The sequence below is a fragment of the Microbacterium sp. Leaf436 genome (assembly GCF_001424715.1).
GTDB lineage: Bacteria > Actinomycetota > Actinomycetes > Actinomycetales > Microbacteriaceae > Microbacterium.
Map to the genome: position 1 here is coordinate 1 of NZ_LMRB01000003.1, position 115343 is coordinate 115343.

The 115343-nt window shown below is 71.0% G+C and carries 105 protein-coding genes, 1 tRNA gene and 2 riboswitches (1 of these 108 running past the window's edge); of the genes, 65 read left to right on the plus strand and 41 right to left on the minus strand.

The annotated features are described in order from the left end of the window. Window positions 1–261 precede the first annotated feature (261 nt). Window positions 262–861 carry a gamma carbonic anhydrase family protein gene (locus tag ASG45_RS08930; RefSeq protein ID WP_055836021.1) on the plus strand — a complete coding sequence of 200 codons (600 nt, stop codon included), beginning with the start codon at window positions 262–264 and terminating at the stop codon, window positions 859–861. 127 nt (window positions 862–988) lie between these two features. Here the strand turns inward: ASG45_RS08930 and ASG45_RS08935 are convergent, their stop codons facing one another. Beyond that, window positions 989–3661 carry a phosphoenolpyruvate carboxylase gene (locus ASG45_RS08935; protein ID WP_055836024.1) on the minus strand — a complete coding sequence of 891 codons (2673 nt, stop codon included), beginning with the start codon at window positions 3659–3661 and terminating at the stop codon, window positions 989–991. A 338-nt stretch (window positions 3662–3999) separates the two neighbouring features. On the opposite strand from ASG45_RS08935, the gene ASG45_RS08940 reads away from it, so the two are divergent. The 12 genes from ASG45_RS08940 to ASG45_RS08995 all read left to right on the plus strand — a co-directional run bounded on the left by ASG45_RS08940 (window position 4000) and on the right by ASG45_RS08995 (window position 15052). Next, a complete protein-coding gene (locus tag ASG45_RS08940) occupies window positions 4000–4611 on the plus strand; it encodes a MazG family protein (RefSeq protein WP_082516584.1) in 612 nt (203 codons plus the stop codon). A 158-nt stretch (window positions 4612–4769) separates the two neighbouring features. After that, complete coding sequence (gene hisS, locus ASG45_RS08945) at window positions 4770–6020, plus strand: histidine--tRNA ligase (RefSeq protein ID WP_055837784.1); 1251 nt, start codon at window positions 4770–4772, stop codon at window positions 6018–6020. Window positions 6021–6129: 109 nt separating this feature from the next. Next, window positions 6130–6960 (plus strand): SGNH/GDSL hydrolase family protein, encoded by an 831-nt coding sequence (locus ASG45_RS08950; RefSeq protein WP_441005404.1) that lies wholly within the window; start codon window positions 6130–6132, stop codon window positions 6958–6960. A gap of 88 nt (window positions 6961–7048) precedes the next feature. After that, window positions 7049–7852 carry a cytochrome c oxidase assembly protein gene (locus tag ASG45_RS08955; RefSeq protein ID WP_235561591.1) on the plus strand — a complete coding sequence of 268 codons (804 nt, stop codon included), beginning with the start codon at window positions 7049–7051 and terminating at the stop codon, window positions 7850–7852. Between the two features lie 41 nt (window positions 7853–7893). After that, a complete protein-coding gene (locus tag ASG45_RS08960; protein WP_055836038.1) occupies window positions 7894–8574 on the plus strand; it encodes an O-methyltransferase in 681 nt (226 codons plus the stop codon). Between the two features lie 143 nt (window positions 8575–8717). Beyond that, a complete protein-coding gene (eno, locus tag ASG45_RS08965; protein WP_055836041.1) occupies window positions 8718–9998 on the plus strand; it encodes a phosphopyruvate hydratase in 1281 nt (426 codons plus the stop codon). Window positions 9999–10160: 162 nt separating this feature from the next. Continuing rightward, the gene (locus ASG45_RS08970; protein ID WP_235561592.1) at window positions 10161–10781 is read left to right on the plus strand and encodes an FtsB family cell division protein; all 621 of its coding nucleotides are present in this window, start codon (window positions 10161–10163) and stop codon (window positions 10779–10781) included. A 118-nt stretch (window positions 10782–10899) separates the two neighbouring features. Then, window positions 10900–11418 carry a DUF501 domain-containing protein gene (locus ASG45_RS08975; RefSeq protein WP_055836045.1) on the plus strand — a complete coding sequence of 173 codons (519 nt, stop codon included), beginning with the start codon at window positions 10900–10902 and terminating at the stop codon, window positions 11416–11418. Further along, window positions 11415–12773 carry a S8 family serine peptidase gene (locus tag ASG45_RS08980; protein ID WP_055836048.1) on the plus strand — a complete coding sequence of 453 codons (1359 nt, stop codon included), beginning with the start codon at window positions 11415–11417 and terminating at the stop codon, window positions 12771–12773. The genes ASG45_RS08975 and ASG45_RS08980 overlap by 4 nt, the downstream gene beginning before the upstream one ends. Then, a complete protein-coding gene (locus ASG45_RS08985; RefSeq protein WP_235561593.1) occupies window positions 12770–14179 on the plus strand; it encodes an NAD(P)/FAD-dependent oxidoreductase in 1410 nt (469 codons plus the stop codon). Before ASG45_RS08980 ends, ASG45_RS08985 begins: the two co-directional genes overlap by 4 nt. A gap of 98 nt (window positions 14180–14277) precedes the next feature. Further along, a tRNA-Leu gene (locus ASG45_RS08990) sits at window positions 14278–14350 on the plus strand. Between the two features lie 132 nt (window positions 14351–14482). After that, window positions 14483–15052, plus strand: coding sequence for a LemA family protein (locus ASG45_RS08995; RefSeq protein WP_055836054.1), 570 nt, complete (start codon window positions 14483–14485; stop codon window positions 15050–15052). 2 nt (window positions 15053–15054) lie between these two features. On the opposite strand, the gene ASG45_RS09000 is transcribed toward ASG45_RS08995, so the two are convergent. Further along, entirely contained in the window at window positions 15055–16329 is a 1275-nt protein-coding gene (locus ASG45_RS09000; protein WP_055836057.1) for a winged helix-turn-helix domain-containing protein, read from the minus strand. Window positions 16330–16398: 69 nt separating this feature from the next. Between ASG45_RS09000 and ASG45_RS09005 the strand changes: the two genes are divergently transcribed. Both ASG45_RS09005 and ilvA read left to right on the plus strand, forming a co-directional pair. Further along, window positions 16399–17589: an AI-2E family transporter gene (locus tag ASG45_RS09005; protein WP_055836060.1), complete on the plus strand. Its 1191-nt coding sequence runs from the start codon at window positions 16399–16401 to the stop codon at window positions 17587–17589. Next, window positions 17586–18815, plus strand: a complete 1230-nt coding sequence (gene ilvA / locus ASG45_RS09010) for a threonine ammonia-lyase (protein ID WP_055836063.1) — start codon at window positions 17586–17588, stop codon at window positions 18813–18815. The genes ASG45_RS09005 and ilvA overlap by 4 nt, the downstream gene beginning before the upstream one ends. Before the next feature lie 80 nt (window positions 18816–18895). On the opposite strand, the gene greA is transcribed toward ilvA, so the two are convergent. Together greA and ASG45_RS09020 are read right to left on the minus strand one after the other, a co-directional pair. Continuing rightward, window positions 18896–19387 (minus strand): transcription elongation factor GreA, encoded by a 492-nt coding sequence (greA, locus tag ASG45_RS09015; RefSeq protein WP_055836066.1) that lies wholly within the window; start codon window positions 19385–19387, stop codon window positions 18896–18898. Between the two features lie 106 nt (window positions 19388–19493). Continuing rightward, on the minus strand, window positions 19494–19889 hold the full coding sequence (locus tag ASG45_RS09020) for a DUF4307 domain-containing protein (protein ID WP_055836069.1): 396 nt from the start codon (window positions 19887–19889) through the stop codon (window positions 19494–19496). A 63-nt stretch (window positions 19890–19952) separates the two neighbouring features. Between ASG45_RS09020 and ASG45_RS09025 the strand changes: the two genes are divergently transcribed. Then, window positions 19953–20213: a hypothetical protein gene (locus ASG45_RS09025; protein WP_055836072.1), complete on the plus strand. Its 261-nt coding sequence runs from the start codon at window positions 19953–19955 to the stop codon at window positions 20211–20213. A gap of 28 nt (window positions 20214–20241) precedes the next feature. Here the strand turns inward: ASG45_RS09025 and trhA are convergent, their stop codons facing one another. Then, on the minus strand, window positions 20242–20934 hold the full coding sequence (gene trhA / locus ASG45_RS09030) for a PAQR family membrane homeostasis protein TrhA (protein ID WP_055837791.1): 693 nt from the start codon (window positions 20932–20934) through the stop codon (window positions 20242–20244). A gap of 165 nt (window positions 20935–21099) precedes the next feature. On the opposite strand from trhA, the gene ASG45_RS09035 reads away from it, so the two are divergent. Together ASG45_RS09035 and ASG45_RS09040 are read left to right on the plus strand one after the other, a co-directional pair. After that, a complete protein-coding gene (locus ASG45_RS09035; RefSeq protein ID WP_055837794.1) occupies window positions 21100–21873 on the plus strand; it encodes an isoprenyl transferase in 774 nt (257 codons plus the stop codon). A gap of 249 nt (window positions 21874–22122) precedes the next feature. Next, window positions 22123–23484: a PhoH family protein gene (locus ASG45_RS09040; RefSeq protein WP_055836074.1), complete on the plus strand. Its 1362-nt coding sequence runs from the start codon at window positions 22123–22125 to the stop codon at window positions 23482–23484. 345 nt (window positions 23485–23829) lie between these two features. Here ASG45_RS09040 and ASG45_RS09045 read toward each other — a convergent pair whose 3' ends face one another. From ASG45_RS09045 to xseA, 7 genes are read right to left on the minus strand one after another with little or no spacing between them, the layout of a single operon-like run. After that, window positions 23830–24486, minus strand: a complete 657-nt coding sequence (locus ASG45_RS09045) for a response regulator transcription factor (protein WP_055836077.1) — start codon at window positions 24484–24486, stop codon at window positions 23830–23832. Then, window positions 24483–25898, minus strand: coding sequence for a sensor histidine kinase (locus ASG45_RS09050; RefSeq protein WP_055836080.1), 1416 nt, complete (start codon window positions 25896–25898; stop codon window positions 24483–24485). The genes ASG45_RS09045 and ASG45_RS09050 overlap by 4 nt, the downstream gene beginning before the upstream one ends. A gap of 40 nt (window positions 25899–25938) precedes the next feature. Beyond that, window positions 25939–27333, minus strand: a complete 1395-nt coding sequence (locus tag ASG45_RS09055; RefSeq protein WP_055836083.1) for a class II fumarate hydratase — start codon at window positions 27331–27333, stop codon at window positions 25939–25941. A gap of 45 nt (window positions 27334–27378) precedes the next feature. Continuing rightward, window positions 27379–28047, minus strand: a complete 669-nt coding sequence (locus tag ASG45_RS09060) for a carbonic anhydrase (RefSeq protein WP_082509617.1) — start codon at window positions 28045–28047, stop codon at window positions 27379–27381. Next, complete coding sequence (locus ASG45_RS09065) at window positions 28044–28676, minus strand: DUF4245 family protein (RefSeq protein ID WP_055836085.1); 633 nt, start codon at window positions 28674–28676, stop codon at window positions 28044–28046. The genes ASG45_RS09060 and ASG45_RS09065 overlap by 4 nt, the downstream gene beginning before the upstream one ends. Next, entirely contained in the window at window positions 28676–28915 is a 240-nt protein-coding gene (locus tag ASG45_RS09070) for an exodeoxyribonuclease VII small subunit (RefSeq protein ID WP_055836088.1), read from the minus strand. Before ASG45_RS09070 ends, ASG45_RS09065 begins: the two co-directional genes overlap by 1 nt. 1 nt (window position 28916) lies before the next feature. Continuing rightward, window positions 28917–30242 (minus strand): exodeoxyribonuclease VII large subunit, encoded by a 1326-nt coding sequence (gene xseA / locus ASG45_RS09075; RefSeq protein ID WP_055837799.1) that lies wholly within the window; start codon window positions 30240–30242, stop codon window positions 28917–28919. Between the two features lie 66 nt (window positions 30243–30308). Here xseA and ASG45_RS09080 point away from each other — a divergent pair, with 66 nt between their 5' ends. From ASG45_RS09080 to ASG45_RS09100, 5 genes are read left to right on the plus strand one after another with little or no spacing between them, the layout of a single operon-like run. Then, window positions 30309–31370 carry a 4-hydroxy-3-methylbut-2-enyl diphosphate reductase gene (locus tag ASG45_RS09080; RefSeq protein WP_181015947.1) on the plus strand — a complete coding sequence of 354 codons (1062 nt, stop codon included), beginning with the start codon at window positions 30309–30311 and terminating at the stop codon, window positions 31368–31370. After that, window positions 31367–31981, plus strand: a complete 615-nt coding sequence (locus ASG45_RS09085; RefSeq protein ID WP_055836094.1) for a DUF6264 family protein — start codon at window positions 31367–31369, stop codon at window positions 31979–31981. The genes ASG45_RS09080 and ASG45_RS09085 overlap by 4 nt, the downstream gene beginning before the upstream one ends. A gap of 52 nt (window positions 31982–32033) precedes the next feature. Then, window positions 32034–32540 carry a sigma-70 family RNA polymerase sigma factor gene (locus tag ASG45_RS09090; RefSeq protein ID WP_082516544.1) on the plus strand — a complete coding sequence of 169 codons (507 nt, stop codon included), beginning with the start codon at window positions 32034–32036 and terminating at the stop codon, window positions 32538–32540. After that, on the plus strand, window positions 32537–33241 hold the full coding sequence (locus ASG45_RS09095; RefSeq protein ID WP_055836097.1) for a zf-HC2 domain-containing protein: 705 nt from the start codon (window positions 32537–32539) through the stop codon (window positions 33239–33241). Before ASG45_RS09090 ends, ASG45_RS09095 begins: the two co-directional genes overlap by 4 nt. 58 nt (window positions 33242–33299) lie before the next feature. Then, entirely contained in the window at window positions 33300–33845 is a 546-nt protein-coding gene (locus ASG45_RS09100) for an MOSC domain-containing protein (protein WP_055836100.1), read from the plus strand. Between the two features lie 221 nt (window positions 33846–34066). On the opposite strand, the gene fbaA is transcribed toward ASG45_RS09100, so the two are convergent. Next, entirely contained in the window at window positions 34067–35095 is a 1029-nt protein-coding gene (gene fbaA / locus ASG45_RS09105; RefSeq protein WP_055836102.1) for a class II fructose-bisphosphate aldolase, read from the minus strand. A 177-nt stretch (window positions 35096–35272) separates the two neighbouring features. Here fbaA and glpX point away from each other — a divergent pair, with 177 nt between their 5' ends. Both glpX and ASG45_RS09115 read left to right on the plus strand, forming a co-directional pair. Next, window positions 35273–36262 (plus strand): class II fructose-bisphosphatase, encoded by a 990-nt coding sequence (gene glpX, locus ASG45_RS09110; protein ID WP_055836106.1) that lies wholly within the window; start codon window positions 35273–35275, stop codon window positions 36260–36262. Between the two features lie 212 nt (window positions 36263–36474). After that, the gene (locus ASG45_RS09115) at window positions 36475–36687 is read left to right on the plus strand and encodes a hypothetical protein (RefSeq protein ID WP_055836109.1); all 213 of its coding nucleotides are present in this window, start codon (window positions 36475–36477) and stop codon (window positions 36685–36687) included. 19 nt (window positions 36688–36706) lie between these two features. Here the strand turns inward: ASG45_RS09115 and ASG45_RS09120 are convergent, their stop codons facing one another. Then, window positions 36707–38068, minus strand: a complete 1362-nt coding sequence (locus tag ASG45_RS09120) for a DNA recombination protein RmuC (protein ID WP_055836112.1) — start codon at window positions 38066–38068, stop codon at window positions 36707–36709. Window positions 38069–38120: 52 nt separating this feature from the next. Then, window positions 38121–38714, minus strand: coding sequence for a 3'-5' exonuclease (locus ASG45_RS09125; protein WP_055836117.1), 594 nt, complete (start codon window positions 38712–38714; stop codon window positions 38121–38123). 125 nt (window positions 38715–38839) lie between these two features. On the opposite strand from ASG45_RS09125, the gene ASG45_RS09130 reads away from it, so the two are divergent. From ASG45_RS09130 to ASG45_RS09150, 5 genes are all read left to right on the plus strand, one after another. After that, window positions 38840–39589: a class I SAM-dependent methyltransferase gene (locus ASG45_RS09130; RefSeq protein WP_055836121.1), complete on the plus strand. Its 750-nt coding sequence runs from the start codon at window positions 38840–38842 to the stop codon at window positions 39587–39589. A gap of 119 nt (window positions 39590–39708) precedes the next feature. Continuing rightward, complete coding sequence (ychF, locus tag ASG45_RS09135; protein ID WP_055836124.1) at window positions 39709–40782, plus strand: redox-regulated ATPase YchF; 1074 nt, start codon at window positions 39709–39711, stop codon at window positions 40780–40782. Window positions 40783–41031: 249 nt separating this feature from the next. Continuing rightward, the gene (locus ASG45_RS09140; RefSeq protein ID WP_156459415.1) at window positions 41032–42126 is read left to right on the plus strand and encodes a hypothetical protein; all 1095 of its coding nucleotides are present in this window, start codon (window positions 41032–41034) and stop codon (window positions 42124–42126) included. 1 nt (window position 42127) lies between these two features. Continuing rightward, window positions 42128–42577: a hypothetical protein gene (locus ASG45_RS09145; protein WP_055836132.1), complete on the plus strand. Its 450-nt coding sequence runs from the start codon at window positions 42128–42130 to the stop codon at window positions 42575–42577. Next, window positions 42574–43110 (plus strand): hypothetical protein, encoded by a 537-nt coding sequence (locus tag ASG45_RS09150; protein WP_055836134.1) that lies wholly within the window; start codon window positions 42574–42576, stop codon window positions 43108–43110. The genes ASG45_RS09145 and ASG45_RS09150 overlap by 4 nt, the downstream gene beginning before the upstream one ends. Window positions 43111–43260: 150 nt before the next feature. Here ASG45_RS09150 and ASG45_RS09155 read toward each other — a convergent pair whose 3' ends face one another. After that, entirely contained in the window at window positions 43261–44586 is a 1326-nt protein-coding gene (locus tag ASG45_RS09155) for a D-alanyl-D-alanine carboxypeptidase family protein (protein ID WP_235561594.1), read from the minus strand. A gap of 170 nt (window positions 44587–44756) precedes the next feature. Between ASG45_RS09155 and ASG45_RS09160 the strand changes: the two genes are divergently transcribed. Continuing rightward, a complete protein-coding gene (locus tag ASG45_RS09160; protein ID WP_055836137.1) occupies window positions 44757–44927 on the plus strand; it encodes a CsbD family protein in 171 nt (56 codons plus the stop codon). Window positions 44928–45021: 94 nt separating this feature from the next. Further along, window positions 45022–45990: an aldose 1-epimerase family protein gene (locus ASG45_RS09165; protein ID WP_055836140.1), complete on the plus strand. Its 969-nt coding sequence runs from the start codon at window positions 45022–45024 to the stop codon at window positions 45988–45990. Window positions 45991–46042: 52 nt separating this feature from the next. Here ASG45_RS09165 and ASG45_RS09170 read toward each other — a convergent pair whose 3' ends face one another. After that, on the minus strand, window positions 46043–46450 hold the full coding sequence (locus tag ASG45_RS09170; RefSeq protein ID WP_055836143.1) for a hypothetical protein: 408 nt from the start codon (window positions 46448–46450) through the stop codon (window positions 46043–46045). A 173-nt stretch (window positions 46451–46623) separates the two neighbouring features. Between ASG45_RS09170 and ASG45_RS09175 the strand changes: the two genes are divergently transcribed. Beyond that, window positions 46624–48027, plus strand: coding sequence for a flotillin family protein (locus ASG45_RS09175; protein ID WP_055836146.1), 1404 nt, complete (start codon window positions 46624–46626; stop codon window positions 48025–48027). Between the two features lie 15 nt (window positions 48028–48042). Further along, window positions 48043–48888 carry a DNA-formamidopyrimidine glycosylase family protein gene (locus ASG45_RS09180; RefSeq protein WP_055836149.1) on the plus strand — a complete coding sequence of 282 codons (846 nt, stop codon included), beginning with the start codon at window positions 48043–48045 and terminating at the stop codon, window positions 48886–48888. 155 nt (window positions 48889–49043) lie between these two features. Here ASG45_RS09180 and ASG45_RS09185 read toward each other — a convergent pair whose 3' ends face one another. Continuing rightward, complete coding sequence (locus tag ASG45_RS09185) at window positions 49044–49592, minus strand: type 1 glutamine amidotransferase domain-containing protein (protein ID WP_055836152.1); 549 nt, start codon at window positions 49590–49592, stop codon at window positions 49044–49046. 169 nt (window positions 49593–49761) lie between these two features. On the opposite strand from ASG45_RS09185, the gene ASG45_RS16190 reads away from it, so the two are divergent. Next, complete coding sequence (locus tag ASG45_RS16190; protein ID WP_156459416.1) at window positions 49762–49899, plus strand: hypothetical protein; 138 nt, start codon at window positions 49762–49764, stop codon at window positions 49897–49899. 149 nt (window positions 49900–50048) lie between these two features. On the opposite strand, the gene ASG45_RS09190 is transcribed toward ASG45_RS16190, so the two are convergent. Further along, window positions 50049–51530, minus strand: a complete 1482-nt coding sequence (locus ASG45_RS09190) for an MDR family MFS transporter (RefSeq protein WP_055836156.1) — start codon at window positions 51528–51530, stop codon at window positions 50049–50051. 232 nt (window positions 51531–51762) lie between these two features. On the opposite strand from ASG45_RS09190, the gene ASG45_RS09195 reads away from it, so the two are divergent. After that, window positions 51763–53679, plus strand: a complete 1917-nt coding sequence (locus tag ASG45_RS09195) for an ABC transporter ATP-binding protein (RefSeq protein ID WP_235561595.1) — start codon at window positions 51763–51765, stop codon at window positions 53677–53679. An 89-nt stretch (window positions 53680–53768) separates the two neighbouring features. Here the strand turns inward: ASG45_RS09195 and ASG45_RS09200 are convergent, their stop codons facing one another. The 6 genes from ASG45_RS09200 to ASG45_RS09225 are packed head-to-tail and all read right to left on the minus strand — an operon-like array spanning window position 53769 to window position 60318. Then, window positions 53769–54665, minus strand: a complete 897-nt coding sequence (locus ASG45_RS09200) for a glycosyltransferase family 2 protein (RefSeq protein ID WP_082516545.1) — start codon at window positions 54663–54665, stop codon at window positions 53769–53771. After that, window positions 54662–55792: a cysteine desulfurase family protein gene (locus ASG45_RS09205; RefSeq protein WP_082516546.1), complete on the minus strand. Its 1131-nt coding sequence runs from the start codon at window positions 55790–55792 to the stop codon at window positions 54662–54664. The genes ASG45_RS09200 and ASG45_RS09205 overlap by 4 nt, the downstream gene beginning before the upstream one ends. After that, window positions 55789–56646 (minus strand): carboxylating nicotinate-nucleotide diphosphorylase, encoded by an 858-nt coding sequence (gene nadC, locus ASG45_RS09210; RefSeq protein ID WP_055836162.1) that lies wholly within the window; start codon window positions 56644–56646, stop codon window positions 55789–55791. Before nadC ends, ASG45_RS09205 begins: the two co-directional genes overlap by 4 nt. Further along, on the minus strand, window positions 56640–58253 hold the full coding sequence (nadB, locus tag ASG45_RS09215) for an L-aspartate oxidase (protein ID WP_082516547.1): 1614 nt from the start codon (window positions 58251–58253) through the stop codon (window positions 56640–56642). The genes nadC and nadB overlap by 7 nt, the downstream gene beginning before the upstream one ends. Then, window positions 58250–59581 (minus strand): quinolinate synthase NadA, encoded by a 1332-nt coding sequence (gene nadA, locus ASG45_RS09220; RefSeq protein ID WP_055836165.1) that lies wholly within the window; start codon window positions 59579–59581, stop codon window positions 58250–58252. Before nadA ends, nadB begins: the two co-directional genes overlap by 4 nt. 11 nt (window positions 59582–59592) lie before the next feature. Next, the gene (locus tag ASG45_RS09225) at window positions 59593–60318 is read right to left on the minus strand and encodes an NUDIX hydrolase (RefSeq protein WP_055837813.1); all 726 of its coding nucleotides are present in this window, start codon (window positions 60316–60318) and stop codon (window positions 59593–59595) included. Between the two features lie 303 nt (window positions 60319–60621). Between ASG45_RS09225 and ASG45_RS09230 the strand changes: the two genes are divergently transcribed. From ASG45_RS09230 to ASG45_RS09255, 6 genes are all read left to right on the plus strand, one after another. After that, complete coding sequence (locus ASG45_RS09230) at window positions 60622–61797, plus strand: MarP family serine protease (protein ID WP_055836168.1); 1176 nt, start codon at window positions 60622–60624, stop codon at window positions 61795–61797. Between the two features lie 107 nt (window positions 61798–61904). Continuing rightward, window positions 61905–62759, plus strand: coding sequence for a hypothetical protein (locus ASG45_RS09235; RefSeq protein ID WP_055836171.1), 855 nt, complete (start codon window positions 61905–61907; stop codon window positions 62757–62759). Window positions 62760–62893: 134 nt separating this feature from the next. Next, window positions 62894–62988, plus strand: a riboswitch (glycine riboswitch). Then, window positions 62989–63109: riboswitch (glycine riboswitch) on the plus strand. It begins immediately after the preceding riboswitch. Between the two features lie 48 nt (window positions 63110–63157). Beyond that, window positions 63158–64345: a glycine cleavage system aminomethyltransferase GcvT gene (locus tag ASG45_RS09240; protein ID WP_055836174.1), complete on the plus strand. Its 1188-nt coding sequence runs from the start codon at window positions 63158–63160 to the stop codon at window positions 64343–64345. Further along, complete coding sequence (gene gcvH / locus ASG45_RS09245; protein WP_055836177.1) at window positions 64342–64716, plus strand: glycine cleavage system protein GcvH; 375 nt, start codon at window positions 64342–64344, stop codon at window positions 64714–64716. Before ASG45_RS09240 ends, gcvH begins: the two co-directional genes overlap by 4 nt. Beyond that, window positions 64713–67592, plus strand: a complete 2880-nt coding sequence (gene gcvP / locus ASG45_RS09250) for an aminomethyl-transferring glycine dehydrogenase (protein WP_055836180.1) — start codon at window positions 64713–64715, stop codon at window positions 67590–67592. Before gcvH ends, gcvP begins: the two co-directional genes overlap by 4 nt. Before the next feature lie 111 nt (window positions 67593–67703). Then, window positions 67704–69443, plus strand: a complete 1740-nt coding sequence (locus tag ASG45_RS09255) for an ABC transporter substrate-binding protein (RefSeq protein ID WP_082516548.1) — start codon at window positions 67704–67706, stop codon at window positions 69441–69443. Between the two features lie 66 nt (window positions 69444–69509). On the opposite strand, the gene ASG45_RS09260 is transcribed toward ASG45_RS09255, so the two are convergent. Then, complete coding sequence (locus ASG45_RS09260) at window positions 69510–70358, minus strand: CPBP family intramembrane glutamic endopeptidase (RefSeq protein ID WP_055836187.1); 849 nt, start codon at window positions 70356–70358, stop codon at window positions 69510–69512. 280 nt (window positions 70359–70638) lie between these two features. Between ASG45_RS09260 and ASG45_RS09265 the strand changes: the two genes are divergently transcribed. The 3 genes from ASG45_RS09265 (at window position 70639) to ASG45_RS09275 (ending at window position 75193) form a co-directional block, all read left to right on the plus strand. Further along, entirely contained in the window at window positions 70639–72414 is a 1776-nt protein-coding gene (locus ASG45_RS09265) for an ABC transporter family substrate-binding protein (protein ID WP_055836189.1), read from the plus strand. Between the two features lie 153 nt (window positions 72415–72567). After that, window positions 72568–74112, plus strand: a complete 1545-nt coding sequence (locus tag ASG45_RS09270; RefSeq protein ID WP_055836193.1) for an ABC transporter permease — start codon at window positions 72568–72570, stop codon at window positions 74110–74112. 31 nt (window positions 74113–74143) lie between these two features. Further along, a complete protein-coding gene (locus ASG45_RS09275; protein WP_055836196.1) occupies window positions 74144–75193 on the plus strand; it encodes an ABC transporter permease in 1050 nt (349 codons plus the stop codon). A 20-nt stretch (window positions 75194–75213) separates the two neighbouring features. On the opposite strand, the gene ASG45_RS09280 is transcribed toward ASG45_RS09275, so the two are convergent. Next, entirely contained in the window at window positions 75214–75816 is a 603-nt protein-coding gene (locus ASG45_RS09280; RefSeq protein WP_055836199.1) for a PH domain-containing protein, read from the minus strand. A 62-nt stretch (window positions 75817–75878) separates the two neighbouring features. Here ASG45_RS09280 and ASG45_RS09285 point away from each other — a divergent pair, with 62 nt between their 5' ends. After that, on the plus strand, window positions 75879–77633 hold the full coding sequence (locus ASG45_RS09285; RefSeq protein ID WP_055836202.1) for a dipeptide ABC transporter ATP-binding protein: 1755 nt from the start codon (window positions 75879–75881) through the stop codon (window positions 77631–77633). A 131-nt stretch (window positions 77634–77764) separates the two neighbouring features. Beyond that, window positions 77765–79675 carry a translational GTPase TypA gene (typA, locus tag ASG45_RS09290; RefSeq protein WP_055836205.1) on the plus strand — a complete coding sequence of 637 codons (1911 nt, stop codon included), beginning with the start codon at window positions 77765–77767 and terminating at the stop codon, window positions 79673–79675. A gap of 398 nt (window positions 79676–80073) precedes the next feature. Here the strand turns inward: typA and ASG45_RS09295 are convergent, their stop codons facing one another. After that, a complete protein-coding gene (locus ASG45_RS09295) occupies window positions 80074–80625 on the minus strand; it encodes a helix-turn-helix domain-containing protein (RefSeq protein ID WP_055836207.1) in 552 nt (183 codons plus the stop codon). Between the two features lie 65 nt (window positions 80626–80690). On the opposite strand from ASG45_RS09295, the gene ASG45_RS09300 reads away from it, so the two are divergent. The 6 genes from ASG45_RS09300 to ASG45_RS09325 all read left to right on the plus strand — a co-directional run bounded on the left by ASG45_RS09300 (window position 80691) and on the right by ASG45_RS09325 (window position 85317). Further along, window positions 80691–81419 carry an AzlC family ABC transporter permease gene (locus ASG45_RS09300; protein WP_055837816.1) on the plus strand — a complete coding sequence of 243 codons (729 nt, stop codon included), beginning with the start codon at window positions 80691–80693 and terminating at the stop codon, window positions 81417–81419. Beyond that, complete coding sequence (locus ASG45_RS09305) at window positions 81416–81730, plus strand: AzlD domain-containing protein (RefSeq protein ID WP_055836212.1); 315 nt, start codon at window positions 81416–81418, stop codon at window positions 81728–81730. Before ASG45_RS09300 ends, ASG45_RS09305 begins: the two co-directional genes overlap by 4 nt. Before the next feature lie 45 nt (window positions 81731–81775). Next, window positions 81776–82204, plus strand: coding sequence for a DUF6113 family protein (locus ASG45_RS09310; RefSeq protein ID WP_055836215.1), 429 nt, complete (start codon window positions 81776–81778; stop codon window positions 82202–82204). A gap of 65 nt (window positions 82205–82269) precedes the next feature. Continuing rightward, window positions 82270–82590, plus strand: coding sequence for a ferredoxin (fdxA, locus tag ASG45_RS09315; RefSeq protein WP_055836218.1), 321 nt, complete (start codon window positions 82270–82272; stop codon window positions 82588–82590). A 3-nt stretch (window positions 82591–82593) separates the two neighbouring features. Next, a complete protein-coding gene (dapC, locus tag ASG45_RS09320) occupies window positions 82594–83697 on the plus strand; it encodes a succinyldiaminopimelate transaminase (protein ID WP_055836220.1) in 1104 nt (367 codons plus the stop codon). Between the two features lie 321 nt (window positions 83698–84018). Beyond that, window positions 84019–85317 carry a citrate synthase gene (locus ASG45_RS09325; protein ID WP_082509624.1) on the plus strand — a complete coding sequence of 433 codons (1299 nt, stop codon included), beginning with the start codon at window positions 84019–84021 and terminating at the stop codon, window positions 85315–85317. A gap of 379 nt (window positions 85318–85696) precedes the next feature. Here the strand turns inward: ASG45_RS09325 and dapD are convergent, their stop codons facing one another. Then, complete coding sequence (dapD, locus tag ASG45_RS09330; RefSeq protein WP_055836224.1) at window positions 85697–86617, minus strand: 2,3,4,5-tetrahydropyridine-2,6-dicarboxylate N-succinyltransferase; 921 nt, start codon at window positions 86615–86617, stop codon at window positions 85697–85699. Between the two features lie 43 nt (window positions 86618–86660). Here dapD and dapE point away from each other — a divergent pair, with 43 nt between their 5' ends. The 3 genes from dapE to ASG45_RS15900 all read left to right on the plus strand — a co-directional run bounded on the left by dapE (window position 86661) and on the right by ASG45_RS15900 (window position 89222). Next, window positions 86661–87737 (plus strand): succinyl-diaminopimelate desuccinylase, encoded by a 1077-nt coding sequence (gene dapE / locus ASG45_RS09335; protein ID WP_055836227.1) that lies wholly within the window; start codon window positions 86661–86663, stop codon window positions 87735–87737. After that, window positions 87719–88957 carry a hypothetical protein gene (locus ASG45_RS09340; RefSeq protein WP_235561596.1) on the plus strand — a complete coding sequence of 413 codons (1239 nt, stop codon included), beginning with the start codon at window positions 87719–87721 and terminating at the stop codon, window positions 88955–88957. Before dapE ends, ASG45_RS09340 begins: the two co-directional genes overlap by 19 nt. A 94-nt stretch (window positions 88958–89051) precedes the next feature. Further along, window positions 89052–89222 carry a DUF3117 domain-containing protein gene (locus ASG45_RS15900; RefSeq protein WP_070409703.1) on the plus strand — a complete coding sequence of 57 codons (171 nt, stop codon included), beginning with the start codon at window positions 89052–89054 and terminating at the stop codon, window positions 89220–89222. A gap of 62 nt (window positions 89223–89284) precedes the next feature. Here ASG45_RS15900 and ASG45_RS09345 read toward each other — a convergent pair whose 3' ends face one another. Then, window positions 89285–89923: an O-methyltransferase gene (locus ASG45_RS09345; protein ID WP_055836233.1), complete on the minus strand. Its 639-nt coding sequence runs from the start codon at window positions 89921–89923 to the stop codon at window positions 89285–89287. Between the two features lie 71 nt (window positions 89924–89994). Between ASG45_RS09345 and ASG45_RS09350 the strand changes: the two genes are divergently transcribed. Then, on the plus strand, window positions 89995–90366 hold the full coding sequence (locus tag ASG45_RS09350; RefSeq protein WP_055836236.1) for a hypothetical protein: 372 nt from the start codon (window positions 89995–89997) through the stop codon (window positions 90364–90366). A gap of 85 nt (window positions 90367–90451) precedes the next feature. Here ASG45_RS09350 and ASG45_RS09355 read toward each other — a convergent pair whose 3' ends face one another. From ASG45_RS09355 to ASG45_RS09365, 3 genes are read right to left on the minus strand one after another with little or no spacing between them, the layout of a single operon-like run. Next, window positions 90452–91600 (minus strand): Mrp/NBP35 family ATP-binding protein, encoded by a 1149-nt coding sequence (locus ASG45_RS09355; RefSeq protein WP_055836239.1) that lies wholly within the window; start codon window positions 91598–91600, stop codon window positions 90452–90454. Then, window positions 91597–92124 carry a DUF1003 domain-containing protein gene (locus ASG45_RS09360; protein ID WP_055836243.1) on the minus strand — a complete coding sequence of 176 codons (528 nt, stop codon included), beginning with the start codon at window positions 92122–92124 and terminating at the stop codon, window positions 91597–91599. Before ASG45_RS09360 ends, ASG45_RS09355 begins: the two co-directional genes overlap by 4 nt. Further along, a complete protein-coding gene (locus ASG45_RS09365; protein WP_055836246.1) occupies window positions 92124–93443 on the minus strand; it encodes a magnesium transporter MgtE N-terminal domain-containing protein in 1320 nt (439 codons plus the stop codon). The genes ASG45_RS09360 and ASG45_RS09365 overlap by 1 nt, the downstream gene beginning before the upstream one ends. Before the next feature lie 71 nt (window positions 93444–93514). Here ASG45_RS09365 and ASG45_RS09370 point away from each other — a divergent pair, with 71 nt between their 5' ends. Then, window positions 93515–94237, plus strand: a complete 723-nt coding sequence (locus ASG45_RS09370; RefSeq protein ID WP_055836249.1) for a general stress protein — start codon at window positions 93515–93517, stop codon at window positions 94235–94237. Beyond that, window positions 94234–94902: an alpha/beta hydrolase family protein gene (locus ASG45_RS09375; protein ID WP_055836252.1), complete on the plus strand. Its 669-nt coding sequence runs from the start codon at window positions 94234–94236 to the stop codon at window positions 94900–94902. The genes ASG45_RS09370 and ASG45_RS09375 overlap by 4 nt, the downstream gene beginning before the upstream one ends. Before the next feature lie 52 nt (window positions 94903–94954). Here ASG45_RS09375 and ASG45_RS09380 read toward each other — a convergent pair whose 3' ends face one another. The 3 genes from ASG45_RS09380 to ASG45_RS09390 form a co-directional block, all read right to left on the minus strand. Continuing rightward, entirely contained in the window at window positions 94955–96736 is a 1782-nt protein-coding gene (locus ASG45_RS09380) for a gamma-glutamyltransferase family protein (protein ID WP_055837822.1), read from the minus strand. Continuing rightward, entirely contained in the window at window positions 96733–98181 is a 1449-nt protein-coding gene (locus tag ASG45_RS09385; protein WP_055836255.1) for an aminopeptidase P family protein, read from the minus strand. The genes ASG45_RS09380 and ASG45_RS09385 overlap by 4 nt, the downstream gene beginning before the upstream one ends. A 124-nt stretch (window positions 98182–98305) precedes the next feature. Continuing rightward, window positions 98306–99337, minus strand: a complete 1032-nt coding sequence (locus ASG45_RS09390) for an endonuclease/exonuclease/phosphatase family protein (protein WP_055837825.1) — start codon at window positions 99335–99337, stop codon at window positions 98306–98308. A gap of 88 nt (window positions 99338–99425) precedes the next feature. Between ASG45_RS09390 and ASG45_RS09395 the strand changes: the two genes are divergently transcribed. After that, window positions 99426–100286 carry a PHP domain-containing protein gene (locus tag ASG45_RS09395; RefSeq protein ID WP_055836257.1) on the plus strand — a complete coding sequence of 287 codons (861 nt, stop codon included), beginning with the start codon at window positions 99426–99428 and terminating at the stop codon, window positions 100284–100286. A gap of 229 nt (window positions 100287–100515) precedes the next feature. Here the strand turns inward: ASG45_RS09395 and ASG45_RS09400 are convergent, their stop codons facing one another. Next, window positions 100516–101958, minus strand: coding sequence for a DEAD/DEAH box helicase (locus ASG45_RS09400; protein WP_055836260.1), 1443 nt, complete (start codon window positions 101956–101958; stop codon window positions 100516–100518). Between the two features lie 148 nt (window positions 101959–102106). Between ASG45_RS09400 and ASG45_RS09405 the strand changes: the two genes are divergently transcribed. Further along, window positions 102107–102823 carry a ferritin-like fold-containing protein gene (locus ASG45_RS09405; RefSeq protein WP_055836262.1) on the plus strand — a complete coding sequence of 239 codons (717 nt, stop codon included), beginning with the start codon at window positions 102107–102109 and terminating at the stop codon, window positions 102821–102823. Between the two features lie 70 nt (window positions 102824–102893). Here the strand turns inward: ASG45_RS09405 and ASG45_RS09410 are convergent, their stop codons facing one another. Both ASG45_RS09410 and ASG45_RS09415 read right to left on the minus strand, forming a co-directional pair. Then, window positions 102894–103181, minus strand: coding sequence for a hypothetical protein (locus ASG45_RS09410; protein WP_055836266.1), 288 nt, complete (start codon window positions 103179–103181; stop codon window positions 102894–102896). An 11-nt stretch (window positions 103182–103192) separates the two neighbouring features. After that, window positions 103193–103417, minus strand: coding sequence for a DUF3107 domain-containing protein (locus ASG45_RS09415; protein WP_055836269.1), 225 nt, complete (start codon window positions 103415–103417; stop codon window positions 103193–103195). 259 nt (window positions 103418–103676) lie between these two features. Here ASG45_RS09415 and ASG45_RS09420 point away from each other — a divergent pair, with 259 nt between their 5' ends. Together ASG45_RS09420 and ASG45_RS09425 are read left to right on the plus strand one after the other, a co-directional pair. Then, a complete protein-coding gene (locus ASG45_RS09420; RefSeq protein ID WP_082516549.1) occupies window positions 103677–106862 on the plus strand; it encodes an ATP-dependent helicase in 3186 nt (1061 codons plus the stop codon). Then, window positions 106859–110146, plus strand: coding sequence for an ATP-dependent DNA helicase (locus ASG45_RS09425; RefSeq protein ID WP_055837831.1), 3288 nt, complete (start codon window positions 106859–106861; stop codon window positions 110144–110146). The genes ASG45_RS09420 and ASG45_RS09425 overlap by 4 nt, the downstream gene beginning before the upstream one ends. A gap of 137 nt (window positions 110147–110283) precedes the next feature. Here the strand turns inward: ASG45_RS09425 and ASG45_RS09430 are convergent, their stop codons facing one another. Continuing rightward, on the minus strand, window positions 110284–111768 hold the full coding sequence (locus ASG45_RS09430; protein ID WP_055836272.1) for a phosphotransferase: 1485 nt from the start codon (window positions 111766–111768) through the stop codon (window positions 110284–110286). A gap of 63 nt (window positions 111769–111831) precedes the next feature. Here ASG45_RS09430 and nudC point away from each other — a divergent pair, with 63 nt between their 5' ends. Both nudC and ASG45_RS09440 read left to right on the plus strand, forming a co-directional pair. Beyond that, a complete protein-coding gene (gene nudC, locus ASG45_RS09435; protein WP_082516550.1) occupies window positions 111832–112758 on the plus strand; it encodes an NAD(+) diphosphatase in 927 nt (308 codons plus the stop codon). Beyond that, on the plus strand, window positions 112755–114506 hold the full coding sequence (locus ASG45_RS09440) for an ATP-dependent helicase (RefSeq protein ID WP_055836276.1): 1752 nt from the start codon (window positions 112755–112757) through the stop codon (window positions 114504–114506). Before nudC ends, ASG45_RS09440 begins: the two co-directional genes overlap by 4 nt. A 789-nt stretch (window positions 114507–115295) precedes the next feature. Here ASG45_RS09440 and ASG45_RS09445 read toward each other — a convergent pair. Further along, window positions 115296–115343 carry the 3' portion of a zinc-dependent metalloprotease gene (locus ASG45_RS09445; RefSeq protein WP_235561611.1) on the minus strand. It continues 1374 nt past the right edge of the window, so the window shows 48 of its 1422 coding nt (coding positions 1375–1422); its start codon lies beyond the right edge, outside the window — the gene reads right to left on this strand; its stop codon occupies window positions 115296–115298.

Consider the following 115343-nt stretch of genomic DNA (forward strand, 5'->3'; position numbering starts at 1 on the left):
ACTTCTTTTAGTCGGAATGGCCACCCAATGTTGGGTGGCCATTTCGCATTTACGGGCACATTTCGTGTTCGTGGTCAGCGCCGGGTGGCGTTCCCTGTTGTGGGGGACGCCGCCCGGCGCTTCGTCGTAGGCCGACGACGGTCGCGACGGCTTGCCGAGAGGCGCCGTCCCTCTCCTGGCTGTTCGCCGCGCGGGGTCGATGAGGCTGACGCGGCGTCGGGCCGGGGCTACGCTGACGGCACCGACTGGAAGGATCGACCCATGCGTTTCTCTCACCTGGGCGCGGAGCCGCGTATCCACCCCGACGCCGTGGTCGCTTCGACAGCGGTCATCAGCGGTGACGTCGTGATCGGCGCGGGATGCCAGGTGCTGCATGGTGCCGTCCTCACGTCCGAGGGGAGCCGCATCGTGCTGGGCGAGAACACGATCGTGATGGAGAACGCCCTCATCCGCGCGAGCGCCACGCACCCCGTGCACATCGGCGCGCACACCCTGGTGGGTCCGATGGCGAGCGTCGCCGGAGCCGATATCGGCGACGAGGTGTTCCTGGCCACCGGCACACGGATCTTCAACGGGGCCGAGATCGGTGACCGCAGCGAAGTGCGGATCAACGCCGTCGTGCACCTGCGCACCGTGTTGCCGCCCGAGACGGTGGTTCCGATCGGGTGGGTCGCGGTGGGCGACCCGCTCCGTCTGCTCTCGCCGGATCGGCACGACGAGATCTGGGCGGCGCAGAAGGAACTCGACTTCCCCGGCTACGTCTTCGGGCTCGATCGTGAGACGCCGGATCTGATGGTGCAACTGACCGAGCGGTACGGTCGCAGCCTGTCGCGACACGCGTCCGATCGAGCCGTCGACTGAGGCCACCGCGCGCGGTTGGTCTGCGCGAGGGATGGCCGGTGAGCGGCAGGGACGACAACTCGTCGTGACGTGCGAAGCGCCGACCCCCTCGAAAGGGAGCCGGCGCATCGCGGTGGCGAGGGGTTGATCACCCGGTGTTCTGGAGTCCCGCGGCCACACCGCTCACCGAGAGCAGCAGCAGGCGCTGCTGTTCGGCATCCGGTGTCTCGGAGGTGTTCGCCGCGTCGCGCAGGGCGCGGAGCGCCCGCAACTGCAGCAGCGAGAGCGCGTCGACGTAGGGGCTGCGCATCTTGACCGCGCGCTGCAGCACGGGCTTGTTGCCCAGCAGGTCGCCGCCGGTGATGCGTTCGACCCACGACCGCGTGAGCAGCATCTCGTCCATCACGAGCCCGGCGAGATCGTCACGGTCGCCGAGCGCCAGGTAGCGGCGGGCGATGCGCTCGTCGGCCTTCGCGAGGCTCATCGCGACGTTGTCGATCATGGTGCGGAACAGCGGCCACTGCTCGTACGCGTCGCGCAGGCGCGGCTCATCGCCGACGGCGTCGAGCGCCGTGCCCAGACCGAACCATCCGGCGAGGTTGATGCGCGCCTGGGTCCACGAGAACACCCAGGGAATGGCTCGGAGGTCTTCGAGCGACTCGACCGAGAGGCCGCGTCGCGCGGGGCGAGAGCCCAATGCAAGGTGACCGAGCTCTTCCATCGGCGTGACCGTGGCGAACCACGGTGCGAAGCCGGGAGCCTTCACGAGGGCGAAGAAACGCTCCCGCGAGGCGACGTCCATCGTGCTCGCGACATCGGCGAACGCCTCAGCGGCCCCACGGTTGCGGCGCTCGATCGAGGGGGAGGATGCCGTGAGCACGGCCGCCGCGACCTGATCGATGTGGCGCATGGCGATGTCGGCATCGCCGTAGCGGGCGAAGATGACCTCGCCCTGCTCGGTGAGCTTGAACCGGCCGTCGACGGAGTGCGGGGGCTGCGCGAGGATCGCGGAGTTGGCGGGTCCGCCGCCTCGTCCGAGCGCACCACCGCGACCGTGGAAGAGCGTCAGCTCGATGCCCTCGGTCTCGGCCCACGTCGAGATCTTCGCCTGGGCCTCGTACAGCGCGAGGTTCGCCGCGACCGGTCCGACGTCTTTGGAGGAGTCGGAGTAACCCAGCATGACCTCGAGTCGTCGGCCCGTGGCATCCAGCCGACTGACGAACGACGGGTGCGACACGATCTCGGCGAGGATGCCGGGGGCGGCCTGCAGGTCGGCGAAGGTCTCGAAGAGAGGGATGACGTCGAGGACGGGCACGTCCTCACCCGGGCCCATCGCGAACGCGGCCAGTTCGTGCACGTTGGCCAGGTCTTCGGCCGACTGCGTGAACGACACGATGTACCGACCGGCGGCGCGGGGCCCGAAGCGCTCCTGCACGTAGGCGATGGAACGGAAGACCTCGAGCACCTCGTCGGTCTGCTCGCTGCGGGCGCCGCCCGCGCGGAGCTCCTCGAGAACCTTCCGGTGCACGGCCGAGTGCTGTCGCACCTCGAGCTCGGTGAGGTGGAAGCCGTAGGTCTCGACCTGCCACACCAGGCGCTGCAGGGCGCCGTAGGCCTGACGTGCGGCTCCCGCGGCGACGAGTGAATCCTGCACCGTCCGCAGATCGGCGAGCAGGTGCTCGGGGTCGCGGTACGCGAGGTCGGCGTTGCGGGAACGGGTCGCGGCGATCTTGCGTGCCAGCAACAGCATGATGCGGCGGTGGGGTTCGTCGGGGGAACGCTCGGCGATCTCGGCCGCGGCGTCTTCGTCGGCGGCGCGCAGACGGTGCCACAGGGTGACGAGGGCATCGCTCGGCGGCGTGGACTCGGCATCGAGGGTCAGTCCGCGACCCACGCGCTGCGTGGTGCGTTCGAGGCCCAGCAGCACGTGCTCGCTCGCGATCGCGGCGGCCTTGCGGGTGACGGATGCCGTGACGAAGGGGTTTCCGTCGCGGTCGCCGCCGACCCACGAGCCGACGCGCACGAACGGCGTCACGATCGGGGCGCGGGAGCCGGCGTGCTCGCCCTGCAGGATGTCGTCGATGCGGCGGTACACGCGCGGTACGGCGGTGTAGAGCGTCTCGTCGAACACCGACATGACCGAGCGCACCTCGTCGACGGGCGACGGCTTCTCGCGGCGGAGGGGAGCGGTGCGCCACAGCGTGTCGATCTCTTCGAGCATGCGGCGCTCGGTTCGACGGCTCTCGGTGCCACCGTCGGAGGCGGCGTCGTGCTCGGCGAGCAACTCCGACAGGCGACGGATGCTCGTGGAGATCGCGCGGCGGCGGGCCTCGGTGGGGTGAGCCGTGAAGACCGGGTGGAAGCGCAGCGCTTGGAGGCGCGCGAGCGCGGTCTCTTCGCCCACTTCGCTCGACAGCCGCTCGTATGCCGTCGCGATCGTGTCGGGCGTGCCGGAGCGCGACGGGTTGTCGCCTCGCTCGCGCAGCACGCGCACGCGCTGATGCTCCTCGACGAGGTTGACGAGATGGAAGTAGGCCGTGAAGGCACGGGCCACCTCGTCGGCCCGCGCGATCGAGAAGCCGTCGGCGATCGCCGCGGCCCGCTCGAACGCTTCGGGCGTCTCGTCGGTGTAGGCCTGGATCGTCGCCGAGCGCAGCCGCTCGACATCGTCGTACAGGCCGGGGGAGCCGCTCTCCTGAAGGACGCGGCCGAGCAACGAGCCGAGCAGGCGCACGTCGGCGCGCATCTGTTCGGGGAGCTCTTGGCCGGCTTCGAAGCGGCCCACGAGGTCGATGGCCTCGGTCGGGGTCAGTTCACGCACAGCCCCAGATTATCGGCGTCCGGTGACGTGTGAATGACGCCGGGACGGCGTGCGACGGCGCACGGGCATGGGGAGAAGCCGTGGCCGTGCAGTCCGCGTGGCCCAAAGCCGGACATCCTCCGGGCGAAACAGCCTCGCACCGCACACATCGGCGTCGAAGGGGATTTGTGGTCGCAATCGTCCGGAGTCGGTTCGGGCGGTGTTTCCAGAACGATCGCCCGCGGCCGGTCCACCGCACGGGTCGCGGCCGCGCGGGGGATACTCGGGGAACCGGCGCCGTCGGCGCTGCGAGAGGAGACGCCGTGAGCGACGATGCCCTGCGAGAAGCGGCCGAGACCATGCGGGCCGTGCGCGAACGCTGCGCGTGGACGAAGACGATCGACCACGCGGCCCTCGTGCCCTACCTCGTCGAAGAGAGCGCCGAGGTGATCGACGCCGTCGAGTCGGGCACCCGCGCCGACCTGCGCGAGGAACTGGGCGATCTGCTGTGGCAGGTGCTGTTCCACGCCGAGATCGCGTCGGGCGATCCCGTCGAGCCTTTCGACATCGACGACGTCGCTCGCGGACTCACCGAGAAGATGGTGCGCCGGCATCCGCACGTCTTCGCCGGGGCCGTGGCATCCACTCCCGAGGAAGTGCTCGTGCACTGGAACGCGGCGAAGGCGGCCGAGAAGAGCGAGCGCACGAGTGTCCTCGACGGGGTCAGCGACCACATGCCCGCGCTCGCGCTCGCGCAGAAGCTGGTCGGCAAGGCCGCGCAGGTGGGCGTGCACGCGCCGACGCACCGGCTCGCCGATCCCGCGACCGAGGCGGAGCTGGGCGACGCGCTGCTGGCGCTGGTGCAGCAGGGCCGCGACCGGGGCTGGGACGCCGAGCGCACCCTGCGCGAGCGACTCCGCACCCTGCGCGCCGACGTCGCGGCGGCCGAGGCCGCGCCGGGCGCCCCCTGACCCCCGCCCCGGCGTCACGAGCGCACACGTCGTGGCCGAGGGCACACGTCGTCGCGGGTGCTCTCGGCGTTGGCGTGTGCTCTCGACGGCGACGGCGCGAGCGCACCGGCGGGGGCTGAGACAATGGACGCGTGGCATCCGTGAACCCGCCGCGCGGCATGCGCGACTTCCTCCCCGCTGACAAAGCCCGTCGCGAGCGCGTGCTCGCCGTCATCCGCGAGCGCTACCGCGCCCACGGCTTCGACGAGATCGAGACGCCCGTGATGGAGGAGTACTCGAGGCTGCACGCCGGGATCGGCGGCGACAACGAGAAGCTGTCGTTCAGCATCCTGAAGCGGGGAATGGATGCCGAGGGCATCCGCGCCGCCGCCGACGATCCGGCCGCTCTCGCCGACCTCGGCCTGCGCTACGACCTCACCGTTCCGCTCGCCCGGTTCTACGCCACGAACCGGGCTCAGCTGCCGACGGTGTTCCGCGCGATCCAGATGGCGCCGGTCTGGCGGGCGGAGCGCCCCCAGAAGGGCCGGTACCGCCAGTTCCTGCAGTGCGACATCGACATCATCGGCGACGCGTCGGCCCGCGCCGAGGCCGAGCTGATGACGGCGAGCCTCGATGTGCTCGACGCGCTGGGGCTCGAGGGCGGAACGATCCGTGTCAACGATCGTCGCGTCCTCGACGCGATGCTCGACGTGTTCGGCTTCGCCCCCGACGAGCGGCCCGGGGTCCTGATCACGATCGACAAGCTCGACAAGATCGGCGCCTCGGGTGTCGTCGCCGAGCTGCGCGACCGCGGAGCGACGCCCGAGGCCGCCGACGCCGTCGCGGCCTATCTCGAACGTCCTCGCCCCGACGACGCGCGCTTCGACGACGCCGGCATTCGCGCGGCTCTGCCCGACGGCATCCCCGACGAGGTCATCGCGCACCTCGTAGCCCTCGGCGAGACGGTGGCCGCCGCGCGCGGCGCCGACGCGCCGCTGGTCTTCGACCCGTTCCTCGTTCGAGGCATGGGGTACTACACCGGCACGATCTTCGAGCTGGCCCACCCGAGCGTCGACTACTCGCTGGGCGGGGGCGGTCGTTACGACGGCATGATCGGGCGTTTCCTCGGTCAGGACGTTCCGGCCGTGGGGTTCTCGATCGGTTTCGAGCGCATCGTCGACCTGCTGCAGGACGCCGTGGACACGGGCGAGCGAGCCGTGGTGCTCGTGCACGATCGCGACGTCGCACTCGAGGACCTGCTGCGGGTGAAGGCGGAGCTCGTGGCCGATGGCGCACGCGTGCGCCTGGAGCAGCGCACGAAGAACCTCAAGGCCCTCCTCGAACGGGCGAGCGCCGACGGCTACACGTCGTTCGCGACGGTGAATGCCGGAACGACGGGCGCGTCGCTCGAGATCAAGCCGCTCGGCTGAGAGTCGCCGCGTCGCCCGGCGGCCACGCCTCGGTCACCCGGTGTTCACGTCGGCGAGGTGTGATCGGGACATGCGTCGCGCGAGGGTTCGACGGCCGGTTCGACGGCCGGTGACCCTCGCCGCCGCGTCGTCGGTCGCGGTGCTCGGGGCCACGGCCGTGGCCCTGCGTACCCTCATCTCGCGTCAGGCGGCGATCGCGCGGCGCCGCATCGGCAAGCCGCTCGGGGAACAGGCTCTGGATGCCGACCGCGTCTGGCGCCGGAAGAAGCACGACGGTCGACCGGTCGAGCTGCTGGTGCTGGGGGACTCGATCGCCGCGGGTCTGGGCGCCGGACACCGACGCGACACCCTGGGAGCACGGCTCGCCAAGGGCATCGCCCGCGCGGCCGCGCGACCCGTGCGCCTGCGCACCGCCGCGGTCGTAGGATCGGAGACCTCGGCTCTCGCGGCGCAGATCGCCGCCCTTCCGCCGGACTACCGCGCCGACGTCGCCGTCGTCGTGGTGGGCGGCAACGACGTCACGCACCGCGTTCCCCCCGTGCGCGCCGCGGCGCAGCTCGAGCAGGCCGTCGGCGCCTTGACGGCCCGGGGGACGGCCGTGGTCGTGGGAACCTGCCCCGACCTCGGCACGCTGCGCGCGGTGCCGCAGCCGCTGCGCACCCTCGCGTCGCGCTCCTCGCGCCAGCTGGCGGCGGCGCAGGCCCGCGCCGCCGAGCGTGCCGGCGCGCGAGTGGTGGGCCTGGCCCGGGCGGTGGGACCGGTCTTCGCCGAACGCCCCGACGAGATGTTCAGCATCGACCGCTTCCACCCCAGCGCCCTGGGTTACCGGCGCACGGCCGAGGCCCTGCTGCCGGCGGTGCTGGGCGCCCTCCGGGGCGACGCGGAGCCGTCGCCCTCGGTGTCGCCGCGGCCTTCCGCCGACGTCCCGGCCAACCCATAGCTCACGGTCGTACCGTTCCCCCACGCCTCCTCTGCACATCCTCCTGACCACCTGGCGCGCCGACCCCCTCACGCTCGGCGTGCTGTTCGTGGCATCCGCGGCCTACCTCGTCGGTGTCGCGCGTCTGCGTCGTCGAGGCGAGGAGTGGCCCCTGCGCCGGACGATCGGGTTCTTCGCACTCGGGCTCCTGCCGTACGCCGCGATCGAGCTCGGATTCCTCGCGGTCTTCTCGGCCGAGCTCCGCTGGGCGTTCTCGACCCGCATCGCGCTGCTGATCTTCGCCGTCCCGGCCGGGATCGCCGCCGGACGCCCGCTCGACCTGGCCGCCCGACTGGGAGCGGGCGCCGTGATCGAGCGCGTCCTCGCCTCCCGCGTCACGCGGATCTTCGGCAACGCGATGGTGGCCACCGTCGTCATCGCCGCGGTGTTCTGCCTCTTCTTGACCCCGCTCGCCGGCATCCTGCGTGTGAACCCCGTCGTCGAGGCGTCGCTGGGGGTGGTCGTGCCGCTCGTCGGGCTCGCGATGGTGCTGCCGATGATGGCGTTGGGGGCCGTGCACACGGGCACCTTCATCGCGATCGAGTTCCTGCTGGCTTTCGTCGAGCTGCTGATCGACTCCGTCCCCGGGCTGCTGCTGCGCCTCAACGACTCGGTCGTCGACCTGATCCCGGATGCCGTGCAGACGATGTCGTGGTGGCCGTCGACGCTGCACGATCAGCATCTCGCCGGCGACATGATCTGGTTCATCGCCGAGTTCGCCGACGTGCCGATCCTCGTCATCCTGCTCGTCCGCTGGATGCGCACCGACCGCGTCGAGGCCCAGGGCTTCGACGACCTCTCCGACGAGGAGTACGACGAGATGACCCGCGCGCACCTGCGCGGCGAACGCTGACGCGCGTTGACCCACGACCGCCGCCCCGCCAGGCTGGGACCGTGCCCACCCACGACGACGTCGACGCCTTCCTGACCCGCACGCTCGTCGGCTCCGACCCGATCCTGGATGCCGCGCTCTCGGCGCAGCACGCGGCGGGCCTCCCCTCGATCGAGGTCGCCCCCGTCAATGCCAAGTTCCTGCACCTGCTCACGCGTATCGCCGGCGCTCGCCGCGTGCTCGAGATCGGCACCCTCGGCGGATACTCGACGATCTGGTTCGCCCGCGCCGTCGGCGAGGGAGGCCGGGTCGTGTCGATCGAGGCCGAATCGGCCAACGCCGATGTCGCGCGGGCCAACCTGCGGCGCGCGGGCGTGGCCGACCGTGTCGACGTGCGCGTGGGGCGTGGCGCCGACGTGCTCCCCACCCTCGAGGGGGAGGACGCTTTCGACCTCGTCTTCATCGACGCCGACAAGGAATCCAACACGCTGTACCTCGACTGGGCCGCTCGGCTCGGGCGTCCGGGCACGGTCGTCGTGCTCGACAACGTCGTGCGCGGGGGAGACGTCGCCGATGCCGACACCACCGACTCGAAGGTGCAGGGCGCGCGCCGCGGCATCCTGATGCTCGGAAGCGACCCCCGCTTCGACGCCACCGCCCTGCAGACCCTCGACCGCAAGGGGTGGGACGGTGTGGCCCTCGCGATCGTCGTGGATGCCGGGGAGGTCGGCGCCGGGTCTTGACGCAGGCGGCCGCGGGCGTGGCGGAGCGGAGTCCGACGCGGAATGACGCTCTGGCCCACGAGCGTCGGGGGCGGTCACTAGACTCGACCACGGACCGATGACGCTCCGCCCTCTTTCACTCAAGAACCAACGAGGAGTCCTTCGTGGCACTTATCGAGGCTGTCAACGCGCGCGAGATTCTGGATTCGCGCGGAAACCCGACCGTCGAGGTGGAGGTGCTCCTCGACGACGGCATCGTTCAGCGCGCGGCTGTTCCCTCCGGCGCATCCACCGGCGCCTTCGAGGCCTACGAGCTGCGTGACGGCGACAAGAGCCGCTACAGCGGCAAGGGCGTGCTCAAGGCCGTCGCCGCTGTCGTCGACGAGCTGGGCCCCGCCATCGAGGGCGTCGAAGCCAGCGAGCAGCGCATCATCGACGAGATCCTCATCGAGACCGACGGTACCGAGAACAAGTCGCGCACCGGCGCCAACGCCATCCTCGGCGTCTCGCTCGCCGTCGCCAAGGCCGCCGCCGACAGCGCCGACCTGCCCCTGTTCCGCTACCTCGGCGGCCCCAACGCGCACCTGCTGCCCGTTCCGCTGTTCAACGTCATCAACGGTGGCGAGCACGCCGACAACGGCATCGACTTCCAGGAGTTCTTCCTCGCGCCCATCGGCGCCGAGACCTACAGCGAATCGCTCCGCTGGGGCACCGAGGTCTACCACGTCCTCAAGGGCGAGCTGAAGTCCGCGGGTTACAACACCGGTCTCGGTGACGAGGGCGGCTTCGCCCCCGACCTGCCCAGCAACCGCGAGGGCCTCGACTTCCTCATCCGCGCGATCGAGAAGGCCGGCTTCACCCCCGGTCAGGACATCGCCGTCGGCCTCGACGTCGCCGCCACCGAGTTCTTCAAGGACGGCGTCTACACCGTCGAGGGCAAGGAGTGGAGCGTCGACACGCTCGTCGACTACTTCGCCGACCTCGTCGCGAACTTCCCGATCGTCACGATCGAAGACGCGCTCGCCGAAGACGACTGGGACGGCTGGAAGAAGCTGACCGACGCCATCGGCTCGAAGGTGCAGCTCGTCGGCGACGACCTGTTCGTCACCAACCCCCAGCGTCTGCAGAAGGGCATCGACCTCGGCATCGCCAACTCGCTGCTCGTGAAGGTCAACCAGATCGGCACGCTGAGCGAGACCCTGGATGCCATCAACCTGGCCACCCGTTCGGGCTACACCTCGATGCTGTCGCACCGCTCGGGTGAGACCGAGGACACCACGATCGCCGACCTCGCCGTCGCCGTGAACGCCGGCCAGATCAAGACCGGTGCCCCGGCGCGCAGCGAGCGCGTCGCGAAGTACAACCAGCTGCTCCGCATCGAAGAAGACCTCGGCGACGCCGCGGTGTTCGCGGGCCGCTCGGCGTTCCCCCGCTTCAAGGGCTGATCGTCCGACGAAAGGAGAGGGAGCCCTACGGCTTCCTCTCCTTTCGCGTTTCCGTGCACGCGCCGGGGGCTCGGCGCGTCCCCGGGGCCCCGCAGGTCGGCGACGTAGACTCGGCTCCGCCCGTCGCCCGTGACCGCGCGGGCGAGAACGAGAGGGGATGCCGTGGACCGACCGACATTGCCTCCCCGCCGGCCCGTGGCATCCGGTGCCACGGGCGCGAAGAAGACCGGCACGAAGAAGTCGGCGAAGGCCGCCCCGTCACCCCGTGCGTCCCGCTCGACGCCGTCGACCCCGCGGCGCGTCGACGTGCGCGAGTGGCTCGGCAAGGTGCGCGTGTCGGGCTTCGTCGTCATCATGCTGGGGCTCGTCGTGCTCGGCACCTTCGTGCTCGTGCCGACCGTGGGCACCTACATGGATCAGCGTCAGCAGATCCAGGCGCTGGAGAACGCGGTCGCCGTCAGCCGCGACGACGTCGCCGAACTGGAGTCGCAGCGAGAGCGCTGGTCCGACCCCGCCTACATCACCACTCAGGCACGCGAGCGGTTGTACTACACGTTCCCCGGCGAGGTCGTGTACCTCATCGACAACGACCTGCCCGTCTCGGCCACCCCCCAAGAGCAGCAGGACGTCAGCGAGGACGTGGGTCAGACCCGCACCGACTGGATGGCGCAGCTCGTGCGCTCGGTCGCCGACTCGGGTGCCGCGCAGGTGGCCGTGCCGACCACGGTCGAGATCGGCGTGCCCGACCCCACCCCCGCACCCGAGGCGACGCCCGCCCCGTGAGCGGCGACAGCGACGGGCGCGCCCGTCGCGCGACCCGCGGGGCTCCCGTCGCGCTCGGACTCCGGCAGCCGACGCCGATCTCGCGGAACGCCGAGACCGGACCGGTACCCTGGGAGCGATGACTACCACGCACCTTCCCCCCGCGTCCGACGCCGACCTCGCCGTGCTGCAGGCGCAGCTGGGTCGCGTGCCCCGCGGGGTCATCGGCATCGCCGCGCGGTGCGTCTGCGGCAACCCGACCGTCGTGGCCACGTCGCCCAGACTCGATGACGGCAGTCCGTTTCCTACTTTCTACTACCTCACGCACCCCGCGGCTACGGCGGCGATGTCGGTGCTCGAGGCCGGTCACGTCATGGTGGAGTTCACCGACGAGCTCGCCGCCGACGAAGACCTGCGCGCCGAGTACCTCGCCGCGCACGAGGCCTATCTGCGCGATCGCGCGGCGTACGGCGAGCCCGAGGAGATCGCGGGGATCTCGGCGGGCGGCATGCCCACCCGGGTGAAGTGTCTGCACGCCCTCGCCGGTCACTCCCTGGCCGCCGGGCCGGGTGTGAACCCCATCGGCGATCGTGCACTGGAGCGCGGCACCTTCTCGCCCGAGCGCTGCGAGTGCGAGAGCCCCGGGACCGGCGGATGAAACGCGTCGTCGCGGGGGTGGCATCCATCGTCGTCGCGATGGTGCTGACCGGCGCGGCGACCGCTCCGCCCGTGCTGACCGGCACGGCTCCCTCGGCCCCCGCGAACGCGACACCGGCCCCGCCGGTGCCCGAGGACCCCACCGACTCCGTCCGCGCGTCGGAGTACTGGCTCGACCAGTACGGCGTGCGCGAGGCGTGGAACACCACACGCGGCGCGGGGCAGAAGATCGCGATCATCGACACCGGGATCGGGCGCGGCCCCGTCGAGTTCAACGGCGCGATCGCGGGAGGCACCGACGTGTCGGGTGTCGGTTCGTCGGACGGGCGCACCCCGGTCGGCGCCGTCGACGCCAACCACGGCAGCTGGGTCGCCTCGCTCGCGGCCTCGCGAGGGACCGGTGACGGCCGCGGCATGATCGGGGTGGCACCCGAAGCGGAGCTGCTGTCGATCTCGGTCGGTTTCGGCGCCTCGACGACCAAACCGTTCACCGAGCAGATCGCCGAGGCCATGAGGTGGGCGGTCGACAACGGTGCGACCGTCATCAACCTGTCGCTGACCACCAACACCCTCGACTGGGACCGCAGCTGGGACGACGCGTTCGAGTACGCCTTCGACAACGACGTCGTGGTGGTCGTCGCCGCGGGCAACCGGGGGAGTGGTACCGACCGCGTCGGGGCGCCCGCCACGATCCCGGGCGTCCTCGCGGTGGGCGGCGTCGACCCGAACGGCACCGCGAGCAGCAGCGCGTCGACGCAGGGCATCACGATCGGGCTGTCGGCGCCGAGTGAGCGCCTGCGCGGGGTGTCGGCCGACGGCACGCTCGTGCAATGGAACGGCACGAGCGGGGCCGCTCCCATCGTCGCCGGCATCGCCGCCCTCGTTCGCGCGGCCCACCCCGACTTGGATGCCGATAACGTCCTCAATCGTCTGATCAGCACCGCGAAGCCCGCCGCCGGCGCCACGACCGTGCCCGACAAGCTCTACGGTTACGGACTCGTCAACGCGGCGGCAGCCATCTCGGCGCGGGTCGACACCGTCTCGGAGAACCCGCTCGGGAGCCTGTCGGAGTGGATCCGGCTCTACCGTCGGGCCGACGCGGAACCCGCGCCGACCCCGACCGCCACGGCGGTCGAGATCCCACCGCTGCCGCCGGTGACATCGGCGCCCGAGGCGGGTTCGCCTCTGCTGCCGTCGCGCGATAGCGTTCTGTACGGATCGCTGCCGCTCGGCGCGGGCACACTGGCCGCTATAATAATTGCGCTCGGTGTCACTGCTGCTGCCCGGCGAATAAGACAGGCGCGCATCTCCCGCGAGCCGAGCCGCACCACAAACGAGGAGTCCCTCACATCGTGACCACTACCGTGCCCAGAATCCTCATCGTCGGTGGGGGCTACGCAGGTTTCTACACCGCGTGGAAGCTCGAGAAGCTCCTCGGCCGTAACGAGGCCGAAGTCACGCTCGTCGACCCGCTGCCGTACATGACGTACCAGCCGTTCCTCCCCGAGGTCGCCGCCGGCGAGATCGAGCCGCGCCACGTCGTGGTGAGCCTGCGCCGCCACCTCAAGCGCACCACCGTCATCGCGGGCAAGATCACCGGGATCTCGCACGCCACCAAGTCGGCGACGATCTCTCCGATCGCCGGTGACGAGACGTTCGAGCAGAGCTACGACCACATCGTCGTGACCGCCGGCGCCGTGTCGCGCACGTTCCCGATCCCGGGCATCGCCGACAACGCCATCGGGCTCAAGACCATCGAAGAGGCCGTGGCCATCCGCGACCGCCTCACGTCGAACTTCGACAAGGCGTCGGTGCTGCCCGCCGGTCCCGAGCGGGACCGCCTGCTGACCGTCGTCGTCGTCGGTGGTGGCTTCGCCGGCATCGAGGTCTTCGCGGAGCTCCGCGCGTACGCCTCGTCGCTGCTCAAGCAGTACCCCACGCTCGCGTTCGAGGACACGCACTTCCACCTCATCGAGGCCATGGGCCGCATCATGCCCGAGGTGTCGCAGAAGACGAGCGAGTGGGTGCTCGCCGACCTCGCGAAGAAGGGTGCCTTCGTGCACCTCGACACGCAGGTCAAGGGCGCCGTCGACGGCGTCATCGAGCTGTCGACCGGCGAGAACCTGCCGACCGACCTCATCATCTGGACCGCGGGTGTCATGGCCAACCCCACGGTCGTCCGTGGCAGCGACCTGCCCGTCGAAGAGCGTGGTCGCATTCGCACGCGCCCCGACCTGCGCGTCGGCACCGAAGAAGAGATCGTCCAGGGTGCCTGGGCCGCCGGCGACGTGTCGGCCGTTCCCGACCTGTCGGGTGGCGGCGTGGGCGGCTTCTGCGTTCCCAACGCCCAGCACGCGGTGCGCCAGGGCAAGCTCATGGCGAAGAACCTCGTCGCGGTGCTGCGCGGCGAGGAGCCCAAGGAGTACAACCACAAGAACCTCGGCGCCGTCGCCGGCCTGGGGCTCTACAACGGCGCATTCCAGTCGGGCAACATCGCGCTGACCGGCCTGATCGCCTGGTTCGCCCACCGCGGTTACCACGGTCTGGCCATGCCGACGTGGGAGCGCAAGTTCCGCGTCGTCGGCGATTGGGTGCAGAACTTCCTGCACGGTCGCGAGGTCGTCAATCTCGAGGCCGTCCAGCAGCCCCGCGCCGCGTTCGAGGAGTTCGCCGCGCGCCCGCGTCCGGCGGCGCCCGCGGCCGACGCTCCGGCGCCGGCAGCTCCGGCCGAGAAGAAGGCCGAGCCCGTCGCGGCGAAGTGACCTTCCGCTGATCGAGACCCTCGTACCCCGCCGGGTACGGGGGTCTCGTCGTTAGCGGCCCCGGATGCCGCGCCGTCGAGCGATACGGTGGAGGTCGGGCCCCCGTAGCCCAATGGCAGAGGCAGGCGACTTAAAATCGCTTCAGTGTGGGTTCGAGTCCCACCGGGGGTACGCCGTATCCTCGCGCTCACGGACGCTCCGCGTACTATGCGCGTTCTCTGGGAGTCCCCGCCACCCACCCGTTCCGGCCGGCGCCCCGCAGTTACACTGAAGGGCAATCTCGCGAACTGAGGGTGGGGACTTATGTGGGAGTGGCTTGTACCGGTCATCGTGATCGTCGGCATTCTGGCGATCGCCGGGATCTATCTGTGGGCCACCTACAACGCCCTGGTCGCGTTGAACGTGCGTGTCGACGAGGCGTGGAGTGACATCACCGTCCAGCTCAAGCGTCGTGCCGACCTGCTCCCCAACCTCATCGAGACGGTGAAGGGCTACGCGGCCCACGAGAAGGCCGTGTTCGAGAACGTCACCCGTGCCCGTGCCGAGACGCTGTCGGCCCAGAGCCCGGCCGAGGCCGGTGTCGCCGAGGGACACATGCAGCAGGCGCTCAAGTCGTTGTTCGCCGTTGCCGAGGCGTACCCGCAGCTCCAGGCGAGCCAGAACTTCCTGCAGCTGCAGCACTCGATCGTCGACACCGAAGACAAGATCCAGGCGTCGCGCCGGTTCTACAACGGTGGCGTGCGGGAGCTCAACACGAAGATCAAGGTCTTCCCCAACAACCTCTTCGCGCGCCAGCTCGGCTTCCGCGAGCGCGAGTTCTTCGAGGTCGTCGATGGCGCGGCGATCGCGGAACCCCCACGCGTGCAGTTCTGACGTCACGCGCCCCCTCTCACCGGAGGGGGCGCGTTCTCGTTGGCGCGGTCGTCGGGGTGGTCGTGCCGCTCCGCACGCAACGCCCCGGCGATGGCGTCCACCGCGTCGCCCCAGCGCGAGACCGTCACGCGCTCCAGGCCCTGCCACCGCGCCGCGGTTCGCAGCTCTTCGGCGACGCGGTCGGCGGCATCGGGCGGCGCCCCCTGCTCCCACCACGCCGACTGCACGCGGAGGGTGCTGTTCGCGCGGTCGGCTTTCAGGTCGAGGCGGCCCACCACGTCGTCGCCCACCACGACCGGCAGCGAGTAGTAGCCGAACCGCCGTTGCAGCGCGGGCGTGTAGATCTCGATCCGGTAGTCGAAGTCGAAGAGCCGCTCGGCACGGTCGCGGAACCACACCATCGGGTCGAACGGGGTGAGGATGGCCGCGACGTCGAGCTTGCGGGGGCGGGCGGCGTCGCGATGCAGCCAGGCTTTCGCGGGGCGACCCGCCACGCGCCAGCCCTCGACCTCGACGGGAAGCAGCTCGCCGGTGTCGACCAGATCGCGGATCGCGGCGAGGACCGCGGGGCGGTCGCGGATGCGCCAGTAATCAGCCAGGTCGGCCGCGGTGGCGACGCCGTACGCGACGGCGGCGCGGCGCACGAGCTCGGCGATGGCCGCGGCGCGGGGGACCGACGTCTCGAGCGCCGCGGCCGGCAGCACATCGGATGCCAGCCCGTAGCGTCTCTCGAACCCCCGGCGTCCGGCGATGGCGACGTCACCGCTCAGCCACAGTCGCTCCAGCCCGTTCTTCACGTCGTCCCAGCCCCACCACGACCCCCGCGAGCCGCTTCGGGCGTCATGGTCGATGTCGGCCGGTCGGAGCGGACCGCGCGTGGCCAGCTCGTCGCGCAGCCAGTCGAGCAGGGGCCGGTTCGCCCGCGCCCACTCGTCGTCGCCGTACTTGGCGCGCATCGCGTCGCGGCGGAAGTGCAGCAGCGGCCAATCGTCGACCGAGACGAGCGACGCCACGTGCGCCCACGACTCGACCCAGGTCGGCCGCCGCGAGAACGCGAGCTTGTCGAGCAGCCCGGTGTCGTAGGCGCCGAGGCGGGCGAACAGCGGCATGTAGTGGGAGCGCGCGAAGACGTTGACCGAGTCGATCTGAAGGATGCGCATGCGATGCAGCGCCCCGGTGATCTGGCGCGTGCCCACCATCTCGGGACGGGCGCGGGCGAAGCCCTGCGCGGCAAGGGCGATACGGCGCGCGTCGGCGCGACGAAGCGTCGTGGTCATGCTCCTCACCGTATCCACCACCGCCGACATCGCAGCGATCGCCGGGGAGAGCGGCGGTAGGCTGACGGAATGACCGGAACCGATCCCGAACCCCGTGGATCCTTCCTCGACGCCCTGAAGCGGCGCACCGTCTCGAGCGATCTGCAGCCCCCGGTTCCGCCGGCGTTGCGCCAGGCCACGGCCTACGCGTGGCGGCTGCTGATCATCGCCGCGGCCCTCGGTGTCGTCATCTTCATCGTCATCCAGTTGAAGCTGCTCGTCATCCCGCTGCTGGTGGCGATCCTCGTCACCGCGCTGGTGTGGCCCGGCTTCTCGTTCCTGCTCCGACACCGGTGGCCCAAGTGGCTCGCCATCGTCGTCACGGTGCTCACCACCATCGCGATCATCTCGGGCCTGGTCTGGCTCGCGGTCTGGCAGATCGCCCGAGAGTCCGGGTCGGTACGCGAGCGCACGGTCGCCGCGGTCGGTCAGTTCCGGCAGTACCTCATCGACGGTCCGCTGCACCTCAGTGCGCAGCAGATCGACGACGGCCTGAACCGCGCGGGCACGTTCCTGCAGCAGCAGGCCGAGGTGCTCTGGACCGGGGCCCTCGCCATCGGAACGACGCTCGGGCACGTGGGCACCGGGCTGCTGCTCACCTTCTTCATCCTCCTGTGCCTGCTCGCCGACGGCGGCGGAATCTGGCGCTGGACCACGCGGCTCTTCCCGCGCGTCGCCCGCCCCGCGGTCGACGGCGCCGGTCGGGCCGGCTGGCGAACGGTGAAGAGCTACGCCCGCACGCAGTTGCTCGTCGCCACCATCGACGCGGTCGGCATCGGCCTCGGTGCCTTCCTGCTCGGCGTTCCGCTGTCGATCCCGATCGGCGTGCTGGTGTTCCTCGGCGCGTTCATCCCGTTCGTGGGAGCCGTCGCCACCGGCGCTCTCGCGGTGTTCATCGCGCTGGTCTACAACGGACCGCTCATCGCGCTGTTCATGCTGATCGTGGTGCTGGGCGTCCAGCAGGTCGAGAGCCACATCCTTCAGCCGATCCTCATGGGCTCGGCCGTCAAGGTGCATCCGCTCGCCGTCGTTCTGGTCGTCGCCGGGGGCGCCATGATCGGCGGGATCGCCGGCGCGCTGTTCGCCGTGCCCCTCGCCGCTTTCGTCAACGTCGTCGCCGTATACCTCAGCTCGAAGGCGTGGCAGCACGACGGCGAGGCCCTGGTATCCCGAGATCTCATCTGGCAGACCGTCCCGCGCGAGCGCGGAAGGAAGACATGAACGACACTCCCACCCTGGCCGAGTTCGAAGATGCCGCGCAGGCTCTGCGCGGCATCATCACGCGGACGCCCCTCGACGAATCGCTGCACCTCACCGAACTGCTCGGCGTGCCGGTCAACCTCAAGCTCGAGAACCTTCAGCGCACCGGCTCGTTCAAGATCCGCGGCGCGACATACCGTCTCTCGCGCCTGACCGCCGAGGAGCGTGCCCGGGGCGTGGTCGCCGCCTCCGCCGGGAACCACGCGCAGGGCGTCGCCCTCGCCGCGCAGCAGCTCGGCATCGCGGCGACGATCTTCATGCCGCTGGGTGTGCCGCTGCCGAAGCTCCTGGCCACGCGCGGGTACGGCGCCGAGGTCATCCTCGAGGGCGCCACCGTCGAGACCCCGCTGCGTCTGGCCGCCGAGTTCGCGGAGCGCACGGGTGCCGTGCTGATCCACCCGTTCGATCACCGCGACATCGTCGTGGGCCAGGGAACGCTCGGGCTCGAGCTCGTCGAAGACATGCCCGACCTCGAGACGGTGATCGTCGGCATCGGCGGCGGGGGCTTCGCCGCGGGAGTCGCCACGGCGGTGAAGACGCGCGCTGCCGCCGAGGGGCGCACCGTGCGCGTCATCGGCGTACAGGCCGAGAACTCCGCGGCGTACCCGTCGTCGCTGGCCGCCGGGTACCCGATGCAGATCGAGACCACGCCGACCATCGCCGACGGCATCGCCGTGGCGCGGCCCGGCGATCTCCCGTTCGAGCTCGTCCGACAGTTCGTCGACGAGGTCGTCACGGTCACCGAAGACGACATGGCCCGGGCTCTGCTCGTGCTGCTCGAGCGCGCCAAGCAGGTCGTGGAGCCCGCGGGTGCCGTCGGTGTCGCCGCCATCCTGGCCGGAAAGGTCACGGCGACCGGCCCCACGGTGGCGATCCTGTCGGGTGGCAACATCGACCCCCTGCTGCTGCAGCGCGTCGTGGCGCACGGCCTCGCGGCATCCGGTCGCTACATGTCGCTGCGCATTCCGCTTCCCGACCGTCCGGGCCAGCTCGCCCGCGTCTCGGAACTCCTCGCCCAGGCGGGCGCCAATGTCATCGAGGTGCTTCACACGCGTCACGGTCAGGGCATGCAGATCAGCGAGGTCGTGCTGCAACTGAGCGTCGAGACCCGCGGCGAAGAGCACCGGGCCCTCGTCATCCGCACGCTGGAGGACGCCGGGTTCGTGGCCACGGTCGTTCCCAACTGAGGCGCTGAGCGCACCATCCGTGCCGTGAACGCCGCGAGCCGCCCACCCCGAAGGGGAGAGCGGCTCGCGGACGGTGGGGCTTACTGGCCCGAGTAGGTCTCGACCTTGACGATCTCGACCTTGATCTCTTTGCCGTTCGGCGCGGTGTACGAACCCTTGTCGCCCTCTTTAAGGCCCAGGATCGCCGCGCCCAGCGGCGAGGCCTCGCTGTAGACGTCGAGCTCGGAGTCGACGGCGATCTCGCGGTTGCCGAGGAGGAAGACCTCTTCGCCGCCGGCGACGATGGCAGTCACGACGGTGCCCGACTCGACGACGCCGTGGCTTTCGGGAGCCTCGCCGACCTTGGCGTCCTTGAGCAGCTGCTGGAGGGTGCGGATGCGCGCCTCTTGCTTGCCCTGCTCGTCTTTCGCGGCGTGGTAGCCGCCGTTCTCTTTGAGGTCGCCCTCTTCGCGCGCCGACTCGATACGCTTGGCGATCTCTTCACGGCCCGTGGTCGAGAGGCGCTCGAGCTCGTTGTGCAGGCGGTCGTAGGCGTCTTGCGTGAGGAACGTCACCTGAGCGTCGTTGGACACGGTTACTCCTTCGTCGGAACGCAGACGGCGCGGGTTCGGGAGCCGTCGGCGGGGGATATGTCGAACGCCCCGGCATCGAGCCGGGGCGCGTCGTGATCCCGCGAGTTTACGGCACCCAGCAGGCGTTGACAAAACCTGTCGTCGCCAGCGCGAGCGTCGGGATCTGCTCGGTGAACGCGCGGGAATGCTCCTCGGATGCCGGGTACTGCACGACCCGCCATCCCACCGTCCCGTGCTCCTCGTCGCGCGCCTCGAGAGCGCAGGCGACGGGCTCGCCGACCGGGGCGGTGATCTGGAAGGTCGTCGAGACCGAGCGCTCGTTCTCGACCGTGAACCCGGTGTCGGTCGCGGTGACCGAACCGAGGCTGCCGGCCACCGTCGTCCAGCCGAGGTACCCGATCGCGCCGAGGGCGAGCACGGCCACGATCGACCACCCCACGATGCGCCGCCGCGGCGAACGCGTGCGTCCGTAGCGGTCGTCGAGTTGGGCCTGCGTCGTCATGGTCTCTCCGGGCTTTAGGCTGGACATCCAGGCTACGCGCTTCCGCCCGGACCGAAGGACTCCATGCTCCCCGTGCTCGTCGCTCTCGCGACAACGCCCACCCCGGCCGTCACTCCCGACCCCGCGATCGTCACGCCGGGTCCGCTCGGCTTCGCCGCCATCGCGTTCATCGGCGTCGCCGTGTTCCTGCTCGTCTGGGACATGCTGCGTCGCATCCGCCGCGGCCGGTACCGCGAAGAGGTCAACGCGGAGCTCGACGCCGAAGAAGCGCGGGCACGCGAGGCGTCGGCCGACGACACCGACCCCACCGCGCCGCGCATCTGACTCCTGCCGGAGGTCCCGGCATCCGGGATCATCCGCCGTGGTACGCCGGGGCGAGGGCGATCAGCAGGCACGCCGTCCAGTGGCAGAGGAACGCCAGCACGGTGCACACGTGGAAGATCTCGTGGAACCCGAAGTGCCCGGGCCACGGATTGGGCTTCTTGATCGCGTAGATCACGGCGCCGCCGGTGTAGAGCAGTCCGCCGACCACGACCAGCACCATCATCGCGACGTTCGCCGCGAGCAGGTCGCCGAGGTACATCACCGCCGCCCACCCGAGGGCGAGGTAGAGCGCGACGTAGAGCCAGCGCGGGGCGTTGATCCAGAACACGCGGAACAGGATGCCGAGGATCGCGCCGCCCCAGACGATCGAGAGCAGCAGCACCGTCTTGGGCGTCGGCAGGGCCAGGACCGCCAGGGGCGTGTACGTGCCCGCGATCAGCAGCAGGATGTTCGCGTGGTCGATGCGCTTGAGCACCGCGAGCGTCTTGGGCTTCCAGTGGAAGCGGTGGTACAGCGCGGAGTTGCCGAACAGCAGCATCGAGGTGGCCGTGAACACGGCCGCGGCCCACTTGCCCGGGGTTCCCTGGGCCACAACGATCAGCACGATGCCCGCGATGATCGCGACGGGGAACGTTCCGGCGTGGATCCAGCCGCGCCAGGTGGGTTTGACCTCGGCCTGCGCGCCGACCGCCCCGGCGTCGAGGAGGGGGAGCTGGGGCATGTCGGGTCCGTCTGAGGGGGTCGTGCGCGTCACGTCTTCGACCCTACGTCCGCCCCCATGCCAGGGTGCGTACATGGGGGCAGGGCTCACCCTTTCCCCAGCGAGGGGCACCTGAACGTTCACGGTGAACGGGCCGGGACGCGGTAGCGTAGGAAGGTGGCGCGCGTGTGGAGGAACGAGGGGCGAGGCCCCCTCTACCGTCTGTACATCTCGCGCCTGCGTCGCCGCATGCCGGCCACCGTGCCGCATCACGTCGCCATGATGATCGACGGCAACCGCCGCTGGGCACGTCAGCTCGGGTACGACAGCGCCGCTCACGGGCATCGCGCGGGCGCCGCGAAGATGCACGAGTTCCTGCGGTGGTGCGACGACCTCGGCATCGAGGTGGTGTCGCTCTATCTGTTGTCCAACGACAACCTCGTCAAGCGCGACAGCAAAGAGCTGCAAGACCTGCTCGAGATCATCGCCCAGCTCGCCGGCGAGCTGTCGCACGAGCCCGATTGGCGCGTCAAGCACGTCGGTCGCGCCGAAGGGCTCCCGCCCGAGCTCGCCGAGGTGCTGCACGAGGCCACCGAGCGCACGCGCGGTCACGAGGGTCTGCACGTGAACCTCGCGGTCGGGTACGGCGGGCGCAGCGAGATCGTGGATGCCGTGCGCTCCATCATCAGCAAGCACGACGCCTCGGGCGGCTCGATGGAAGAGCTGGCCGCGAGCCTCACCCCCGAGCAGATCGGCGAGCACCTGTACACGGGCGGTCAGGCCGATCCCGACCTCGTCATCCGCACGTCGGGGGAGCAGCGGCTGAGCGACTTCCTGCTGTGGCAGTCGGCGCACTCCGAGTTCTACTTCGTCGAGGCGCTGGGGCCGGATCTGCGCGAGGTCGACTTCTTGCGGGCCATCCGCGACTTCTCGGCGCGCGACCGACGCTACGGGCAGTAGCAGGACGACCCGCTCGGGCGCCGAAGGGCGACCTTCGAGGCGAGTGATCTCCACGCCGCCGGGCGCCAAAACGTGCTGTTCACGAAGTCGTCACATTCGTGGCGTGTTAACGACCCGCGTCGGTGTCGCGGAGACGTACGGTGATCACATCGGGCACGGAGCCCGGTCGGGTCGACCTTCGGATCGCGACTCGTGACCCACAGGTCGACTCGAGGCAACCGGGTGATTCACCCGGGTCGGGAGTGGGTTGTGACTGCACGAGCACCATACGACCAGCGTCGCGTCGTCGAGAACACCGGATCAGAAACCGGATCCGACCAGGCCCTGCGCACGTATGTCCTGGATACCTCCGTTCTTCTCAGTGACCCGCGGGCCTTCTTCCGCTTCGCGGAGCACTCGGTGGTGATCCCCGTCGTGGTGATCACCGAACTCGAGGGCAAACGTCACGACCCCGAGATCGGCTACTTCGCCCGCCAGGCCCTCCGCCACCTCGACGAACTGCGCGTCGAGCACGGCCGCCTCGATTTCCCCGTCCCCGTGGGCACCGACGGCACCCTGCGTGTCGAGCTGAACAACACCGACCCCCAGGTGCTGCCGTCGGGCATGCGGATGGGCGGCAACGACAGTCGCATCCTCGCCGTGGCGATGAACATCGCCCAGGACGGCGCCGAGGTGACCGTCGTGTCGAAGGACCTGCCGATGCGCGTGAAGGCGGCATCGCTGGGTCTGAACACCGAGGAGTACCTCGCCGAGCAGGCGATGGACTCGGGGTGGACGGGCATCACCTCGCTCGACGTGTCGGGCGACGAGATGACCGACCTGTACGAGAGCGAGATCGCCGTCAGCGAGTCGGTGGTGGGGCTGCCGGTCAACACCGGTCTCATCATCCACTCCGAGCGGGGATCGGCCCTCGGGCGCGTGACCGGGAACGGCGAGTTCCGGCTGGTGCGCGGCGACCGCGACGCCTTCGGGCTGCACGGTCGCTCGGCCGAGCAGCGCATCGCGCTCGACCTGCTGCTCGACCCCGAGGTCGGCATCGTGTCGCTCGGCGGACGTGCCGGTACCGGAAAGTCGGCGCTGGCCCTATGCGCGGCGCTGGAGGCCGTGCTGGAGCGTCAGCAGCAGAAGAAGATCATCGTGTTCCGGCCGCTGTTCGCCGTGGGTGGTCAGGAGCTCGGCTACCTGCCCGGCGACCAGGCCGAGAAGATGGGCCCCTGGGGTCAGGCGGTCTTCGACACCCTGGGTTCGGTCGTCTCGGGCAACGTGCTGGAGGAGGTGCTGGCGCGGGGCATGCTCGAGGTGCTGCCGCTCACGCACATCCGCGGTCGGTCGCTGCACGACGCTTTCGTCATCGTCGACGAAGCCCAGTCGCTCGAACGCAACGTGCTGCTGACGGTGCTGAGCCGCATCGGCCAGAACTCCCGGGTGGTGCTCACCCACGATGTGGGGCAGCGCGACAACCTGCGAGTGGGCCGGCATGACGGGGTCGCCTCGGTCATCGAGACGCTCAAGGGGCACGCGCTCTTCGGCCACGTCACGCTCACCCGTTCGGAGCGCTCCGCCATCGCCGCCCTGGTCACCGAGCTGCTGGAGGCCGGCGAACTGTCCTGATCCGCGGTCGAGGAGGGGTCGGGATGCGACAGTATCCCGACCCTTTTCTCGTGCTCGCGGGTCCACATGAGAGCTTTCTCATGTCCACCTCCCCGCGCTCTCACTTTGACCCTTCAGGCTGGACACATAGGCGAGGGAAACCTCGTCACCGCCTCGGCGGTTCCCCCTGAGGAAACCCGAGATCCGCTCCACCCCTGCCGCCGTCGTTCGGGTACGTCGGCCGGTAGTGAACGTGATCTCCTCGAAACCCCCGGTACACCACCGGGGGTTTCGAGTTTCCGCGCACGGTCGCCGCCGTGCTCGGCCGGCCCCGGGGCGGTGGCACCGCACCTCGCCCCGTGCCTGTCACTCCCAGCGGTACCCCGCGCCTCGGACCGTGACGATGTGCGCGGCGCCGAGCTTGGCGCGCAGGTAGCGCACGTACACGTCGACGACGTTCGACGCGGGATCGAAGTCCATGTTCCACACCCGGCTCAGCAACTGCTCGCGGCTGAGTACCTGGCCCGCGTGGCGCATGAGCTCCTCGGCGAGGGCGAACTCGCGGGCACTGAGATCGATCGCGCGGCTGCCGACGGTCGCGCGGCGGGCGAGCACGTCGAGCGTCACGTCGCCGTGGGCCACGGTCATCGTGCCCGTCGGGACGGGTTCGCGCAGGCGCGACCGGATGCGCGCGAGCAGCTCGTCGAACTTGAACGGCTTCGCGACGTAGTCGTTGGCCCCGGCGTCGAGGCCCTCGACGGTGTCGCGCGTGCCGGTACGAGCCGTCAGCATGATGATGGGCACCGACGAACCCTGCCCCCTCAGGCTGCGGAGCACCTCGAAGCCGTCGAGCGAGGGAAGGCCGACGTCGAGGAGCACCAGGTCGACCTCACCGGACAGCGCCGTGTCGAGCGCTTCGGCGCCGTCGCCGACGGTGACCGTCTGATACCCCGCCGACTCGAGGCCCTTGGCCACGAAAGCCGAGATGCGTTCTTCGTCCTCGGCGATGAGGATGCGCGTCATCCGGTTGCCTCTCTCTGCAGGACCACGTCTCCGGCGCGAACCGGGGTGGGAAGCTCGGCGGCGGAGCGTCCGCGCACGAGGGGGAGGTGGAGGGTCATCGTGGCGCCGCCGCCCGGGGTGTCGCCCACCGAGCAGTGTCCGTCGTGCGCGCGCACGATGGCGTCGACGATGGCGAGGCCGAGACCAGAGCCCTCGATCCCGCGCCCGGGGGAGATCCGATCGAAGCGGCGGAAGACGCGGTGACGGGCGGCGGGCGGAATGCCCGGCCCGTGATCGCGCACCCACAGCCGCGCCGTCGTGTCGTCGGCGCTGCTGCCGATCTCGATGGCGGAGCCGGCGGGGGTGTATTTCGCCGCGTTGTCGGCCAGCTGCAACCACGCCTGCACGAGACGGTCGGCATCACCGTGGACACGGCCCGATGCCCGTGCCTCGATGCTCCAGGTGTGATGGGGAATGGCCCCGACGAGTTCGGCCACCCGGTCGGTGAGACCCCCCACGTCGATGAGGGATGCCGAGAGGGTGGCCGTCTCGGCATCGGCCAGGGCGTCGATGTCGTCGACCAGGCGCGCCAGGCGGTCGAGTTCGGCGATCCCGAGATCACGGGTGTCGGAGGCGTCCTGAGGATCGGACGGGTCCATCATCTCGAGGTGTCCGCGGACGATGGTGATGGGCGTCTTCAGCTCGTGCCGCACGTCGTCGAGCAGGTGTCGCTGCGCGTCGACCGACATCGCGAGGCGGTCGAGCATGCCGTTCACCGACGTCGTGAGGTCGGAGATCTCGTCGTACCCGTGTGCGCGCAACCGCGTGCCGAGGTCGTCGATCGTGATGGCGTCGGTGGTGTCGCGGAGGCGCTTGAGGGGCGAGAAGAGGCGGCCCGTCACGAACCACCCCGCGACTCCCACGAGCAGCAGGACTCCCACCGCCGAGAGGGCGTAGGTGGTCGTCGACAGCGCCACCAGCTCCATGCGCTGGTCGATCGAGATGACCTGCACGGCGGTCGCTCCGCGATCCGCGACGGCGACGTACAGCACGGGACCGTGGGAACTGTCGGCCTGCCCGCTCAGCTGCTGGTCGGCGAGACGGGCGGTCAGCGAGGCCAGGAGCACCGGATCGTCGGCGATGGCCAGACCGGGGGGCGAGGGGGTCGCGGCGAGCACCTGGTCGCCGTCGAGCGCGAGCGTGCCGTCGGTGCGGCCGGGGATCGTTCCCGCGACCAGGTCGACCGGGTCGTCGGAGCTCGACGCCACCGACGAGGCGAAACCGTCGAGCTGCTTCTGCGCGTTCGCCAGCACACGCTCGCGCTGAGCGGCGAAAGTGATGCCGCCGGCGATCATCATGCCGAGCAGGACGACGCCGAGGATCGCGCCGAGGATTCGCACCCGCGTCGAGATCGGTCTCGTCGTGGGGCTCATCCTCCGATTATGGCGCGCCTCGGCGTCGTCGTCGTGCGGCTCAGCCCGGGTGCGTCATCGACAGCAGGTCGAGCTTGGCGTCGAGCACCTCTTCGGTGATCTCGCCGCGCTCGACGTAGCCGAGATCGATGACGGCCTCGCGCACGGTGATGCCCTTGGCGACCGAGTGCTTCGCGATCTTGGCGGCGGCCTCGTAGCCGATGACCTTGTTCAGCGGGGTGACGATCGAGGGGGACATGCCGGCGAACGCCTCGGCGCGAGCGACGTTGGCCTCGAGGCCGTCGATCGTCTTGTCGGCGAGCACCCGCATGGCGTTGGCGAGCAGGCGGATCGACTCCAGCAGCGCCGTGCCCATGACGGGGATGGCGACGTTGAGCTCGAACGAGCCCGACGCACCGGCCCAGGCGACCGTGGCGTCGTTGCCGATGACGCGGGCGCACACCATGAGGGTGGCCTCGGGGACGACCGGGTTGACCTTGCCGGGCATGATCGACGATCCGGGCTGCAGGTCGGGGATGTGCAGCTCGCCGAGGCCGGTGTTCGGCCCCGATCCCATCCAGCGGATGTCGTTGTTGATCTTCGTCAGCGACACGGCGATCGTGCGGAGGGCTCCGGATGCCTCGACGAGACCGTCGCGGTTGGCCTGGGCCTCGAAGTGGTCCTTGGCCTCGGTGATGGGCAGCTCGGTCTCGGCCGCGAGCAGCTCGATGACCTTCTGCGGGAAGCCGAGCGGGGTGTTGATGCCGGTGCCGACGGCGGTGCCGCCGAGCGGGATCTCGCCGACGCGGGGGAGTACGGCCTGCACGCGCTCGATGCCCAGGCGCATCTGGCGGGCGTAGCCGCCGAACTCCTGACCGAGGGTGACGGGGGTGGCATCCATGAGGTGGGTGCGCCCCGACTTCACGATGCCCTTCCACGCGTCGGCCTTGGCCTCGAGCGCCACCGAGAGGTGGTCGAGGGCGGGGATGAGGTCGGTGATGAGCGCCTGGGTGACGGCGATGTGCACCGAGGTCGGGAAGACGTCGTTCGACGACTGCGACGCGTTGACGTGGTCGTTGGGGTGCACGGTCGAGCCGAGGATGCGGGTCGCGAGCGTCGCGAGCACCTCGTTCATGTTCATGTTCGACGAGGTGCCGCTGCCGGTCTGGTACGTGTCGACGGGGAAGTGCGCGTCGTGCTGACCGGTGACGACCTCGTCGGCGGCCTGCGCGATGGCGTCGGCGATACCGGCATCCAGCGTTCCCAGCTCCTTGTTGGCCAGGGCGGCGGCTTTCTTGATGCGGGCGAGGGCCGCGATCTGCGTCGACTCGAGGCCCGAGCCCGAGATGGGGAAGTTCTCGACGGCGCGCTGCGTCTGCGCGGCGTACAGGGCGTCCTTCGGCACGCGCACTTCACCCATGGTGTCGTGTTCGATGCGGTACTCGATGTCGGTCACGTCGTCGTTCCTCCAGGTCGGTCGTTCTGCTTCAGTTGGGGCTCATCACGCGGGCGCTTCGACGCGCGAGTCGTCGATGTCGCCCACGATGACGACGGGGAAGGCTTCCCCTTCGTCGAGTCGGTAGTTCGCGCCCACCACGGCGCAGCGGCCCTCGGCGACGGCTTCGCTGATCAGCTCGGACGCCCGCAGCAGCTCGCCCACGGTGTAGCGCAGGTGTTCGCGGCCGACCAGCTCGGGATCGACGGCGTCGGGGACACGGCCCTCGACGGCGCCGGCGCGCTGGACGCGGCGCACCGCGGGGACGATCGGGGCGATCTGGCGCCAGATGTACGCGGGCAGGGTGGGCGCATCGACCCCGGTGCTCTCGATGGCCGCACCGACGGCGCCGCACGCGTCGTGGGCGAGGACCACGATGAGGGGGACCTCGAGCACGCCCACGGCGTATTCGAGGCTGCCGATCACGGAGTCGGAGATGACCTGGCCGGCGTTGCGCACGACGAACAGGTCGCCGAGGCCCTCGTCGAAGATGATCTCGGCCGCGAGGCGCGAGTCGGAGCAGCCGAACAGTGCCGCCGAAGGGTGCTGCGCGGAGGCCAGTTCGGCGCGACGCTCGACGTCCTGCCGGGGGTGGGCGGGTGCGCCGGAGATGAAACGACGGTTTCCCTCGACCATCTGCTCCCACACCTGGTGGGGGGTCATGCGCTCGCTCACGGGACCTCTCTCAACTGCTCGATCTGGGATGTCACGGAGGCGGCCGCCAGGGCCGCGGTCTCGGGGGCGGCGTCGCCGTACACGAGCACGTAGTCGGGGCCGGCGGCGGTGGCCAGCGCGTAGTCGATGTTGCCGGTGCCCGCGGGGTTCGCCGGGCGGTAGACGCTCCACTCGATGCCGTCGATCGTCGTGGTGTCGGTGGCCCGGGTTCCGTCGAGCAGCTGTCCGGCCCAGGCCTCGTCGGCGTCGAAGCCCTGCGCGATCCGGAGGAAGCCGGACTCACCGGAGCGCACGTAGACCATGGTCCACGCCTGCGTGCCGCCGCTGCCCTCGATGGTGGCCTGGTTGACGCGCCACCCCTCGCCGAGCGAGGGGGTGAGCACCGGACGCCCGCGATCGCTTTCGAGATCAGCCGCGAGGGCGACCACGTCGGGCTCGGGACGGGGTGCGGGTTCGCCACGCGGCACGGCGGCCACGACGACGAGCACCACGGCCACGGTCACGAGCAGCGCGGCGATGAGGTTGCGGAAGGTCTTGCTGGAGCGATACCGGCGCGACGACTCGGCCTTGCGGTCGGCCGCCTCCTGCGGGGTCTCGGGGCGGCCGAGATGGGCGACGACGCGGGCCATCAGTCGTCCCCTGCGTCACCGCGAGCGGCATCGAGCCGGCGCTTCGCGCCCAGGAGCCATTCTTCGCAGCGCGCGTAGAGCTTCTCGCCGCGTTCCCAGAGCGCCAGCGACTCCTCGAGCGTGGGGGCACCCTGCTCGAGCTCGGCGACCACGCGCACGAGTTCGTCGCGGGCCTGCTCGAACGAGAGGGTGGCGACGTCGGAGGCGGAGCCCGGGGTCGTCGCGGTCATGGCATCCATTCTAGGCGGGACCCGCGGTCGCGCCGTCGCCCGGTGCCTCGGCATCGAGCGGTCGGTCGTCGGGCAGGGCGCCCTCGGAGCGCGCGGCGAGCTTGCCCTGTTCGACGGTGATCTTCAGGGCGCCGCCGGCGGGGGCGTCGCGGGCGTCGCGCACGACGGAGCCGCCGTCGCTCTGCACGATCGCGTATCCGCGGGCGAGGGTGGCGAGCGGGGAGAGCGCGCGCAGGCCCGCGCTGAGCTCGCGCGTGCGGCGACGTTCGCTCTCGAGCCGACGGTCGACGATGTCGCGGCCCCGATTCGACAGCATCCACAGCTCCTGCGCACGGGAGGTGAGCATGGAGTGCGGAGTGCGCAGCGCCGGGCGCGAGCGGATCTGCTCGAGCTGCGCGATGTCGTGCAGCACGCGCTGGGTCAGTCGGCCGGTGAGCCGGGCCCGCAGCTGCGCCACGATCGCCCGCTGCTCGGCCACGTCGGGCACGACACGCTTGGCGGCGTCGGTGGGGGTCGATGCGCGCACATCGGCGACGTCGTCGAGCAGGGGGCGGTCGTTCTCGTGCCCGATCGCGCTGACGATCGGGGTGGATGCCGAGGCCACGGCCCGCACGAGTCGTTCGTCGCTGAAGCCCAGCAGCGTCTGCGGATCGCCCCCGCCGCGGGCGATGACGATGACGTCGACCTCGGGGTCGGCGTCGAGCGCCTTCAGCGCGGCGAGCGTCTCGGGCACGCAGCGCTCGCCCTGCACGGCGGCGTACTTCGTGCGGAAGTTCACTCGCGGCCAGCGCAGCTCGGCGTTGCGGTGCACGTCTTTCTCGGCATCCGAGTTCTCACCCGTGATGAGCCCGATGCAGTGGGGGAGGAAGGGGAGCTTCTTCTTGCGCACCGGGTCGAACAGACCCTCGGACCGCAACTGCACGCGCAGGCGCTCGAGGCGCTCGAGCTGTTCGCCGAGCCCCACATGCCGCATCGCCGACACGGCGAACGAGAAGTCGCCCGTGCGGGGGAAGTAGTCGGCCTTCACGCACGCGACGACGCGGTCGCCCACCTTGAGGTCTGCGGGGAGGCGGTTGAGCGTGCTCGACCAGATGCGGAACGCCACGGTCGATTCGGTGCCGAGGTCCTTCAGACGGCCGAACACGTTGCCGCCGCGCCGGTTGAACGAGGTGATCTCGCCCTCGACCCAGACCGAACCCCATCGTTCGATGAAGCCGCGGATGGTGTCGTTCAGCCGCGACACCGAGGTGGGCGCATCGGTGCTCGACTCGCGGGGGTGCACGGAGTCGGCGGGCGGCGCCTGCCCCGCGATGGTCTCGGGCTGGAACGAGGTCATGGTCTCCGGAAGGGTCGAGGTGGCCGGTTCGGCCGGCATCCAGGGGCGCCCCGATAGAATCGAGGGGTGAGCACACCTGTCGTCCAACTGCCCGTTCCCCGAATCCCGGGTCGACGCGGGCGGCTCCAGGATATCCCCGTACAGGGAAAGAAGAAGGTGCTGCTGGCGGCGCCGCGCGGTTATTGCGCGGGCGTCGACCGCGCGGTCATCGCCGTCGAGAAGGCCCTGGAGCGCTATGGCGCGCCCGTGTACGTGCGCAAGCAGATCGTGCACAACATCCACGTGGTCACCGAGCTCGAGAAGAAGGGGGCGATCTTCGTCGAAGAGGTCGACGAGGTTCCCCCGGGGTCGCACGTCGTCTTCAGCGCGCACGGGGTGTCGCCCGCCGTCGTGTCGGCGGCATCCGATCGGGGTCTGCAGGCGATCGATGCGACCTGCCCCCTCGTGACCAAGGTGCACCGCGAGGCCGTGCGCTTCGCGCGCGACGACTTCGAGATCCTGCTGATCGGCCACGAAGGCCACGAAGAGGTCGAGGGCACCGCGGGCGAGGCCCCCGAGCACGTGACGGTGGTCAATTCTCCCGAGCACGCCGATGCCATCGAGGTGCGCGACCCGTCGAAGGTCGTCTGGCTCTCGCAGACCACGCTGTCGGTCGACGAGACGATGGAGACCGTGCGGCGCCTGCGCGAGCGCTTCCCGCAGCTGCAGGACCCGCCCTCGGACGACATCTGCTACGCCACCCAGAACCGTCAGGTCGCGATCAAGAAGGTCGCTGTCGGCGCCGACCTGGTCATCGTCGTGGGATCGGCCAACTCCTCGAACAGCGTGCGTCTGGTCGAGGTCGCCCTCGAGTACGGCGCCAAGGCCGCCTATCGCGTCGACTACATCGACGAGGTGAAGCAGGAGTGGCTCGACGGTGTCGAGACCGTCGGCGTCACCAGCGGCGCTTCGGTGCCCGAGGTGCTCGTGAGCGAGGTGCTCGAAGAGCTCGCCCGCGCCGGCTACCGCGATGTCGAAGAGGTGCGCACCGCCGAAGAGGACTTGATCTTCTCGCTCCCCAAGGAACTGCGACAGGATGCCAGCGGCAAGCGCGACAGCCGCGCGCTCGGCGGCCGGAGCAGCGCGTGAGCGACGGCGCGGAGCGGTCGGTCGCCCCGGGCGACGACGCGCGCGCGAGCGACGTCGAGGCGCGCCCCCGCCCGCAGTACGGCGAGTACGCGACACCGGAGGAACAGCGCGCGCGCATCCAGCGTCCCGAGGTGACCGAGGCGCTCGAGGCCGGGGTCGCACCGCAGCCCGAACCCGTCGCACCGGTGGCCGAGAAGGCGATCCCGTCGGCCGGCGCCGGGCGCATGGGCCTGCGCGGGCCGCTCTGGGACCGGATCCTCACGGGCGGTCTGCTCGCGTACGGACTGGTGTCGACGGTGTCGACGATCGTGCAGCTGCTCGACTTCCCCACGTACGCCGAGACCGCCGCCAAGATCCTCGGGGTCGACGCGAGCTACACCAACCTGTCGGCCGGATACCTCTGGGGTGCGGTGGCCGCCTTCATCTACGGCATCGGCTGGCTGCTCACCGCGGTGCTCACCTGGCGCCGCCTGCGTCGCGGGCGCGTCGCGTTCTGGATCCCGCTCGCGGGCTTCGTGGTCACGGCGTTGCTGGCCGGTCTCTGCGTGACGCTGGCCCTGGTCGGTGACCAGCAGTTCATGACGGCGATCATCGGCAGCGTTCCGAACTGAACCGTCGGGCCCGGTATCCCGTGTTCCCCGTGAACGAAGAGAGGGGACGGGCGTGGTGCGAGATGAACACGCGCAGCTGACGGCGTTGTACGACGCCCACGCCGTGCCCGTGTGGCGGTACGTGGTCAGCCTCACCGGCGATCACGCCGGCGCGGACGACGTCGTGCAAGAGACGCTGCTGCGCGCGTGGCGCACTCCGCGCGTGATGAACGACGAGCCCGCGACCCTTCGTTCGTGGATGTACACCGTGGCGCGAAACCTCGTGATCGACGAAGCGCGCAGCGCGCGGCGCCGGCACGAGCTGCCGGTCGACGAACTGCCCGAGACGGTGCGCGACGACGACACGGATGCCATGTTCGATGCGTTCCTCGTCGAGGAGGCGCTCGCGACCCTCACCCCCGACCACCGGGCGGTCATCGTGAGCGCCTATTACGGGGGTCGTAGCGTCGCGCAGGCCGCCGAAGAACTCGGCATCCCGGCCGGAACGGTGAAATCGCGACTGCATTACGCGGTGCGAGCGCTGAGGCTCGCGCTGCAGGAAAGAGGGGTGACCCGATGAGCGTCGATCATGAACGTCTGTCGATGTGGGACGGCGCCTACGTGCTCGGGGCGTTGAACGCTCCCGACCGCGCCGAGTTCGAAGCGCACCTGTCCGATTGCGCCGAGTGCCGTGCCGCAGTCGCCGACCTCGCGCCCACCGCCGGACTGCTCTCACGCGTGTCCGCCGATCGCGCCCGCGCGGTCGGTGCGACGACAGGACCGGTGCCGATCGCGGCGCCGGACCCGTCGCTGCGGGGCCGGGTGGTCGAGGCGGCGCGGCGTCGACGCGCGCGGCGGGCCACGGCCTGGACGCTCGCGGCGTCGATCGCCCTCATCGCGGTCGCCGTGCCGGCGGGAATCGCGGTGACGAACGCCGTCAGCTCATCGTCGGGCGCGGTCTACGCCCTCGACGACGTCGCGGGGGCGCCCATCGAAGCCTCGGTCAAGCTCACGTCGGTGCCGTGGGGCACCCGCATCGACCTGGTGTGCGAGTACACCGGGCAGGTCCTCGACGCGCCTCCGGGTGGCTGGCCCTACGCGCTCGCGATCACCGATGAGACAGGTGCGACGAGCGTGCTGTCGACCTGGCGGGCCGGCCCCGGGGCGACGACCGAGTTGAGCGCGGGTACCGATCTAGCGGCCTCGAGCATCGGCTCGGTCGAGATCCGCACCGTCGAGGGCGACCGCGTGATCATGCGGCGCGACTTCGCGACGCCCTGACGCGCGGCGCCACCTCGGCGGGTCGGCGCGGCGATCGGGACGGCCGTAGCATCGTCGCATGCCCCGTCTCGTCGCCGTCTGCGCCGTTCACCGCCTGCACCCGGATGCCGGGTCGATCGGCGTCACCGCGATCGACAAGCGCCCGCTCGACGGGGCGGTGCGCGTCGGCAAGCTCGGCGTCCGCGCCGACGTGCAGGCGAGCCGCAAGCACCACGGCGGCCCCGACAAGGCGGTGTACGCCTACGCGCAGGACGACGCCGAGTTCTGGGAGGGGCAACTCGACCGTGAGCTGCCCGCCGGCTGGTTCGGCGAGAACCTGCGCGTCGACGGTCTCGACGTCAACGGCGCCCGCATCGGTGAGGTGTGGCGCATCGGCGACACCGTCGAGGTCGAGGTGACGATGCCCCGCACCCCCTGCGCGACGTTCGCGCGCTGGGTCGGAGGCGCCGCGGCGCGCGGATGGGTGAAGCGGTTCTCCGACGAGGGGCGCCTCGGCGCGTACCTGCGGGTGCGACGCGCGGGGGAGGTGCGGGCGGGCGATGCGATCGAGATCGTGTCGTCGCCCGAGGGCGCGCCGACGGTGCTCGAGGTGTACCGGGGCTGAGACGCGGGGTCTTGGCATCCGGTCACCTGAGGCGGGGTGCGCGCACAACGGCGGGGCGTTTCGATGACACGCCGCTCGAGGCGGCGTGAGATCGGCATGTCGCCGGGCCGAGCCGCCGTTGTGCACGGCGGGCGCGCGTTGCGGCCCGGGCTCGGGCCGTGGCATCCGGAAACGACGAACGCCCCGGCCGAGGCCGGGGCGTTCGCAGTGATGCGGGTGGGTCAGCTCTTCGACTGGCCGTACGAGCCGAGCTGCTTCGTGGCCTCGACCACGCGAACGGCCATGGCCGACTCGGCGACCTTGCCCCAGGCGCGGGGGTCGTACTGCTTCTTGTTTCCGACCTCGCCGTCGAGCTTGAGCACGCCCTCGTAGTTCGAGAACATGTAGCCCGCGATCGAGCGCGTGAAGGCGTACTGGGTGTCGGTGTCGATGTTCATCTTCACGACGCCGTTGGCCACCGCGAGGGCGATCTCTTCATCGGTCGAGCCGCTGCCGCCGTGGAAGACGAGGTCGAGGGGCTTGGGGCCGGTGCCGAACTTGGCGGCGATGCCCTCCTGGATCTCGCCGAGCAGCTGGGGACGGAGCTTGACGCCACCGGGCTTGTACACGCCGTGCACGTTGCCGAAGGTGAGGGCCGAGATGTACCGACCGTTCTCGCCGAGGCCGAGACGTTCGACGGCCTTCGTGACGTCGGCCACGGTGGTGTAGAGCGCGTCGTTCGAGCCCTCGTGCTGCACGCCGTCTTCTTCGCCGCCGACGACGCCGACCTCGATCTCGAGGATGGCGTTGATGGCCTTCATGCGGGGGAGGAGCTCGGCCGCGATGTCGATGTTCTCGTCGAGGGGAACGGCCGAGCCGTCCCACATGTGCGACTGGAAGATGGGGTTGCGACCGGCCTTGACCTCTTCTTCGGAGGCTTCGAGCAGCGGCAGGACGAAGCCGGGAAGGGCGTCCTTCGGGCAATGGTCGGTGTGCAGGGCCACCGTGATGGGGTAGTTCTTCGCCACCTCGGTGACGTAGCGGGCGAAGGCGAGGGCGCCGGTGGCGCGTGCCTTGACCGTGTGGCCGGCGAAGTAGTCGGCACCACCGGTCGTGACCTGGATGATGCCGTCGGAGCCGGCCTCGGTCAGGCCCTGGAGCACCGAGTTGATGGTCTGCGAGCTCGAGACGTTGATCGCGGGGTACGCGAAGCTGCCGGCCTTGGCGCGGTCGAGCATGTCGGCGTACTGCTCAGGGGAAGCGACGGGCATGGAGGTGCTCCTTGGTGTTGTCGGGACACCGTCAGCCTAGCGAAGGCGCCGGATCGTGACGGTGCGACCTCGGTAGGAACGGTGCACTTCTGCCCATTCGTTAAGAAGAGCGATTCCTTCGCCTTGGCGTCGGTCAAATCCCGGGATTGTCGCGCTCCCGGTGGATACAGTGGCCACATGGTGAGCCTGACTGCCGACATGAGCCCGTTGCATCCCGACCGAAACCTGGCTCTCGAGTTGGTGAGGGCGACGGAAGCGGCATCCATCCGCGCCGTTCCCTTCATCGGTCGCGGCGACAAAGAGGCCGCCGACGGCGCCGCGGTCGACGCGATGCGCGCCTTCTTCAGCACCGTCGACTTCGACGGCACGATCGTCATCGGTGAGGGCGAGAAGGACAACGCCCCCATGCTCTACAACGGGGAGCGCGTCGGCAGCGGCCGCGGCCCCCGCTGCGACGTGGCCGTGGACCCGATCGACGGCACCTCGCTGACCGCCGCCGGCCGCCAGAACGCCCTGTCGGTCATCGCGGTCTCGGATCACGGAACGATGCTCGACGCCTCGACCGTGTTCTACATGGACAAGCTCGTCACCGGTCCCGCGGGCGTCGGTGTCGTCGACATCCGCCTGCCGATCGGCGAGAACATCCGTCTGCTGGCCAAGGCGCTCGGCAAGCCCGTCGACGAGATCGTCGTGTCGGTGCTGAACCGTCCGCGCCACGAGAAGCTCATCGCCGACATCCGCGAAGCCGGAGCCGGTACCCGCCTGATGAGCGACGGCGACGTCGCCGGCGGCATCAACGCGGCCCGCCACAACGCCCGCACCGATATGTGCGTCGGCATCGGCGGCAGCCCCGAGGGCATCGTGACGGCGTGCGCGATCAAGGCGCTCGGCGGTCACATCCAGGGCATTCTGACCCCGGGCAACGACGACGAGAAGCAGAAGGGCCGCGATGCCGGACTGCAGGTCGACGGCGAGGTCTACGAGGCCGATGGTCTGGTGAAGGGCAAGAACACGATCTTCGTCGCCACCGGCGTGACCGATGGTCAGCTCGTCGCGGGCGTTCGCCGCGAGGGGGACTTCCTGTACACCGAGAGTGTCGTGCTGCGCGGCGCCTCGGGAACTCTGCGTCGCATCACGTCGGAGCACCTCACGTCGAAGTGGCTCTGACCCCTTAGGGGAGGAGCCGCGGCTTCGGGGCGTGCAGTCTCACCCCGACGGGCCGTGCAGGCCGCCCCGGCACGCCGCGCTCAGCGGATGCGCACCTACAGCCGGGCGTGTCGTGACGCAAGCGTGACCGGTGTCGGAGGGGCTGTCTGGCAGAATCGTCAGCAGTGTCAACGGCGACGCTGTGACTTCCGAGACCCGAAGGGGGATCGTCCATGGCAGCAGCTCCGACGAATTCGACCGCACCTCAGACAGGTGCGCACGCGGTGGTGGCCAGCGCGGTGGACCCCGCACGTCGCCCCGATGTCCTGCTTCGCGTCCGCCGCGACGAGGGGCACGAGATCAGCGCCTGGTGGATGGTCGGCGCCTTCGTGGGCGTCTCGGCCGCGGTGATCAGCCTGCTCAGCTGGGTTCCGGGCGGCTCCTGAGCTCGAGGCCCGGCGGGTCTCAGCCGTGAGGATTCTCGTCGGCCAATCCGGCGCGCTCGCGCACGCCCCCCAGATCGGCCGAAACCGCGACGCCGGTCGGTGACCCGAGGGACTCCGATTCGTGAGGATCGGCCGTGCCGTCGGTCGTCGTCGTGATGTCGTCGAGCTCGATCATCTCGGGCGCCGTCCACCGGCGCGGGGTCGCGTCGAGCGCGGCGGGTGCGGCGACGGCGTCGAGCTTGGTCTCGTCGATACCCGGGAACTTGCGGGCCGTCACCAGAACGCGTGACTCGAGCGAGCCCGCGAACCTGTTGTAACTGTCGACGGTCTTCTCGATCGCTCGACGAAGGTCGTTGGCGTGCCCGGCCAGAACGCCGACCCGCTCGTACAGCTCGGTGCCGAGAGCGAAGAGGGTGCGTGCCTCGTCGGAGACGTCTTGCTGCGTCCACGTGAACGCGACGGTCTTGAGCACCGCCCACAGGTTGACGGGGGAGGCGAGCGCCACGCGCCGAGTGAACGCATAGTCGAGCAGGGCCGGGTCTTCGTCGAGGGCCGAGGCGAGCAGCGATTCGCTCGGGAGGAAGCAGATGACGAATTCGGGGCTCGAGGCGAGACCTGCCCAGTAGGTCTTCTTCGCGAGCGCGTCGATGTGCGCTCGCACCGCCTTGGCATGGCGCGACAGCAGGCTCGCCCGGCGTGCGCCCTCGTCACCCTGGGCGGTGACCGCGATGGCGCTGGCCTGCAGGTACGCCTCGAGGGGGACCTTGGCGTCGACCGCCAGCGCCTTTCCCCCGGGGAGGCGCACCACCATGTCGGGGCGACCGGCGCCGGCGTCGCTGGACACCGCCGCCTGCAGATCGAAGTCGACGTACCGCGTGAGGCCCGCGGCCTCGACCACGCGCCGCAGCTGGGTCTCGCCCCATACGCCTCGGGTCGTTCCCGAGCGCATCGCAGAGGCCAAGGATTCGGTGGTCGCGCGCAGGGCTTCGTCGGCCTCTCGCGAGAGTCTCAGCTGCTCACCGAGCGCGGAATACTGCTCGACGCGGTCGCGCTCGAGGCCGTCGACCTTGCGCTGCATCGCGTCGAGGGTCTCGCGCACGGGATCGAGTGCCCGCAGCACCGTCTGCTCGCGTCGCTCCCGCTCTTCGCGCGCCGCCTGGTCGGAGCGGGACTGACCGACGAGCTCGCGGTACAACGCGACCTGGTGATCGAGCTGCGCCTGCAGACCGGAGCGGGCGGTCTCGGCCGCCGCCACGCGGGCGCCGAGCGCCTGCTGCTCGACCGCACCCCGCGCCGCTGCGCGCGCCGAGGCGACGACCCACCCGCCGGCTACGCCGAGGGCGAGCGCGAGGATCACGAAAACGAGGGCGATGGCATCCATGGGGTCAGCATGCACCAGACCTCCGACATCGTCGGAAAGACGGGCCGGGAGGTCAGGCGACGGCGCGTTCGGCGGACTCGACGGGGATGCGCGAGATGCGCACGCCCAGGTGCGAGGCCAGGGCCTGCACATCGTCGGCCCCCGCGCGGCGGGCGCAGTCGATCGTGATCTCGGCGCACGCGACCGCGTCGGCCAGGGCATCGTGGTGCGCGAACGGCGAGCAGCCCGCCTCGGCCGCCACCAGCGGAAGACGGTACGAGTCGAGCGTGTAGGTCTTGCGCGACATCTGCACGCTGCACAAGTAGCGGTACGGCGGGCACTCGTCGCCGGTGGCGGCGCAGGCACGGCGCAGCACCGACATGTCGAACCCGGCGTTGTGGGCCACGAGCACGTCGGCCCCGGCGAAGGCGGTGAGGCGGGCGAGCTGGCTGCTCCAGTCGGCGGCGTGTGCGACGTCGGCGGCCTGGATGCCGTGGATGCCCACGTTGATCGGCGCGAAGTGGTCGTGCCCGCTCGGGGGCTTGATCAGCCACGCCGCGGTCGCGACGACCCGTCCGTTGCGCACCCGGGCGAGCCCCACGGCGCACGCGGAGGCGCCGCTGGAGTTCGCCGTCTCGAAGTCGATCGCGGTGAAATCCAAAGCCACGGGACCACCTTCACCGCGGGTCGACCTCGACGGCGGGAGGCGCGCCGGGAACCCCGCGTGTCGCCGGGACCGGTCGCGACGGCGACGCCCGCGGTGGTGTTGGAGGGTCGGCGTAGGGTCGGGGCATGACCGATCGCGAGAAGTCGACGTCGTTCGGACAGGCGGCCTCCGCCTATGAATCCGGGCGTCCCGAGTACCCGTCCGACGCCGTGGCGTGGATGCTCGAGCCCGCGCGCGAACCGGGTCGTGCGCTGCGCGTCGCCGACGTGGGCGCCGGAACGGGCAAGCTCACCCGGACGATCGTGGAACACGGTGCCGACGTGGTGGCGGTCGATCCGGATGCCGACATGCTCGCGACCCTGCGGCACAACGTCGGCGGGGTGCCCACGTTCGCCGGGACGGCCGAGGCGCTGCCGCTTCCCGACGGGGCCCTCGACGCCGTGGTCATGGGGCAGGCCTGGCACTGGGTCGACCCCGAAGAAGGGTCTCGCGAGATCGGCCGCGTGCTGCGCCGCGGGGGAGTGCTGGGCCTCGTCTGGAACATCCGCGACGAGAGCGTCGACTGGGTGCGTCGGTTGACCTCCGCCATGGGCGGGTCGAATGCCGAGGTCCTGCTTGCGACGACCGGACCCCGGGTGGCCGCGCCGTTCGGCGAGCTCGAGCATCATGATTGGCACTGGGACCGCATGATCACCCTTCCGCAGCTGCGCGACCTCGTTCTCTCGCGCAGCGACATCATCACCGCCGACCCCGAGAAGCGCGCGCGTATCGACGCCGCGGTCGACGAGGTGGTGGCATCCGTTCCCGAACTCGCCGCCGGCGGCTCAGTCGCGCTGCCGTACGTCACCCACGCGTTCCGCGCGCGGCGGCCCTGATCGCTCGTGCACGGCGCAAGCGCCGGTCGTGAGGAGACGGCCTTGAGACGGGCGGCGCGCGCCCGCGTGGCGCAGTGCGGCGCCGTGCGATCCGTCGCGGCCGGGTAATCTGGACTCCCGTGGCTCTTACCATCGGAATCGTCGGCCTTCCCAACGTCGGAAAGTCGACCCTCTTCAACGCTCTGACCAAGAACTCGGTGCTCGCCGCGAACTACCCGTTCGCGACCATCGAGCCCAACGTCGGGGTCGTCAACCTTCCCGATGTGCGACTGCAGCAGCTCGCCGACGTCTTCGGCAGCGAGCGCCTCGTGCCCGCCGCGGTGTCGTTCGTCGACATCGCCGGCATCGTGCGCGGCGCGAGCGAGGGCGAGGGGCTCGGCAACCAGTTCCTCGCGAACATCCGGGAAGCGGATGCCATCGCCCAGGTCGTCCGCGGATTCGCCGACGACGACGTGGTCCACGTCGACGGTGAGGTGAACCCCGCCGGTGACATGGAGACCATCAACGCCGAGCTCGCGCTCGCCGACCTCCAGACCCTCGAGAAGGCCATCACGCGCTACGAGAAAGAGGTCAAGGGCAAGAAGCTCGACCCCTCGGTGCTCGACGCGGCCAAGGCGGCCGAAGACGCGCTTCAGCGCGGGGTGCTGCTCTCGGCATCCAAGATCGACCTCAGCCCCATCCGCGAACTGGGACTGCTGACGGCGAAGCCCTTCATCTTCGTCTTCAACGTCGACGAGGCCGTGCTCACCGACCCGGCGCGCAAGGACGAGCTGGCCGCCCTGGTCGCCCCGGCGAAGGCCGTGTTCCTCGACGCCAAGATCGAGTCCGAGCTGATCGACCTCGACCCCGAGGATGCCGCGGAGCTGCTGGCCTCCACCGGCCAGGACGAGTCGGGTCTCGACCAGCTCGCGCGTATCGGCTTCGACACCCTCGGACTGCAGACCTACCTCACCGCCGGTCCGAAAGAGGCCCGTGCCTGGACGATCCCGCAGGGCGCCAAGGCGCCGCAGGCGGCGGGTGTCATCCACACCGACTTCGAGAAGGGCTTCATCAAGGCCGAGGTCATCTCGTTCGACGACCTCGTCGAGCTCGGCTCGGTTGCCGAGGCCCGCGCGAAGGGCAAGGCGCGCCTCGAGGGCAAGGATTATGTGATGCAGGACGGCGACGTGGTGGAGTTCCGCTTCAACAACTGAGGAGACCCCGAGCGTGGCCTCGCGTCGGGGTGGTGCACAACTCCCGCAATACCGAACCGGACGTGCCGCGTAGCGGCCGACGGACGCGATTCTGCAGGAGCCGTGATCAGCTCGCTGTCAGCGTGTATGTGGGCCGCGTATGGAGCGTGCGCCGTCGTTTTTGTGATGGTCAGCGAAGCTGCTGTGACCGTCGCACGGGTCGCGTGGACCCGTCTGTGTAGGCTGTCGACGACCCAGGGGGGGGGACACATGACCATCGAGGTCGACACGTCTGTCGTTCGAGGGGGCGCCGAGGCATCTGGAGAGCTCGCGTCCGACGTCAATCGCGCGCTGGAGTACTTCGACTCCCATATCGACAAGTCGCAGTCGTGGGTGGCCGGCGAATTGATGAACTGGCTCCTCGCCGAGCACAGCTCATTCGCCGCGAGTGTCGAGTCGGGGCTGCTGCGCTCGAAATCGCTGATGGCCGCCACTCAGGGCGCGTTGAACGACGTCGCTCAGCGCTTCGACGAGAACGAGTACGACGCTCAGGTCACTGTCCGCGATCTGTTCGGAGACCTCGACCCGACGGCGGTGACGACGCCGATCGACGCGGACACGGCTCGTCAGAGCCTCGCGTTCGACTCTCCCGTCGGCGCTCTCGTGGCACCCGAATCGTCCTTGGCCGACCCGGCATTTCAGGTCGTGTGGGGCATCCTCACCTGGCCCGACTATCTTTCGCTGTCCTTCTTGACTCGTAAGCTCATCAATGGCGCTATTCAGCTGGTTCAGCCGGGATGGACTGGCGGCCAGGATGTCTTCGAGTTCCTCGCGCAGAAGCTCAGCGGTGATTGGGACAAGGTTGCACTCGCGGGCAGCGCCTTCGGTCACGTAGGGGATTTCTTCGACGAACTCGCCGGGACTGTTCAAAACCTCGCCGTGGGGGTTTTCGCCTCCTGGACGAGCGGGGAAGGTGCGGACCAGGCGGGCGAGTACTTCGCCGAGCTCGTCGCTGCGTTCGCGGCCCAGCCCGATGTGTACAGCGACCTCGAGACGAAGTACACCAACGCCGCGTGGGCCGCCTACGGGGCATGTCAGGCCATGCTCTCGGCGCTCGACGCGCTCGTTGATGCGATCATCGCCGCGGCGATGGGAGTGTCTTCGGTCGCTGAGGCGGTCGCCGCGCTCTTCACCCTCGGGGGAATGGCGCCCGCCGCCATCGTCACAGCGGTCATCGCTGCGGTGCAGGCGTTCTCTTCGGCCTGGGGCGTGATGATGACCGCGACGTCGACGGCCATCGCGGCCGGAGCGGTCATCGGCTCCGCAACCACCACCATCGAGTTCGTTTCGATCCCGGAGGCCTGACATGGACCGACCCGACGTGTCCGCTGCGCTGTTGCGCACCACGGGTGACGACTTCGCCCTGAACCTGAAGACGAGGCTCTTGGAACTCGCCGCCACGACGGACGACGAGGCTTACGCCAGCCGCTTGCGCCTCGTCGCGAGCGGAAAGCGACCGCTGCGTACCTTGCTGGCGGACCCACAGTGGCGCGAGGCTTTCGGGTCTCAGATGCAGGTTCTCGCGGAGCCGCCGGCGCTCGATGAGCAGCAACGCCGGGCACTCGACGACGCTGTGGACAGGGCGCGGCAACAAGCGGCACCCGTGTCGGAGGAGCAGGCGGCGTCCGACGCCGCCGATGTCATGCGTCGGGCGACCCTCGCGGCGGACTCCATTCGCGAGGAGGAGCTCAACGGCTGGACCTACGTGCACGACTCCGACGATGGGAGCGACGACCCCGCTGAGGACGACCGATGACCCCCGACGCGACGGTGGTCGTGCGGTATGACGAGGCCGACAGAACGGCCGTCGAGCAGACCCTCCGCAAGCTCGTGCGCACGCAGGGCACCCTGATGCTGATCCTCGGGACGTTGCTCGGAGTACTGGTGCTGGTGCCGTTCATCGCCGCGGCGCGTGCCGGCGTCGACGTCTCCTTCTTCCTCGTCGTGGGTGCGCTCCTCGTCGTTCCCCTCGTGCTGATCGTGCTGGGAGTGCGGCAGCTGCGGCGGCGTCCGCGCCTGCCCGAGGTCGCCGTCACGATCACCCCCACCTCCGTGTTTTTTCCGGCCATCGAGCGGCCGTCGGCGCTGGCGCCTCGCCTTCGTGCGGAGGAGTGGCCGCGGGAGGGGACGAGCGTCGAGATCGTCCGTGCGTCCGGTCTGCAGAAGGCGCGCGTCGAGTTCACCCGTCACGACGGAGGCAAGCGACGTCGCCGTTCGATCGCGGCCGACTCCCTCGATGTCGATGCCCGTGTCATCGAGGACGCGCTCCGGGGGTCGCACACTTCCTAGGCGCGCCGCGCTGTGCCTCGGGGTTCGTCGGGGCCCCCACCCTCGACACCGCGGTCACACCAAGAGCAGCCGGACTCGACTCCCTCGGGGCGCGACCTCAGACGGGGACGACCGCGGCCGCGGACCCGGGATGCCGGAAGCCCCGGCCCCTCAGCCCAGGTCGCCCGGGTGGGTCAGCCGCCACCAGAGCGTGGGCTCCTCGATGGTGCCGGAGATCTTCACGTCGGCGCTTGCCGTGTTCGGGCCGGCGGTCCAGGTGACGGTGCCGACGACCTCGCCGTCGGCGTAGCTGCGCGGAGCGACGGTGACGAGCGAGGCGGCGACGGGGGTGTCCGACCAGGTGCGCAATGCGGCGTTCTTGGCGAGCACGATGGTGGCCGTGGACCCCCACGGCGTGGTGATCGTGCCGACCTCATCGCCCAACCGGCCGACGGAGACATCGTGGAACCCGTCTTCGATGCTCTGCAGCAGCGCGCGCACGTCGGCGTCGGTGCTGTCGTGCGTGGCCCCGCCCATGCGCACTCCCGTGATCTTCAACGGTCCACTGACGCCCACGTCGAGGGTCGACGTGAACAGCAGGTTGAACAGGCCGTCGCCGAGGTTGCCGGTCTTCAGCCCGTTGACGCCGAGCGTTCCGAGCAGGTCGTTGGTGTTCGTGACCGTTCCCGGACCGACGACGCTGATCGAGCGGGTGGCGGTGAGGGTCGCGATCACCGGATCGGCGGCGGCGAGGCGGCCCAGGGCGACGAGGTCACCGGGCGTGCTGCTGTTGCGTTCGTCGACGCCCGTGGCATCCACGATCCGGGTGTCGTTCAGCCCTTTCGCGCTCAGCCACGACCGGGCCGCCTGCACGAAAGCGCCCTCCGAGCCGAAGCCCCAGCGGGCCAGGGCCACGGCGTAGTTGCTCGCGGACGGCAGCAGCATCGTCGCCATCGCGTCGCGCTGCGACATCGACGTGCCATCGGGCATGCGGGCGATCGTGACGCCCTGCACGTAGAACTGGTCGTAGAGATCGGTGTCGGCCTTGGTGAACGAGATGGTCGGTCCGGGGTCATTCGGCCCGTCGAGCGGGTGCGCATCGAGCACGACCATCGCCGTGATGAGCTTCGTGACGCTCGCGAGGGGCCGCGGATCGTTGCCGCCCGACGAAGCGAAGGCGCCAGCGGCATCGGGCCCGAGGTAATCCTCTCCGCCCGCCACGCTCACGAGCATGGCCCCCTCGGCGGGAAGGGCGATCGCCGCGGGCGCGCCGGGCGCGACGGCCGACGCCTCCGAGGTGACGGTCGGTGCGGGGAGGGCGGCGGAGGACGCCCACCACATGTATCCGCCGCCGCCGGCGAGCACCATCAGAACCACGACGACGAACGTGACGAGGGCGATCCGACCGGCTCGTCCACTCCCGCGCTGCGCGCCGGGCGACTCGTCGAGAAGGTCGACGAGGTCGTCGAGCGTTCCCGGGCCGGACGACGCGCTCACGGCGCAACCTGGATCGACGGGATGAGGCGAGGGTCAGGGCGCACGCTTCGAACCTAACCCGGTCGGCTTGCTCAGGTCGCGACGAATTTCAAGCCCCCCGAGCCCGAAAGGACGGCGATCTACCGTGATGGCAACGGGAATTACCCGCATACCTAATGGGAGGAGCCGACATGGGACTCGACGACAAGATCAAGAACGCCGCAGAGGACATCACCGGCAAGGCCAAGGAAGCTTTCGGTAAGGCGACCGACAACGAGCGCCTCGAAGCCGAGGGCCAGGCCGATCAGAGCAAGGCCAACGTCAAGAAGGCTGGCGAAAACGTCAAGGACGCCTTCAAGTAAGTCGCCCTCCCCGAATGCCCCGGTCCCGCGCGGATCGGGGCATTCGTCGCTCCGCGGTGCGGGAGTCGACGCGGCGGGCCGGGATAATGGCGGGATGACCGATGCCGCTCCCACCGAGACCCCCACCGTCGTCTCGGGCACCCCCGTCGTCCTGCGCGCCCACGGCTACGAGGCCGCGATCGCCAGTGTCGGCGCCTCGCTGCGCTCCCTGACCCACGAGGGGCGCGATCTCGTCGTGCCGTTCGACGCCGACGAGTTGCGCCCCGCCTACCGCGGGACGACCCTCGCCCCGTGGCCGAACCGGATCGTCGACGGAATTCATCGCTTCGGAGGAGCCGAGCACCAGCTCGCCCTCACCGAACCCGATCGCGGTCACGCCCTGCACGGCCTGTTGTCGTGGGTCAGCTGGAACGTCTCGGATGCCACCGCCGACGCCGTCACGCTGACGGCGGCCGTGCCGGCGCAGGCCGGGTACCCGTGGTGGCTCGTCGTCTCGACCACCTACCGCCTCGGCGACGACGGCCTGACCCAGACCGTGCGCGCCACGAACCTCGCCGACACCCCGGCGCCGTGGGGGACCGGTCCCCACCCCTACCTCGTCGCCGGCTCCGCGCCGCTGGACGCCTGGACCCTGGGACTGCCGGCCGACACCGTGCTCGAGGTGACGCCGGACCGACTCGCACCCGTGGCGCTGGCATCCGTCGCCGGCGACGCCGAACGCTTCGACTTCCGCGCGCCCCGCGTGCTCGGCGCGGTCGAGATCGACCACGCGTACACGGACCTGGTGCGGGATGCCGGTTCACGGGCGACGGTGACCCTCACCGATCCGTCGGGCACGGGAGTGGCCATGAGCTGGGACGCCGCGTGCGCCTGGGTGCAGATCCACACCGCCGACCTGCCTGCCGGCCCCGGAACGCCCGGGCACCGCGCGGGACTCGCAGTGGAGCCCATGACCTGCGCGCCCGACGCGTTCAACGACGACGCCTACGACTTCGACACCGGGGTGGTCGCCCTCGCCCCGGGAGCGTCGCACGAGGCGAGCTGGACGATCTCGGCGCTCTGACGCACGACCGCCCCGTCGCGGAAGCGGCGGGGCGGTTCGTTGTCTGCGAGGGTCAGACGACCTGGGCTCCGCACATTCCGCAGTCGCCGCCGACCGACACCTCGACGAAGCAGTCGGGGCACATCGTGCGCACGGGCCGGTCGGTGATCGGCGTGGGCTTGGAGCTGGGCGTGCGGCGCTCGGCACGAGGAGCGGCCGCGCGGGTGCGCTTCAGCTCGACGGGCGCCGGGGGCGGGGGAGCAGCGGCCGGCGTGTGCTCCTCGCAGTAGAAGCGGACGAATCCGTCGTGGTGCTTGGGGTGGCGATGCTTGACGGCCCACAGCTCGGTGCGCTCGTACAGGCGGCCGTCGGTTCCACAGGCGACGCAGCGGGTGGCGTCGCCGGGGACGACGTCGGCGACGAGGACAGGGGCGTCGAAGCGGATGGCATCCCGCCAGTCCTGCGACGAAACGATCTTCATGGGGGACCCTTCTTTCGGCGGTTCGGGCCGCCTCACCCTCAACGGTACGCTCCTCCCCACCCGACCGGCGACGGGATTCGTGCGCAGAAGGGGTGGACACCGCCTGCGGCCCCCCGGATAGGTTGGAGACAATTCCCCCGCGTCGGTCTTTCGGCGCCTGTCGAAGGAGAAGCATGGAACTCGCCGCATTGGGAGCCGTCGGAGTCATCGTCGCCATCGTCGTGGTGGTGGCGGTCGTCGTCCTCCTGGTCCTCTCGCTCATCATCCGCGGCTGGTACCGCGTCGCCAAGGCCGACGAAGCCCTGGTCATCGTCGGTAAGCGCCAGAAAAGCTCTGACGGCAACTCGTCGCGGATCACCGTCATCACCGGCGGTGGCGCGATCGTCAACCCGCTCACCCAGCGCGGCGAGATGATCTCGCTCCGTGCCCGCCAGATCAAGATGGAGCCCACGGCGCAGTCGTCGACGGGCGTCACCGTGAACGTCAGCGGTGTCGCGCTGGTGAAGATCGGCTCCGACCCCGAATCCGTGCGTCGTGCGGCCGAGCGCTTCGCCTCGCAGGACAAGGCGATCGAGCAGTTCACCACCGAGCAGCTCGAGGGTGCGCTGCGCGGAGTGGTCGCGACCCTGACCGTCGAAGAGCTCATGCGGGACCGCCAGCGGCTGTCGGACCAGATCGCCGAAGGCATCAAGCAGGACCTCTCGTCGCAGGGGCTCATCCTCGACTCGTTCCAGATCCAGGGCATCACCGACCTGAACGGCTACATCTCGGCGCTCGGTGCCACCGAGGTCGAGCGCGTCAAGCGCGAGGCCGAGGTCGCCCGCATCAACGCCGTGCGCGAGATCCGTGCGCGCCAGATCGCCACCGACGAGGCCAACCTGATCGAGCAGACCGCGCTCGACAAGAACAGCGCCGCGGCCAAGGCCGAGGTCGGCCGTGCCAACGCCGAGGCCGAGCAGGCCGAGGCCCTCGCGCGCGCCGAACGCCGCCAGGCCGTGCTCGAGCAGGAGGCGCAGAACACCGAGGCGCGCCTGGAGTCCGAGGTCAACCGCGTCGCCGACGCCGACCTGTACCAGCGTCAGAAGAACGCCGACGCCGACTCGTACGCGCAGATCAAGGCCGCGCAGGCCCGCGCGCAGATCGCCGAGCAAGAGGCCGCGGCCGTGCGCGTGCGCGCCGAGGCCGACGCGCAGTCGGTGCGCCTGGCCGGTGAGGCCCGCGCCGAGGCGATCCGCGCCGAGGCCGAGGCCCTGGCGCACAACCAGGAGGCTCTGCTCGCGCAGCGTGCCCTCGAGGCGCTCGTGCCGATGATGACCGAGTTCGCGAAGGGGTTCGATCGCGTCGGCTCCATCACGGTGCTCGGCGGAGAGGGTGCCAGCGGACACCTCGCTGCGGAATCGGCGACGGGCCTGCGCTCGTCGTTCGAGGCCGTGCGCGCGGCGACCGGCATCGACCTGACGCAGATCATTCAGGGCCGTGCGATGGCCGACGCGTTCGCGAACGCGCAGCACCCGACCACCGCTGCGGCTGCTCCCGCCCCGGCGACGACGCCCACGGCCCCCGAGCCCGGGGCCTGAGCGCGGGGTCGTTCCATGCCCGAAGCCCCCGAAGTCGAGGCGCTCACGCTGTTCCTGCGTGAGCGCCTCGGCGGGCACGTGGTGCGCGACGTCGAGCTCGTCGAGGGGCGCGCGCTCAAGACACGGCCGCGGCCGCTCGACGAGCTCGTGGGGCGCACCGTGACCGGGGTGACCCGGCACGGCAAGCACCTCGACCTCGATCTCGACGGCGTGCACCTCGGCGTGGGCTTCGGTCGGGCCGGGTGGGCGACGTGGACGGACGCGGGCGCGGAGTCCGACGCCGAGCCCGGCTCCGGTTCGGTGGATGCCGTCGCACCGGCGGCGGTGATCGCGCGCCTCGTGCTCGACGACGGCATCCTGGGGATCACCGACGCGGGGGACTGGCTCTCGGTGCAGCTGCACGTCGTCGATACGGCGAACGAGGTTCCATCGGTCGCGAAGCTCGGACCCGATGCCGCCGACCCCGCGTTCTCACGCGAGGCGCTGGCGCACGCTCTCGGCGGACGGCGCAAACAGCTCAAAGCGCTGCTGCAGGAGCAGGAGTCGCTCGCCGGCATCGGCAACGCGTACTCCGACGAGATCCTCTTCGCCGCCCGGCTGTCGCCCGTCGCGCACGCGTCGAGCCTCTCGAGCGACGACGTCTCGCGGTTGCACGCGGCGCTGCACGACACGCTGACCGCCGCCGTGCTGGCGCGGCGGGGCGTCCCCATCGCCCAGCAGAAGGCCGCCAAGGTGGCGGCCATGGCGGTGCACGGTCGCACGGGCGAGCCCTGCCCCGACTGCGGCGGTGTGATCGAGGACATCCCCGGCACGAAGGGCGGCGGGCAGTACTGCCCGTCGTGCCAGGTGCTGCCGGGCTGATCGGCCGCTCGCCTCGTGCGCTGGTCGCGTCGGGTGGTCGCGGGACCGAGGAGTGTCCGTGGGAAACCAGTCGGACCATCGCCCCACCAACGCCCGCTCGGCCGAAACGACGACGGCCCCGAGCCGAAGCCCGGGGCCGTTGCCGACGAAGACGCTCAGGCCGTCTGGCCGGAGTGCTTCCCCTCGGCGACCTCTTCGACGAGCTTCGCATTGAACGCGGGCAGGTCGTCGGGGTTGCGGCTCGAGACGAGCCCCTGGTCGACGTGCACTTCCTCGTCGACCCACGTGGCTCCGGCGTTTCGCAGGTCGGTCTTCAAGGTCGGGTAGCTGGTGAGGGTGCGGCCCTTCAGCACGTCGGCCTCGGTGAGGATCCAGCCCCCGTGGCAGATGACGGCGACCGGCTTGTGCTGGTCGAAGAAATCGCGCGTGAAGGACACGGCATCCTGGACGATGCGGATGTCGTCGGCGTTCTGCACGCCGCCGGGAAGCACGAGGGCATCGAAGTCGGCTGCCGAGGCCGAGCCCACGGCGAGGTCGACGGGCTGCTGGTGCCCCTTCTCGCCGGTGATGCTGCCGTCGGCGGGCGAGACGAGCACGGCTTCGGCGCCCGCGGAGGTGACGGCCTCCCACGGGCTCGTGAGCTCGCTGTCTTCGAATCCGTCGGTGAGCAGGAAGGCGATGCGCTTGCCGGTGAGATCGGTCATGGTGCGACTCTCTCTTTCTCGATTAGGAACGCCTTCCACGCTAGAAACCGCCGCGCGGACGGGGGCGGGGGTTGCGGATGCCGCGCCCCGGCGTTAGCGGTGACGTGCCTCGATCGCCCGGTTGCGTCGGCGGCCCGCCGGAGTCCTGCGCGGGCGTAGCATGGAGCGCATGTCCGCTGACACCACGTCTGAGACGACTTCTGCATCGAAGCCGCTGATCACGCTTCTGAACGCTCCCGTCGAAGAGAAGGACGAGTCTCGCCCCGCGGCGTCGCAGTGCTGCGGCGGCGGTTCCTGCTCGCTCTGAGCCTGCACCCCCGGCGCGCCCGGCCCGTCGTGGTCGTGTCGTCCGGCGCACCGTGATCTGACCTGTACTCCGGGACGTGCGTCCCGGCGCTGTCGTCACTGCGCCTCGCCGCGCGTCGACACCGCCGCGCGCGGTCAGCGTTGCGCGTTTCAGTGCGCGATCGGCGCCGCGCCCTCGGGCTGATCGGCGGGCTTGCGAATGAGGAACGCCCCCACGATCAGGGGCACCGAGATGATCGCGGCGACGAGGAACGCGGCCCGCGTTCCCGCGGCTCCGGCCTCGAGGCCCCCGCCCGCCGCGGCCGAGACCGACGACATCAGCGTGACCAGCAGAGCGATACCGGCGGCGCCGGCGACCTGCTGCACGGTTCCCACGACGGCGGAGCCGTACGAGTAGAACCGGGGCTCGAGCGAACCGAGGGATGCCGTGAACAGCGGCGTGAACGACAGCGCGAGACCGATCATCATGACGGTCTGCACCGCGATGAGCAGCGCGAACGGGGTGTCGGTGCCGACGGTCGTGTAGAACCACAGCGAGCCGCTGGTGATCACGGCGCCCGGCACGAGCAGCACCTGCGTGCCGAAGCGGTCGTAGATGCGCCCGATCACGGGACCCGCGAGGCCCATCGCGAGAGAGCCGGGCAGCACGGCCAGGCCCGTCTCGAGGGGCGTCTTCTCGAGCACCGTCTGCAGGTAGAGGGGCAGCAGCGTGATCGCGCCGAAGAACGCCATCGACATCACGCCGAGCTGCGCCACCGAGAGGGTGAAGTTGCGGGAGCGGAACACGCGCAGGTCGAGCAGGGCGCTGTCGCTGCGCTGGAGCCGTGTCTGACGCCAGACGAAGAGGCCCAGTCCGATCACACCCACCGCGAGCGAGGCGATCAGGGTCACGAGCGAGGTCGACGCGGCATCCGGGTCGGAACCGTGGCCGCCGCCGATCTGGCTGAGGCCGAACACGAGGCCGCCGAAGCCGAGCGCCGAGAGCACCACCGACGGGATGTCGATGGGGGCGTTGCGGGTCTCGCCGAGGTTGTGGATCCAGCGGGCGCCCACGAAGAGGGCGACCAGGGCGATGGGCAGCACGATGCCGAAGATCCAGTGCCACCCGAGCGACTGCAGCACGAGCCCCGACATGGTCGGGCCGATCGCGGGGGCGAGCGCCATGACGATGCTGACGCGCCCCATCATGCGACCGCGCTGCTGCGGCGGCACGATCGTCATGATGGTCGTCATCAGCAACGGCATCATGATGGCGGTCCCCGAGGCCTGGATGACGCGGGCGACGACGAGAACCTCGAAGCCGGGGGCGAGGAAGGCCACGAGCGTACCGGTCGAGAACAGCGACATCGCCGCGATGAAGACCTGACGCGTGGTGAAGCGCTGCAGCAGGAAGCCCGTGATCGGGATGACGACGGCCATCGTCAGCATGAACGCGGTGGTCAGCCACTGCGCGGCGACGGCCGTGATGCCCAGGTCGCGGATGAGGAACGGGATCGCGACGTTCATCGTCGTCTCGTTGAGGATTGCGACGAACGCGGCGGTGAGCAGCAGCCAGATGACGCGGCTCTGCTCGGTGGTCACGCCCGAGGCGGTGGCGGGCGGGGAAGCGACGGGGGTGCCGGTGGCAGCCATGACGAGGTCCTTTTCGTGCGGGGGGCTTCGTGGCGCCGGAGAGGCGACGTGCCTCAGACCGAACGGCGGCGGCCGGCGGGATATTCCGACGTCGAGAGAAATTGGCCGGGACGATGTCGGGGAAGCGCGGGTCGGGGTCTCGCGGCCGCCCTCCGCGGTGCCCGGGCGGGAGCCGGTGTCGGCGGTCGGACGTAGGCTGGCCCGCATGACCCCGGGTGGAGTAGGCGGAAGCATGTTCCGCGGCGTGGACGCCGCCGAACAGCGCCGACGCAACTCCCAGGCACCGCGCGTCGCGAACCTCGGACGACGGGTCGTCGACCTGTTCCGGCCCTATCGCGGTCGCATCGTCATGACGGCGGTGCTCGTGGTGGTGGGGGCCGCGATCGCGGTCATTCCGCCGCTGCTGGTGCAACGCATCTTCGACGACGCGCTCTTCCCGATCGACGGGTCGCGCCCCGATCTGCAGCTGCTCGCCGTGCTGGTCAGCATCATGATGGTGCTGTTCCTCGTGTCGGCGGGGCTGAACGTGGGGCAGACGTGGTTCACGGCGACCGTGGGCAACCGCGTGACGGGCGATCTGCGCACGCGCCTGTTCGATCACCTGCAGTCGATGGAGCTCGGGTTCTTCACCCGCACGAAGACGGGCGTCATCCAGTCGCGTCTGCAGAACGACGTCGGCGGCGTGTCGGGCGTGCTGACCAACACGGTCACCAGCATCCTCGGCAACGCGGTGACGGTGATCGCCTCTCTCGTGGCGATGATCCTCATCGATTGGCGACTGACCCTCATCGCCGTCGCGCTCATGCCGTTCCTCATCTTCGTGCAGCGCCGGGTGGGGCAGGTGCGCGCGCGCATCGCGGGCGAGACGCAGGAGTCCCTGTCGGAGCTCTCGGCGATCACTCAAGAGACGTTGAGCGTGTCCGGCATCCTGCTGTCGAAGTCGTTCAACCGCCAGCGCACCGAGTCGGCGCGCTTCGACGCCGAGAACGACAACCAGGTGCACCTGCAGGTGCGGCGCGCGATGAGCGGCCAGGGCTTCTTCGCGGTGGTCCAGGTCATCATGTCGAGCGTCCCCGCCGTGATCTACCTCGTCGCGGGGTATCTCATCGCCGGTGGCGCGGGTGCCATCACCGCCGGCACCATCGTGGCCTTCACGACCGTGCAGGCGCGGCTGCTCATGCCGCTGATGGGGCTCATGCGCGTGGCGCTCGATGTGCAGACCTCGTCGGCGCTGTTCGCCCGCATCTTCGAGTACCTCGACCTGCGGCCGGCCATCGTCGACGTCCCCGACGCCCTGCCGGTCTCGGCCGCGCCCGGTCCGGTCGGGCGGGTGGAGTTCCGCGACGTGGAGTTCCGCTACCCCGACGCACCCGCGAACGCGCGGCCCACGCTCGACGGGGTCTCGTTCACCGTCGAACCCGGGCAGCACGTGGCGTTCGTGGGCCCCTCGGGAGCGGGCAAGACGACGATCCTGTACCTGACGCCGCGCATGTACGAAGCGTCGGGCGGGGCGGTGCTGTTCTCGGGAGCCGACGTGCGCGACCTCGATCGGGCCTCGATCGTCGACGAGATCGGCATCGTGTCGCAAGAGACGTACCTGTTCCACGCGACGGTGCGCGAGAACCTGCGCTACGCCCGCCCCGAGGCCTCCGACGACGAGATCGAAGCCGCCTGCCGCGCCGCGAACATCCATCACGTCATCGCCGGCTTCGAAGCCGGATACGACACCGTCGTCGGCGAGCGCGGATACCGCCTCTCGGGCGGAGAGAAGCAGCGCATCGCGATCGCGCGCGTGCTGCTCAAAGACCCTCCCGTGCTGCTGCTCGACGAGGCGACGAGTGCTCTCGACACCGTGTCGGAACGCATCGTGCAAGAGGCCCTCGAGACCGCCTCGCACGGGCGCACGACGCTGTCGATCGCGCACCGCCTGTCGACGGTCATCAGCGCCGATCAGATCCACGTCGTCGACGCGGGTCGCATCGTGGAGTCGGGGACCCACTCCGAACTGCTCGCCGCGGGAGGGCTGTACTCCAGCCTCGCTGCCGAGCAGCTCGCCGCCTCGTTCGTCCTCGCCGACGAGCAGCTCGACGCGGCGGGCCTCGCCCGCGCGGCACTGCCCTCCCGCCGGGCGGATGAACCGCCGGAGTGAACGACCGTCGTCGCGGGTCGGGATCGGCCGCAGCGATGAGTGAAGTGACGCCCGACGGCTCGACGGGCGGAGTCGCCCGGCGGCCGCCCTCAGACCGGCAGCGTCTCGAGGAACGCCTCGAGCGCGACGCGGTACGCCGGGTCGGGGTGCGCCTCGGCGATCCGCAACAGGGGCGGAAGATCGAGCGTGCGGATCAGCGCTCCACGCTCGCGGACGGCCGCGTCGGCGCCGGCGGCGCGCAGCAGCGCGATGCCCTCGCCCAGGGCGTCGAGGTAGTCGCGCAGCACGTCCACCTCGGCCAGGCGTTGAGTGATCGATCCGCCATCGCGGCGTTCCCGCCAGTCGACGACGACGTCGGGCACCACGTCGAACGCCGACGCGAGCGTGTACATGCGCTGCGCGAGCACCTGGTCTTCGTAGTAGCGGCCCTCGGGGAAGCGCAGGTCGTGCGCGCGCCAGAAGGCGGTGCGGCTCAGCTTCGACCAGGCGACGATGTTCCCGGATGCCGCCGGGTGCTCCGTCAGCGTGGTGCGCTGCCGCGCCGGGTCGGTGGCGGCGGCGACCCACGGCTGCACGTCGCCGGCCGTGTAGCCGGGCCCGCCGGCATCCGGGCGCAGGCGCACGTACGCACCCACGACGAAGTCGCTGCCGGTGCGGTCGAGGGTGTCGGCGAGGCGTGCCAGGGCGTCGGGGCGATAGCGGTCGTCTGCGTCGAGGAAGGCCGTGTAGGGGGTGTCGACCTCGGCGAGGCCGGTGTTGCGGGCGGCGCCGAGGCCGCGCTGCTCCTCGTGGCGCACGACGCGGAAGCGGGCGTCGGCGGCCGCGGCGTCGGCGAAGATGCGGGTCGTGTCGTCGGTGGAGGCGTCGTCGACGAGGACGGCGGTCCAGTTCGAGTGCGTCTGGCCGCGGACGGAGTCGAGCGCCTCCTCGGCGAAGTCCGCCACGTCGAAGCCGGGGATGATGACGGTGACGGCGGTGGAACTCACCCGCGTGATCCTACGGCGGCGACCGCGGCGACGACGGCATTCGCTACGGGGTCGAGAGATCCGGTGAGCCCCCGCGGCAGGGTGAAGCGCACGGCGGTGCGGGCCTCGTCGTGCGCGATGCCGAGCGCGAGTAGCACGTGCGACGCCTCGTCGCTCCCGGCGGCGCACGCCGATCCGCTCGACGACACGATCCCGCGCCGTTCGAGCTCGAGCAGCACCGTCTCACCGTTCGTACCGGGGAACACGAAGCTGGCGGTGCCGGGCAGTCGTCGCTCGGGGTGGCCGGTGAGGCGCGCGCCCGGGACGAGCGCGAGCACACGGGCGACGAAGGCGTCGCGGAGCGCCGAGACGCGCCGCGCCTCGGCTTCGCGCTCGTCCTCGGCCAGGGTCAAGGCGGTGGCGATCGCGACGGCCCCCGCGACGTCGGGAGTGCCGGAGCGGCGACCGCGCTCCTGACCACCGCCGTGCAGGAGCGGCTCGAAAGGGAGCCGGCCGCGCACGGCGAGGATCCCGGTGCCCTTCGGCGCGCCGATCTTGTGCCCGGCGACGGTGATCGCATCGGCCCCGAGCCCCGCCAGCGGCAGCCACCCGGCGGCCTGGACGGCGTCGAGGTGCAGGGGGACCCCGCGGGCGTGGGCGACGGCGGCGAGGGCGGCGGCATCCTGGATCGTGCCCACCTCGTTGTTCGCGTAGCCCACGCTGACGAGGGCGGTCTCGTCGCGCAGCACGTCGGCGAGGGCGTCGGGGGTCAGCGTGCCGGCGGCATCGACGGGGGCGTAGGTGACCTCGGTGCCGTGGAAACGGGCGAGGTAGTCGGCCGAGGCGAGCACCGACTCGTGTTCGATGGCGGTGGTGACGAGGTGCGTGCGCCCCGAGCCCAGCACGAGACCCTTGAGGGCCGCGTTGTTGGACTCGGTGCCTCCCGAGGTGAACATCACGTCTCCGGCGCGCAGGCCGAGCACCCGGGCGACCCGCGAGCGGGCGTCGTCGAGGGCGGATGCCGCGGCCTCGCCGATCTCGTGGTGGCTCGACGGGTTGCCGAAGAACCGCGTGAGGTAGGGCGCCATGGCCTCGAGCACCTCGGGGCGCACGGGGGTGGTGGCGGCGTTGTCGAGGTAGAGGGTCACGCCGTCTCGATGCGGATGTCCAGCCCGAGGTCGAGCGAGGGCGCGGAGTGGGTGAGGGCGCCGACCGAGATGACGTCGACGCCGGTCTCGGCGATGGCCCGCACGGTGTCGAGGCTCACCCCTCCCGACGCCTCCACCTGGGCGGCTCCGGCGATGCGGGCGACGCCGACGCGGAGGTCGTCGAGCGAGAAGTTGTCCAGCATGATCGTGCCGACCCCGGCGGCGAGCACGGCGTCGATCTGGTCGAGGCGGTCGACCTCGACCTCGACGTGGGTCGTGTGGGGGAGTCGGGCGATCGCGCTCTCGAGGGCCTGCGTCACCGACGTCCCGCTGGCGGTGAGCACGGCGAGGTGGTTGTCCTTCGCCATCACCGCGTCGGACAGTGAGAAACGGTGGTTGTGGCCTCCGCCGTCGCGCACGGCCTGGCGCTCGATCGCTCGTAGGCCCGGGGTGGTCTTGCGAGTGTCCACGATGCGTGCGCCGGTGTGTGCGACCTCGTCGACGTAGCGACGGGTGAGGGTGGCGATGCCCGACATGCGCTGCACGAAGTTGAGGCCGATCCGCTCGGCCGACAGCACCGCCCGCGCGGGACCCGTGACGACGGCGAGCGTCTCGCCGGGGGCGAAGGCGGCGCCGTCGGCCACGCGCATCTCGACGACGACCGAGGGGTCGGTCAGCGTGAACGCGGCCGTGAACACCGCACCGCCGCTGAAGACGCCGGGGACGCGGGCAACCAGCTCGGCCCGCGCGGTGGCGTGCTCGGGGATCAGCGTTTCGCTGGTGAGGTCGCCCCACGGGGCGTCTTCGTCGAGCGCGGCCGAGACGACGCGGTCGATGGCGGTGCGGGTCAGCATGCGGAGACCTCCTGGGGACGGGTACGGGATGCCGGGGTGGTGGGCGAGACGTCGGGTCGCGGCGGCGAGGCATCCCGCGTGCGGGCGCCCGGTGTCACTGTGCCCGGTGTCACTGTGCCCTGTGCCACCGTGCCCTGTGTTGCGGCGGCCGGGGTCCCGGCATCCGGAGCGTCGGAGCGGAAGTGCGCTCCGATCGAGCCCGATCGGGCACGGGCGGCAGCGACGACGTGCGTGGCCACCAGCAGCAGGTTGGCGTCCTCGATCGACCGGGCCGCGGTCTCGGCGCTCCACGCGGCGAGCACCCCGGCGGCGCGCGCGAGGCCGGCGCCATCGCGCACGAGTCCGGCCTCGGCCCAGAGGAGCTTCTGCAGGGCTTCACGTGAGAACGGCGGGGCCTCGGTGGGGGCGGACGTCTGCAGCGGCAGCGCGGGGGCAGCGGCGGGCCACGCCTCGTCACGCGCGACCGCGTCTCCGGCGCGGGCGCCGAACACGGCCCCCTCGAGGAGGGAGTTGGATGCCAGGCGGTTCGCGCCGTGCACTCCGGTGCGCGCCGTCTCGCCCACCGCGTACAGACCCGGCACGCTGCTGCGTCCGTCGAGGTCGGTCACCACGCCGCCCATCAGGTAGTGCGCTGCGGGGGTCACGGCGATCGGGTCGCGCGCCCAGTCGAGCCCGCGCTCGCGCACGGCGGCGTCGATCGTGGGGAAGCGCTCGGCGAGACGCGCGGCGCCGAGGGCGGTGGCATCCAGCCGCACGGGTCGGCCGTCCTGCGCGGCCATGGCCCGGGCGTTCGCGCGGGCGACGACGTCGCGCGGAGCGAGCTCGCCGTCGGGGTGCGCGTCGAAAGCGAAGCGCCGACCCGCCTCGTCGACGAGCACGGCCCCCTCGCCGCGCACGGCCTCGGAGACGAGGAACGGCGCGCCCACCGCGAGCGCGGTGGGGTGGAACTGCACGAACTCGAGGTCGGCGACGGCGGCGCCGGCCCGGATGGCGGCGGCGATGCCGTCACCGGTCGCGCCGAGGGGGTTGGTCGTGTGGGCGTAGAGCTGGCCCGCGCCGCCCGTCGCGAGGATCACCGCGTCGGCGGTGAGGCGCTCGCCGTCGGCGAGCTCCACGCCCGTGACGCGACCGTCGTCGAGGATCAGGTCGCGCAGCAGCGCGTGCTCGCGCACCGCGACACCCGCCGTGCGCACGGCGGCCCCGAGCGCCGCCTGGATCGCGGCTCCCGTGGCGTCGCCGCCGGCGTGCAGCACGCGGGGACGGGCGTGGGCGGCCTCGAGACCGCGGGCGAAGTCGCCGTCGACGCCCCGGTCGAACGCGACACCGCGCGCGACGAGCTCGACGATGCGCGTCGGCCCCTCGCCCACCAGCACGTCGACCGCGGAGGGATCGTTCATCCCCACGCCGGCGGTGAGCGTGTCGGCCGCGTGCGAGGCGACGTCATCGAGGGGAGAGGTCACCGCGGCGATGCCGCCCTGGGCCCAGCGCGTGTTCGTGTCGGCCACCGCGCCCTTGGTCACGACGGTCACCGCGCATCCGTTCTCGGCCGCGTGGAGCGCTGCCGTCAGGCCGGCGATGCCGCTGCCGACGACGACGACCGTGGTCATTTCACGGCGCCGCTGGGCTTGGCCGCGAGCATGCGCTCGAGGGCGACGGTGGCCGGGGCCGCGACCTCGGTCGGCACGGTGATGCGGTTGACGACCTCGCCCGCGACGAGCGACTCGAGCACCCACGCGAGGTAGCCGGGGTGGATGCGGTACATCGTCGAGCAGGGGCAGACGACGGGGTCGAGGCAGAAGATCTCGTGCTGCGGATACTGCGCGGCCAGGCGCTGCACGAGGTTGATCTCGGTGCCGATCGCGAAGGTGGTGGGTTCTGTGGCCGCGGCGATGGCCTTGCGGATGAGGTCGGTCGACCCCGCCTCGTCGGCCGCGTCGACGACGTCCATCGGGCACTCGGGGTGCACGATCACGCGCACTCCGGGGTGCTCCACGCGGGCGCGGTCGATCTGCTCGACGGTGAAGCGTCGGTGCACCGAGCAGAAGCCGTGCCACAGGATGACGCGGCTGTCGACGATCTGCGCGTCCGACGACCCGCCGAGGGGCTTGCGGGGGTTCCACATCGGCATCTGCTCGAGCGGCACCCCCATGGCCTTGGCGGTGTTGCGGCCCAGGTGCTGGTCGGGGAAGAACAGCACGCGGCGCCCGCGCGCGAACGCCCACTCCAGCACCGTCCGGGCGTTGGACGAGGTGCAGACGATGCCGCCGTGGCGCCCGACGAAGCCCTTGATGGCGGCGCTGGAGTTCATGTACGTCACCGGGATCACCGGCACGAGGCCCTCGGCATCCGGGGTGTCGAGATCGCCCAGCACGTCGGCGAGCTGCTCCCAGCACTCCTCGACCTGGTCGATGTCGGCCATGTCGGCCATGGAGCACCCGGCGGCGAGGTTCGGCAGGATCACGGCCTGCTCGGGCCGCGAGAGCAGGTCGGCGGTCTCGGCCATGAAGTGCACGCCGCAGAACACGATGGCCTCGGCCTCGGGCCGGTCCTTTGCGGCATTCGCCAGCTGGAACGAGTCCCCCACGTAGTCGGCGTGGCGCACGACCTCTTCGCGCTGGTAGAAGTGCCCGAGCACGACGACCCGGTCGCCGAGCGTCGCTTTCGCCGCGCGGATGCGGGCGTCGAGCTCGTCGTCGGAGGCGTCGCGGTACGCCTGCGGCAGTTCGCCCTGGCGGGGAGCGCCGGTGGGGATGACGTCTCCCATCGACGAGCCCGGACCGTAGCCCGGGCGGGTGTCGAAGTCCCAGGGGCCGACCGCGAGGTCGGTGGTGCAGGTGGCGTCGATCGAGGCGCCGGAGACGATGGCCTGGATCGCGTGGTCGACGCTCGGGTCGATCGCGGGACGCGGCTGCAGGGTGAGGGGCGTGGCGGACATGGGCGTTCCGATCAGTGACGGGACGGGAGGGGGCCGCGGTCGGCCAGCTCCACGTCGCGGTTGTAGCGGTACAGGCGGGCGGGGCGGTGGCTTCCGGTGCGGAAGCGCTCGGTGGGAATGAGGGTGTCGGACGTGTCGACCTGGCGGCGGAAGTTCGCCGGGTCGAGGCGTTTGCCGAGGATGGTCTCGTTGACCTCGCGGAGGTCGGCGAGCGTGAACTCGTCGGGGAGCAGCCCGTGCGCGATGCGGCTGTAGCCGACCTTGTTGCGCAGGCGCCACAGCGTGTACTCGACGATGTGGTCGTGGTCGAAGGCGAGAGCGGGCAGGGCGGTCGCGTCGAACCACTCGACGTTCTCGGGGGCGTCGCCCTGGCGGGCGTGGGCGGCGACCTGCGCGTCGACCTCGTCGGAGCGCAGCAGCGCCCAGTACACGATCGACACCACGCGGGTGGGGGAGCGGTCGACGGCGCCGAACGCGTACAGCTGCTCGAGGTAGCTGGGGGTCAGCCCGGTGGTCTCGGCGAGGGTCCGGGATGCCGCCGTGTCGAGCTCTTCGGTCGCGTCGAGCCAGCCGCCCGGCAGCGCCCACCGCCCGTCGAAGGGGTCGCGGGTGCGGCGCACCAGCGGGAGCGACAGGACGGGTTCGTCGTCGGCGCCGCGGCGCACGCTGAAGATCACGGTCGACACCGCGACGCGCACGTCGGCGTCGCGGGACTCGGGCTCAGGGGTTCGTGTCATGGTGACCATATCTCCGGGATCGATCTTAGTGTCATCCCGACCCGAAGGGCGAATCGCTGACCGCTGTCCGTGGTGACGGGGCGGCGGGTCACGGCCGAGTGGGCGGTCCGGGGCACGATTGGCGCACTGGGGTGGGCGATATCCGCCCCAATGCGCCAATCGCGCCCCGAACCGCGGCGACCGCGGGATCGAGGAGCGGGCGCGGGGCTCTTCGCCCCGGAACCGCGCCCGCCCGCCCCGGCCGCGTCGAAAGGGTTCTCTCAGACGCGCGGCTTAGCGTGAGAGTCGGATTGGGGAGGTCGGATGCCGATCATCGACATCGTTCTGATCGCCCTTCTGGCGATCGCGCTCATCACGGGCCTCTCGCGAGGTTTCCTCGCCACGATCGGCTTCTTCGCGGGCCTCGCGGTCGGCGCCGTCGCCGCGTACTGGGTGACGCCGTTCGTCGGCCAGTGGATCACCGAGCCGGCCTGGCGGGGCCCCGCGATGATCGGCGCCGGCATCCTGCTGCTGCTCATCGGCTCGGGTCTCGGCAGCGCCCTGGGCGGCTTCTTCCGTCGGGGCGCCGACCGCATCAAGCTCCGCGTCCCCGAGCGTCTGCTCGGTGGGGTCGTCAACGTCGCCGCGGCCGCGCTCGCCGTGTCGTTCGTCGCCGGATCGCTCACCCCGGTCGGAGTTCCCGTCGTGTCGGCGGCGCTGGGCTCGTCGGCGGTCATCCGGACGATCGACGACCTCATCCCCGCCCCCGTGCGCGGTGCGCTCGCCGAGTTGCGCGGAACGGTCTTCGCCGAGGGGATCCCCCGCCTCGGCGAGCTCATCCAGATCGGGACCGTGCCGAGCGCCCCGGCGGTCGCCCTCGACGACCCCGCGCTGACGCAGGCCGCGCAGTCGGTCGCGCGGATCTCGGGCACCGCCTACGCCTGCGGCATCACCTCGAGCGGCTCGGGGTTCGTCGTGGCGGCCGACCGCATCGTCACCAACGCGCACGTCGTCGCCGGCGTCGACACGCCCCTCGTCGAGCTGCCCGGCCGCCCCGCGCGCGAGGGGCGGGTGGTCTACTTCGACCCGACCGACGACATCGCCGTGGTCTCGGTCGACGGTCTCGATGCCGCGCCCCTGCCGATCTCCCCGACCCTCGAGGTGGGGGCTTCCGCCGTGGTGCAGGGGTACCCGGGCGGGGGACCGTTCACCTCGGGCAGCGCCCAGGTGCTGTCGTCGGGCACCGTCCCCGTTCCCGACATCTACGACACCTCCTCGGTGCCGCGAGACATCTACGCGCTGGCCGCGGTGGTCCGGCCGGGGAACTCGGGGGGACCTCTGCTGACGACGACGGGTGAGATCGCGGGCATCGTCTTCGCCCGTAGCGACACCGACGACAACGTCGGCTACGCGATGACCCCCGCCGAGCTGCTCCCCGTGGTGGCGCAGATGGACGCCCTGTCGGCGCCCGTCGCCTCGGGAAGCTGCACGCGCCGCTGAACGGGGTGCCGGGGCGACGGCCCCGCGCCGGGGGCGGACCCTTCCACATCCGGTGCTCGCGGACAACCGGGCAGCCGGCGGCCGTCGCCGTTTCCTACCGTGGAGGGATGAGCCAGAAGACAACGCTTCGCACGGTGTCCACCGCCCTCGCCGCCTCGACGGTCGTCCTGCTCCTCGCAGGGTGCGTCGGACAGAGCAGCTCCGAACCCTCCGCCTCGACCCCGCCCGCATCTCCGAGCAGCCCGTCCATCACGGCTTCGGCCCCGGCTTCGCCCTCCGCCGACGGGGTGAGCGAATCGGAGGCCGTGAGCCTCGTCGAGGACTACCTGACGGCGTTCCAGGAGGAGCGTTTCGCCGACGCCTACACGCTGCTGTCCGAGGGGGCGCAGTCGATCGCGGGGCCCGCCGAACGGTTCGCCGACACGGCCGTCGGCGGGTTCGTCCGCGTCGACGACGCCACCGGATATCTCGGAACGGACGGCGTGATCACCGCGGGGCCGGGGCCGGTCGACGATGCGGTCCTCGTCACGGCCGTCGCCGACCGCCACGCCGATGCGTGGATCGTGCGGGACACACCGGAAGGCCCCCGCATCGACGATGCCGGCGTTCCCCTCACCGGACAGAGCCCGTACGAGTGGGTGAATCCCGCCTCCGGGCCCGAAGACATCCGCGACGTGACGGCCGTGGACCCCACGGCACCCGCCGCGATCGTCTTCGCCGATCGGGGAGACGGCGCTGAGGACGGTGCCAGCCTCGTGGGTGATCCGGATCAGATCGTCGCCTACATCGGCACGACGGAGGTCACCGCCTCCGCTGCGGCCTCCGAGTCGCAGCGCCGGTGGGACATCGCCCTCGACAGTGTCGTGCCCTCGGCCGACGTGCAGCCCCTCACCGTCGCCTGGAGGGTCAGCGACGACATCGACGTCTGGCGCACCAGCACCACGCCCCTGTACACCGGGTGAGGGGAGCCCGGGGCCCGCGGCGGTGAGGGCGACGTGGGCGATCGAGGCCGCGGCATCCGGCGTCGTTCACCGCGGGGCTGGACAGAGCGCCGCGGGCCTCCGCTAGGCTGACCCCACAAGTCCACACCGGCCCCATGATCGATGCGGGAGAGCTCCGGCGAACGCAGCCGGGCACCGAAGGAGCAAGCCTCCCCGCCAATCTCTCAGGTACGCGTACCGCGTCGATCGGGCCACTCTGGAAAGTGATCCGGGTGCACCGCGCCGGATCCGCCGACGGTGAAAGCCCGCGCATCCTGTTCGTCGAACGGATGCCGTGGCGAAACTCTCAGGCCCATGACAGAGGGGGAGTTCTCCAGGCGCCGACCGGCGTCTGTCCGTCATCGCGAACGGCAGAACTCATGACCGACACCCCCGCCCCTCCACGCTCGTCGCCGCTGCACGATCGGCACGAGGCCCTCGGCGCCTCGTTCACCGACTTCGGCGGCTGGAACATGCCCGTGCGCTACACCTCCGACCTCGCCGAGCACCACGCGGTGCGCACGGCCGCGGGCCTGTTCGACATCTCGCACATGGCCGAGTTCTGGGTGCAGGGCGGCCGCGCCGCGGACTTCCTCGACTTCGTGCTCGCCGGCCGCATCTCCACCATGCGCGTCGGCAAGGCCAAGTACTCCCTCGTTCTGGCCGACGACGGCGGAATCGTGGACGACGTCATCGTCTACCGCACCGGTGAGGACTACTTCCTGGTGATCGCGAACGCCGGGAACCGGGATGCCGTGGCCGCGGCGTTCGACGGTGCCCGCGCCACGTGGTCGTCGGCGCAGGCGTTCCTCGACGGTCCCCTCGAGGGCACCGATTACGCCGTCACGTCCGGTGGGGCCATCCCGCGGGTCGAAGACGTCACCGACCAGCTCGCGCTCATCGCCCTCCAGGGCCCCGAGGCCCTCGGCATCCTGAGCTCCACCCCGGGAGTCGAGATCACCGGCACGGCCCTGGACGAGCTGGGCTACTACGCCTGGACCGACGGCACCTTCCAGGGTGCCTCGCTGTTCGTGGCCCGCACCGGGTACACCGGCGAGGACGGCTACGAGCTGCTCATCCCCACCGCCCAGGCCGGCGCCATGTGGGACGCCGCGCTCGCCGCGGGCGCCGATCGCGGACTCGTCCCCTGCGGCCTCGCCGCGCGCGACACGCTGCGCCTCGAGGCGGGGATGCCGCTGTACGGCCACGAGCTCTCGCGCGACATCGTTCCCGCGCAGGCCGGCCTCGGCCGCGTCGTCGCCGTCGACAAGGCGGCCTTCATCGGCAAGGACGGCGTGGCGTCGAGCCCCGCCGACGCCCCCGTGCTCGTCGGGCTCGTGTCGGAGGGCCGTCGCGCGGGCCGCGCCGGTTACTCCGTGCTCCGCGGCGACGACACCGTCGGCGAGATCACCAGCGGTGCCCTCAGCCCCACCCTCGGCCACCCCGTGGCCATGGCTTTCGTCGCGCCGTCGGCGAGCGAGCCCGGAACCGAACTGACCATCGACGTGCGCGGAACCCGCATCCCCGCCATCGTCACCGCCCTTCCCTTCTATCGGAGAAACGCATGACCGACCTCACCGCCCTCAGCTACACGTCCGAGCACGAGTGGATCTCCCTCGAGGGGGACATCGCGACCGTCGGCATCACCGACTTCGCCGCCGACAAGCTCGGCGACGTCGTCTTCGTCGAGCTGCCCGGCGCCGACTCCGCGGTCGCCGCGGGCGACGTCTGCGGCGAGATCGAGTCGACCAAGTCGGTCGGCGAGCTCTATGCCCCTCTCACCGGCACCGTCGTCGAGGTGAACGACGCGGTCGTCGACGACCCCTCGCTCGTCAACGCCGAGCCGTTCGCCGGCGGGTGGCTCATCAAGATCCGCGTCGAGGGCGATCTGCCCGAGGGCCTCCTCGACCGCGCCGCGTACGAGGAACTCACCGCATGAGCACCCTCCTTCCCGCGCGGACCGATACCGCCGCGCCCGCCGTCTTCGTCGATCGCCACATCGGCATCGATGCCGCAGCGCAAGCCCGCATGCTCGAGGTCGTCGGGTACGACAGCGTCGAGGCGCTCGTCGAGACCGCCGTTCCGGCATCCATCCACGTGCAGCAGCGGGCGACCAGCTCGATCCCGACCGCGGCCACCGAGGCCGAGGCGCTGGCGGAGCTGCGGGAGCTCGCCTCCGCGAACCGCTCGGCGCGACCGCTGATCGGGCTGGGGTACTACGACACCTTCACCCCCTCGGTGATCGCCCGCAACGTGCTCGAGAACCCCTCGTGGTACACCGCGTACACGCCCTACCAGCCCGAGATCTCGCAGGGCCGACTCGAAGCTCTCATCAACTTCCAGACGATGGTGACCGACCTGACGGGCCTCGCCACGGCGAACGCCTCGATGCTCGACGAGTCCACCGCGGTCGTCGAGGGCATGCTCGTCGCCCGCCGCGCGTCGAAGGCGAAGACCGACGTCTTCCTCGTCGACGTCGACACCCTGCCGCAGACCAAGGCGCTGCTGCACCACCGCGCCGCCGCCGTCGGCATCCGCATCGAGGAGACCTCGTTCGCGGGGGAGCTGCCCGAGGCGTTCGGCGCGTTCGTGCAGTACCCCGGCGCCACGGGGCGCGTGTGGGACTTCTCGGCCGTCGCCGACGCCGTCCACGCCGCGGGCGGTCTCGTCGTCGCCGCCGCCGACCTCTTGGCGCTGACCCTGCTGCGCTCGCCCGGCGCCCTCGGTGCCGACGTCGCGGTGGGAACCACCCAGCGCTTCGGCGTGCCGCTCGGCTTCGGTGGTCCGCACGCGGGCTACATGGCCGTGCGCGCGGGCCTCGAACGCCAGCTCCCCGGCCGCCTCGTGGGCGTGTCGCAGGATGCCGTGGGAGCCCCCGCGTACCGCCTGTCGCTGCAGACGCGCGAACAGCACATCCGTCGCGAGAAGGCGACCTCGAACATCTGCACCGCCCAGGTGCTGCTGGCCGTGATGGCGGCGATGTACGCGGTGTACCACGGCCCGCAGGGGCTGCGGGGGATCGCGACGCGCGTCGCGCGGAAGGCCGACATCCTGGCATCCGCCCTGCGTTCGTACGACCTGACGCTGGCGAGCGACGCGTTCTTCGACACCGTGCGCGTGCACGTGCCGGGGCGCGCCCAAGACGTGGTCGACCGGGCGCGCGAGCGCGGCTATCAGCTGCTGTGGGTCGACGACGCGACCGTGGGGGTCTCGGTCGACGAGACGACGACGGATGCCGACCTCGCGGCCGTCCTCGACGCGTTCGGCCTCGCGAGCGACGACCTGCCCGAGGGCGTCGCCCTCCGCGGCGTGGACGAGGCGCTGCACCGCGACGACGAGTACCTCACGCACCCCGTCTTCCACACGCACCGCAGCGAGACGGCCATGATGCGGTACCTCAAGAGCCTCGCCGATCGCGACTACGCGCTCGATCGCGGCATGATCCCGCTGGGGTCGTGCACGATGAAGCTGAACGCGGCGACCGAGATGGCCGCGGTGTCGTGGCCCGAGTTCTCACGGGTGCACCCGTTCGCCCCCGAGGCCGACGTGCACGGCTACCTCGAGATGATCGAGCAGCTCGAGCGCTGGCTCGCCGAGGTCACCGGCTACGACGCCGTCTCGCTGCAGCCGAACGCCGGGTCGCAGGGCGAGCTCGCGGGACTCCTCGCCATCCGCGGCTACCACCTCGCGAACGGCGACACCGAGCGCACGGTGTGCCTCATCCCCTCGTCGGCGCACGGCACGAACGCGGCCTCGGCGGTCCTGGCGGGCATGAAGGTCGTCGTCGTCGCGTGCGACGAGGCGGGGAACGTCGACCTCGACGATCTGCGGGCCAAGATCGCCCAGCACGCCGAGTCGCTCTCGGCGCTGATGATCACGTACCCCTCGACCCACGGCGTGTACGAGCACGACGTGCTCGAGATCACCCAGGCCGTGCACGACGCCGGTGGACAGGTGTACGTCGACGGGGCGAACCTCAACGCGCTGCTCGGCTTCGCCCGCTTCGGCGACCTGGGCGGCGACGTGTCGCACCTGAACCTCCACAAGACGTTCGCGATCCCGCACGGCGGTGGGGGCCCGGGCGTCGGCCCGGTCGCCGCGAAGGCGCACCTCGCGCCGTTCCTGCCCTCGCATCCGTTCTCGCAGCGCGCCGACCACGCCGGCGGCGTGTTCGACGGGGGACCCGTGTCGGCCGCGCCACACGGGTCGGCGGGGATCCTGCCCATCTCGTGGGCCTACGTGCGCATGATGGGGGCCGAGGGGCTTCGCCAGGCCACGGCCGCGGCCGTGCTGTCGGCCAACTACATCGCCGTGCGCCTGCGCGAGCACTACCCGGTGCTGTACGCGGGCGAGGGCGGTCTGGTCGCGCACGAGTGCATCCTCGACCTGCGCCCGCTCAAGGAGCAGACCGGGGTCACCGTCGACGACGTGGCCAAGCGTCTGATCGACTACGGCTTCCACGCCCCGACGATGTCGTTCCCGGTCGCCGGCACCCTCATGGTGGAACCGACCGAGAGTGAAGACCTCGCCGAGCTCGACCGGTTCGTGGATGCCATGATCGCGATCAAGCACGAGGCCGACGCCGTCGCCGCGGGGGAGTGGCCCGCCGACGACAACCCGCTCGTGAACGCGCCGCACACCGCCGAGACCGTGGTCGTGGGCGAGTGGGAGCACGCGTACTCGCGCGAGACCGCGGTGTACCCCGTGCGTTCTCTGATCCGCGGCAAGTACTGGCCCCCGGTACGCCGCATCGACCAGGCGTACGGCGATCGCAACCTCGTGTGCTCGTGCCCTCCGCCGGAGGCGTTCGCCTGAGCGCCGCGTGAGTGCGGCGGCGATCCCGGCCGGGTTCCGGGATCGCCGCCGGATCGTTCGCCGACGGCCCGGACGGGGGTTCGCACAGGAGGCGTTTAGTACAGTTCGGGTGTGCACCACGGGCTGACTGACCACTCACGACCGACTCGACGACGCGGACGGGGGCGGTCGATCGCCCTGATCGCCGCCTGTGCCATCGTGCTCGCCGGATGCGCGGCGCCCGACGCGGCACCCGCGCCCGAGCCGGAGGCCCGCACCAGCCTCACGGTCGGCGTGGTCGGCAGCCTCACGAGCTTCAACGCCGAGAGTCGCACCGGCGACACGGCGGCCAATCGTGCGGTGTCCGAGCTGCTCGACGAGCAACTCGGTTCGCTCGACGGCGACCTGCAGGTCGTCCCGAACGACGGCCTCGGACGCATCACCCGCGTCGAGGGCGACCCCCTGAAGGTCAGCTACGAGCTGTTCACCGACCGCACGTGGTCGGACGGCACGCCCGTCACCCTCGACGACCTGCTGTTCGGCTGGGCGGTGTCGTCGCACTTCTTCGACGACGCCACGTACGACGCCACCGGGCAGATCGTCTCGGGCACGCGGTACTTCGACACCGCAGCCCCCGCCGACCCCAACGCGCGCACGGCGCGCCCGAGCATCGACCGTGCCGCCGACACCCTGACCCTCACCTATGACGAGCCGTTCGCCGACTGGAACCGCCAGTGGCTGCTCGATCGGCCGGTCCACGTCGTCGCGCAGCGCGCCGGGGTGAGTGTGAAAGACCTGCTCACCGCCATCCTCACGGTCCCCGAGGGCGACCCGACGGCGCCCGTCGCCCCCAACCCCGTGCTGGCGGCCGCCGCGCAGGCCTGGAACACGGGCTTCGACGTGCCCGCGGGAACGGCTCCCGATCCGGCATCCGTCGTCGCCGCCGGCCCCTGGACCGTCGCTTCGGCCACGACGGACACCCTCACCCTGGCCCGGCGCGACAGCTACCAGGGCGCGCACTTCCCCGGGCTCGAGGGTCTCACGGTGCGCTTCTTCGCGGATCGTGCGGCGCAGCTCTCGGCGATCGAGGCGGGAATGGTCGACGTGGCGAACATCGGCGACCTCGACGAGGACGAGCTGAAGACGCTCACCGACGCCGGTCTGCAGGTGGTCACCGGGCCCACCACCGAGACCCTGCAGCTGCGGTTCGCCAACGGCACCGCCCCCGCCCTGCGAGAGGCCACCTCGCGTTCGCTCGACCGCTCGGTGATCGTGAAGGACGCGCTGGGCACCGTGCGGCCCGACGCGCAGCCGCTGCAGTCGTTCCTGTCGTCGCCCGCGGCCGGTCAGCTCTATCGCGACCTCACCTCGGGCAACGGTGCGCCGGGAACGGGGAGCGACGTCGACGGTGCGCGCGAGGCGCTCGACGACCGCGCCGCGGTGCTGCGGGTGGGGTACGACGCCACCGACGAGATCTCGGCGCAGGTCTTCACGCGCATGGTGACGATGGGGGCGACCGCGGGCATCGCCGTGCGCGTCGCGACCGAGACCGAGACTCCGGATGCCACCCTCGCCTGGGTCGGAGAAGACGAGAGCCTGTACCGCTCGGCCCGCGATCGGATCGCCGAGGGGGTCGACGGGCCCGACACCGCGCGCCTGTTCGCCGGACTCACGAACGACACCGACCCGGTCGACGTGCTCGCCGCGGCGAAGAAGATCGATCAGTCGCTGTTCACCGCGTACGCCGGGGTGCCCCTGCTCGAGCGCACGGGCGCGGTCGTGACCGCCGCCGGCGTCGGGGGAGTGGCCTACACGTCGCAACCGAACGGCCTGCCGCCCGCATTCTGGACCTGGACGCCGCCGCAGCCCTGATCGCGAGGTCCGCCGTGGCGGCCCGACCGCCGCCGATTCAGCGCGATTCGTGCCGCCCGTGGGGCGTCACGGGGTGACGGTCGGCGACGGTGTGGGCGTGACCGCGGGGGTGGGCGGGGCGAAGATCGCGGGCCACCACGCCGCTGCCAGCGGGTAGCCCACGAAGGCCACGATGTCGATGATGGTGTGCGCCACGACGAGCGGCATGACGCGGCCCCAGCGCTTGTAGCACCAGCCGAACACGAGTCCCATGACGACGTTGCCCAGCGCCGAGGGCCACCCCTGGTAGAGGTGATAGCTGCCGCGCAGCAACGCCGTCGACACGATGATCCCCGTCCACGACCAGCCGAGGCGTCGCAGGCGGTCGAAGAGGTACCCGAGGAAGATGACCTCCTCGGTGAGCCCCGCCCGAAGGGCCGCGAGCACCAGCAGAGCGATGACCCACCACGACGAGTCCAGGGGGGCCGGAACGACGGCGATGCTCTGGCCGAGCGCACGTCCGATCGCGTACACCCCGATCCCCGGAACGCCGATCAGCAAAAGCAGCAGCACCCCGCGCAGAATGTCGCTGCCGAACCGCCGGAAATCCAGGCCGATCCGGTGCAGAGCATTGTTCGCCGGCTCCCACAAGAGGAAGACGACGAGCGCGACCAGAGCCAGCGAGAACGCGATGTCCAGGAACTGGTAGACGGCGTCCCAGAGCGGTTCGGCGCTGCGCGACGGATTCAACTGCGTCTGCTGCTGCGAGATGGGCGCCCGGGTTACGGTGCGCACGAACGACACCACCGAGTAGATCGCGGACTGGCCCACGGTGATGAGCAGGACGAGGGCGATCTCCCAGATCAGTCGTCGTCGTCGATACGTCGCGTCGCCCTCGCCGAGGGAGGGCGGGTCGGAGAACGGATGCCGGGTCACACCGTGTATCTAACACCGGCGGGCGATGACCGATGGGTGCGCGCACGAGCATCGGTGGGGGATGCTCGGCCGCTTCCGGGTATGACACAGAACGGGGTTGTCAGAATGCTCTACGCAACCGCGCTCAAGTTAAAGGTCTGTAACGAATTGCCCAGGAGTTTTGACCATCCGGAAGCCTTTATCTATCGTTTCGGTATCCACGGCTTCCCCCTGCCACTCGCGTGTCGGGGGTGCCCGTCCACTCTGCACTGGAGGCAAAGTGTCTGAAAAGACTCGGCGCATGCGCGCCCTTACGGCGGGAGCAGGAGTCGCGGTCGCGGCTCTGGCCCTTGCCGGTTGCACCACCACCGCCACCCCCGAGGGCGGTGCGTCGTCCACCGGCGGCACCGTCACCATCGCCACGACGAACGCGTTCACCTCGTTCAACGGCGACACCCCCGAGGCCAACCTCGACACCAACGGCATGGTCGGTTACCTGACCGGTGTCAGCGGCGGCCTGGGCCTCGGTGGCTTCCAGCGCCTCGACAAGGACTTCTCGATCCTCGACAACACCGACTTCGGCACGTACGAGACGGTCTCCGAGGACCCCCTCACGGTCAAGTACACGATCAACGAGGGTCTCACCTGGTCGGATGGCGAGCCCATCAACGCCGATGACATGCTCGTCAACTGGGCCATCAACTCGGGCTACTTCGACGACGCCAAGCTCGACCCCGCCACCAGCGAGGTCACCAACGGCGGCACGCAGTACTTCAGCCTCGCCGGCAGCACCGCGGGTCTCGACACCACCGCGTTCCCCACGATCAGCGACGACAACATGTCGATGACGCTCGTGTACTCGAAGCCCTTCGTGGACTACGAGCTCGTCAACCCGATCGGCAAGCCGGCCCACGTGCTGGCCGAGAAGGCGGGCGTGTCGGAGTCCGAGTTCGTCGACCTGCTCAAGTCGCTGCCCGAGGGCAACCCCGACGCGCCCGTCGCCCCCAACGCGACGCTCAAGGCCGCGGCCGACTTCTGGAACACCGGCTACGACGTCACCGCCATGCCGACCGACCAGAGCCTGCTCGTCGCGAGCGGTCCGTTCATCGTGACCGACTTCACGCCCGAGCAGAGCATCACGCTGGGCAAGAACCCCAACTACAAGGGCGAGATGTCGCCCGCGTACGACCAGCTGATCATCCGCTTCATCGGCGACTCGAACGCTCAGGTCACGGCGCTCCAGAACGGTGAGGTCCAGGCCATCCAGCCGCAGGCCTCCGCCGACACGCTGACCGCGCTCGAGAACGCGAACGCCACGGTCCACTCGGGCAGCCAGCTCGCGTACGACCACGTCGACCTGACCTTCGGCGGTGTCTTCGCCGACGCCAACGTCCGTGAGGCCTTCCTCAAGACGATCCCGCGCCAGCAGATCCTCGACTCGATCATCAAGCCGGTCAACCCCGACGCCGAGGTGCTCAACTCGCAGATCTTCCTGCCGACCGACGGCGACCAGTACACCACCGCCGTCTCCTCGAGCGGATACGACGCGTTCACCGAGCCCGACATCGAGGGCGCCAAGGCGCTGCTCAACGGTGCCACCCCGACCGTTCGCATCCTTTACAACACCAACAACCCGAACCGTGTCGACAGCTTCCGCGCCATCCAGCAGTCGGCGCAGCAGGCCGGCTTCGTGATCGAGGACGCCGGTTCGCCCGACTGGAGCAAGCTCCTCGGCAGCGGCAGCTACGACGCGTCGATCTTCGGTTGGGTCTCGCCCGGTGCCGGTAACGCCGCGCTCCCGCAGATCTTCAAGAGCGGCGGCGGCGGTAACTACAACAACTACAGCAACTCGGCCGTCGACACCCTCGTCGACGAGACCCAGGTCACGGTCGACACGACCAAGCTGGCCGACCTCAAGGTGCAGATCGACACGGCCACGGCGAAGGACTTCTACGGTCTGCCGCTGTTCCAGTCGCCCGGTCTGTTCGCTGACAACGGTTCCGTGACGGGCGTCGACTACTTCGGCGGCCAGACCGGCATCGTCTGGAACGCACAGGAGTGGACGCTCGCGGGTTGATGACCCGTTGATCCCTCGTGAGGCGCCGGAGTCGCTCGGCTCCGGCGCCTCACTTCGTCTGCGCGCGGCGCGCTCTGTGCGCCGCGCCCGCGACTATCCTTTCCAGGGCGCCGTCTCCGCGTCCGTCACCCGATCGAAAGAAGACCTCCCGCGATGGTCGGATTCATTCTCAGGCGCATCGCCGTCTCGATCCTGGTTCTGCTTGCAGCATCGTTCATCATGTACGTGCTCGCCGCCAACGCCGGCGACCCCCTCCAGGACCTCCGCGACAGCACCGCCGCCAACCGCGACCAGCTGATCGCCGCCCGCGTCGCCGCGCTCGACCTAAACGTGCCCGCGCCGCTGCGTTACTTCCTCTGGCTGGGCGGCGCCGCCGGCTGCCTCATCCCCTTCGCCGGAACCTGCAACCTGGGTCTGACGATCAGCAATGCCCCCGTCCTCGACATCCTGCCCACCGCGGTCGGCTCCACCCTCCAGCTCGTGACGGCGTCGTTCGTGCTGGCGATCGTGCTGGGCATCGTGGTCGGTGTCGTCTCGGCCCTGCGCCAGTACAGCGGCTTCGACTTCGGCATCACGCTGCTGAGCTTCTTCCTCTTCTCGCTGCCGTCGTTCCTCGTGGCGGTGCTGCTGAAGGAGTTCCTGGCCCTCGGCTTCAACAGTTTCCTCGAGTCGGCCACCTCGATCCCGATCTGGGTGATCGTCCTCCTGGCGGTCGTGTCGGCCGTCGTCTGGCAGGCCATGATCGGCGGCGAGGCGCGTCGTCGCCTGATCGTCGGCGCCACCGCCGCCGCGGCGACCGTGGCGCTGCTGGTGTACTTCAACGTCACCGACTGGTTCCGCAACCCCGGGTTCGGTCCCGTGGGCCTGCTGCTGATCATCGCCGGTGTGGTCGTCATCGTCACGGCCCTCATCGCCGGGCTCACCAACCGTCGCGCCCTCATCGTCGCGGCGCTCAACGGCGCGATCTCGTACCTCTGCTTCTTCCTGCTGCAGGGACTGTTCGACATCTCCACGCCCGCGACGATCATCATCATCGGCCTCGTCGCCGTGGTCGTCGGCCTCGCCACGGGCTACCTGCTCGGCGCCCCCGACCGCGGCATGACCGCGCGCATCGGCGGCCTCGTGGCGTTCCTGTCGTTCGCGCTCGTGATCCTCGACCGCTACATGCAGTCGTGGCCGGCATACGTCAACAACCCGCGCATCAACGGTCGCCCCATCGCGACGGTCGGTGCCGTCACCCCCGGGTTCAACGGCGACATGTGGATCACGGGCATCGACAGCTTCACCCACCTGCTGCTCCCGACGATCTCGCTGCTGCTGATCTCGTTCGCGGGATACACGCGCTACGCCCGCGCGGGCATGCTCGAGGTGATGAACCAGGACTTCATCCGCACGGCCCGCGCCAAGGGTCTGCCGGAGCGGACGGTCATCCTGCGCCACGGCCTGCGCAACATGCTCATCCCGATCGTGACGCTCGTCGCGACCGACGTCGGAGCCCTCCTGGGTGGCGCGGTCATCACCGAGAAGGTCTTCGCGATCTCGGGCATGGGCCAGCTGTTCGTGACCTCCATCCAGCGTGTGGACGTGAACCCGGTGATGGGCTACTTCATCGTCATCGCGATCACCGCCATCGTCTTCAACTTCCTGGCCGATCTCGCCTACGCGGCGCTCGACCCCCGAGTGCGAGTGGTCGCATGATCGCCGCCGTCCGATTCCCGGAGGTCTCCCGATGACTCAGATGCTTCCCGAACCCGCGAACGTCGATGCGCCGGTCCCGGCCGACGAGCGCGACACCGTCGGGGTGAGCCAGGGACGGCTCGTCCTGCGTCGCTTCCTGTCGAACAAGATCTCCGTCGTCTCCGGCATCCTGTTCGTGCTGCTGGCGATCTTCTCGATCTCGGCGATCGGCCTGGGGCCCATCCCCGGCTGGTGGAAATACGACTACACGTCGCTGAACCCGCAGAACGACGGCGGGGCGCCGACGCTGTCGGTCTTCCCCTTCTCGCTGGGCGAGCACCCGTTCGGTCAGGACCGCATCGGCATCGACTACTTCGCGATGACGATGCGCGGCATCCAGAACTCGATCCTCGTGATGATCATCATCAGCTTCGTGGGCACCACGGTCGGCACCGTCATCGGCGCCCTCGCCGGGTACTACCGCGGCTGGGTGGATGCCGTCCTCATGCGCATCACCGACGTGTTCATCGTCATCCCGATCATCGTGATCGGCGCCGTCGTCGGTCGAGCGACGGGCGGCCTCGGTGTGATCCCGCTGGCGTTCTTCCTCGCGATGGTGTCGTGGACGACGATCGCCCGCCTGGTGCGCGCCGAGTTCCTGTCGCTGCGCGAGCGCGAGTTCGTCGAGGCCGCCCGCGTGGCGGGTGCCAGCGACGCGCGCATCATCTTCAAGCACATCCTGCCCAACGCCATCGGCGTGGTCATCGTGGCGGCGACGCTCCTCGCCGCCTCGGCGATCCTGCTCGAGACCGCGTTGAGCTACCTGCAGCTCGGCGTGCGCCCGCCCGACGTGTCGCTGGGTCTGATCATCTCCGACAACCAGTCCGCGTTCTCGACGCGACCCTGGCTGTTCTGGTGGCCCGCGGTGTTCATCGTGCTGCTGGCGGTGCTGGTCAACTTCGTCGGCGACGGCCTGCGCGACGCCTTCGACCCCCGTCAGAAGCGCTTCTCGCTGCGTCGCACGAAAGAGACGTCGGCGTCGTCGACCACCGCTCCCGCGAGCACGCAGGCGCGGGTGCACCCGGAGACCCCGTCGTCATGACGCTCGCCTTCGCGCGGGTGTCAGCCCAGGGCGACCGCCGCGACGAGACCGGCCGCGCCGGCCACGAGCAGCACGAGGTTGCCCGTGCGGACGCCCACGTGCACGCGGACGCTCTCGGCGACACCCGCCTCGATGCGTCCGGCTTCGCGCAGCGCGTGCCAGCGGGTTCGCACCATCTCGGCGGCGCGTCCGGAGTCGGTGTTCGGCAGCTCGCCGGGGCGCGTCTGCGGCGTCGACGGGCTGTCGCTGCGGCGGTGGGCGCGAGCGGCGCGGAGCGATCCGGTCGCGCCGGGCGCCGGTGCGGCGGTGACGCCGATGCGACGTCCGGGCGTGTGCAGCTGCAGCGAGTACCGCGTGTCGACGTGGATGAGCGCCGCCCACGGCACGAGGTAGCGCAGGGCGATGTTGTCGACCTGCACGCCGTCGTCGTCGACGGACACCGAGGGCGACCACAGGATGCCGGTGACCAGGGCGGCCGCTCCCAGCGCGCCCACGATCACGAGGGCGGGCGCCTCGCTCGCCCCGGGCGTGACGAGCAGACCGATCGCCACGACGGCGATGATCGCCCAGACGATGCCGCACAGGACTCGGGTGAACGTCGAACGGAACGTCTGGCGTGGCATCCTCCGATTCTTTCATTCCCCGATCACTCACTCCCGCTCGGCGGGACCGAGAGGACAATCTCATGAGCACGACCGAGAAGGCGGCCATCCCCGCCCTCGAGATGACCGACGTCAGCGTCGACTTCGCGGTCGACGACGTGTGGGTTCCCGCCGCGAAGCACCTCACCTACTCGATCGCGCGCGGCCAGGTCGTCGCGGTGGTCGGCGAGTCGGGCTCGGGCAAGAGCGTCAGCTCGATGGCCGTGCTCGACCTGCTGCCGCGCAACAGCCGCGTCACCGGCAGCATCAAGGTCAACGGCCGCGAGGTCACCGGCCTGTCGGCATCGCAGATGCGGCAGCTGCGCGGTCCCGAGGTCGCGGCGATCTTCCAGGAGCCGATGACGGCCCTGAACCCCGTGCTGACGGTGGGGTCGCAGATCATCGAGGCGCTGCGCGCGCACACCCCGATCGCTCCCACGCAGGCCAAGGCCCGCGCGATGGAGCTGCTCGAGATGGTCGGGCTCCCCGACCCGGCCAAAGCCTTCGCCTCGTACCCGCACCAGCTGTCGGGCGGCCAGCGCCAGCGCGCCATGATCGCGCAGTCGATCAGCCTGGAGCCGGCGCTGCTCATCGCCGACGAGCCCACGACCGCGCTCGACGTGACCGTGCAGGCCGAGATCCTCGATCTCATCCGCGACCTGCGCGACCGCCTCGACTCCGCGGTGCTGCTCATCACGCACGACATGGGCGTCGTGGCCGACCTCGCGGACTGGATCGTCGTGATGAAGTCCGGCGACATCGTCGAGCAGGGGCCGGCCGCGAAGGTGCTGGGCGACCCGCAGGACGCCTACACGAAGGAACTGCTGGCCTCGGTCCCGCGCCTGGGCGAGACCCTCGAGGGCGAAGCCACGGTCGACGTGGTCGAGGCATTGGCCACCGCGGTGGCCAGTGGTCCCGCCCGCACCGAGACGATCGCCCTCGCCGTCGCCGCCCCCGAGATCGCCCACCCGGTGCTGCAGCTCGACAACGTCTCGATCGAGTACGGCAAGAAAGGACGCGTCGCCGCCTTCCGCGCCGTCGACGACGTCACGCTGGGCATCGCCGAGGGCGAGATCGTCGGACTGGTCGGAGAGTCGGGGTCGGGCAAGTCGACCATCGGCCGCGCCGCCATCGGTCTGCAGCCCATCGCCGACGGTCGTCTGGTGGTCGACGGCGTCGACATCTCGAGCGGTTCGCGCAAGCTCATCAAGTCGCTGCGCCGCCGCGTGGGCATCGTGTTCCAGGACCCGTCGTCGTCGCTGAACCCGCGCCTGCCGATCGGCGAGTCCATCGGCGAGCCGCTGTTCCTCGCCGGTGAGGCCAAGGGCGCCGAGCTCGACGCGCGCATCGAGAAGCTGCTCGACGAGGTGCGTCTTCCGCGCAGCTACCGCAACCGCTACCCGCACGAGCTGTCGGGCGGGCAGAAGCAGCGCGTGGGCATCGCGCGCGCCCTCTCGCTGCAGCCGCGTCTGCTGGTCGCCGACGAGCCCACGAGCGCGCTCGACGTCTCCGTGCAGGCCCGCGTGCTCGAACTTCTCAGCGAGCTGCAGAAGGAGCACCGTTTCGCGTGCCTGTTCATCAGCCACGACCTCGCCGTCGTGGATGCCATGGCCGATCGCATCGTGGTGCTCAACCGCGGCAAGATCGCCGAGCAGGGCACCCGCGATCAGATCCTGCGCGCACCGAAGCAGCAGTACACGCAGCGACTCATCGCCGCGATCCCGGTGCCCGATGTCGAGGTCCAGGCCGCGCGCCGCGAGCTTCGCCACGAGCTGCTGAAGGACAACCCCGCCTCCTGAGGTGCCGGAAAGGGGCGGGATTCCGAGGAATCCCGCCCCTTTCTGCTGTCTGCCAGGCTGCGCGGCGGGCGCCCGGTAGACTAAGGGAGCCCGATTCCGGGCGCCACCCCGAATTTTCCTGGAGACCCTCCATGGCGCACGCCCTTCGTCCTGACCTCCGCAACGTCGCGATCGTCGCGCACGTCGACCACGGCAAGACGACTCTCGTCGACGCCATGCTCCGCCAGACCGGCTCGTTCGGCGACCACGCGCACATCGAAGAACGCGCGATGGACTCGAACGACCTCGAGCGCGAAAAGGGCATCACGATCCTCGCCAAGAACACGGCGATCACCTACAACGGCGTCCACAGCGACGTGCCGGTCACGATCAACGTGATCGACACCCCGGGCCACGCCGACTTCGGTGGCGAGGTCGAGCGCGGCCTGTCGATGGTCGACGGTGTCGTGCTGCTCGTCGACGCGTCCGAGGGCCCGCTGCCCCAGACCCGCTTCGTGCTGCGCAAGGCCCTCGAGGCCAAGCTCCCCGTCATCCTGTTGGTGAACAAGACCGACCGACCCGACGCGCGTATCGGCGAGGTCGAAGAAGAAGCGCACGACCTGCTGCTCGGTCTCGCGTCCGACCTGGTCGACGACGTTCCCGACCTCGACGTCGACGCCCTGCTCGACGTCCCCGTCGTGTACGCCTCGGGTCGTGCGGGAGCTGCGTCGCTGAACCGTCCCGCCGACGGCTCGCTGCCCGACAACGACGACCTCGAGCCGCTCTTCGGCGCGATCCTCGAGCACGTTCCGGCCCCGTCGTACGACGATGAGGCGCCGCTGCAGGCGTGGGTCACCAACCTCGACTCGAGCCCCTTCCTCGGTCGCCTCGCGCTGCTGCGCGTGTTCAACGGCACCCTGAAGAAGGGTCAGACGGTCGCGTGGGTCCGTGCCGACGGCACCACCAGCAACGCCCGGATCACCGAGCTGCTGAAGACCCGTGCGCTGGAGCGCTACCCGGCCGACGACGCCGGCCCTGGTGACATCGTCGCCATCGCCGGTTTCCCCGACATCACCATCGGCGAGACCATCGCCGACCCCGAAGACGTGCGGCCCCTCAAGGCCATCACGGTCGACGACCCGGCCATCTCGATGACCATCGGCACGAACACCTCGCCCCTCATGGGCAAGGTGAAGGGTCACAAGCTCACCGCCCGTATGGTCAAGGACCGCCTCGACCGCGAGCTGATCGGTAACGTCTCGCTGAAGGTCGTCGACATCGGACGCCCCGACGCGTGGGAGGTGCAGGGCCGCGGAGAGCTCGCCCTCGCGATCCTCGTCGAGAACATGCGCCGCGAGGGCTTCGAGCTCACCGTCGGCAAGCCGCAGGTGGTCACGAAGAAGATCGACGGCAAGACCTACGAGCCGTTCGAGCACCTCACCATCGACTCGCCCGAGGAGTACCTCGGCGCGATCACGCAGCTGCTCGCCGGCCGTAAGGGTCGCATGGACAACATGACGAACCACGGCACCGGCTGGGTGCGCATGGAGTTCGTCGTCCCCTCGCGCGGCCTGATCGGCTTCCGCACCGAGTTCCTCACGACCACGCGCGGCACCGGTATCGCCAACGCGATCTCGCACGGCTACGAGCCCTGGGCCGGTCACATCTCGACCCGTCAGAACGGCTCGATCGTCGCCGACCGCATGGGCGTCGTCACCCCCTTCGCGATGATCGGCCTGCAGGAGCGCATGTCGTTCTTCGTGCAGCCGACGCAGGAGGTCTACGAGGGCATGGTCATCGGCGAGAACTCGCGCGCCGATGACATGGACGTCAACATCACCAAAGAGAAGAAGCTGACCAACATGCGCGCGGCCAGCTCCGACTCGTTCGAGTCGATGACGCCCCCGCGCCTGCTGACGCTCGAGGAGAGCCTCGAGTTCGCCCGCGACGACGAATGCGTCGAGGTCACCCCCGAGGCCGTCCGCATCCGCAAGGTCGTGCTCGACGCGACCGAGCGCGGACGCTCCGCCTCGCGCTTGAAGCGTCAGGATGCCAACGCGTAAGCGTCTGCTCCTGAAACGGCCCCGCACCAGCTCCGGCTGGGCGGGGCCGTTTCGCGTTTCTGCGGCGTTCGTCCCCCGTTGAGTGTCCAGGACACGCCGTTGTGCCTCGGGCAGTGGCGGCGTGTTCTGGACACTCGACGGGTTGTGGCGCTGGGGCGGGGTCGGGCAGGGCTCGGCTGGGCCGGGCTCGGCTGGGCTGGGCGCGGATGCGGCCTGAGCGCCGGGGCGGGCCCGTTCGCGTTTCCGCGGCGTCGATTCCCCGTTGAGTGTCCAAGACGCGCCGTGTGCGCCGGTGCGGGGGCGGCGTGTCCTGGACACTCAACGGGGTTGTGGCGCTGGGGGCTCGGCGTGGGTGTGGCGCGGGGGGCTCGACGGGTGCTGCAGCGCGAGCGGTGGGCTCAGCGCGACTCGACGACGCAGACGACGCTCATGCCCGGCTCCAGCGCCTCGAACACGTGCGGAGCGTCGCCGGGGTACGAGAGGTAGTCGCCGGGGGACAGCTCGTAGGGGGCGTCGACCGGGCCGACGAGGCCGCGACCGGTCACGAGCACGACGTGCTCGATCGTGCCGCGGGGGTGGGGCTCCGACAGACGCGGCGTGCCGGGCTCGGCGCTGAGCAGATAGATGTCGCGGCGGGCGTGCGGCGGACTCGCCGACAGGAGCACGGCGAGATAGTCGGATGCCGAGGACGACACGGCCGCGGTGGCCTCACCGGCGCGGATGAGCGTGGGGGAGCGCACACCCTCGTCGACGAGCACCGCGAAGGGCACCTCGAGGGCTGTGGCCAGCGCCCAGAGCGTCTCGACGCTGGGATTGCCCCCGCCGTTCTCGAGCTGCGAGACCGTCGCTTTGGCGACGCCTGCGCGGCGTGCGAGCTCCGAGACGCTCAGATCGCGTCGTTCGCGCTCGCGACGCAGGGTCGCGGCGATGCGGTCGCTCAGATCGGTCATGCGTTCATTATGCTCAACGATCGTTCGACTTGACGAACGCCGCCCGAGCGTTCACGATGTTGACCATGCGTTCGTTCTACCGAACACCCGAGGGTGTCGCCGCTCGCCAGGGGCTCGCCGTCGCGCTGGCGACGAGCGCCTACGGCGTGTCGTTCGGCGCCCTGTCGGTGGCCTCCGGACTCGACGTCTGGCAGACGTGCGTGCTGAGCCTGCTGATGTTCACGGGCGGATCGCAGTTCGCGTTCGTCGGTGTCATCGCCGCCGGCGGCGCGGCCGCCGCTCCCGCCGCGATCGCGTCGTCGGTGCTGCTGGGCGTGCGCAACGCCGCGTACGCGATGCGGATGGCTCCCGTCGTGGCGGGCGGATTCTGGCGCAAGGCCGGCGCGACGCAGTTCACGATCGACGAATCGGTGGCCGTGGGCCTTGCGCAGTCCATGCCGCGCGCACGCCAGTGGGGGTTCTGGGTCACCGGCGTCGCGATCTGGATCGGCTGGAACATCTCGACCCTCCTGGGCGCGCTGCTGGGCGACGTGCTGGGCGACCCGCGCACATACGGCCTCGATGCCGCCGCGGCGGCGGCGTTCCTCGCGCTGCTGTGGCCCCGGCTGCGGGGGCGCGAGCCGCTCGCGGTGGCCGCGGGTGCGGCGGTCGTCGCCGCCGCCCTCACCCCCGTGCTCATGCCGGGCATCCCCGTCATCGCCGCCGCGGGCGTCGCGGTCGTGGTGGGGCTGTTCGATCCGCGCCGCCCCACGTCCGCTCCCGGAGTCGTCGCCGAAGAGAAGGGGATGCCATGACCCTGTGGACCGCGGTGCTCCTGGCCTCGGTGATCTGCGTCGCCCTGAAGGGCGTCGGCTACCTCACTCCCGCGCACTGGCTCGAGGCACCCCGCCCGGCGCGCATCGCCGATCTGCTGACCGTGGCACTGCTGTCGGCGCTGGTGATCGTGCAGACGGTGGCGGCGGGCTCGGAGATCGTCCTCGACGCGCGACTGCCGGCCGTCGCGGTCGCGGCGCTGCTGCTGTGGGCGCGCGCTCCGTTCCTCATCGTGGTCGTGGCGGCCGCGGTCACCGCGGCGCTGCTGCGCCTGTGGGGGTGGGCGGCGTGACCGGGGGTTCTCTCGGCGCAAAGGCGTCGCGCCTAAACTGACGCGATGAACTCTGGCATCCTGCGCATCGTCGGTTGGGTCGTGGCGCTGCTGGTCGGCGCCTTCTACGGGGCGGCCGGCACGGTCGCGCAGGCGTACCGCCTCGGGCCCGTGCCGCTGGGACTGATCCTGGCCACGATCGGCAGCGCGGCGCTGTTGATCGCGTTGCGCGTGCTGACGGGGGACCGGATCAACGCGCTGGCCGGCGGGTTCGGCATCTCAGCGGCGACGTATCTGTTCTCGCAGGTGGGTCCCGGCGGGTCGGCCATCGTCTCAGCCCCCACCCCGGGCACTGAATGGATCCCCGTGGTGTGGACGATCGTGGGCCCGGCGCTGATGGTCTTCGTGGCCTTCTGGCCCGACTTCTCGCACCTGAAGCAGCAGCCCGCGGTCGGCACGGGCGCGAACGCGACCCCGGCCACGACCGCGCGGTGACGCCTCAGGGGTTATCGGCGGCCGCGCGGCGAGGCCGGTCGCTCCTGCGCGATTAGACTGGGGTCGTGACTTACGTGATCGCCCTCCCGTGCGTCGATGTGAAGGACCGTGCCTGCATCGACGAATGCCCCGTCGACTGCATCTACGAGGGCGAACGATCGCTGTACATCCACCCCGACGAATGCGTCGACTGCGGTGCGTGCGAGCCGGTCTGCCCCGTCGAGGCGATCTACTACGAAGACGACCTGCCCGAAGAGTGGTCCGATTACTACAAGGCCAACGTCGAGTTCTTCGACGACATCGGCTCGCCCGGTGGAGCGGCGAAGGTCGGCGTGATCGCCAAGGACCACCCCGTCATCACCGCGCTTCCCCCGCAGGCCCACTGAGCCGTGGGCGTCGCCGACCTCGCCGACTACCCCTGGGACGCCGTCGCCCCGTACGCGGAGCGCGCGCGGCGGCACCCCGCCGGCATCGTCGACCTGTCGATCGGTTCGCCCGTCGACCCGACGCCCGACGTGATCGCCACGGCCCTCGCCGACGCGACCGACGCGCACGCGTACCCGCAGACGGCCGGCACGCCGGCGCTGCGCGAGGCGATCGTCGACTGGTACGCCCGTCGCCGCGGAGTCCCGGGCCTGACGGCCGCGAACGCCCTTCCGACGGTCGGATCGAAGGAACTCGTGGCGCTGTTGCCGCTGCTGCTGGGCCTCGGTCCTGGCGATGCCGTCGTGCACCCGCGCGCCGCGTACCCGACCTACGAGGTGGGTGCCCGTCTCGTCGGGGCCGAGGCCGTGGCATCCGATGATCCCTCCGAGTGGCCCGCGCACACGCGTCTGGTGTGGATCAACTCGCCGGGCAACCCCGATGGTCGCGTGCTGTCGGCGGCGGAGCTGACGGATGCCGTGACCCGGGCGCGCGAGCTCGGCGCGGTCCTCGCGTCCGACGAGTGCTACGCCGAACTCGGGTGGGACGCGCCGTGGGACCGCGAGCGGGTGCCCAGCGTGCTCGACCCGGCTGTCGTGGGCGACGACCTCACCGGTGTGCTGTCGGTGTACTCGCTGAGCAAGCAGTCGAACCTCGCCGGATACCGCGCGGCCTTCCTCGCCGGTGACGCGGCCCTGGTGGAGCGACTGCTGACCGGTCGCAAGCATCTCGGTCTCATTCCTCCGGCCCCCGTGCAGCGGGCGATGACCGTCGCCCTGGGCGACGATGCGCACGTCGTCGAGCAGCGCGAGCGGTACGCGCGTCGGCGGGCGATCCTCAAGCCCGCGATCGAGGCCGCGGGTTTCACGATCGACCGCAGCGAAGGTGGGCTGTACCTCTGGGCGACCGAGGGCCGCGACGCGTGGGAGAGCGTGGGTCGGCTGGCCGACCTGGGCATCCTGGTCGGGCCCGGGCACTTCTACGGCACCCACTTCCCGAACCACGTGCGCTTCTCGCTCACGGCGACCGACGAGCGGATCGCCGCGGCGGCGGAGCGGCTGGCTCCGTAGCCGAGTCGGTGCGAACCTCGCCGGTGGGTCGATTCCCCACGTGAGCGCCGGGCGCGCCTTTCGGAGTGTCGCCGCACGCCGTCGATCACGATCGACCGCCCCTATGAGGAGGATCCCTCCCTTCGATGGGGGCATCCTTTGGCGATGTCATCTGTAGGCGCCCCGGCCTACTAGGCTGTAAAAGCAGTGCGTTCGGGCAACCCTCCGGGCGTGCGCCGACCAGGACGCCGCCCCTCGCGGCATCCCCGGTTCGGGAAGATCGCGGGTGCCTCCCGCCCTCGCGGTCGACAAGTGGGCGACCAGAAATCGCAAGGAGGCGCGGTGAGCGACGTGGGTACGCAGCAGGACAAGGCCACCCTCACGGTAGGGGGCACCACCGCCGAGTTCGCGGTTCTTCGGGGCACCGACGGCATCCCGAGCATCGACATGGCGTCGCTGACCAAGCAGACCGGGCACACGGCGCTCGACTACGGCTTCGTCAACACCGCATCGACGAAGTCGGACATCACCTACATCGACGGTGATCAGGGGATCCTGCGCTACCGCGGATACCCGATCGAGCAGCTGGCCCAGAACAGCACCTACCTCGAGGTCGCGTGGCTGCTCATCTACGGCGAGCTGCCCTCGGCATCCGAACTCGCCTCGTTCGACGAGCGCATCCGCCGTCACACGCTGCTGCACGAAGACCTGAAGAGCCTGTTCTCGTCGCTTCCGCCGACCGCGCACCCCATGTCGGTGCTGTCGGCCGCCACCGCGGCGCTCTCGACCTACTACGAGGCCGAGTCCGACCCGCACAACCCCGAGCACGTCGAACTCAACACCGTGCGCATGCTCGCGAAGCTCCCCGTGATCGCGGCCTACGCGCACAAGAAGAGCATCGGGCAGGCTTTCCTCTACCCCGACAACTCGATGAGCTTCGTCGACAACTTCCTCAAGCTGAACTTCGGCGTCATGAGCGAGCCGTACGAGATCAACCCCGTCATGACCAAGGCCCTCGACCTGCTGCTGATGCTGCACGAGGACCACGAGCAGAACGCGTCGACCTCGACGGTGCGCCTGGTGGGCTCCACCGGCGCCAACCAGTTCGCGTCGGTGTCCGCCGGCATCCAGGCCCTGTCGGGCCCGCTGCACGGCGGCGCCAACGAGGCCGTGCTGCAGATGCTCGGCCGCATCCGCGATTCGGGCGAGAGCGTCGAACGCTTCGTCGAGCGCGTGAAGAACAAAGAAGAGGGCGTCAAGCTCATGGGCTTCGGCCACCGGGTCTACAAGAACTACGACCCGCGCGCCAAGCTGGTGAAGGGCGCCGCCGACGAGGTGCTCGAAGCCCTCGGCGTGAGCGACCCCCTGCTCGACCTCGCGAAGGAGCTCGAGCAGATCGCCCTCGAGGACGACTACTTCAAGGAGCGTCGCCTGTACCCCAACGTCGACTTCTACACCGGCGTCATCTACAAGGCGATGGGTTTCCCCACGCGCATGTTCACCGTGCTGTTCGCGATCGGACGCCTCCCCGGCTGGATCGCGCAGTGGCGCGAGGCCATCAGCGACCCGCAGACGAAGATCGGCCGCCCGCAGCAGCTTTACACGGGTGCCGCGGTACGCGACTACCCCGGCATCGGCTGACACCGGCCCTCGAACGCCCCGTCCCTCTCGCGAGGGGCGGGGCGTTTCGTCTGCCGGCGGGGAGGTGCTGGCTCTCGGCGGCCCGGAAGCGCGTCGGTGCGGGTGTGGCCGAGGCAACCGGTGAGTGCGGCGGGGCGCGGCGGGGTGCGGCGTCGAGACCCCGGCGCCGCCTCGCCCATAAACGCTGATCGTGCGGATACACGCGGTGTCGTGGCGTTTATGCGCACGAAGAGCGTTTATGGGCATGATGCGGACGCCGCGCGGGCGCGGGGGACGGACGGATGCCGCGCGGCCGTGGCGGCGGGACGGATGCCGCGGGGCGGGCGACGCGACACGCGGTGCGGTGCGGCGCCGCGCGTGCAGCGCCACGCGTGCAGCCTCAGGCGTGCAGGGCCTCGTTCAGCGTGACGCCGACGCCGGCGCGGGCCGAGACCTCGACGGCGCCGGTGAGGGAGTTGCGGCGGAACAGGATGCCGTCACGGCCCGACAGCTCGCCGGCCTTGACCGTCTCGTCGCCGACCCGCACCTTGGTGCCGGCGGTGACGTAGAGTCCGGCCTCGACGACGCAGTCGTCACCGAGCGAGATGCCGATGCCCGCGTTGGCGCCGAGCAGGGTGCGCGCGCCGATCGAGACGCGGTGCGTCCCCCCTCCCGAGAGCGTGCCCATGATCGAGGCGCCGCCGCCGATGTCGGTGCCGTCGCCGATCACGACGCCCTGCGACACGCGCCCCTCGATCATCGAGGAGCCGAGCGTGCCGGCGTTGAAGTTGACGAAGCCCTCGTGCATCACGGTCGTGCCGGGCGAAAGGTGGGCGCCGAGCCGCACCCGCGAGGCGTCGGCGATGCGCACGCCCGCGGGCAGCACGTAGTCGGTGAGGCGCGGGAACTTGTCGAGCCCCTGGATCTGGATGCCGTGGCGCTGGAGCGAGGGACGGAGCCGCGCCGCGTCGTCGGGGTGCATCGGGCCGGCGCTGGTCCAGGCGACGTTCGGCAGGTGGGAGAAGATCCCGTCGAGGTTGATGTCGTTGGGACGCACCAGCAGGTGCGACAGCGCGTGCAGACGCAGGTACGCGTCGGCGGTCGACGCCGGTGCCGCGTCGGCGTCGATCGTGAGGGCGACGGCCTCGACGACGACACCCCGGCGCTCGTCGGCCCCGGCCGTCTTCTCGAGGTCGGCCCGCTCGGCATCCAGGCCATCAGGTACGCCCAGGATCGGCCGGGGGAACCACGCGTCGAGCACGGTCCCCTCGAGGGTGCGGGTGGAGAGGCCGGCAGCGCTGATGCGTCGTTCGTTGCTCACACGTCCAGGCTAGCGGGGGTGCCGCCTGTGGGAGGATCGGGGCATGGCCGCCCTCGACCTCACTTCCTCGTCCCTCGACCTCACCCGTGCGATCTGCGACATCGCCAGCGAGTCGGGGGACGAGACCACCCTCGCGGATGCCATCGAGGCCGCCGTCTCGGCCTACGGGCACCTCGAGATCATCCGGGACGGCGACACCGTCGTGGCGCGCACGCAGCTGGGGCGCGACCGACGCGTCGTCATCGCGGGGCACATCGACACGGTCCCGATCAACCGCAACCTGCCGGTGGAGGACCGCGAGATCGACGGCGAGGCGTTCCTCTGGGGCCGCGGCACGGTCGACATGAAGGCCGGCGTCGCCGTGCAGCTGAAACTCGCCGCGGAGCTGGTCGCACCCCCCGTCGACATCACGTGGATGTGGTACGACCACGAAGAGGTGGACTCCTCCCTGAACGGTCTCGGCCGTCTCTCGCGCAACCGTCCCGACCTGTTCGCCGGGGACTTCGCCATCCTCGGGGAGCCGAGCAACGGCGAGGTCGAGGGAGGGTGCAACGGCACGCTCCGCGCGCTCATCCGTACAGACGGCGTGCGTGCGCACAGCGCGCGCTCGTGGATCGGCGAGAACGCCATCCACAAGGCGGCCCCCATCCTCGCCCGCCTGGCCGAGTACCGCGCCCGCGAGATCGAGGTCGAGGGTCTCGTCTACCGCGAGGGCCTCAACGCCGTGCGCATCTCGGGCGGCGTCGCCGGCAACGTCATCCCCGACGCGTGCGAGGTCGAGGTCAACTACCGCTTCGCGCCCAGCCGCGATGCCGAGGCCGCCGAGCGCGTCGTGCGCGACGTGTTCACCGGATTCGACATCGAGATCGTCGACGTGGCGGAGGGTGCTCGGCCCGGGCTCGACGCGGCCCTCGCGCAGGACTTCGTCACGGCCGTGGGGGCGACCCCGAAGCCCAAGTACGGCTGGACCGACGTCGCACGGTTCTCGGCCCTGGGCATCCCCGCCGTCAACTACGGCCCCGGCGACCCGCACCTGGCCCACCACGACGAGGAGCGCGTTCCGCTCGCGCAGATCGACGCGGTCGAGCGGGGTCTGCGGGCGTGGCTGAGCGGGTCGTGACCGCCGAGGTCACGGCATCCCCGTCCGTCCGCGGATGGGAGCGGCTGCCCGTCGCCGCACGGATCGCCCTCGTCTACGTGATCGCGCGCGTGATCACGACCGGGTTCTTCATGGTGACGGCGGCCCTGTCGGGACCGGCGTCGCGCTACGGCGTGGCCCCCTCGTTGGGCGAGCTCGCGCTGGGCTGGGACGCCCAGTGGTACTGGCTGGCGGCGGTGTCGGGGTACCCGGCCGACCTTCCGCTGGCGGCCGGGGGTCACGTCGCCGAGAACGCGTGGGCGTTCATGCCGCTGTACGCCTACCTGTCGGCGGGCCTCGGCGCGCTGCTCGGGTCGTGGGGCGCGGGGGCCGTGGCCATCTCGCTCGCTTCGGGCTACGGCGCGTGCGTTGTGCTGCACGCGCTGCTGCGCGAACGCATCGGCACCTCGGCGGCGATGTGGGCCGTCGTCTTCTTCGCGTGCGGCCCGCTGGCCGCGCTGTTCCAGGTGGGGTACGCCGAGGCGCTGTTCCTGTTCCTGCTCTTCCTCGCCCTGCGCTGCGCGCAGCTCCGACGATGGGGCTGGCTGTACCTGCTCGTCCCGGCGATGGGGTTCACGCGCCCGGGCATCCTCGCCTTCGCGCTGTTCCTCGCCCTGCTCGGCATCCATCGCTTCCTCCGTCGCCGCACGGAGCCGCTGCCGAGACGCGACGTCGTGCACATCGTGGCGCTGGGGGCGCTGTCGACCCTCGTCGGGTTCGCGTGGCAGGGCATCGCGACGATCGTCACGGGCGATCCGGGCGCCTACCTCGCCACCGAGCTCGCGTGGCGACGCAACTGGCTCGGCGATAGCGGGGGGCACTTCGTCCCGATCGACGGGTGGGTGCAGGCGGCGGGATTCTGGTTCACGCAGTGGGGGCTCGGGCCCGTCGTCGGATACGTCGCGCTCGTCGTGCTCATCGTCGGCGCCGCGGCCGCGCTGCTGCTGCTGCCCCAGGTGAAGCGACTGGGCATCGAGGTGCGCCTGTGGTCGGCGAGCTACCTCGTCTACCTGCTGCTGGTGTTCTTCCCCCAGTCGAGCATCTTCCGTCTGCTCGTGCCCGTCTCGCCGCTGTGGGGGGCGTTCGCCGTGCCGACCTCACGCGCCTGGCGCCTTGGCGTTCTGGCACTGTCGCTCTTGGGGCAGTGGTGGTGGATCTACAACATGTACGGGCTGGCCAACACCTTCTGGCAGATTCCGTGACCGTGCAGGATGACGTACTTCGCCGCACGGGACGACGGCACTCGCGGCTTACCGGTAAACTCCTAGGTAGACCAACGACGAAAAGGGGGCCGCGATGGCAGCCATGAAGCCGCGTACCGGCGACGGACCGATGGAGGCCGTGAAGGAGGGCCGGTTGATCATCGTGCGCGTGCCGCTCGAGGGCGGCGGGCGTCTCGTCGTCTCGGTGAACGACGCCGAGGCGAAGGAACTCCACGACGTACTCGGCGGTGTCGTCACGGCGTGACGCATCTCCACGAGTGAAGGCCGGTCCCCGCGGGGGCCGGCCTTCTTCGTTCGGGAGGACGCTCAGGCGTCGGTGAGGCGCGTCGTCAGCTGCAGAAGGCCCTCTCCCGAGGTCGACAGCGCGCCGATGACGGCGGGGGAGGACTGCACCTCCTGGATGAGCGAGCGATACGCGGTCGTGACGGCGTCGCGGCGCACCGGATCCGCCACCGCACCGTGCGACAGGACCCGCGGAATCAGCACCGTGCCGCCGGCGCGGACGAGCCGCAGACCGTGCTCGACGTACTCGATGACGCCCTCGGGATCGGCGTCGATGAAGACGATGTCGTACGAGGCCTCGTTCATGCGCGGCAGCACGTCCGACGCGCGGCCCGTGATGAACCGGGCGCGGGCCGCGGGCACCCGGGCGTCGATGAACGCGGCTCGAGCGGCACCGAGGTGCTCGGGCTCGCTGTCGATCGTGGTGATCGTGGCGCGGGGAGACCCGTGCAGCAGCCACAGGCCCGACACACCGCCGCCGGTGCCCACCTCGACGATGTTGAGGGCACGGGACGCGGCCGACAGCACCGCCGACTGCGCGCCCACCGCGGGGCTGATGGGCGCCGCTCCCAGTTCGAGGGCGTGCGCGCGCGCCCGAGCGATGTGCTCGGGCTCGACCGTCGACTCCTGCACGAACCGCTCGTTCGCCTGATAACCGCTCACGTGGACCTCCTCGATCAGGCTAGACGGCCCGAGCGCGCTCGACCCCCAGGCGCGGCCGGTAATCTGGTCCCATGTTCTTCGGGCTCACGATCGAGAAGCTGATGCTGATCGGCGTGATCGCCGCCGTCCTCGTCGGCCCCGAGCGCCTTCCCCGCTATGCCGAGGCGCTGGCGAAGTTCACCAAGCGCGCCAAAGAGACGATGCAAGGGGCGCGCTCGCGCATGCGCGACGAGATGGGCCCCGAGTTCGACGACGTCGACTGGAAGAAGCTCGATCCGCGTCAGTACGACCCGCGCCGCATCATCCGCGAGGCACTGCTCGACGACACTCCGACGGCCACGATGCGTGCGGCCGGTGCGGCCGCCCTCGCGGCGCGCGAGAAGACGACGGTGCCGCCGTTCGTCGCCGGCGAGCGCCCCCCGTTCGACGACGAAGCGACCTGAGCCCCTCTTCGCGTTCCCGCGCGGCCGTGCCGCCGGAGCGCACGACAAGGCGGCATGCCCTGTGTCGGCAGCGGTGGGCGCCGGGTCACACGCCGAGACGCAGCGGCTTGCCCGCCAGGCCCCGAGGGCGCACGGCGAGTGCGGCGGCCGCCGCGTCGATCGCCCGCGCGGCGGGGTCGTCGGGCTGCGACAGCACGACGGGGCGCCCCTCGTCGCCGCCGGTGCGCAGAGCCGGGCTGAGGGGGACGGATGCCAGCAGGGGCACGTCATCGGTCTCGTTGGACAGAGCGCGGGCCACGGCCTCGCCGCCTCCGGAGCCGAACAGATCGAGCACCGTACCGTCGGGCAGCGTCAGGGCGGCCATGTTCTCGATGACGCCGATCGGGCGCTGACCGGTCTGGCGGGCGACGAGGCCCGACCGCACGGCCACGTCGGCCGCGGCCGCCTGGGGGGTGGTGACCACGAGCACGTCGGCGTGGGGGAGCAGCTGACCCACCGAGATCGCCACGTCGCCGGTCCCCGGGGGCATGTCGAGCAGCAGCACGTCGAGGTCGCCGAAGAACACGTCGGTGAGGAACTGCTGCACGGTGCGGTGCAGCATGGGACCGCGCCAGGCGACGGCCCCCGCGGCCTCTTCGCCGGGGCGGCGCAGGAACATGCCGATCGAGATGACCTTCACGCCGTACGCGACGGGCGGGAGGATCAGATCGTCGAGGCGCGTGGGCGCGGGCGGCAGCCCGTCGGCGTCGACCAGGCCGAGAAGGCCCGGGATTGAAAAGCCGTGCACATCGGCGTCGACGAGTCCGACGCGCAGACCCCGGGCCGCCAGGGCGACGGCGAGGTTGGCGGTGATCGTCGACTTGCCCACGCCGCCCTTGCCGCTGGTGACCGCGATCACGCGGGTCAGCGAGTCGGGGCCGAAGGGCATCTCGCGCTTCGCGCGGCCCCCGCGCAGCTTGTCGGTGAGCGCGCGACGCTCGTCGGGCGACATCACGCCGACCCGCACCTCGACCGCGTCGACGCCGGCGACCGAGGCCGCGGCATCCCGCACCTCGCGTTCGATGCGATCGGCGGCCGGGCACCCCACGATCGTCAGCGCGATGCCGACGTCGGCGACACCGCCGTGCACCTCGATGCCGCGCACCATGTCGAGCTCCGCGAGCGGACGGCGCAGCTCGGGGTCGGTGACGGCGCCGACGGCGGCACGCACACGGTCGGCGACCTCTGTCGTCACGGCGTGGCCCGCGAGGGCTCGTCGTGATCGTCGAGGCGTTCGAGCGCGGCCTTCAGCTCGGCGCGCAGGCTGTCTTTCGTGATCACCTCGTCGGTGAGGTCACGCACCGCCATGCGCAGCGCGACGATCTCACGGGCGAGGTACTCGGTGTCGGCGAGATTGCGCTCGGATCGCTGGCGGTCCTGCTCGATCTGCACGCGGTCGCGGTCGTCTTGACGGTTCTGCGCGAGCAGGATGAGCGGAGCAGCGTACGAGGCCTGCAGCGACAGCACGAGCGTCAGCGCCGTGAAGCCGATCGCGGCCGAGTCGAAGCGCAGGTCGTCGGGGGCGAGCGAGTTCCACGCCATCCACACCACGCAGAACAGGCTCAGCATCAGCAGGAACGCGGGGGTTCCCATCGCTCGGGCCACCCACTCGGTGAAGCGGCCGAACCGGTCGCGCGAGGGCTGGGGAGCGCGGGGCGCGAGCACGCGGGCGCGACCGCGGGGGGCGTCCAATGCGGGCTGGCGGTTGTTGCGTGCCATCAGCGCCTCCTCCGGGTCTGCGGGACGATCTTGGGAATGCTCGTGGTGGCGGTGGGTCTCGTGGTGACCTTGGGCCGCGGATCATCGCCGTCGTGGGTGCGCCAGTCGTCGGGCAGCAGGTAGTCGAGCACGTCGTCGACGCTCACGCAGCCGACGAGGCGGTGCGCCTGATCGACGACGGGGAGCGAGACGAGGTTGTAGCTCGCCAGCATGCGGGCGACCTCGGCGGCCGTCGCGTCGGAGGGCACCGGCTCGAGGGTGTCGTCGATGATCGCACCGAGACGCTCGTGCGGGGGGTACCGCAGCATGCGCTGGAAGTGCACGGTTCCCAGCAGCCGACCCGTGGGTGTCTCGTACGGCGGGAGGGTGATGAAAACGGATGCCGCGAGGGCGGGGTGCAGTTCGTGCCGGCGGATCAGGGCCAGGGCTTCGGCCACCGTGGCGTCGGCCGAGAGCACGATCGGCTCCGGCGTCATGAGGCCGCCGGCGGTGTCGGGGCCGTACTGCAGCAGCGCGCGGACGTCTTCGGCCTCGTCGGGCTCCATGAGATCGAGGAGCTGTTCGAGTCGCGTCTCGGGCAGCTGGCCGAGGAGGTCGGCCGCGTCGTCGGGCTCCATGGCGTCGAGGATGTCGGCGGCGCGCTCGTCGCCGAGCTGCTCGAGGATGTGCACCTGCTCGTCTTCGGGCATCTCTTCGAGCGCGTCGGCGAGGCGGTCGTCGCTGAGCTCTTCGGCGACTTCGATCAAGCGCTCTTCGGGCAGGTCGAGCAGCGTGTTCGCCAGGTCGGCGGGCTTGAGCTCGGAATACGTCGCCACCAGCTGCTCGGCGGACTGGGCCTCGCCGGGGGTCTGGTTCTCGCGCACCTCGGTCCAGCTCGCGAACGTGGTCGCCCCCTTGGCGAAGGGCGAGGCGCTGGTGCGGGGACGGCGGAGGAAGAGCTGGCCCACGTCCCACTCGCCGAGTCGGTTGCGCTCGATCGCGACGTCTTCGATCACCGCGGTGCCCGAGCCGTCGACGAGGCTCACGCGTCGGCCCAGCATCTCGACCATCACGCGCACCTCGCCGCCGCGCTGCTGGAATCGCCGCACGTTGATGAGGCCGGTCGTGATGACCTGGCCGGCCTGTATCGAGGTGACGCGTCCGATGGACACGAACACATGTCGCCGGCCGGGGATCTCGACGACCAGGCCCACGACGCGCGGAGCGGCGGCGGCGCGGTAGATCACCACGACGTCGCGCACCTTCCCCAGACGGTCTCCCGCGGGGTCGAACACCGTGCAGCCCGCCAAGCGGGCGACGAAAACCCTTTGCGTGCTCACTGGACCAGCGTAGTCCGCCACCGCTGCGCAAACCCGGTGGGACGGTCAGGACTGCGTGACAAGATGGTGAAATGAGCATGTTCGCGGGGAGACCGGGCGCGGGACGCGACGACGTGGGCGAGAAGGTCGCCTCCTTCCCGACGTACGAGCAGGCGCAGAAGGCCGTGTCATCGCTCATCGCGGGCGAGGTTCCGGCGCGCGAGATCGCGATCGTCGGTTCGGGCCTGCGCTCCATCGAACGCATCACCGGCAAGCTGGGGTACGCGACGGCCGCCCGCTCGGGCGCGTTGAACGGCCTGATGCTGGGCCTGCTGTTCGCGTTCATCTTCGTGCTCGGCATGCCGACCGTTCAGATCTCGGCCTTCGTCGGCGTGCTGCTGGTGGGCATGGCCCTCGGCATGATCCTGAGCCTGGGCACGTACTCGATCGTGCGCCGCCGCCGCGACTTCGCCTCGGTCATGCGGGTCGCCGCCGACCACTACGACGTCTGCGTCGAAGCCACCAGCATCCAGAAGGCCCGCGGAGTGCTCGGCGCCGGTGCCACCCGCACGACGGTGTCGCGCCCCACCGCCGCCCCCACTGCGCCGCCGCAGTACGGCGAACGCGTCGCTCCCGGCGCCGGCGCCCCGGCTGCGCCCCCGCGCCCGCCGGTCCCCGGTGCGACCCCCGTCGACGACGAGCCGCCCCGGTACGGCGAACGCATCACGCCCGTGCCGCCGCGCGAGAACCCGGCGCCGCCGGCCCAGACGCCTTCGTCCGCCCCGCCCGAGGGCGACGCGCCCACCGAGCGGTGACCGTCACCGCCGTTCGCCTCGCCGTCGCGCTGCCGACGGGCGCGAGCGAGGTGTCGGGACTCTGGTCGCCCGCGCCGCGTCCCGGACCCACGATCGCTCTGGCCCACGGCGCCGGCGCCGGCATGGACCACCCGTTCCTGGAGGGTCTCGCCGCCGGGCTGGTCGACGAGGGAGTGAGTGTGCTGCGGTTCGTCTTCCCCTACGTCGAGGCCGGACGACGGATGCCGGGACCCGCCCCGCACGCCGTCGCGACCTGGGCGGGGGTCGAGGCCTGGTTGGCCGCCGCACATCCCGGGCCGTACGCGGCGGTGGGCAAGTCGTACGGCGGGCGCATGGCATCCGTCGCCACCGCCGAGGGCGTGATCGCCCCCGCCGGGCTCGCCTACCTCGGCTACCCTCTGCATCCGCCCGGGCGCCCCGACAGGCCCCGCGTCGACCACCTGCCCGCGATCGCGGTGCCGCAGCTGTTCGTCGAGGGCGAGAACGATGCGTTCATCCAGCCGCGCGACCAGTTCGACGCGGCCGTCGCCTCGTGCCGCAACGCCCGGGTGGAGTGGATCGCGGGCGGGAACCACTCGTTCGAGGTGAAGGGCGCGCGGCGGCCGGCCGATCAGATCGGCGCGGGACTCGCTCCGATCGTCGCGGCCTTCGCGCGCGCTCTCTGACGTCTGCCCGTCCGACAGCCGGTGATCCGCGAGGCGGTCTTCCGGCGGCCGGTCAGCGCCCCGCGGCGTAGCCCTGCGCTCCGCGGGGGTTGGCCGCCGCCCACAGAATTCCCTCGGCATCCCGCCCGACGGCGCTGACGCGCCCGAGCGCCCAGTCTCCGGCCCGGCGCACGCGGTGCCCGCGCCGTTCGAGCTCGGCGATGACCTCGTCGCCGAGGCGGTCCTCGACGACCGCGCCCGCGGGCGACCAGCTGCGGGGCCAGAACGAATCGGCCACGGCGGTGGTGTGCAGGGTGGGGGCGTCGATCGCCTGCTGCGGCGAATACGCGCCCACCAGCATGCGCAGCAGCACCGGCAGCTGCCACTGGTCCTGCTGATCGCCGCCGGGGGAGCCCATCGCCGTGACCTCGTCGCCGCGGCTGAGCAGGGTGGGAGTGAGAGTGGTGCGCGGGCGTCGGCCCGGAACGAGGGATGCCGGATGCCCGGGCTGCAACCACGTCATCTGCAGGCGCGTGCCCAGGCAGAAACCGAGCGAGGGGACGACCGGCGACGATTGCAGCCACCCGCCCGACGGTGTGGCCGAGACGACGTTCCCCCAGCGATCGATCACGTCGATGTGCACGGTGTCACCGCGCGTCTGACCCGACCGGTCGACCGTGGGTTCGCCGGTCGCCCCGGCGGCGGCGATCACGTCGGCACGCAACGGAGGCAGCGTCGGGGCGTGCCCCTCGGGCGCTCCCGGACGCAGCTCGGTCGAGGCGCGGTCGCCGATGAGTTCCCGACGCTGGGCGAGATAGTCGTCGGCGAGGAGCGCCGACACCTCGACCACGCCGTCCGCGTCGCCGAACCAGGCGTCACGGTCGGCATACGCGAGCTTCTGCGTCTCGAGCAGCAGGTGCGCTCCCTCGGCGGTGGCCGGGTCGAGCTGGGAGTCCTCGGCGGTCTCGAGCATGCGCAGCACCTGCAGCAGGGCGGGACCCTGCGACCAGGTGCCGGCTTTGTACACGTCCCACCCGCGGAAGCGCGCCGTCACCGCGGGTTCGTAACCCGCGCGCCACGACGCCAGGTCGGCGGCGTCCAGGACGCCGGGGTGATCGGCGCCGTCGGAGTGCCGGTGCGGGGTGCGCACGAACTCCGCCGCCCGGGGGAGGACGGCGGTCATCCAGTGCTCGCGCGCCGCGTCGATACGCCCCGCGCGGTCGGCGGCGGTGTCGCCGGCGGCGATCAGCTCGTCGAGGACCCCGGCCCACGCCGGGTTGCGCATGAGCGTGTCGGCGGACGGCACCTCGCCGTCCGGCATCCAGAGCTCTGCCGACGACGGCCACTGCGCGCGGAAGAGGTCGGCGACGCGGCCGATGGTGGCGGCGGCCCCCGCGACCAGGGGGTGTCCCTCGCGCGCGTAGCCGATGGCGAAGGAGAGGACATCGGCGGGTTCCCACGTGCCGTGATCGCGCAGCAGCAGCAGCCACGCGTCGACCGCGCCGGGAACGGTCGCGGCCAGCGCACCGGCGCCGGGTACGAGGTCGAGGCCTCGCCCCTCGAAGTGCTCGATGGTGGCTGCGGCCGGGGCCGGGCCCTGGCCCATGAGCACCAGGGGCTCGGCGGCACCGGCCGGGCGCACGAGCGCGACCAGGTCGCCGCCGGGGCCGTTCAGGTGCGGTTCGACGACGTGCAGCACGAAGGCCGCCGCCACCGCGGCGTCGAACGCGTTGCCGCCGCGCTCGAGGACGGCCTGAGCGGTCGCCGTCGCGGTCCAGTGCGTCGACGCCGACATGCCGAACGTGCCGCGAAGGGTCGGCCGCGTGGTGAACGAAGACGGGGGAGTGAAGGTCATCGCGACGACCGCGCGATCCACTCCTCGACCTCGTCGGCGGTGCGGGGGATGTCGGCCGACAGGTTGACGGGACCGTCGGCGGTCATCACGATGTCGTCCTCGATGCGCGCACCGATGCCGCGGTACTCCTCGGGCACCGTCAGATCGTCGATCTGGAAGTAGAGCCCCGGCTCGATGGTGAACGCCATCCCCGGCTCGAGCAGTCCGTCGTAGTACATGTCGCGTCGGGCCTGCGCGCAGTCGTGCACGTCGAGGCCGAGGTGGTGGCTCGTGCCGTGCACCATGTAACGGCGGTGCTGACCGCCGGTCTCGGCCTGCAGCGCCTCGTCGGCGGTGACGGGGAGCAGGCCCCACTCGGCGACGCGGGCGGCGATGACCTCCATCGCGGCCTCGTGCAGGCGGCGGAACGGCACGCCCACCTCGGCCGCGGCGAACGAGGCGTCGGCCGCTTCGCGCACGGTCTCGTAGATGCGGCGCTGCACGTCGGTGAAGGTGCCCGAGACGGGCAGCGTGCGCGTGATGTCGGCGGTGTAGAGGCTGTCGACCTCGGCCCCGGCATCGATGAGGATGAGGTCGCCGGGCTTCACTGCCCCGTCGTTGCGCGTCCAGTGCAGGTAGCACGCGTGCGGACCGGACGCCGCGATCGTGTCGTACCCGACCGCGTTGCCGTCGGAGCGCGCGCGCTGGTGGAACACGCCCTCGACGATGCGTTCGCCACGCGGATGCTCGACGATGCGGGGCAGCTCCGCGACGATGTCGTCGAAGCCGCGGCCCGTGACCTCGACGGCGAGGGCCAGCTGGGCGAGCTCGTACTCGTCTTTGACCAGGCGCAGCTCCGACACGAAGCGGGTGACCTCGTCGTCGTCGTCGAGCGTGCGGTCGTCGTCGCCGACGGCGAAGTCGTGCAGGTGGGCCGTGGCGATGCCGAGGTCGGCCGCGACGCCGTCGAGCGCGGGGCGCGGGCCGATCCAGAACTCGCCGACGGTGGCGTCGGAGTAGAACTCCGCGGTCGTGCGGTCGGCGCGCTCGCGGAAGTAGAGCACGGCCTCGTGGCCCTCGTCGCGCGGCTCGAAGACGAGCACCGAGTCGGGCTCGGCGTCGCTGCCCCACCCGGTGAGGTGCGCGAAGGCGGAGTGCGCGCGGAACGGGTAGTCGGTGTCGTTGCTGCGCTGCTTGAGACCGCCCGCGGGGATCACCACGCGGCGGCCCGGGAACGCCTGCGACACGCGCTCGCGTCGCCGCGCGGCCCACGCGGCCTGTTCACGCGCCTCGGGGAGCTCGACCGGGTGCTCGGCCCAGCCCGTCGAGATGGTGTCGAGGAAGCCGCGGGGGAACGGTGCCTTGCGATTGCTCGGTGCGGCGGGCGTCTGCTCGGGCGTCGGGTTCTCGACGGTCTGCGGTTCGGCGGTCTGCGCGGTCGTGTCGCTGGTGGAGGGGGCATCCATCGTTCCAGTCTCGCACCGCCGGGCCCGGATCGCATGGCCACGGCGAGAAGCGGGCTCGGGAGCGCGGCGGCCGAGGGTGCGCGGGGAGCGTGCCGAATCCGTCGACGGGCTCGGGCGGGGCGGCTCAGCCGCCCGTGCGCTCGAGCTGGACGACGATGGGGCGGTGGTCGCTGCCCGACCCGTCGAGGGTGCGCATGACGACCGAGCCCGACACGGTCCAGTCGGGCGTCGCCATGACGTGGTCGATCGGGGCGCCGAGCAGGGCCGGGGCGTCGGTCGGCCACGTGCCGACACCGCCGTTCCCGCTCGCGGACGCCGTGTCGTGGCAGCGACCCAGCGTTCCGCCGTCGACGCCCATGCCGGTCATGTGGTCGAGCGTCGCGTTGAAGTCGCCGGCGAGGATCACGTTGTCGCTCGCGCATTGATCGGCCAGCCACTGCAGGTCGCTACGCCACTCGGTCATGTACTCCTCGCGCGGTGCCACGGCGTGGGCGGCGACGATGATGGGTCCGTCGCCCGAGGTCGGCATCGCCACCGCGCTCGGCACCGTCGAGGTGTTGCTGGAACCGTCGAGCGAGGACTGGATCACGGAGTAGTCGCCCAGTTCCGGTCTGATCAGCACGGTCGTCGAGGTGGCATCCCATCCGGTGATGCCGTACTCGCCGTACTCGGCGTGGTGCGCCCACATGGGCTGACCCATGTCGCGCATGAGTTCGGCGACGCGGGCGCCCGTGTCGATGGTCGTCTCGGGCAGAGTCACCACGTCGGCCTGCATGCCGACGGCGAACTGGGCGATGGATTCGGCCGAGGTGGCCGAGCCCGCGGTGTTCCACGTCATGATGCGCAGGCTCGTGTCGGTCTTCGCAGGCAGCGCCTCGGTGCCGAGGCCGCGCTGCGCGAGCAGGGCGACGTTGATCCCGCCCGCGAGGCCGAGGACCAGCGCCAGGGTGAGAGCGAGCACCCGCACCGGACGGATCAGGGCGAACAGCAGCATGAGCAGCGTCGCGGCCACCAGAACGGCGGCCAGAGCGGCGCGGAACGAAATGATCTGCGCCAGGGGGAAGGTGCGCTCCAGGCCGAAGAACGCCGGCCACGTCAGCACCGCGGCACCCGCCGCGACGACGAGCGCGACGAGGAATCCGAACAGCCGACGCACGCACCCGACCATAAGGGAGCCGTCTGAGAGATCGACCGATGCCGACCGGGCATGCCCTGGGCCTGGGACCGCGCGCTACGCTCGACGGGTGCAGCATGATCGTCGATTCGAGGGGCCGAGCGATCTGCACCTGCACTCCTCGCACTCCGACGGCACCGAACCGCCCGCCCAGGTCATGGCGGCCGCGCACCGGTACGGCCTGCGTACGGCCGCCCTCACCGACCACGACACGACGTCGGGCTGGGCCGAGGCCGCCGAGGCGGCGTCGTCGCTCGGGATGACGTTCGTTCCGGGCATGGAGCTCTCGGCCCGCCACCGGTGGCGCAGCGTGCACCTGCTGGCGTACCTGGTCGACCCCGACGACACCGCGCTGCGCGCCATGACCGACCGGATCCGCTCCTCGCGCCTCGATCGCGCGCAGATCATGGCCGAACGCATCTCCCACGACTACGACATCGCCTGGGGCGACATCGTCGCCCAGACCGCCGACGGGGCGACCGTGGGACGCCCGCACATCGCCGACGCCCTGGTCGCAAGGGGCATCGTGACCGATCGCACCGAGGCGTTCGCCGGCATCCTGCATCCCGCGGGCGACTACTACGTCGCCCTCTACGCTCCCGATCCGGTGACGGCGGTGGAGCTGGTGATCGGTGCCGGCGGCGTGCCCATCGTCGCGCACCCGGCGGGACGCGCGCTGCTGCCCGACGGGGTGACGCAGGCGATGCTCGACGCGGGACTCGCGGGCTTCGAGCTCGGCCACCGCGAGAACCTGCCCGAGCCCACGGCGCTGCTCGCCGACCTCGCCGCGCGCCACGATCTCATCGTGACCGGATCGAGCGATTACCACGGCCTCGGCAAACCCAACGTCCCAGGCGAGAACACGACGGCCGACGACATGGTCGCGCGCATCTTCGCCCTGGGCCACGGCACGGCACCGGTCTTCCCGTAGGCAACCGTCGGCGGCGGCGGGGCCGCGGCGAGCATCCCTGCGACGGCGAGGGGTGACGAGCGTCCTCCGCTCGTTGCATCCCCTCCGCTCGTCACCTCGCTCTCGCCGTTCCGCTGCTCGGCGACGTCGCTCGCGCACACCGCATGCGGGCGTCTCCCGGCAGCCGGCGCGCCCGGAAACGAGAACGGCGCCGACCCCCGGAGGGATCGGCGCCGTGTCGACGTGCGGGTCAGGCGACGGGGGCCGTCGGGGTTCCCGAGCTTCCGCTGCCGCGACGACGACGGCGGCGACGCGGGGCCGCGTTGCCGTCGTGGTGCTCCTTGCCGGCGCCGTCGTGCGTGCCGGCACCGCCCTCGGCGCGCGGGGTGCTCTCACCGGTGGACTCGCCCGATACGCCACCGCGACGGCGACGGCGCGGACCGCGCTCGCCCTCGGCATCCTGGCCCTCGGTCTTCTTCTCGACCTTGGGGACGACGGCCTTCGGGGCGGTCACGAGACGCCCCTTCGTGCCCACGGGGATGTCGAGGTCGGTGAACAGGTGCGGGCTCGATGAGTAGGTCTCGGTCGGCTCGGGCTGGCCGAACTCGAGCGCGCGGTTGATGAGCGCCCACTTGTGCAGGTCGTCCCAGTCGACGAACGTCACGGCGATGCCGGTCTTGCCCGCGCGGCCGGTGCGGCCCGCGCGGTGCAGGTAGGTCTTCTCGTCGTCGGGGATCGTGTGGTTGATCACGTGCGTGACGTCGTTGACGTCGATACCGCGCGCGGCGACATCGGTGGCGATCAGCACGTCGCGCTTACCGGCCTTGAACGCGGCCATCGAGCGCTCGCGCGCCTCCTGGCTCATGTCGCCGTGGACGGCGGCGGCGTTGAAGCCGCGATCGCCGAGCTCGTCGACGAGCTTCTGTGCGGCGCGCTTCGTGCGCGTGAAGATGACCGCCTTCTCGCGACCGTCCGACTGCAGGATCCGAGCGATGATCTCGTCTTTGTCGAGCGAGTGCGCGCGGTAGACGAGGTGCTTGATGTTGGCCTGGGTCAGACCCTCGTCGGGGTCGTTGGCGCGCATGTGGATCGGGTTCGACATGAACCGGCGCGCGAGGGCCACGATCGGGCCGGGCATGGTCGCCGAGAACAGCTGCGTGTGCCGCACGGGCGGGACCTTCGAGAAGATCTTCTCGATGTCGGCGAGGAAGCCGAGGTCGAGCATCTTGTCGGCCTCGTCGAGCACGACCTCGGTGGCGTTCGACAGGTCGAGCAGACGCTGGTTGGCGAGGTCGATCAGTCGACCGGGGGTGCCGACGACGATCTGCGCGCCGGCTTTGAGCTGGTCGATCTGGCCCTCGTAGGCCTTGCCGCCGTAGATCGCGACGACGCTGGTGGGGCGGTTGCTGGTGAGCATGTCCATGTCTTCGTAGACCTGGACGGCGAGCTCGCGGGTGGGCACGACGATGAGCGCCTTCACCCCGGGCTCGGGATTCAGACCGAGTCGCTGGACGACGGGGATGCCGAAACCGAACGTCTTGCCGGTACCGGTCTTGGCCTGGCCGATGATGTCCTGCCCCGGAAGGCCGAGGGGGATCGTCTGCTCCTGGATGGGGAAGGCATCGATGATGCCCTTGGATGCCAGGGCATCGACGATGTCCTGGTCGACACCGAGATCGGAGAATGTGGTCATGTGCGTGCCTGTTCCGGCGGTGAGAGACCGCCTGAGGAGTCGAATCCACGCCCTCACTCGTCCGCAGGCGCGGGGCCCCGATCCATCGCCGGGGCTCTTCCACTCTACCCGGCGTGTTTCGACGGCCCCCGACGCCTAGGCTGTAGGCGTGTTCGCGTGGTTTCGTCGTCGTCAGCGCCCCGTGGGCCGCACTCTGCAGCTGCGCTCGCGCGGAGACCTGGGCGAAGCCCTCCGCGTCGACTTCGCCGAGCTGGCGCCCGAGGTCGAGACCTTTCTCGGGCAGGCCGCGTACCTGCAGCTCGGCTTCTTCGAGACGCTCAGCGAACTGATCGCCTCGACGCCCGAGCTCGCCGAGAAAGAGTCCCTCTCACGCGCGGCCGGAGCGGCGCTCATCAAACACCAGGAGCTGGTGGGACTCATCCGCGAGCGCGGCGCCGACCCCACCCAGCTCATGCTGCCGTTCCGCGAGTCGCTCGACGCCTTCCGTCGCAACACGCACGGCGTGCGTCCGCAAGAGACGATGCTGACCGTGCACATCACCGCCGGCATGCTCGACGACTTCTACCTGGCCCTGTCGTCGAGCTACGGAGAGACCGGGCGACGTGTCGCCCGCATTTTGCAGGCCGACGACGACCGCCAGGCCATCGTCGAGATCCTCGGCGCCACGATCCAGAGCGACGAGGAGTGGCGTTGGCTGCTCGCACTGTGGGGGCGACGCCTGGTGGGCGACACCCTGCTGGTGGCTCGCGCCGGCCTGCGCAACGGTCACCTCGACCGCGACGAAGAGGCCAAGGTCGAACCGGTCTTCAGCGGCCTGATGGGGGCGCACGCGCGACGCATGGATGCCATGGGGCTCGCCGCGTAAGAAGCGGGCCACGGGCGGGCGGCGGTGCCGGTGCGCGCCATCGGGGTGGGCGAGGAGCGCGGTACCGCCCTCAGATGCCGAGCTCGGCGCGATCCGCCGCGTCGCGGTTCAGCCGCGCGCGCGAGATCACCGGCACCAGCGAGAACGTCGTCGCCACGGGAGCGAGGACGACGACCAGCCACAGCACGGGGGAGTCGATCCCCAGGCCCGCCCACGTGAGGGCGGTCCAGACGATCGCGGCCGACGCGGCGCCCGCGAACGGGGCGAGGGCCGCGCCGCGGAGCTGTCGATGCGGGAGCACGACGTGGGCGGCGAGGCCCACGACGGCCCCCACGATCAGACCGAGCAGGATCTGCACGGGGCGCTCTGTCAGGCGACGAAGCCGACGCGACGGGCCTCTTCGGTGCCGAACTCGACGAACGCGAGGTTCGCGGTCGGAACCAGGTACGTGTTGCCCTTCACATCGGTGAAGACGACGTGGCTGGCGGAGTTGTCGAGGGCGGCGGCGACCGCCGACTTGACGGCGTCCGAGCTCTCGTTCGTCTCGAAGTTCAGCTCGCGGCCGGTGTTGGTGATGCCGATACGGATCTCCACGATGCGTCCTTTCCCCGCGGGCCGCGGTCGGCCCGGCGCGTGCTTCCGACTCTAGGGCAGCCCTCCGACACCGCGTCCCGCGCGGGCCCCCGCTTCGCGGATGGCGAACGCGATGGCTCTGGAGCGGGCGGCCTCTCACGCGAGCGGCGCGGTGACAGGGCGCACGGGACCGCCGCTCGGGGAGGGGCGTCCCTCGAGGCGCCTCGTGGCAGGCCGGGCGCGGCCGGTGATGTCGGAGGTCGCCGTTAGCGTGGATGCCATGCAGATCTCCGCCGCGGCCGCGCTCGCCTCCGGGGTGTCCCGCGTCGACGGTCTCGCGGGTGGATCACCGGCGGCGATCGCCCTCGACCGGCTCGACGACGCGCAGCGCGCCGTGGTGCAGTGGCCGGCCGAGGCCAGCGGTGTGGTGGTCGGTGCCCCGGGCTCGGGCAAGACGTCGACGCTGCTGTCCCGCGTGCGCGTGCTCGTGGCATCCGGTGTCGACCCCGACGATCTGCTCGTGCTCACCCCCACGCGGCCGGCGGCGACGGCGCTGCGCGATCCGCTCGCCCTCGCGGTGGAACGGGCGACCTCGGGCGCGCTGGCGCGGTCGCTGGCGTCGTTCGCGTTCCACCTGGTGCGCGGAGCCGAGGTGCGTCGCGGTGCCGAACCACCCCAGCTGCTGACCGGCGGCGATGAGGACCAGATCATCCGCGACCTGCTCGACGGAGATGCGCTCGACGAAGCCGAGGGCGTCTCACGATGGCCGGAGTGGCTCGGCACCACCATCCGCGCGACGCGCGGTTTTCGCGGCGATCTGCGCGCGTTCCTCGCGGAGTGCACCGACCTGGGCCTCGACTCCGCTGCCCTCGTGCGTCTGGCCGAAGAGCACGAGCTCCCGGTGTGGGCCTCGCTCGCCTCGTTCGCCGACGAGTACCGCGCGGTGCGCGCGTCGATGCGCGGAGCGCACCGCGACGCCGCCGACCTGGCCCGCGAGGCCGTTTCCGTGCTCGGTGAGGCGCGCCGGGAGCGCGATCTGCTCGGGCGGTTCTCGTCGTTGCGCTGCGTCCTCGTCGACGACGCGCAAGAGCTCACCGCGGGCGGCATCGACCTGCTGCGCGCCTGCCGCGACCTCGGGATCGGTGTCGTCGCTTTCGGTGACCCCGACGTGGGCTCGGGCGCGTTCCGCGGCGCCACCCCCGAGAATTTCGCTCGGCTCGCGCGCGAGCTGGGCGCGACGGCCGCGCTGGGGGAGCCGCACCGCGGTACCCCCGAACACATCGACCTCGTGCGGCAGGTGGCGGCGCGGATCGGCGCGGCCGGGGTCGTGGCGCACCGCCGCGCCCCCGTCGGCGCGGCACCCACCGGAGCCGTGCGCACCTACCTGCTGCGCTCTCCCGCCGAAGAGGCCGACGCGATCGCGCGTCTGCTGCGCGAACGGCACGTGCTCGACGGGATTCCCTGGTCGCAGTGCGCGGTCATCGCGCACGACTCCCGCCAAGTGGCCACGCTCGAGGCCGAGCTCGCGGCGCGCGAGGTGCCGGCGCGCTCGAGCGGCCCGGGTCTGGCGCTCGGGGTGCAGCGTCCGGTGCGCGACCTGGTCGCGCTCGTCGAGCTGGGCATGCGTGACCCCGACGGGTGGGCGGCCGATGCCGTGACCGATGCGCTGCTGGGAACCTTCGGCGGCCTCGATCCCATCGAACTCCGGCGCCTTCGCACCGCGCTCCGCCACGACGAGCTGTCGGCGGGAGGATCCCGCACCGCGAGCGAGCTGCTGGTCTCGGGCGTGCGCTTCCCCCTCGAGCTCGAGACCGTCGACACCCGCGAGGGGCGACGTGCGGCTCGACTGGGCGAGACACTGGCGGCCCTGCGGGCGCAGACTCAGGAGAAGGCCACGGCGCACGAACTGCTCTGGACCGCGTGGGAGCGCAGTTCTCTGGCACGGGTCTGGCGCGAGGCCTCGCGGGGGCACGGTCCGCTCGCCGAGCAGGCCGATCGTGATCTCGACGCGATCGTCGCCCTCTTCCAGGCGGCCAAGCGGTTCACCGAACGCGAGCCCGACGGAGAAGCCGCCGTGTTCCTGCGTTCCGTGCTCGACAGTGACGTCGCCGAAGATCGCATCGAGCAGCCCGCCGTGACCGAGACGGTGCGCGTGCTCACGCCCGCCGCCGCGGCCGGCACCGCGTACGACACCGTGATCGTGGCCGGCGTGCAGGACGGTGTGTGGCCCAACACCCGGCTGCGCGGCGGTCTGCTCGAGACGTGGCGTCTCGCCGACGCGGTCCAGCAGCCCGACCTCCCCGTCTCGGGCATGCTCGACCGCCGCCGCGCCGCGATGCACGACGAGTTGCGACTGTTCGTGCGCGCGATCAGTCGAGCGAACGCGCGGCTCGTGGTCACGGCGGTCGACGACGACGACACCGGTCCGAGCGTGCTGTTCGAGATGCTCCCCACCCCCGAGCCCGCCTCGGCGATCCCCGAGCACCCCCTGTCGTTGCGCGGACTCGTCGCGCGTCATCGGCGTGCGCTCACCGTGCCGCGGGTTTCGCCGGGCGACCGCGCCCACGCCGCCGGCCAGCTCGCCGTCCTCGCGGCGGCGGGGGTGGCCGGTGCGGCCCCCGACGAGTGGTACGGCGTCGCCGCACCGACTTCGACCGCGCCGCTGCGCGACCTCACCCGCGAAGACGTGCGGGTCTCGCCGTCGCGCCTCCACGCCCTCGAAGAGTGCGAGCTCGACTGGGTCATCGCCGATCTGGGCGGTGACCGAGGCGGCACGACGGCGGGCATCGGCACGATCATCCATGCGGCGCTCGAGACCGCGGCATCCATCTCCGAGAGCGACCTGTGGGCCGTGGTCGACGAGCGCTGGGGCGAGTTGGTCTTCGACGCCGTATGGCGTGAGCGGGCGGAACGCACGCGCGCCCGGGAACTGGTGCGACGGCTCGCGACCTACCTTCGCCGGTTCGACGACGCGGGTGGGCGGCTGATCGGCGCCGAGCGGCACTTCGAGGTGCCCATCCCCCTCGACGACGCCGCGGAGCACCGCGCCGTGCTCAGCGGCGACATCGACCGCGTCGAGCTGACGCCGAGCGGCGAGGTGGTGATCGTCGACCTCAAGACGGGCAAGAACGAACCGCAGACCGACGCGAAGGTCGCCGACAACCCGCAGCTCGCCGCGTACCAGCTGGCGTTCTCGTCGGGTGCCATCGAGCCGGTCGCCGGCCTCGCCCCGGGAGGAGCGAAGCTGCTCGTGCTGCGCCCGACCGCGGCGACGAAAGAGTACGCCGAGCCGTTGCAGAAGCCGTTCGACGACGCGCAGCGTGCCGATTTCGTCAGCCGGGTGCAGCGCGCCGTCGGCGTGATGCGGGGCACGAGCTTCGCCGCGCCCTACGAGGTGCACTGCCGAGACGAGTTCTCGTACGGGTTGTGCCGCATCCACACGGTGTCGGCGGTGAGCGCCTCGTGAGCGCCACCGTCTCGGCGGCGGTCATCGCCGCGGCCCTCGGGCAGTTCCCGCCGACGTCGGAACAGACGTCGGTGATCGAAGCCCCGCTCGCCCCGGCGCTGGTGGTCGCGGGCGCCGGCAGCGGCAAGACCGAGACGATGGCCGGACGCGTGGTGTGGCTCGTCGCGAACGGCCTCGTCCGCCGCGACGAGGTCCTCGGACTCACCTTCACCCGCAAGGCCGCGGGTGAGCTCGCCGAGCGCATCCAGCGGCGGTTGCAGCGACTTGCCGAGTTCGAGGCGCGCGGACTGCTGCCCTTCCTCCCGGCCCTGCACGAGGCCGGTCGGCTCTCGGTGTTCGCCGACCTGGCGCCTCTCGACGGTGCCCGCGGCGATGCCGCTCGTCGCGAGGCGCTCGACGCGCTGGCCGCCGAGGTCGGTGCGCACGCCGACGACGCCCACGACGGCGACCAGCTGCTGCACCGGCCGACCGTCTCGACCTACAACAGCTTCGCCGACGGGATCGTGCGCGAGCACGGCGTGCGCATCGGCCGCGACGCCGAATCGGCGGTTCTGTCGGAGTCGGCGGCCTGGTTGCTCATGCGGCGCGTGGTGTTCGCCTCCGACGACCCGAGACTCGAGGAGCGACAGGAATCCCCGCGCACGTTGATCGACGCCGCCCTGCGCATCGCGCGCGACGGCGTCGACAACCTGGTCGACCTCGAGCGTCTCGCCGCGTTCCCCGACGAGTTCGCGCGCATCGTCGAGCGCCCCTCGACGTCGGCCCGCGTGAGCGTCTACAAAGAGGTGGGCGACGCCGCGGCGAAAGTGTCGGCGCTTTCGCTTCTCGCCGCCCTCGCCGCGGACTACGACCGCGAGAAGGCCCGCGTCGGGGTGATGGATTTCGCCGATCAGGTGGCGGGCGCGCTGCGCATCGCCCGGGAGCACCCGGCGGTGGTCGCCGAACTCCGCGCGCGCTATCGGGTCGTGCTCCTCGACGAGTACCAGGACACCTCGGTCGTGCAGACCGACCTGCTCGCGACGCTGTTCGGCGGGACCGGGGTCATGGCGGTCGGCGATCCCCACCAGGCCATCTACGGGTGGCGGGGCGCCAGCGCGGGCAACCTCGGCGGATTCCCCGCCGCTTTCGCCCCGGAGGGGGGATGCCGGCACTTCGCGCTGCTGACGAGTTGGCGCAACAGCGCGGCGGTGCTGCGGGCGGCCAACGCGGTCCTCGCCCCCCTCGCCGCGCGCGCGGCGGTAGAGGTGGGTGAACTCGCCCCGCGCCCCGGCGCGCCGGCAGGCGTCGTCGACGTGGTCTTCGAGAACGACCTCGACGCCGAAGCCGATCGCGTCGCGTCGTGGTTCGTCGGGGTCCGCGCCGCCCGCGCGGCCGAGGGACGCCCCACGACGGGCGCGATCCTCTTCCGCAGCAAGAAGCACATGGTGCGCTTCGGCGACGCGCTCGGTCGCCGCGGAATCCCTCATCGCATCCTGGGTCTCGGGGGGCTCCTCACCACCCCCGAGGTGGTCGACGTCGTCTCGGCCCTGCGGGTCATCAGCGACCCCGAGGCCGGATCGGCGCTGATCCGATTGCTGTCGGGCCCGCGGTGGGCCGTGGGCCTGGCCGATCTTCGCGCCCTGGCGCAGTTGGCACGACGCCTCGCCACGCATGACGTCGGCCTGCAGCCCCTCGCCCCCGAGGTCGTCGACCGACTGCGCTCCACGCCGGGGGCCGACCGGGCCTCGCTCGTCGACGCGCTCGACTTCCTCACGCGTCAGACCGACGGCCACGGTTGGCTGGCCGAGATCACCCCCGAGGGGCGCGCGCGGCTGCGCGACGCCGGTGCCGTGTTCGCGGCGCTCCGGCGCAGCGTCGGCGCACCGATCCCGGAGCTCCTGCGATTGATCGAGGTCGAGTTGCGTCTCGACATCGAGCTCGCCGCGAACGAATCACGCGGACCCGCCCGCATCGCCTCGGCGCAATTGCGCGCGTTCGTCGACGAGATCCGCGGCTTCCTCGCCGCCGACGAGTCGGGGTCGGTGTCGAGCCTGCTCGCGTGGCTCGATCACGCCGAGCAGGCCGACGAGTTCGCCCCGCGCACCGAGCCGCCCGAAGACGACGTGGTGCAACTGCTCACGATCCACGGCTCGAAAGGGCTCGAGTGGGATGCCGTCTCGGTGGTGCGCCTGGTCACCGACGAGCTCCCCTCGCTGGCACGCGACACGAAGGGATGGCTGGGGTTCGGCATCCTCCCCGCGGAGTTCCGTGGTGATTCCGCCTGGCTTCCCGTGTTCGGGTGGCGCGGTGCCGAGACGCAGCAAGACCTCAAGGCCGCCATCGACGCCTTCGTCGCCGACAACCGGGCGCGGCAACTCGACGAGGATCGCCGACTCGCCTACGTGGCCTTCACCCGCGCCCGCGACCATCTCATGCTGTCGGGATCGAGCTGGTCGGGGACGAAGCGCCCGCGCCGCCCGAGCGTGTTCCTCGACGAGGCGACCGAAGCGCTCGGCATCGACCTCGAGATCGGCGATCCGGGCGACGATCCGTACGACGGGGAGCGTCGTGTGCTGCACTGGCCGCTCGACCCGCTCGGGTCGCGTCGCACGGCCGTCTCGGCTGCCGCAGCCGCGGTGAACGCCGCGCGTACGTCGGGACCGGTCGATGCCGATCCCGACCTCGCATTGCTTCTCGCCGAGCGTGCCGACCGGTTGCGTCCGGCCCACACGCCCGCGCCCACGCGCATCCCCGCTTCTCGATTCAAGGATTTCGTCGCCGACTACGGCGAGGCGGTCGAGGCGCTCCGCCGGCCCCTCCCGGAGCGCCCCTACCGTCAGACGCGCCTGGGCACCCTGTTCCACGCCTGGGTCGAACAGCGATCGGGGTTGGTGGGCGCGGGGACCGGCCTCGACGACGACGCGCTGTGGGATGACGACGAGGCGGGCGCATCGGCCGCCGACGCGGCCGAACTCGAGCGCCTGCGCGCGTGTTTCGAGCGGTCGGAATGGGCGCCGCTGATGCCGCTCGAGGTCGAGACCGAGATCGACTTCGTCACGACGCGGCTCGACGGCCGCGAACACGTCGTCATCTGCAAACTCGACGCCGTCTACCGGCGCGGGGACCGCTACGAGATCGTCGACTGGAAGACCGGTCGTCCGCCGCGCACCGAGGCCGAACGCACCGCGCGCATGTTGCAGCTCGAGCTCTACCGCGAGGCGTATCACGCCAAGCACGGGATCGACCTCGACCGTATCGACGTCGCGCTGTTCTACGTCGGCGACGAGCTGGTGCTGCGCGGCTGAGGCGGCCTCGCGGAAGGGGCGCGCGTGTTGAGTGCGGCGCGGGCGGGTCGCTCACGTCGAGCGTTGCGCGAGCGGCTCACCCGCGTCGAGCGCGGTGCGGACCGGCGCGACGGCTGCGGCCCTGCGAGACGGGTGCGTCAGGCCCCGTCGCCCGAAACCCCCCAGCGGCGGAGGGCCGCACGGCTGGCGCGCGCAGCGTCTTCCTCATCATCGTGGTCGGTGTCGTCATGGTCGGTGTCGACGGCACCGCCCCGCAGCGCCGGCTCGTCGTGCCGAGCCCAGCCGGGGAGCGCGCCGTCGCCGTGTGCGGCGGCGGGTGAGACGTTCGCCTGCTCGTCGGCTCCCGCGTGCGCCTGTCCGGGCGCGGTGCCGGGCGTCCCGGTCCACCCGTCGAGATCGATCGGCTCGGTCGCGCCGGGCTCGGGTGAGGAGAACTCGTCCGTCGAGCTCGGGGCGGGCGGGGTGAACGAGAGGGCCCCCGTCTCGGCATCCGGATCCTGGTCGGCGGCGAGTGCGTCGGCGAGGGCCTCGGCCGCCGCGGCCCGATCGCGTTCGGCCGAGAGGTAGAGCGAGAGCGCCTCGGGGTCGTACGCGTCGGTCTGCATCGAGGTGTCGACCGACCCGGGCGCCGACATGGGGGGCACGCTCTCGACCAGGGCGAGGGCGTCGTCGATGTCGCTGCGCGAGTCGGGGACGATGTGGTCTCCGCGCACACCCTCGGCGAGGGCGTCGAGAAGGGCGACGGCGTCGGCGACGACGTCGGTTTCCCCCGCGTCGTGGCCGTGCACGAGCCAGCGCGCGAACTCCAGTTCGGCGTACAGGCGCGCGCGTTCGCGCAGCAGGGGGTCGGGGGAGCGCTCCGCACCGGAGGCGTAACCGGCGTAGACGTCATCGGTGGCCAGCGGGGCCGAGGCGAGCCAGCGCAGGTCGACCGCGGGGTCGCCCACGCTCAATCCCGCCCAGTCCAGCAGGCCGACGACGTGCGGCACGCCGTCGTCGTCGTCGGTGAGCAGGATCGACGAGCTCGTCGCGCCGCCGAGCACGACCGCCGCTTCGAACCGCCAGAGGTCGTCGACCTCGAGAGCGCGGCGCCAGCGCAGCATGAGGCCGTCGCTGACCCGGCCGGTGGCATCGGCGCGGTCGAGGAGGCGCCGGACGTCGTCGCGCGTCTGATCGGCGGAGCGCACGGGCAGGCCGTCGGTGCGCACGATCGACACGGGCAGGGCGTGCACGGCGGCCAGGGCAGCGCCGATCGCCGGTGCGTACCCCGGGCCCTTGGGCAGGTGCGCGGGGTCGATGCGATAGCCGTCGATGTGCCCGACCACGAGCACGCGCTGGGCGCCGGATCCGCTCTCGCCGGCGACCTCGGGGACCGCGAAGGGCAGCAGGGCACGCACACCAGGGGTGAGCGCGTGAAGCGCGCGCGCCTCGGCGGCGAGGTCGGCGCCGTCGTCGTCGCCGGCCGGCATACGCACGACGAGCTCCCGTCCGTCGTCGGTACGCGCCAGGGCGGTGTCGAACCTCCCGCCGGCGTTCTCGGTCAGGATGCTGACGCGGGTGATGGCGGTGCGCGGCAGTGCCGCCGTCGCCGACGCGGCTAAAATGAGGGGCGAGCGTGCCATGCCCCCAGGGTAGGTCGGGCCCTCGCCCACCCGCCCGCGCCACGCCCTTGAGAGAGGTGTTCGATGCCGCTTCCCGCGTCTTCGCCGCACGATCACACGCCGCACGGCCATACGATCGACTCGGCCTTCGACCGATCGGCGATCGAGCGGGATCGCGTCGATCTGCTCGACTCCCTCCGTGAGGCGGCCGATACGCGCGTGCTGGCCGTCCGACGTGATGCGGCGCCCGTCGCCGACGCTCACCTGCGACTGGTGAGCGTGCCCGAAATCGTCGACGCGCTCGAGTGGGCGTTCCTGGGCAGGACGGCCGACGGTGCGGGGGCGCTCCTGGCCGTGCTCGCCGACGACGCCGAGCTCGACGGCATCCCGGACGCCGCATGGATGGCGCTGCGCAGCGGGGGAGGCGATCTGCCCGCCGCCGAGGCCGAGGTGCTCACGACGGCCGTGGCTCTGGCCGGCTGGCTGCGCGATGCGCCGTTCTGCCCGGCCTGCGGCGCCCGCACCCTGCTCGGACAGGCCGGATGGTCGCGCCACTGCCCCTCGTGCGGCCGCCAGCACTTCCCCCGCACCGACCCGGCGGTGATCGTGCTGGTCACCGGCGGCGAGAACGACGACCGCGTGCTGCTCGGCGCGAACGCGGCCTGGGGTGGGGACCGGTATTCGTGCTTCGCGGGCTTCGGCGAGGCGGGGGAGTCGCTCGAAGAGACGGTGGAGCGCGAGGTCACCGAGGAATCGGGTGTGCGCCTGCGCGATATCGCGTATCGCGGCTCCCAGGCCTGGCCGTATCCGCGGTCGCTCATGCTGGGCTTCCGGGCCCGGGCCGTCGACGTCGACGAGGCCCGACCCGACGGCGACGAGATCGTCGAGGTGCGCTGGTTCGATCGCGGCGAGATCGCCGCCGCCCTGCGCGGCGAGGGATCGGTGCAGCTGCCCGGACCCGCCTCCATCGCCCGGCGTCTGATCGACGGCTGGGTTCGGGGCGACGCGTGACCGGCCCCCTCGACGGACTCGACGAGCACCAGCTGGAGGCGGCGCGCGCGCTGCGCGGACCGGTGTGCGTCCTCGCGGGCGCGGGGACCGGCAAGACCCGCGTCATCACCCGGCGTATCGCGCACGGCGTCGACACGGGCGCCTACTCGCCTCAGCGGGTCATGGCGGTCACCTTCACCTCGAAGGCGGCGGGCGAGATGCGGGGGCGGCTGCGGGCGCTCGGGGTGACGGGCGTCTCGGCGCGGACGTTCCACGCCGCGGCGTTGGCTCAGGTGAACTTCTTCTGGCCCACCCTCGCGGGCGACCAGGCACCCTCGATCATCGACAACAAGGTGCGCATGCTCGCGCACGCGGCCGACGGGGTGGGGCTGGCGCCCGACACGGCGACCCTGCGGGATGTGGCCGCCTCGATCGAGTGGCGCAAAGTGACCCTGCGCTCGGTCGAGCAGTACGCCGCGGAGCGCCCCGACGGGGTCGGTCGACTCGGGGTCGATCAGGTGGTCGCGTTGCAGCGGGCGTACGAGAAGCTCAAGGACGAGCGGCGTCAGATGGACTTCGAAGACGTGCTGCTCACCTGCGCGGGCATGATCGAGGCGGAGCCGCGGGTGGCCGCCGCCGTCCGCGAGCAGTACCGGCACTTCACCGTCGACGAGTATCAGGACGTCTCGCCCCTGCAGAACCGCCTGCTCGAGCTGTGGCTGGGCGACCGCCGCGACCTGTGCGTCGTCGGCGATGCCAGTCAGACGGTGTATTCGTTCACCGGGGCCGATGCCCGCTACCTGCTCGACTTCGAGCGGACCCACGACGACGCGCGCGTGGTGCGCCTGGAACGCAACTATCGCTCCAGTGCGCCGGTGCTGGCCGTCGCGAACGACCTCATGCGCGGCCGCGCGGGCGCCCTCGAACTGGTCGCCGCCCGCGACGACGAGGCCGTCGTCCCCACCGTCCGCGGGTTCGACGATGACGAAGCCGAGGCCACGGCCGTGGCCCGATCCATCGCCGATTCGATGAAGCGCGGCGTCGATCCGCACGACATCGCCGTGCTGTACCGCTCGCACGCGCAGTCGGCGGCGCTGCTGTCGGCGCTGTCGGCGGTGGGGGTGGCGGCATCCGTCCTGGGCGGGCGCAAGTTCTTCGACCTCCCCGAGGTGCGGCAGGCGCTCATGGCCCTGCGAGCGGCGTCGGTGGCGCCGCTGGAGACGGGCTTCCACGCGACGGTCCGTGACGTTCTGCGCGGCATGGGGCTCACCGACGATCCCCCCGAGGCCGGGGGCGCCCTCCGCGAAGCGTGGGAGGCACGGGCGGCGCTGCTGCGCCTGGCCGAAGAGGCCCCGAACGATATGGACCTCCGTGCGTTCACCGACGACCTGCAGGCGCGCGCGCGTGACCAGCACGAGCCGACGACGCGCACGGTGACGCTGGCGACGCTGCACGCGGCCAAGGGTCTGGAATGGGATCACGTCTACCTCGTGGGGGTGAGCGAGGGCCTGCTGCCGATCTCGTACGCGAAGACCTTCGAGGCCGTCGACGAAGAACGTCGACTCGCCTACGTCGGGGTCACCCGTGCCGCGCGCACGCTCTCGGTCAGCTGGGCACGGGGACGCGGCCGGATGGAACGCTCGCCGTCGAGGTTCCTTCGAGAGATCGGCAGTGGCAGTCTGCACTCGGTCGATGCAGCTGCCAGACCCGCCGGAACGAATCGACGCGCAGCCGCACCGACCGTGTCGTCTCGGCGATCGGCGAGCTGAGTAGCGAGCGCGCCGCGCGTCCGGCCTCGGCAGCCAGCGCCGCGTCGACGTCGGGTCTGGGCCGCGCGAGCAACTGCGCGGCGAGCGTCGGCCATTGCTCGTCGTGGTGGCGGGTCACCGCGTCGAGGCACGCGAGGCACGCGGTGCGCCCGGGGGAGACGACGGGGCCGACGGTGGCGCTCGCACCGTCGAGCGCGAGCGGCAGATGCACGACGTCGTCGCGCACGTACATCGCCGCGCGGCGGGGATCGACACGGTGCGACGCGAGCACGACGACCCGCGTCCCCCGGGGGACGGGCTCGGTCACGCGCCCCGCCCAGGCGATCAGGCGCGTGCGGGGCGGGAGCGCCGCGAGCACCGCCTGCACCGCCCGTGCGGACAGGTCGTCGCCGGCCTGGAGCACGAACGGCGCGTGACGCCCAGCGCGGCGCAACGCCGGCGAGACCTGCGCGAGCAGGGCGTCGGCATCGCGATCGGTTCCGCCGTGCACACGCGTCAGGGCGCGCAGGGCCGGGGTCGTCGTGCCCTCTTCGAGGGCGGCGACGCAGGCGTCGACCCAGGCGTCGGCGCGGGGGATGCGCGCGATCGCCGGAGCGCCGAACTGCACGCTGCCGTCGGGGCGCCAGAGCGGGGGAGCGGAGGGGTCGAGTCTGATCATCGCCCGAGCATGACGCAGGGGTTGACCCCGGATGCCGTTATCCCCAGCCATCCTCGCCGGATTGCGCGTGGGGAGGACGGGACGGGGAACCGATGCCCGGGTCGGCGCGACGGCCGACCCGAGCCGACCGATCAGACGGGGCGCTGGTCGCCCGGGGTGCCGTCGTCGTCGCGCCGGTC

Bases quoted from the DNA above. Each gene is read 5' to 3' on its own strand.
- nadC (WP_055836162.1), bottom strand. From the start codon at position 56,646: ATGCTGACCCGCACCGCCATCGACCGCGTCGTCTCGGCCGCGCTCGAC.
- ASG45_RS09095 (WP_055836097.1), top strand. From the start codon at position 32,537: ATGAGCGTCGATCATGAACGTCTGTCGATGTGGGACGGCGCCTACGTG.
- ASG45_RS15900 (WP_070409703.1), top strand. From the start codon at position 89,052: ATGGCAGCCATGAAGCCGCGTACCGGCGACGGACCGATGGAGGCCGTG.
- ASG45_RS09180 (WP_055836149.1), top strand. From the start codon at position 48,043: ATGCCCGAAGCCCCCGAAGTCGAGGCGCTCACGCTGTTCCTGCGTGAG.
- ASG45_RS09380 (WP_055837822.1), bottom strand. From the start codon at position 96,736: ATGACCTTCACTCCCCCGTCTTCGTTCACCACGCGGCCGACCCTTCGC.
- ASG45_RS09175 (WP_055836146.1), top strand. From the start codon at position 46,624: ATGGAACTCGCCGCATTGGGAGCCGTCGGAGTCATCGTCGCCATCGTC.
- nadB (WP_082516547.1), bottom strand. From the start codon at position 58,253: ATGACCACGGTCGTCGTCGTCGGCAGCGGCATCGCCGGCCTGACGGCA.
- ASG45_RS09285 (WP_055836202.1), top strand. From the start codon at position 75,879: ATGAGCACGACCGAGAAGGCGGCCATCCCCGCCCTCGAGATGACCGAC.
- ASG45_RS09020 (WP_055836069.1), bottom strand. From the start codon at position 19,889: ATGACGACGCAGGCCCAACTCGACGACCGCTACGGACGCACGCGTTCG.
- dapE (WP_055836227.1), top strand. From the start codon at position 86,661: ATGGCCGCCCTCGACCTCACTTCCTCGTCCCTCGACCTCACCCGTGCG.
- ilvA (WP_055836063.1), top strand. From the start codon at position 17,586: ATGAACGACACTCCCACCCTGGCCGAGTTCGAAGATGCCGCGCAGGCT.
- ASG45_RS09370 (WP_055836249.1), top strand. From the start codon at position 93,515: ATGAGCATGTTCGCGGGGAGACCGGGCGCGGGACGCGACGACGTGGGC.
- xseA (WP_055837799.1), bottom strand. From the start codon at position 30,242: ATGACCTCGTTCCAGCCCGAGACCATCGCGGGGCAGGCGCCGCCCGCC.
- typA (WP_055836205.1), top strand. From the start codon at position 77,765: ATGGCGCACGCCCTTCGTCCTGACCTCCGCAACGTCGCGATCGTCGCG.
- ASG45_RS08940 (WP_082516584.1), top strand. From the start codon at position 4,000: ATGCGGGCCGTGCGCGAACGCTGCGCGTGGACGAAGACGATCGACCAC.
- ASG45_RS09305 (WP_055836212.1), top strand. From the start codon at position 81,416: ATGACCCTGTGGACCGCGGTGCTCCTGGCCTCGGTGATCTGCGTCGCC.
- hisS (WP_055837784.1), top strand. From the start codon at position 4,770: ATGCGCGACTTCCTCCCCGCTGACAAAGCCCGTCGCGAGCGCGTGCTC.
- ASG45_RS09350 (WP_055836236.1), top strand. From the start codon at position 89,995: ATGTTCTTCGGGCTCACGATCGAGAAGCTGATGCTGATCGGCGTGATC.
- ASG45_RS09140 (WP_156459415.1), top strand. From the start codon at position 41,032: ATGACCATCGAGGTCGACACGTCTGTCGTTCGAGGGGGCGCCGAGGCA.
- trhA (WP_055837791.1), bottom strand. From the start codon at position 20,934: ATGCCCCAGCTCCCCCTCCTCGACGCCGGGGCGGTCGGCGCGCAGGCC.
- ASG45_RS09150 (WP_055836134.1), top strand. From the start codon at position 42,574: ATGACCCCCGACGCGACGGTGGTCGTGCGGTATGACGAGGCCGACAGA.
- ASG45_RS09000 (WP_055836057.1), bottom strand. From the start codon at position 16,329: ATGACCACGACGCTTCGTCGCGCCGACGCGCGCCGTATCGCCCTTGCC.
- nadA (WP_055836165.1), bottom strand. From the start codon at position 59,581: ATGTCCGCCACGCCCCTCACCCTGCAGCCGCGTCCCGCGATCGACCCG.
- ASG45_RS09310 (WP_055836215.1), top strand. From the start codon at position 81,776: ATGAACTCTGGCATCCTGCGCATCGTCGGTTGGGTCGTGGCGCTGCTG.
- ASG45_RS09190 (WP_055836156.1), bottom strand. From the start codon at position 51,530: ATGGCTGCCACCGGCACCCCCGTCGCTTCCCCGCCCGCCACCGCCTCG.
- ASG45_RS09360 (WP_055836243.1), bottom strand. From the start codon at position 92,124: ATGGCACGCAACAACCGCCAGCCCGCATTGGACGCCCCCCGCGGTCGC.
- ASG45_RS09025 (WP_055836072.1), top strand. From the start codon at position 19,953: ATGCTCCCCGTGCTCGTCGCTCTCGCGACAACGCCCACCCCGGCCGTC.
- ASG45_RS09065 (WP_055836085.1), bottom strand. From the start codon at position 28,676: ATGGCCCGCGTCGTCGCCCATCTCGGCCGCCCCGAGACCCCGCAGGAG.
- ASG45_RS09225 (WP_055837813.1), bottom strand. From the start codon at position 60,318: ATGACACGAACCCCTGAGCCCGAGTCCCGCGACGCCGACGTGCGCGTC.
- ASG45_RS09160 (WP_055836137.1), top strand. From the start codon at position 44,757: ATGGGACTCGACGACAAGATCAAGAACGCCGCAGAGGACATCACCGGC.
- ASG45_RS09165 (WP_055836140.1), top strand. From the start codon at position 45,022: ATGACCGATGCCGCTCCCACCGAGACCCCCACCGTCGTCTCGGGCACC.
- glpX (WP_055836106.1), top strand. From the start codon at position 35,273: ATGGTGAGCCTGACTGCCGACATGAGCCCGTTGCATCCCGACCGAAAC.
- ASG45_RS09145 (WP_055836132.1), top strand. From the start codon at position 42,128: ATGGACCGACCCGACGTGTCCGCTGCGCTGTTGCGCACCACGGGTGAC.
- ASG45_RS09185 (WP_055836152.1), bottom strand. From the start codon at position 49,592: ATGACCGATCTCACCGGCAAGCGCATCGCCTTCCTGCTCACCGACGGA.
- ASG45_RS08930 (WP_055836021.1), top strand. From the start codon at position 262: ATGCGTTTCTCTCACCTGGGCGCGGAGCCGCGTATCCACCCCGACGCC.
- ASG45_RS09115 (WP_055836109.1), top strand. From the start codon at position 36,475: ATGGCAGCAGCTCCGACGAATTCGACCGCACCTCAGACAGGTGCGCAC.
- ASG45_RS09385 (WP_055836255.1), bottom strand. From the start codon at position 98,181: ATGGATGCCCCCTCCACCAGCGACACGACCGCGCAGACCGCCGAACCG.
- ASG45_RS09070 (WP_055836088.1), bottom strand. From the start codon at position 28,915: ATGGATGCCATGACCGCGACGACCCCGGGCTCCGCCTCCGACGTCGCC.
- ASG45_RS09420 (WP_082516549.1), top strand. From the start codon at position 103,677: ATGCAGATCTCCGCCGCGGCCGCGCTCGCCTCCGGGGTGTCCCGCGTC.
- ASG45_RS09050 (WP_055836080.1), bottom strand. From the start codon at position 25,898: ATGAGCCCCACGACGAGACCGATCTCGACGCGGGTGCGAATCCTCGGC.
- fbaA (WP_055836102.1), bottom strand. From the start codon at position 35,095: ATGCCCGTCGCTTCCCCTGAGCAGTACGCCGACATGCTCGACCGCGCC.
- ASG45_RS09235 (WP_055836171.1), top strand. From the start codon at position 61,905: ATGAGCCAGAAGACAACGCTTCGCACGGTGTCCACCGCCCTCGCCGCC.
- ASG45_RS09280 (WP_055836199.1), bottom strand. From the start codon at position 75,816: ATGCCACGCCAGACGTTCCGTTCGACGTTCACCCGAGTCCTGTGCGGC.
- ASG45_RS09170 (WP_055836143.1), bottom strand. From the start codon at position 46,450: ATGAAGATCGTTTCGTCGCAGGACTGGCGGGATGCCATCCGCTTCGAC.
- ASG45_RS08975 (WP_055836045.1), top strand. From the start codon at position 10,900: ATGACTACCACGCACCTTCCCCCCGCGTCCGACGCCGACCTCGCCGTG.
- ASG45_RS09240 (WP_055836174.1), top strand. From the start codon at position 63,158: ATGACCGACACCCCCGCCCCTCCACGCTCGTCGCCGCTGCACGATCGG.
- ASG45_RS09430 (WP_055836272.1), bottom strand. From the start codon at position 111,768: ATGGCACGCTCGCCCCTCATTTTAGCCGCGTCGGCGACGGCGGCACTG.
- ASG45_RS09130 (WP_055836121.1), top strand. From the start codon at position 38,840: ATGACCGATCGCGAGAAGTCGACGTCGTTCGGACAGGCGGCCTCCGCC.
- nudC (WP_082516550.1), top strand. From the start codon at position 111,832: ATGCCGCTTCCCGCGTCTTCGCCGCACGATCACACGCCGCACGGCCAT.
- ASG45_RS08995 (WP_055836054.1), top strand. From the start codon at position 14,483: ATGTGGGAGTGGCTTGTACCGGTCATCGTGATCGTCGGCATTCTGGCG.
- ASG45_RS09270 (WP_055836193.1), top strand. From the start codon at position 72,568: ATGGTCGGATTCATTCTCAGGCGCATCGCCGTCTCGATCCTGGTTCTG.
- gcvP (WP_055836180.1), top strand. From the start codon at position 64,713: ATGAGCACCCTCCTTCCCGCGCGGACCGATACCGCCGCGCCCGCCGTC.
- ASG45_RS09295 (WP_055836207.1), bottom strand. From the start codon at position 80,625: ATGACCGATCTGAGCGACCGCATCGCCGCGACCCTGCGTCGCGAGCGC.
- ASG45_RS08980 (WP_055836048.1), top strand. From the start codon at position 11,415: ATGAAACGCGTCGTCGCGGGGGTGGCATCCATCGTCGTCGCGATGGTG.
- ASG45_RS09045 (WP_055836077.1), bottom strand. From the start codon at position 24,486: ATGACGCGCATCCTCATCGCCGAGGACGAAGAACGCATCTCGGCTTTC.
- gcvH (WP_055836177.1), top strand. From the start codon at position 64,342: ATGACCGACCTCACCGCCCTCAGCTACACGTCCGAGCACGAGTGGATC.
- ASG45_RS09195 (WP_235561595.1), top strand. From the start codon at position 51,763: ATGTTCCGCGGCGTGGACGCCGCCGAACAGCGCCGACGCAACTCCCAG.
- ASG45_RS09230 (WP_055836168.1), top strand. From the start codon at position 60,622: ATGCCGATCATCGACATCGTTCTGATCGCCCTTCTGGCGATCGCGCTC.
- ASG45_RS09400 (WP_055836260.1), bottom strand. From the start codon at position 101,958: ATGACCACATTCTCCGATCTCGGTGTCGACCAGGACATCGTCGATGCC.
- ASG45_RS09300 (WP_055837816.1), top strand. From the start codon at position 80,691: ATGCGTTCGTTCTACCGAACACCCGAGGGTGTCGCCGCTCGCCAGGGG.
- ASG45_RS09120 (WP_055836112.1), bottom strand. From the start codon at position 38,068: ATGGATGCCATCGCCCTCGTTTTCGTGATCCTCGCGCTCGCCCTCGGC.
- ASG45_RS09265 (WP_055836189.1), top strand. From the start codon at position 70,639: ATGCGCGCCCTTACGGCGGGAGCAGGAGTCGCGGTCGCGGCTCTGGCC.
- ASG45_RS09005 (WP_055836060.1), top strand. From the start codon at position 16,399: ATGACCGGAACCGATCCCGAACCCCGTGGATCCTTCCTCGACGCCCTG.
- ASG45_RS16190 (WP_156459416.1), top strand. From the start codon at position 49,762: ATGTCCGCTGACACCACGTCTGAGACGACTTCTGCATCGAAGCCGCTG.
- ASG45_RS09100 (WP_055836100.1), top strand. From the start codon at position 33,300: ATGCCCCGTCTCGTCGCCGTCTGCGCCGTTCACCGCCTGCACCCGGAT.
- ASG45_RS09275 (WP_055836196.1), top strand. From the start codon at position 74,144: ATGACTCAGATGCTTCCCGAACCCGCGAACGTCGATGCGCCGGTCCCG.